The sequence below is a fragment of the Mesorhizobium sp. ZC-5 genome, from assembly GCF_025753855.1.
Taxonomy (GTDB): Bacteria; Pseudomonadota; Alphaproteobacteria; order Rhizobiales; family Rhizobiaceae; genus Neomesorhizobium.
Genome location: NZ_JAOWPT010000010.1, coordinates 114,996 through 221,871 on the forward strand (window position 1 = coordinate 114,996; position 106,876 = coordinate 221,871).

Sequence of the window (106,876 nt, forward strand, 5' to 3'; positions counted from 1 at the left end):
GAACCGGTGCGCAGGCTTTTCTCGACATCGTCCATCGGCGCCCAGACGCCGCTGTCCCAAACGATCATCGGGCCGCCGCCATACTCGCCTTCCGGGATGACACCTTCGAAATCGATGTATTCTAGCGGATGATCCTCGGTCTCGACCGCCAGCCGCTTGTCGGCGGGATTGAGTGAGGGACCTCGCGGCACCGCCCAGCTTTTCAGCACGTCGCCGACCTGTAGTCTCAGATCGTAATGGTCGGCGGTTGCGTGATGTTTGTGCACGACGAAGCGGTTGCCTATTCCGGCGGATTCTCCGCCAGCCGGTTCGCGCGTCTTGGTGAAGTCGCGTTTCTCACGATAGGCGCGGAGTTTTGAGGTTGGAGGCATAGGTTGCGGTGAACCGTTCAGGTCATGAGTTGCAAAAGCTGTGGCCTTGAGATCATCACCGCATCGCTATCGGTATAGGCCTGAAAATTGCTCGCGCAGCAAGTACGGCCTGTGGATGTTCGCCGAAGCGCTTTGCAAATTCTCTCGGATGTGATTTATGTCTCCCCACGACAGGGGTGCTCCGTATTGCCGGGGCTGAGATGCGGTCGACATGATCGCGGACCCTAAAGCTGATCTGGATAATACCAGCGGAGCGAGGCGAGCGATGTTTTCCGGCGCACAGATTTCCCTTTATCCCATGACCGACGATTTCGTCGGCGTCATCCTAGGGTCGCTCGGCGCGCTCGACCCTTATCGGGACCGGTTGCGGATCGAAACCGACGACATATCGACGCTGGTGATCGGCGTTCCGGAAGTACTTTTTCCGGCGATGCGCGATCTTTTCGTCGCGGCTGCCGGCAGCGGCAAACATTGCGTGCTGTCGGCTGCGATTTCACGGGGCTGCCCTGGTGAGCCGGACGATCCGATCTGCCACACGCCGCAGCTTGCAGGCCCGCTGGCACCACTGGAGGAGCGAAAGGCCCAAGCCCTGCTTGCGGTGGAGAACACCCCGCCAACCGGCCCGATCGTGGCCGCACAGTTCTCGCTCTACACCATGGGCATCGACCAGCACATGGACGAGATCTATGGCTGCATCGATTTCCTGAAGAACTCCGGCGTCTTCGAGAAATCGAAGAATTTCTGCACAAAACTTCGCGGCGATGCCGGAGCGATCTTCGCCACGCTCCACGAAGCATTTGTCCGGTTTGGCCCGCCCAACGGGCATGTGACCATCGACCTGACCGTCTCAGCGAATAGCCCGACCACCCTCTAGGCGTCCGGCCCTTTCGCATTTTCAGGTTGTCACCATGTCCTTCTCCAACCCGCCTGCCCGGCGGATCATAAGCACCGTCGGCCACATCCTTCCAGCCCTGTGTTCGGTTGGTCTGCTGATCCTTGTGTGGGAGCTCTACGCCAGGTTCTCGGGCATATCCCCGACCACGCTCCCCTCACCATCGCGTGTTCTTGCGCAAGCCGTCGTGCACCGCCATGCGCTCTGGGACAACACCGTGCCGACGGTCCGCGCCACAGTGCTCGGCTTTTCCTGCTCGCTCGCAGCAGCCTTCATCTTCTCGGTGCTGATCGACTTTTTCCGGCGGTTGCGGCGCGCGCTTTTTCCTATCTTCATCATCAGCCAGACGCTACCTCTCGTGGCCATTGCACCGCTGGTCGTCCTCTGGTTCGGCTTCGGGCTGACACCGAAAATCCTGCTGGTCGCGCTGGTCACCTTTTTCCCGATGCTGGTGGCACTCGCCCAGGGTTATGAGGCAACCGAGGAGGAAATCGAACTGCTTCTGGCGTCCATGGGCGCCCCGCGTTGGAAACGGTTCCTGCTCGCCCGGTTTCCTGCCGCACTGCCCCATTTCTTCGCAGGCCTGAGGATATCGATCACCTATGCCGTGGTTGGTGCGATCTTTGCGGAGTATGCCGGAGCGGCTCAAGGCCTTGGCATCTATATCCTCAACGCGAAGAATAATTTCCGCCCCGACCTGGTGCTAGCGGCTGTCCTGGTCAGTGCGCTGCTGACCCTCACCCTGTTCGGCGCTTCCGTTCTTGTCCAGTACGCAGCCATGCCATGGACACGGCGCGGCAGGTATACTCTCCGATGACCGCGCCGATACTGGAAATGCGCGGGATCGCGCATCGTTTTGGCGGTCTCGATGTGCTCGCCGACATTTCCCTCAATATCGCGGCAGGAGAATTCGTTTCGATCCTTGGCCCCTCTGGCGCCGGAAAGTCGACGATCCTGAGGATTTTGACAGGCGGACAACGGCCCGATCGCGGCGAGATCCTTTTCGAAGGGACAACACTGGAAGCGTCGAGGCAGCCATTTGCCTTCATGCCGCAACGCGACGCTCTGATGCCCTGGCGCCGCGTCCTCGACAACACCACGCTCGGGCTCGAAGTGCAGGGTGTGAAACGTGCCGAGGCACGGCGGCGCGTACAGCCGCTTTTTGCGGAATTCGGGCTCGAGGGTTTTGAAACGCACTACCCATCCGAACTTTCGGGCGGCATGCGCCAACGCACCGCCCTGCTGCGAACCGTGGTGCAGCAGCGCCCGATGATGCTTCTGGACGAACCCTTCGGCGCGCTGGACGCCCTGACCCGCTTCGGCATGCAGCGATGGCTGGAAGCCATGTGGACCCACCATAGCTGGACCGCCATCCTCGTCACCCACGATGTCCGCGAGGCCGTCGCCCTTTCTGACCGCATCTATGTCCTGTCTCCGCGTCCAGCGCGGATCGTCCACGAGATCGAAATCGACCTGCCCCGACCACGGACGGTGGCCGGGCCGCACCAGCCGCAGATGACGGCGATCGAAAACACGATCCTCGAACTGCTGCTTCACCCGAAGGAGGAATAGACCATGAAACCGATTGTTCTGACCCGCCGCTCGACCCTCGCCCTTGCTCTCGCGTCGCTGGTGTTGCCTGCGCATCTCCGTGCCCAGGAACTCCGGAAGGTGACTGTGGCGCTCGACTGGACTCCCAACACCAATCACATCGGCCTGTTCGTCGCCCGCGACAAAGGCTTCTATCGCGAGGCGGGCCTCGATGTTGAGATCCTCCCCTATTCCGATACGTCGTCCGGTACACTTGTCGCCAACCATGTCGCCAATTTCGGTATCCTCAGCGCAATCGGCTTCTTCAGCCAGCGCGCCGCAGGCGCCGATCTCGTCGCCACCTATGCTGTGGTTCAAACGGAAACTGGGCGCCTGGTCTTCAACGCGGATCGTGCCGAGATCAGGCGGCCGAAAGACCTGGACGGCCTCACCTATGGAGGCTTCGGCAGCGCCTGGGAGAACGCGCTGATCGGCTCGATCATCCGCCACGACGGCGGCGAGGGAAAATTCGAAACGGTGACGCTCGGCACCTCGGCCTATCAGGCGCTCGCAAACGGCGCGGTGGATTTTACCCTGGAGGTTTACACATGGGAAGGCGTGAAGGCCGAACTCGAGGGCGAGAAGCAACGCGCTTTCCGCTATGCCGACTACGGCGTCCCCGACGAGCACACGACATTGATCGGCTCGAGCAGCGCCTATCTGGACAAGAATCCTGACGATGCGCGCGCCTTCATGGTTGCGACCCGCCGCGGCTATGCATTCGCGGTCGATCATCCTGATGAAGCTACGGATCTGCTGATTGCTGCCAACAGCGCCGCGATGACCGACCGAGCTCTGATCCGCGCGTCGCTCGGAGCGCTGATCGAAGGGAACTATCTCAGGGATTCCCGCGGTGCGATCGGCACTATCGATCCCGCGAAGATCAAGGCCATGGGCAGCTATCTGGTTTCCAAGGGCATTCTCAAGGATTCCGACGGCACGGCGCTAACGGAGAACCCCGATTTCTCCACCTACTTCACGAATGGCTTCATGGACGGAGACTGACAACTCGTAAGGGCAGAAGGCGTATCTTGAAGTCAACGCCGTGATCGTCGATCCGGCTTGAGGGCGAGCGCGACGATCATCTCGACCAGGTGATTCTTGAGAGAGTTCTGGCCTTCCGCGCCGAACAGTTCGTTGCCGAAAATTCTGGAAAACGTCGCCCGATTGGAGACGTTGAAGAAACTCATCGCGCTTATGTGCCAATGGAGCTCGATGGGCGCGACGTCGTCCCGGAATATCCCCGCCTCGCGCCCACGGCGGCAGATCGCCTCCAACTTCTGGATAGCTCCCGCATTGAGCAGGCGGATCAGCTCCGATTGTTCCAGATAGACCCCCTGGTGGATGTTTTCGATCATCACGATCCGGATGAAATCCGGATGGCGGCTGTGATGGTCGAAAGTGAATTCGGCGAGCAGTTTCAATGCTTCGACCGGTGACAGGTGGTCGAGTTCGAGCTCTTGCTCTCCAGTGCGGACCTGGCGGTAGGCCTCTTCGAGAACACGGCCATACAGACCAACCTTGTCGCCGAAATAGTAGTAGATCATCCGCTTCGACGTATTCGTCTTGGCGGCAATCTCGTCCATGCGAGCGCCCGAAAGTCCGTTGGCTGCGAACTCGGTCATCGCGACGGCAAGAATGTTCTTCTGGACGCCCGCCGGGTTCTGCTTCCAGCCGCTGCGGCCATTGGCCGGCTTGTCGTCCATGATGCCTCCGCCTTTGCAGCAGACTTACAACGGGACAGCAGCTTAGCAAATTAACCGTTTCGTACAAAGTTGTTGACGAAATTAACCAGACGGTACAAAGTAAATGGTCGCCAGGAGGAGCTTGCAACGGCAAGCTGGCGTCCGGAGGTCCAATTGGTATTAACCGCCACCAGACAAGCGGTGGAAGTCTGGGAAACCTCTCCCGGCTCGCGGCGTGTGCTGGTGGGTCTGGTGGGTCGTGGCATCCAGCTGTCGCGCACGCCCGCGATGCATGAGGCCGAAGGCAGTGCCAACCGCCTCGCCTACATCTATCGTCTGCTCGACACTGATCGCATGGGCGACAGTGTGCCAAAGCTGGCCGACGTGCTCTCCTTCGCCGAACATTTCGGGTTCAACGGCCTCAACGTCACCTTCCCCTACAAGCAGGAGATAATCCCGCTCCTGAATGAACTATCCGGGGAGGCGGAAGCGCTCGGCTCTGTCAATACGGTGGTCCTGCGGGACGGACGGCGCATCGGCCACAACACCGACATGGTCGGCTTCAGGGAAAGCTTTCGAAGCGAAATGGCCGGCACGGTCCGCGACCGCGTGCTGCTGCTCGGCACCGGCGGAGCTGGCGCGGCGGTTGCCCACGCATTGCTCGACAGCGGCGTCGAACAGTTGCTGCTGCATGATGTCGAAGGTTCCAGGGCCGATGGGCTTGCAGCGCGGCTGGCTGCGCGTTTCGGCAAGGCGCGCATAGCCGGCGTGCCAGACCTTGCAGCCGCGACGGCGCAGGTCGACGGCATCGTCAACGCGACACCCGTGGGAATGGCCAAGTTGCCCGGCTCGCCAATCGATACAGCATTGCTGCGGCCGTCCTGCTGGGTAGCGGACATCGTTTATTTCCCGCTGGAAACCGAACTGCTCGCCCAGGCGCGAAGGCACGGCTGCCGGACCATGAGCGGCGAAGGCATGGCTGTCCATCAGGCGGCACTGGCTTTCGAACTCTTCACCGGCATCTCGCCTGACATAGGCCGGATGAAGACGACCTTTGGCGCATTCAAGGAAGAACCCGCAGGCCAGCGGCAAAACGTGCAATGAACTTGGAAAAATAATAGGGAGGAAGACATGACTTTCAAAGCAACCCGCAGACAGTTTCTCGTCGGGACCGGACTTGCAGCCACCGCGGCAGCGTTCCCGGCATTCGCCCAGGACAAACCCAAGCTGCGCTTCTCGGCCGTCTTTTCGGAGCAGGATATCCGCGCCGAGATGATGAAAATGTTCGCCGACGCCATCAAGGACGATTTCACCTTCGAGGGTTATTACGGCGGCAACCTGTTCAAGCAGGGCACCGAACTCGTCGCGCTGCAGCGCGGCAACCTCGAAATGGGTAACATAGCGCCGCAGGACATCTCCAAGCAGATTCCCGCGTGGTCGATCGTGACCGCCGGCTATCTCTTCCGCGACGCGGCGCATGTGAAAGCATTCTTCGCCAGCGAGGCAGGCGCCGAGTTGAAGAAGATGACCGAAGACCAGTTGGGCGTGAAAGTGCTCGGCCCGACTTATTTCGGGGTGCGCCAGGTTGGCCTGAAGGGCGACAAAGAGATCAAGACACCGGCCGACCTTGCCGGCGTGAAGTTGCGCATGCCTGGCGGCGATGCCTGGCAATTCCTCGGAACCGCGCTCGGCGCCAACCCGACGCCGATGGCCTATGCGGAAGTCTATACCGGCCTGCAGACCGGTGCCATCGACGGCCAGGACAATCCGCTGCCCAACGTCGAGAACATGAAGTTCTACGAAGTCATGAACCAGATCGTACTGACCTCGCATCTCGTCGGCTTCGATCTTCTCACCATCTCGAAGAAGGTCTGGGACGATATGGGAGCAGAGAAGCAGGCCAAGTTCCAGGCTGCGGCCGACGCGGCGATCGATTTCTCGACCGAGAAGCATCTCGCCCGCGAAAAGGAACTGCTGAACTCCTTCAAGTCGAAGGGGCTGAAGATCTACGAGCCGGACGTCGCGGCCTTCCGCAAGCATGTCCAGGAGCAATATCTCGCATCGGACCTGGCCAAGGACTGGCCGGCCGGCATGGTCGACAAGATCAACGCGCTTTGATCTGAAAAGACCGGGCGGTGCGGACCGCCCGGTCTTTTCAACCCTTCGGTGACGCCAAGGCCGGTCGTCCCGATTGGAAGGCCTTAGCCTTCGGATGGAGGAATGGTGGTGGACCCCAGACTGCGCGGCATCGGCCGCTGGCTCTATGCCCGGGCTGAGAACGTGCTGGCCGCGATGCTTGCCGTCATGTTCTTCGCCTTCCTGCTCCAGATATTCTTTCGCTACGTGATGAACTGGCCGACCGGCTGGACCAACGAGCTGAGCGCCATCCTCTGGATCTGGATCGTATTGTGGGGCGCCGCCTTCGTGACCACCGAACAGGAGGAGATGCGCTTCGATCTCATCTACGCTTCTGTAGGCCCGCGGATCCGTGGCGTCATGTTTCTCATTTTCGCCGTCTCGCTGATCGGCCTCTACGCCATCTCATTGCCGGCCGTGGTTGACTACGTGACCTTCATGAAAGTCGAGAAGAGCGCCTATCTGAAGATCCGGTTCGACTGGCTCTTTTCCATCTACATCGTCTTCGTGGTCGCCGTCATCGTGCGATACATATGGCTTTCCTGGCAGGTGCTGCGCGGCTCGGCGCCCGAAGAGTTTGACCCGACCAAAGCAGGATCGGGCGTATGAATTTCGCCAGCCCTTTTTCGATCTCGATCGTAGCCATTACGGCGCTGGCGTTGCTCGGCCTGCCGGTCGGCCATGCAATGATCGCCGGCTCGATCCTCTACCTGCTCCTGGCCGGGCTCGATATGGGAACGGTCGCCGAGCAGTTCCTCAACGGTATGTATTCCAACTACATCATCCTCGCCGTGCCGCTTTTCATCCTCGCGGCGGAACTGATGAACATCGGTTCGATGACGGAACGGCTGATGACTTTTTGCAACGCCATTGTCGGCCGGTTCAGGGGCGGGCTCGCCCAGGTCAACGTTCTTCAGTCAATCATCTTCGCCGGCATGAGCGGCTCGGCCATTGCCGACGCCGCCGGTTCCGGCAAGATCATGCAGAATATGATGACAGCCGACGGCAAGTATCCGGCGAGCTATGCGGCGGCGCTGACGGCGGCCACCGCTGTCATCGGGCCGATCATTCCTCCGTCGATCCCGATGATCATCTATGCACTCGTCTCGGACGCCTCGATCGGTTACCTCTTCCTCGGCGGCGTCATACCGGGCCTGCTGATGGCTGGATTCCAGATGATCCTGGTCGCGGTGCATGCGCGAACCAGGAATTTCCCCGTCGAGCCGCCGACGCCCCTGCGCGAGCTTCCAGGCATAACCTGGCGCGCGTTGCCTGCCCTGATGATGCCGGTCGTGCTCTTGGGCGGCATCTATTCGGGCGTCACAACGCCGACCGAAGCCGCCGCAGTGGCGGCCGCTTATGCGTTGTTCATTTCGGTCGTGCTCTATCGCAGCGTCAGCTTCGCCGACTTCTACAGGTCGATCCTCGCGAGCGCACGGACGACCGCCTCTATCGGCATGCTGATCGCCGGAGCGCTGGTGTTCAACTATGTCGTGACGGTCGAGAACATTCCGCATTCCCTCAGCGTGCTGCTGACAAGCTGGGAGCTTTCCCCGACCGGTTTCCTGGTTCTCGTCAACGTCATCCTGCTCCTGCTCGGCTGCGTGCTGGAGGGGACGACGATCATCCTCGTCATCCTGCCGGTGTTTATCCCTACCGCTAACGCGCTCGGGATCGACCTCGTGCATTTCGGCGTGATGTGCGTCGTCAACATCATGCTGGGATTGGTCACGCCGCCCTACGGCCTGCTGCTCTTCATCATGACCCGCATCGCCAACGTGCCGCTGTGGGACATCGTGCGCGACGTGCTGCCATTCCTCTACACGATGATCCTGTCGCTCATCGTCATCACCTTCTTCCCCGACACCGTGCTGTGGCTGCCCCGCTTGTTCGGCTATCAGGGCTGATCAGGAGAATTCCGATGAAACCGCTTTTCATCATCAACGGTCCAAACCTGAACAGGCTGGGCAAGCGGGAGCCCGAAATCTACGGCACGACGACGCTGGCTGAGATCGAAACGATGTGCCGGGAGGCCGCTGGAAAGCGGCCAATCCGTTTTCACCAGTCCAACGCCGAGCACCAGATCGTCGACTGGATCCACGAAGCGATCGACGAAGGTGCAGGCATCCTGATCAATCCCGCCGGCCTGAGCTTCCGGTCGATCCCCGTCCTCGACGCGCTAAAGATGTTTCCGGGGCCGATCATCGAGTTCCACATTTCCAACATCCATCGGCGCGAGGAAATCTATCATCGTTCGCTCGTCTCGACCGTCGCGACGGCCGTGCTGGCGGGTCTTGGCCCGCGAGGCTATGCACACGCCGTGCGTGCGCTGTGCGAGATGACTGACGAGGCTGATCGGCGGTGAAAACCTCGATCGCCACCGTCTCGATCAGCGGCGATCTACGCGAGAAGCTTGGCGCAATAGCGGCTGCCGGCTTCGACGGGGTGGAAATCTTCGAGAACGACTTTCTCGCCTTCGATGGTACGCCGGCAGAGGTCGGCCGCATGGTGCGCGACCATGGTCTCGAGATAACGCTGTTCCAACCATTCCGTGATTTCGAAGGGCTACCTGAACCGCAGAGGTCGCGCGCCTTCGAACGTGCCGAGCGCAAGTTTGATGTGATGCAGGAGCTCGGCACCGATCTCATGCTGATCTGCTCCAACGTCTCGCCCTTGGCTTTGGGCGGCATTGATCGCGCCGCCGCCGATCTCCGCCAACTCGGCGAAAATGCTGGCCGGCGCGGTATCCGTGTCGGCTACGAGGCCCTCGCCTGGGGCCGCCATGTGAGCGACCATCGGGATGCCTGGGAGGTCGTTCGCCGCGCCGACCATCCCAACATCGGTCTGATATTGGATTCCTTCCATACGCTGGCACGCGGGATCGACGTCGAGACGATCCGCACGATACCGGGCGACCGCATCTTCATCGTACAGCTCGCCGACGCCCCCCGTATTGACATGGACCTGCTCTACTTGAGCCGACATTTCCGCAACATGCCCGGTGAGGGCGATCTGCCGATCACCGACTTCATGCGGGCGGTGGCCGCGACTGGCTATGATGGACCGCTGTCGCTCGAAATATTCAACGACCAGTTCCGTGGCGGGTCCCCAAGATCCATCGCCGTCGATGGCCGGCGATCGCTGGTCAACCTGATGGATCAGGTGCGTCGCGCCGAACCCGCTCTGGCGATCGAAGTCGCCGAAATGCCGGACCGTAGCGCAGTGTCGGGCGTCGAGTTCGTCGAATTCGCTGCGAACGAACATGAAGCCCAGGAACTGGCAACCCTTCTCTCGGCAATGGGATTTTCGCTTGCCGCGCGCCACAAGCACCGTGACGTGACCGTCTGGCGGCAAGGTACCCATCGCGGCATCAACATTGTCATCAACACCGGACATGACGGATTCGCCCATTCGTCCTACGTGGTGCACGGGACCAATGCCTACGCTCTGGGGCTCAAGGTCGTCGATGCAGCCGAAACGGTCGCGCGGGCGCGGGCGCTGGGAGCCGAAACCTTTGCCGAGCCACGCGGATCGGGTGAACTCGTCATTCCAGCCATCCGCGGGGTTGGCGGCGGAGTGATCTATTTCATCGACGATGCACTCGCGACAGTGTGGGACGTCGAGTTCGATCCGGCGACACCAGCCGGCCTGAGCGATGCGGGCCTGAGCGTGATCGACCATATCGCGCAGACGATGAATTACGAAGAGATGCTGACCTGGCTTCTCTTCTACACCTCCATCTTCAAGACGCGGAAATCGCGGATGTTCGACGTCGTCGACCCGGAAGGACTGGTCCGTAGCCAGGTCGTGGAAGGGGAACATGGTGGCCTGAGGATCACGCTCAACGGCGCCGAAAGCCGCAAGACGCTGGCCGGACATTTCATCGCCGAAAGCTTCGGTTCCAGCATTCAGCATATCGCCTTCGCCTGCGCCGATATCTTCGCCACCGCGGCTAAACTCAAACATCTTGGCTTCCAGGCGCTGGAGATCTCGCCGAACTACTATGACGATGTCGAGGCGCGTCTCGGCCTCGATCCGCAGCTGACGGACCGGTTGCGCGCCGAAAGCATTCTTTACGACCGCGACGAGGCCGGCGAGTATTTCCAGCTCTACAGTCAAACCTACGGCGAGGGTTTCTTCTTCGAGATCGTCGAACGCCGCAACGGCTACAAGGGTTATGGCGCCGCCAACGCAGCGTTCCGCATCGCTGCCCAGAGGCGGTCGATCAGGCCAAAGGGCATGCCTCGATCATGAAATGATCGGCTGCGTAAAAGGCGGCAACGGGACGGCCATTGCGCAAAACATGACCGGTGGCGTGCCTTCCATAGTCCTATCAACGTGAAGCCGACCACTCGCAGGCCGTGTACGCCGAGTAGGACTTGCCATCCAGTTCAATGCCAGAGCCAACATTTGGCAAAAGACTAGTCCGAATGAATTCGTATGGAAGATTCTAAAATAAAATGCTGTATTCAGGTGGTTGCTCATCTCTTGAGGGCTAGAGATCATGTCCGAGGCCATGCATCCGATGGCGTCTCACCATTTGCCTGGATTTATCACGCCTCCGGGAGAGACCGATGTCCTGTTCGCGGTGGCCATCATCTTTTTCCTCATATTGGCCATTGCGGTCGGAAGCTTGTATTTCCGGCTCCATTCGCTGCCTGAACGTATTGCGCATGACGCCAGCCATATACAATTCCAACTGGTCGCGGTTCTTTCGCTTATCGCGCTCGTTACCCACAACAACGTGTTCTGGATTGCAGCGCTGCTGCTCGCGCTGGTCCCGATTCCCGACTTCTGGACGCCTTTAGCCAACATGGCCGAATCCCTGGCGGTTTTGGCCGGCCGCAGATTGCGAACAGTCTCTCCGGATGTGCCCGAGGAGGCGATAGAACCCACGAACGACGCTGCACCGCCGGCCGACACGGCCGCGCGTCAATCGCCGCCAGTGGAAGCCCCAGTAGACGCCCCACCACAGGCCAGCACCGATTCATCCCCGACAATGTCGCGCGATATTGAAAGGCGTGAGCCATGATCGAGGTGCTGCTGTGCTCGGTTGTCACCATTCTTCCTGATTTCCTCTTTCGACGCTTTGTGCAAGGAAAACAGATCGGACGAGAGATCACACTGTATTCAGTCTGGTTTGAACTCCGCTATGGAATAACGACATGCCTTCTACTTACCATAGCGCTTTTGACACTTATCCTTTATTTTCACCCATCTACGAAAAGTGCGATATCATTTTACCGAACGGTCCCTATCCTTCCTGAAGGGTCTGGAAGGGTCGAGGACATCTATGTCGGCTTCAGGGACAAGGTAAAAGCCGGTCAGCGCCTGTTCAAGCTCGACAGTTCGGAGCAGGAAGCTGCTCTGGAGACCGCCAGACTGCGCGTGTCGGAAATAAGTGCCTTGCTGGAAGCTGCAAAAACCGATCTGGCAGCCGCCGACGCGCGCATCCAGGAGGCACAAAGCGCGTACCAGCAAGCGGTGGACGAACTTGACACGAAAATCGAACTCCAGAGACGGAATGCCAGCGTGGTTGCCGTGCGGGACATCGAGAAGCTGCAGAATATTGTCGAGGGGCGCAGAGCCGCGGTGTCTGCCGTTCTGGCGAGCAAGCAGTCGGTCGAGGCCCAGATTTCGTCCGTGCTGCCCGCTCAACAGGCAACAGCCGAAGCCACATTGGCCGAGGCTCAGGTCGAGTTGGACAAAACTGTTGTCTACGCCGGAGTCGACGGAACACTCGAGCAGTTTACCCTGCGCAAGGGCGACATCGTCAACCCGTTCATGCGCCCCGCTGGCGTCCTGATTCCCGTGGAAGCTGGCCGGCAGGCAGTAGTGGCTGGCTTCGGCCAGATCGAAGCACAAGTGATAAAGGTTGGCATGACCGCCGAAGCCAGCTGCATTTCAAAACCCATGACCATCATACCGATGGTGGTAACGCAAGTGCAGGAGCTTATCGCGGCCGGTCAGGTCCGGGGATCAGATCAGCTGATCGATCCACAGCAAGTGACAACGCCCGGTACGATCACCGTATTTCTGGAGCCGCTTTTCAAAGGTGGTATCGACGGTGTGCCGCCGGGCAGCAGTTGTATCGTCAACGCCTACACCAACAATCACGACCTCCTTGCCGACGAAGGATTGAGCACCTCGAAATGGGTGTTTCTTCACGTCATAGATACGGTCGGAGTGGTGCACGCGCTGATATTGAGAATCCAAGCCTTGCTTTTCCCGGTACAGACGCTGGTTCTCTCCGGTCATTGATGCGTTAGGACCTGGATTACAGCTGGGATGGTTGCGGCTAGTCCGGTTGCTGGAAAAGCCGCTTCACTTCGCGAAACTCGAACCGCCATCCGTCAGGGGTCCGCACGTAGCGGTCATGCCATTCGCCCATGCTGAAGGCGCCGCCGAGAGGAAGCGGAAATTTCGGATCGGGGACACCGGCATCGTGCCGGAACACGATGTAGTATGAGACCGCCGATGCGTGGTTCTCGTCCTGGACGTCAACGACCGTGTTGGCAGTGAAATGGCGGCTGATCGCCGTCGCCGGGCGCGATGACGACGACAGCATCTGCTGGTGCCCGGTGTAGGGCTTGCCGCCACGGATCCAGGTGCCGTCCGGAACGAAAAGACCTACCGCTTCCGCAACCTGTCCGCGGTCGGACAAATGGGCATGCCGGTAGAGCAGGTTCCTGCAGTCATGTTCGATCTGTCTGCGCAGATTCTCGTCCATTAGGTCCTCGCTAGGTTGGATTGCGACGCAGTTGGAATGGTACCTTCCGCCCCGTCTGCATGACGAGTTGCCTAAGCCGCCCCACTCCCGGCAAGCGGCCAACCGTGACCGCCGCTTGCCGGGAGGTTTATGGCTCCGGCTACTGAACGGTGAAAACACCGCGATCAACGAGATCCTTCAGCACGGTGGTTTCCCGCTGGATCAGCGCCTCGGCTTCCTCAGGCGTGCTGGTCTTGACCATGTTGCCGAACTTGATGAACTTATCCTTGATATCGGCCCGGTTGAGATATGCCACGACCGCTTCGTTGAGCTTCTTGACGAGTTCGGGTGGAAAGTCCTGCGGCGCGGACAGCATGTACCAGCCGCTCGAGATCGCATTCGGATAGCCGGCCTCGATCACGGTCGGTGTATCCGGAAGTTCCGGCACGCGCGTGTCTCCCATCACCACCAGCGGCTTGATGCTGCCATCCTGAATGCCGGCCTGGAAGCCGCTCGCGCCAATTCCCGTCGAAATGTCGATGGTGCCCGCCATCAGGTCGGCGATGCGCTCGCCAACACCGTCATAGGGGATGGGCGTCAGTTTCGTGCCGGTAGCTTCCTGCAGGATCACCGTGGACAGGTGCGAGAGGCCGCCGAGACCGGAGACGCCCGCGTTGACTTCTCCAGGGTGCGCTTTCGCGTAATCGACCAGTTCCTGCAAGGTGTTCGCCGGAAACTTGCCACTTGCGGTCAGCAAGTATGGAGCATCGGCGATCTGGGTGATGGAGACGAGGTCGCCGTCGGGATCGTAGGGCAGCTTCTGGCCGAACTTCACGTTGACCAGCGGAGCCGGCGACGTGATCAGCAGTGTATACCCATCGGGTTCGGCCTGGGCGACGATGTTGGCGCCGATGGTCCCATTTGCGCCGGGCCGAAAGTCGACCACGACCGGTTGTCCGAAGGCTTCCTGGATACCTTCCGCCACTGTGCGCGCGACAGGATCGGCGCCACCACCCGCCGCAAAGGGAACGACGACCGTGATTGCCCGCTCCGGCCACTCCTGCGCCTGTGCTCCGAAACTCGCCAGTGCACCAATGGCGACCGTCGCCATCGCGGCAAATGTATTTGCCAATTGCTTCTTCATTTCATTCCTCCCGGTTTATTATCAGTTCCAAATGGTGTGGCTGGCGATGCGGCGGCGGGCCGCGATCCTCACGATTCCGTTTCCACCGCCGGCATCTTCGGCGCCGCGCGCGACGACCTGAAATAGGCGGCAAAGGCCCAGATCAGCACCGCCAGCGACAGTGCCAGCGTGGTCGCGCTGATCGGCCGTTCAAGGAACAGCCAGAAGTCGCCGCGCGACAGAAGCAGGGCGCGGCGCAGATGCTCCTCCATCATCGGCCCGAGAATGAAGCCGAGGATGAGCGGCGCCGCGGAGAGGCCGAGAATGCGCATGAAATAGCCTATCGCGGCAAAGACGAGCACCTGGACGACGTCGAAGCTGCTGTTTTCCACGAAGAAGGCGCCGGTGCACACGAAGACCAGAATCACCGGATAGAGATAGTGGTAGGGGATGCTGAGCACCTTCACCCACATTCCGATCAAAGGGATGTTGAGGATGACGAGGATGACGTTCCCGATCCAGAAGCTCATCACCAGCCCCCAGAACAGGTCAGGGTGGTCGACCACGAGTTTCGGCCCCGGCGTAACGCCGTGGATGATGAGCACGCCAAGCACGATGGCCATGGTCGCGCTGCCCGGGATGCCAAGCGTCATGGTCGGTATGAAGGCAGTCTGGTCGGCGGCGTTATTGGCCGCCTCCGGGGCGATGATGCCCTCGATCGCCCCCTTGCCGAAGCGACTTGGGTCGCGGGCCACCTTCTTCTCCAGGGCATACGCCATGAACGAGGAGACGAGTGCGCCGGCGCCGGGCAGCGCTCCGAAAAACGAGCCGATGGCAGTTCCCCGCAGCATCGGCGCCCAGGAGCGGCTCATGTCGTCGCGTGTCGGAACCATCGAGCGATAGCTGATGCTCCTGGTGACAAAGCTCTCCTTCTTCACGTCGCGAATGGTGGCGATCACCTCGGGCACGCCGAACAGGCCCATGACGATCGACGCCAGGCTGATACCGTCGTAGAGCGGCAGATAGTCGAACGTGAAGCGTCCGACACCGCTGTTCACGTCGATTCCGACAAGACCGAGCACGATGCCCAGGATCACCATCGCAATGCCCTTGGCCGGAGCGCCGGAGGCCATTGTCGACGCCGCGATAAGTCCCAGCAGCATCAGCGAGAAATATTCCCATGGCCCGAAGCGCAGGGCGTTCTGGGCGATCGTCGGCGAAAACAGCATCATCAGCAGGATGCCGACGCTGGCGCCGACGAAGGACGCGACCGTCGTCATGAAAAGAGCGACGCCCGCCCGACCCTGCCGGGCCATCGGGTAACCGTCGAGGCAGGTTACGGCACTCGAGGCCTGACCCGGCACGTTCAGCAGGATCGATGCGGTCGAGCCGCCATAAGCCGTGCCGTAGTAGATGCCGGCCAGCATGATGAGGGCCGACGTCGGCTCGAGATGGAACGTGAACGGGAACAGCAGCGAGATCGCCACCAGCACGCCGATGCCAGGCAGCGCCCCGACCAACTGGCCGAGCAGAACGCCGAGGAAACAGTAGAACAGATTGGCCGGCGTCAGGATCGCGCCAAGTCCGATCGCGATGTGGTCGGCAAGGTCGTAAAAAATGCTCACAGCGGCCATCTGAAGGCTTGGAAGGGGACGCCCAGAAGCTTCTGGAACAGCAGCACCGTCGTCAGCGCCATGATGGCCACAAGGATCAGCGCGCCTTTCACGCTCACCTCGTCGTCGGCCAACACAGCCCCGACCGTAAGGGCGGTAACCGCAGGCACGACGCCAAACGGCTCAAGCAGAATGGTGAAAGCCCCAATGGACAGAAGCACGATGACAAGTTGTCGAAGCGCGATTTCCGGCATCTCCCCCGAGCGGAACCAGGCGGGGATGCCGATGACACATCCAAGAACGCCGAGGATACCGCCAAGTACGGCCGGAAACATCCCCGGCCCCATCCGGGTGATCGAGCCGATCGGATAGGTGAAGAGGGAATAGATGGTGATCGCGCAACCGAGCACCAGCAAAGCTGCGCCGGACATCACGTCACGGTAATCTCGCGACTGCATTCCCCTCCCCTTAGTAACCTGCCACCGCATGGCGGCGGCTTTTCCTCACCGGCTGGTCCAACGGCACCCGCATGTCTGCACGTCCGTTACGCGGTCGTCCCTACCGCCTCGGGAACAGCGAAGCACCGACCCCGGATGGTCCTGGCGGAACACGGGTGACAACCCGGCATCGCCGCATGGACTGTTGGAACCCAGGTGAGATCGCTACACAATTCCTTCGAAATTCGATCATCAAGCCATGGCATCGGTGATCAACTTGAGTATAACATTATTTCTTATGGGATGTATGTCAAGCGTGTGCTAGGCATCATCGGAATGCAGTGTGGCAGCGGCAGCGTGCCGGGAGGAGACATGCCCTATCTCAAGGAACCGGAGCCGCTGCGCCGGAAGAGCGAGGTGGTGGTGCCTGGCATCCGGCGCATCGTCGCCAACAATCCGAGCGTGATGACCTACCATGGCACGAACACCTATCTGATCGACGACGAGCAAGGGACGACGGTGCTTGACCCGGGACCGCTCGACGAAGCGCACCTCCACGATGTCCTCGAAGCCGTCTCGGGCCGCGTCACGCGAATCCTGCTTACCCACACGCATTCTGACCATGTTGGCAACGCCGCCGCCCTCAGGCAGGCGACGGGTGCGCCGATATACTCGCACGTCATCAGTGCTGAACCGCATCGGCCGGACGTGCCGCTTTCGGCCGGTGACACCGTTGCCGGGATGACGGTGGTACACACTCCAGGCCACGCTGCCGATCATGTCTGCTTTGCTCGCGGCGATGGACTGCTCTTCAGCGGCGACCACGTGATGGGCTGGAGCAGTACCGTGGTCGGGCCACCGCACGGCAACATGAAGGACTACCTGGAAAGCCTGCGCGCCCTTCGCCAGCGTTCGGATCGCCTTTATCTGCCCGGTCATGGACCTGCCCTGCCCGATCCGCACCCCTACATCGACGATTTGCTACGGCACAGGATCGACCGTGAAACCGAGATCGTGGCCACCTTGCGCAAACGGCCGATGAGCCCGACGGACGTCGCCCGGCACCTCTATGCAAAGCTCGACCCGACGCTCAGTCGCGCCGCGGAGAGAAATGTTCTCTCCCACCTGGACAAATTGGCGGCGGAGGGCCGCGTCGAACAAATCGGCGAACTTTGGCGAAGCGTCGAAGACGAGTGGGAAAGCGGGTCAAGTATGGAGCGGCGCGGATTTTGATGGCAATGGGCGGGCAATAGTGGGGCAGATCGTTCCAACATTGATGTCGCTGCTGATTGGTGCGTGCGGTGGCGCGATCTTTGCGTTCCTGCATGCGCCACTGCCTTGGACCTTGGGTTCCATCACGGCGTCGGCACTTGCGGCGATCCTGTCGAACCGCTGGCCGATGCCGGCTGTCATGCGCATGGTAGCGCGGCCTGTCGTCGGCGTGCTCGCCGGGTCCGCTTTCACACCGGAAGTCTTCGGCGCAATCGGGGGTTGGTGGAAGGCCCTGATCGTCCTGGCAATCTATTCGCTGATCACCAGCGTCGCTGGATACTTCATCTTCCGACGCTACGTGCGGCTTGATCCGGTGACCAGCTATTTTGCCGCTACGCCAGGCGGTCTGGGCGAGTTCACGCTGCTCGGTGGATCGCTCGGCGGGCGTATGCCAACGATCGTTCTGATCCATGCGACCCGCATCGTGACAATCATCTTCTCCATCCCGATCATTCTGCAGATCATGCTTGGCATGCAGCCAGGTGGATTCTTGCCGCCCAGCAGCAGTCATTCGCATGAGTTGCTTGACTGGCTGCTGCTTATCGGGGCCGGACTGGTCGGCCTGCTGTTCGGCCGCTTCAAGTGGTTTCCCGGTGGCCCGATGATTGCGGCGATGTATTGCAGCGCGGTCATCCACGCGCTGGGTCTGACTGATGCTTCGCCGCCTGGCGTCATCGTCGCCTTCGTGCAGGTCCTTATCGGTTGCGTCGCGGGAGCCCGTTTCGCCGGCATCACCTGGCAGGAAGCCCGGCAGAATGCAGCCTGGGCAATGGCGTGGTCGCTCGTCTTGCTCGCATCGGCGTTTGCCCTGGCTGCCGCGACGGCGAACATGCTGGATGTGCCCTTTGAGAGCCTGCTGCTTGCCATCGCACCGGGCGGGGGTAACGAGATGATCATCGTAGCGTACGCGCTGCAAGGCGACGTCGCCTTCGTCGCGTTCTGCCAGGTGGCGCGCGTCTTCCTCGTGCTTTCACTGGCACCTGTTTTCTTCAAATATGTCGAGCGGCGCACCGCGCGCAAAATGCAGGGCAAGGAGCCATGACGGAACCGAAGATACTGGACGGTGTGGTGGTCACCGAAATCGGCTCCCGGACGGGAGCCTCACTCTGTGGCTCGCTGCTTGCCCAACTCGGGGCAACCGTCATCTTCGTCGAATTGCCCAACGCGGATAGCGGATCTGGAAAGGCCCGCCACCGGTCTCAACTTGCGGCTGGCAAGCTAAGCCTCCTGCTGCGCGACGACGCGCATGACCGCCGCCTGCTCGAAGCCGCGCTTCTGCGTAGCGACATCGTCCTCACGTCGAGTGATGCGGATCCATCGCCGCTGCATGTCGAGCCGCCCAGTGCTCCCGGCAACGTCGTCTGTGATCTCACCGCCTTCGGCGCTTCCGGTCCGATGAGCGGCCAGCCCTTCAGCGAATTGCAGATCCAGGCCCTGTCCGGCATCATGGACACTACAGGCTTCCCCGACGGTCCGCCTATCCCCAACGCGGTACCGATCGCCGATGTCCTCGCAGGCACCTATTGCACGACCGCTGTGCTGGCGGCCCATCGCGTCCGGCGGCTGCAGGGTGTCGGCCAGGCGATCGACATGGCCCTGTTCGACTGCGCGTTTTCCGCGCTCGGGTCATTTCTCTCCAGCGTGCTCACCACAGAAGAAGGCACGAAGTCGCGACTGGGCAACAGGCATCCGACCGTCGCGCCGTGGAACCTTTATCGATCGAGCGATGGCTGGGTACTCATCTGCGCAGGCAATTTGGGACAGTGGGAGCGCCTGTGTGCCCTGATGGGCCGACCCGACCTGTCAGCGACATTCATCAGCCAGGCGCAGCGTATCGAGCACATCGTTGAGATCGACCAACTGATCGAGGCGTGGACACAGAGGCAAACAACCGCCGAAAGCGTGCGCCTGCTGATCGATGCGACGGTCGCGTGCGGGCCTATAGCGCCAATCGAGACCTTTCCCCGCGAGGAGAACCTCGATTACCGGCGGATGGTCCACGAGATAGAAGACACGGATTCGAGCAGGAAAGTGTTTGTTCCGGGCTCTCCCTTGCGCATGAACGTGTCGAATGGCGTTGCGCCGACCCGCATCCCGAAGCCGGATGAGGATCGGGACCGGATCGAACACCTCTTTTCCGTGCGTTCATCCTTGCCGTCTGTGCCCTGGTCGTCGAAACCAAGGCGCCCACTCGAAGGCGTCCGCATCATCGAGATCGGGCAGTATACCACGGCGCCGCTTTGCGCTCGCCAGTTAGCTCACCTGGGAGCAGAAGTGATCAAGGTCGAGCAACCCGGCGGCGATGAATCGCGTACCTGGGTGCCCCACCTCAACGGGCGCTCCGTGTCGTTCCGGCTGAATAATGCCGACAAGCGTAGCCTGGTGCTGGACCTTCGCAGTCCGTTCGGGATATCGGCGCTGCGCAAGCTGCTCGGGACCGCCGACATCCTTGTCGAGAACCTGAAACCCGGAACCCTGCGGAAATTCGGGCTGTCGCCCGAAGCGATCCTCGAGCTCAACCCGCGCCTCGTCTATTGTTCGATCACCGGTTTCGGCGCCGACTCGCTCTATGCGCGGCGGCCAGCCTTCGACATGGTGATCCAGGCCATGTCGGGCTTCATGTCCGCCGTCAGCGCCGGACCCGTGCCGCTGAAATCCGGCATTTCCACAGCCGACACGATGGGTGCCGAGATGGCGATGACAGCCGTTCTGGGCGCCCTGGAATTTCGCGATCGTACCGGTATGGGGCAATATATCGATCTTTCGATGCAAGACATCTGTGCCTGGCTGACCCAAACGGCGTGGAATGGCGCGGGGGCCGTACAACCTCCATCTGCATTGATTGCCTGCACCGACGGCTATGTGCTGCTGTCACCAGGCGAGACTGCGGGACAGACAGTTCCCCGACAAACCATCGACCCCCAATTGGCCGACGAAATGAACGTGCTGTCGCGCACCGAGGCTACTTCGCGCCTGGCTGCACTTGGCATGGACGCCGTCCCTGTCCTGAGCGTACGCGAATCGTCTCTGCTGCCCCAGACGAAACACCGCCGGCTCTGGTTTACGATGGCTGAAGCAGGCGTCGAGTGGCCTCTCCTTTCAAGTCCAATACGGCTGACAGGCACACCACCGAGGATCTCCCATCTTGCGCCGGCCGTGGACGCCGACGGAGACAGCATCCTGCGCGAGCTCGATCTCGCGCGTCCGAGCGAACGCGACCCGGGCCCGGCCAAAGGCTTGGTGGTTTGAGCGGGCGATGCAGCTTCGTATCAGCCAAGAGACTTCATCGAAGCTCCTATAACTGAGACTCGTACCGCTTTCCGTGTTTCACGTAGTGAAACGGTACCGGTGCTTCGGGATCGAGTTCCGGGTCATCGGCAAGGCGCCTCTCCAGATCGTCCAGGATGCGGCGCGTGATCGCCGGCAAGGGGCTGGCGCGCGCCTCGTCGAAGGTCAGCCAGGCCGGGGAAATCAGTTCGTCCTCCGCCACGGTCACCTCGGCGGCGACCGCATCGGCAAACACCGCAAAGAAGCGCGCATCGTATCTCCGAATGCGGCCGGGCGGCGTGATCGCGCGGGCGACAAGCCGCAGCCGCGAGAGGCTGGGCAGAACACCCATCTTCAGAAAGGCGGCCCAGTTCTCAGGGACTCGACGCCCGGACGGCGCTATTCCCTTTTCGCCGATGACGATGCCAACCTCTTCGAACGTCTCGCGAATCGCGGCCAGCGCAATCGAACGTATCGATCCGCGCGCACCGCCGACGCGCAATTTTGCCGCAACAGCCGGATGGAGTTCGTCGATCGCCGGCGCCAGGCGATCTGAAATGTCCACCCGGCCACCCGGAAATACGACCTTGTCCGGATGAAACACGTGGCGCGGTGAACGCCGCCCCATCAGCAACCGGACTCCATCGGGATCACCACGCAACACGATCAGCGTTGCCGCGTCCTTTGGCCGAAGGCTTCTTCGTCCCTTGCCGGCAACCGGTTCTTCCACCGGAGCCGATGTAGCCGGACCGGATTCTGGCGATAAAAGCTCCATCTTCTATTGCAGCACCAGCTTGCGGGCTACGGCGATAGACGGCGCCACGAGCGCCAATGCCGTCGCGGTAACTCCGAGACGGCAGATCAAATGCATCACCTTCATTGCAATTCCGCGCTTATTCATTTTCACATTCATTATAATGTCCTATAGAACTCGATGGGCGTAAAGCCCGACATTTCGGAATGATGCTGAAAAATCAGAATGGAACTCGAACTTTGTTCGCGGCTCCGGCTAAGGGGGAACAAGAGAGGCCATGAGGACAGCGGATGGAGGCCCGAGCGGTGCGTTCGCCGAAGTGCCGGGCGCGCGCCTCTGGTTTGTCGACACGCGAAACGGGGACATTCCTGTTGTCTTGCTGCATGCCAACACCGGAACCAGCGCAAGCTGGCATCACCAGATCGCGGCGTTTGCCGAGGCCGGCTATCGCGTCATCGCCTTCGACCGGCGGGGCTGGGGCAGAAGCGTCGCTGTGCCCGCCAGTGGCCCTCAACCGGGGACCATCGCGACGGATCTGGATGCACTGGCTGATCATCTCGACCTTCCGTCGTTCCATCTGGTGGCGGTCGCCGGCGGCACGTTCGCTGCTCTCGACTATGCCGCGTGGCGACCTGGGCGCGTCCGCAGCCTCGTCGCCGCGGTCAGCATGGGAGCCGTGCAGGAACCGGAAATTCAGGACTTCGTTTCCAGAATCGAGATCCCGACATTGCGCGCGCAATCGGCCTTGTACCGTGAGGTCGGCCCCTCGTTTCGCGGCGCCGATCCGGAAGGAACACAGCGCTGGGTGGAAGTATATGAATCCGCAAAGCAGCCGGATGCAACCATCCAGCCGATGCGAACGCCTAACACTTTCGCCAAGCTGGCGACCATTTCGGCACCGACATTGGTGCTTGCCGGCGGCGCCGACCTTATCGCGCCACCTGCCCTGATGCGGCTATGGTCGGCTCACATACCCGGACACGAATGGGCCATCGTGCCTGAAGCTGGACACTCCATAGCGCAGGAAACCCCGGCACAATTCAACGAGATCGTACTCGCCTTCCTCAATAAGCACACGGCCAAGAACGGCGGTTAAGGCCTTCCGAAAGCCAAGCAATTGCGCGTTCTACGATGGTAATAACAACATAATAGGAGATTTCACGTGAAGTGGTCGAGACGGATCGGCGACGCACTGGTTACCAATATAGTGGAGAGCACCGGCCCAACCCACGACCCCGCGGTTCTTTTCAAGGGGATGATGGACGTTGATGAAATGGCGGCCGCGTTAAGCCGGCACGCGAGTTGGCTGGCGCCGCATCACTATATTCCCTCCGTGAACCGGATCGTCGTCACGTTTCAGCTTTGGGTACTGCAGATCGGCGGCAACGTTGTGATCATCGACACTGCGGTCGGCAACAGCAAGGAACGTCCCAATCCGCGCATGCACATGCTGAACTCGCTCGTCATGACATGGCTTGAGGCGATCGGCGCCGGACCCGAGCAGGTCACCCATGTCGTCAACACGCATCTGCATACGGATCATGTCGGCTGGAACACACGCATCATCGATGGTCTCAACGTGCCGACCTTCCCGAACGCGCGCTATCTTATGCCGCGAGCCGACTTCGACCATTTCAAAGGACGCCTCGACGCCGGCGATCGCCAACCGAGCGTCGTGTCGCTGATCGACAGCGTCCTGCCTGTCGTCGATGCCGGGCTCGTCGAATTCATCGATAAACCCTTCGAGTTGATTCCTGGGTTGTCGGTCGAGATGTCGCCTGGCCATACGCCGGGGATGATCAACCTCTATCTAACATCGAAGGGGGATCGCGGCGTCTTCTGCGCAGACAATTTCCACACGCCCCTGCAGATCGCGGTCCCGGAACTGAATTCAGTCAACGACATCCTTGGCGATCAGGCACGTGTCTCGCGCCGGGCTTTCCTCGAGCGGGTCGCCGACAGCGATATGTTGATAATGCCGATGCATTTTGGCGCACCGCATTGCGGATACATCCGGCGTGGCGGTCCCGATGGCACCTTCTTCTTTCAACCGGAAAGGTCGCTTCAAAGCGCCTGAACGGCTGCCTCTGCCCTATTGCTTCATGTGCCCAATTTCGGATCCGGAGGCGCTTCGAACATCAGGTTGTCGTGCCCAGGGCGCAGATCGACGGTGAAGCGATAGCGGTCCGGGTGATAGCTAGAGATGGTGAAGCGCACCGGCTTGTCGTCGCTGCTGAGGAAAACCCGCGACGCGTACATAATCGGTCGCCCGGCATCGATGCCGAGATGTTTGGCGACAAGAGCACTCGCCTTGGTGGCGGCGAGTTCCTGCTCGGCGCGCGCCACCCGCGGGCCAAGCCGCGCACCCTCCGTACGTGTCCCGGGCACCGCGCCATTTTCGGTGAGCGTCTCGGGCGTGTAGTGGTCCGTCAGCGTGAACGGCTCGCCATTGCGATTCGATGTCGTGCGCCGATGCCGGACTGGAACGCCGGGCTCGATGTGGAGGGCGGCAGCCACGTCCGGTCGCGCCGGCTCGACTTTGTTCACGAACTCGGTTGTGTCGAACGGCGATGCCTCGTCGAAGAAGCCGCTCAGTCGGAACACCCGCCGGTCGGAGACACGGCGTGTGACGATGGTGCCGACGCCGCGCTTGCGCGTGACGACGAAACTCGCCGCGAGATCCGCGACCGCGCGGCGCACGGTGATCCGGCTCACGTCATATTCGCGGCAAAGCGCCTCTTCGGTAGGAAGCAGATCGCCCGGCTTGAACTCGTTTCCGTATATCCGCTCCAGAAGATCCCGCCGTACCTGCTCGTAAAGGCTGGCAGACGTATCCCGCACGCGGATGTTATCTGTCTCCATGAATCATTCCATCTTCACTGCGAGTGCGTTTGGCACAAGGCTGATCGTTATAGACCCTTTTAACCGCAATACGTGGCTGTGGACTACTCTCAAAATGGTATATCCTGATCGCCTGATCATAGCGGTTTACCCGCCTTTCCGCGCTTCTGCTAGACCCGCTGCACTGCGGCCAATCCCTCCATGGCAAGCCCGTAGCCGAGCAGATCGTGCATCCGACGCTTCAGGTCCTGCGTGAGCATCACGCGTGTATAGCGCCTCAGCAAGGGCGGCCGCTGCTGCAACTGCCTGGCCAGCGCCCAGGCGCGAGGCAGCAGTTGATCGCTAGGCAGCACCTCGCTGACAAGGCCAAGTTCAAGAGCCTGCTGCGCATCGAGCACTTGCCCGGTAAGCAGAAAGTATCGTCCTCGATTGGGTCCCAGCAAGAGCGGAAAGACGACGTGGACGCCGTCGCCCGGCACCAGGCCGCCGTTGAAATGCGCCGAATCCTGGATCGTCGCGGTCTCTGAGGCCAGCACGATGTCGCACAGCAGCGGAATCTCCGGATGACGGACCGCCGGTCCGTTGATCGCGGCTATCATCGGCACCTCGATGTTCAGCAAGTTCATCAGGAGGTGCTTGCCCTCCCAATACCAGAGTTTGTCCCACTCCTCCGCCGTCACCGGCTTGCGCGGGTTATGGTGGCCGCCTGCCCCGCTTGGCAGTACCGCCGGTCCGGCATATTCGTCTCCCGTTCCAGTCAGGATGATGATCTCGTTCTCCCGATCCCGACCGACGTCGAGAAATGCGCGCTCGAGATCCTCGTGCGCACCCTTTCCCCAGCGAAGCGAATCGCCCGCGGTATGGAACGTTATTTCGAGAATGCCGTCCTCGCGCCGCATCCGGACGCGTTCGTAACGCTTTGAGTAGTCGGCAAAATCAGTCATCGAACAGCCCTCCCAATGATAGTCACCCGTGCTCAGGCGGCCGGCGTCAGACCCAGTTCGTCCAGGATCGCTGCACGGTCGTTGTTCATCGGCAAAGCCAGGTGCGTAACCTGAGGCGGCGTTACAGTCAGTCGGAGCGGACTGCCAAGCATCGGGCATTCAACGCCCCCCTCCTCCATCGTGAACCACAGTTTCCGCTCGATCGTGTGCGGCATCATCGCCGCTTCGCGCACGGTCCGGACAGGGACGGCCCGAAGTCCCGCCTCTGTCAGCACAGCCGCCAGGCTCTCGCGGTTCATTTGGATCGCCTCTTGCAAGGATGATACGCGGCGCCGCGCTTCCTGCAGCGCCTCCGCGCCAGCCTCTACCAGCACGTATCCGTCTGATGCCTTGACGACCGTCGGCTCGATGCGACCTTCCAGCGCCCCATTCCAGGTCGTCTGCGTCAACCATGCCGAGATATCCTGCATGGACAGGTCAATGAACTGGCCCTCGCCTGTCCGATCGGCATGATCGAGCGCTGCCAGGATCGCTGCCATTGCGAACACGGCTCCCATCAGATCGGCTGTCGATATTCCCGACTTCAACGGAAAACCGTCCGCGCTGAGAACCGTCATGAACCCAGCCATGGCGGTAATCACCATGTCGAAGGCCGGCCGCTTCGAATACAACGAATCGATGCCGAAACCGCTGATCGGACAATAGATCAAGCGCGGATTGATCGCCTTCAGCGCGGCCGGAGTGAATCCGAACTTTGCCAATGTCCCCGGCTTGAGATTCTCGACCAGCACATCGGCGGTCGCAAGCAGTCGCTTCAGCGCCTCCACATCGAATTCATTGGCCAAGTCGATCGCCATCGTTCGCTTGTCCGCGTTTGTCATGCGGAAGGACACGCTGGCGTCGGCACGCGACTCAACCGCGCTCGGCTGCTCCACCTTGATGACCTCGGCGCCGAGATGGGCGAGTTCGCGGGAGCACATCGGAGCTGTCGTGTACTGCCCGAACTCGATGATCCGCACACCTTCCAGCGGTCGCACATTTGAAGGAGGAGGTACCACTGCAGGCGCTGCGGTAAGGTCTGCCGCAATTCGTGCGACTTCCGCCCTGTCGCCGTCGATGGCAGGAATGCGCGTCAGGTTCGAACCCGGCGTTGCACTCATGTGCAGAGGGGACGCCGGCACGAACAGGTCGCGGCCGGAAACCGGATCGGTCGCCTGCCGGATCGTCCTGCGAAAATCGAGATTGGCTTCACGTGGATAATTGTCCACCGGCACGATTGGCCCGCTGACGACGCCCACCGCCAGCAGTTTTTCCACACACTCGGCGGTGCTGAACTGCTCCGTCCAGCTTTCGATCGCGGGATCGATCTCGGGTGTGCCGGCGACACGAGATTTCTGCGTCGGGAACTTCGGCGCGATGTCGGGACGGCCTATCAATTGGCAAAGTCGCTCGAACATGGCGAACGTATTGCCGGCGCAGATCAGTACGAATCCGTCCCTGGAACGGTAGAGATTCCAGGGCCTCACTGTCGGGTGACGGTTGCCGAGGCGCGAGTTGTCGGCATTGTCGCTGGTCAGCACTGTCGTGAGAAAAGAGCGGAGTGCTGCGAACGCACCATCGAACAGTGCCATGTCGATCAGTTGGCCGAAGCCGCGCTGGCGCCTGACCCGATGCGCGGCGAGAACCGCGCTGACGGCGTAGGTACCGGCGATCACGTCGACGATGGGAACGCGAATCGGCACCGGCGGCCCGTCGGGAAAGCCCGTTGTATCCATGATCCCCGAAATGGCTTGCACTTCGACTTCGCTGAGAGCCCGACCGGCCAGTGGCCCGTTCCGGCCGAAAGCCGTGATATCGCAAACCACATTGCCGGGTGATCCGGCATCGGCAAGCTTCAGCCAGTCGGGGTCGAGATCGCTGGAGGTGAGGACGATATCGCTGCAAGCCAGGAGTTTTGCGAGCACTGCTCGATCCTCCTCGCTCCTTGGATCGGGTTGAAAACTCAGCTTTCCAGCGGAGTATTGCGCCCGATATACAGCTTTCGCCGATTTGTCCCGGCTCTCGATCGTGATGACCGTTGCGCCCATCTGGGCGAGCAGCGAACCGCACACGGCAACAGCGCCACGTCCTCCGGCCTCGACGACGATGACATTCCGCAGCGCCTTCGCTGTTCCCATTCGATCCTCCACAGGGCAGGCCGTCTTCCGCTCTTGACGGTGCTTATCACTAATCATAATGTTATACCTATCTGCTGCCAAGTGACATTGCCGTTGGAATAGCGACATCGTCGCGGCCGGCGAAATCGAACGAGCAACGAGAGCTGCAAGCGCCGATCGTTCCGCGACGGTCTGCGCATTGTGCTGACTGCTGCTGACCCTGGGGGAAAACGACATGGATTTCAAACTGACCAGCGAGCAACGGATGCTCCAGGAGTCGGTCAGGGCGATGGTCGATCGCGACATCGTTCCCATTCTGAAGAGAAATGATCCGTTCAAGCCACTGCCGAAGGAAGAGCGTCGAGCCATCGTCAAGGTCGGCGCCGCTCAGGGGCTCACCTCGTGCCGCATTCCGGAGAAGTATGGCGGCGGCGGCATGTCTGCTTTCGACTACGGCCTGATCCGTGAAATGATGCCCGCGGCAGTCAGCTTCGGCATGGGCGGGCAGGAAGGGCCAGCCCTTCGCATCTGCATGGGCGGCAACGAAGAACAGATCGAGCGCTTTGTGCCTGCTCTGATCGCCGGCGACATACTGGGCGCGTCGGGCACGACGGAACCAGGCTCGGGATCGGATGCTCGCGGCGCCAAGACCCGGGCAGTACAGGACGGCGACGATTGGCTCATTACCGGCCACAAGATGTGGGTCAGCGGCGCATATAATTGCGACATCATGCTGACGGCAGCGTCCATCGGCAAGAACGAGAAGGGGCACAACCGCCTGCTCTGGTTTGTCGTCGACCAGCGCGAATCGCCATTCTTCACCTCCAAGACCCAGACACTGGGCCTCAAGCAGGGCGCGCTCGGCGAGGCTATTTTCGACAACTGCCGCGTTTCCTCGCGCAACGTGATCGGAGCCGAGGGTACCGCGTCGCGGGTGTTGCAGAACACCTGGATGCTGCAGCGCCCGGCGCTTGGCCTGACAGCCGTCGGGATGGCGCAGCGCGCACTCGACGCTGCGACGAAATACGCCGGCGAGCGGGAAATGTTCGGTCGCAAGATCGGCACCTTCCAACTCGTGCAGGAACTTTTGGCCGACTCCGCAGCTGCCGTCGTGACCAGCCGCCTCCTCTGCTACAAGGCCATGCAGGCGATCGACAATGACGAGCCCGACAAGGTCCATCTTTCAGCCATGGCGAAGCGCTACGCAATTGCAGCCTGCACCAGGGCTGTGTCCTTGTGCATGGAGGTCCACGGTGCGATGGGTATCAGCGTCGAGCTCGGGCTGGAGGAGCTCTATCGCGATATTCGCATGCTTCCCATTCCGGATGGTACAAACCAGATCATGACACTGATCGAAGGCCGCGAGATCACCGGGATATCGGCGATCCGCTGACGGCGGCCAGGGGTCTTCGTTTTAAGGATCGACCGCATGGCATACGAGACAATACTGACTGCCAAGCATGGCGCGACGCATGTCGTCACGTTCAACCGGCCGCATCAAAGGAACGCCGTCAACCACCAGATGATGCGCGAAGTGACGGCCGCGCTCCTTGAGGCGGAAGCCGATGCCGACAGCCGCTGCGTGATCATCACGGGCGGGTCGGAATTCTTCTCGGCAGGCCGGGACCTGAAGGAGTCCTCCCGCAGTTCGCCGGACGAACGGGAAGAGGCCAAGGTGGCGCTGCGGCGCATGACGGACACTATCGAGAACCTGAAAAGACCGGTCGTGGCGGCGATCGAGGGACATTGCCTAACCGGCGGCCTGGAGCTTGCCCTCACCTGCGATCTCAGGGTCGCAGGTGAAGGGGCGACCTTCGGGATCACCAGCGCACGGCTGGGAACGATCCCGGGTTTTGGCGGCACCCAGCGTCTGCCCCGCATCATCGGCATGGCCCGTGCGTTGGAGATGCTTTTCTCCGCAGAGCCCGTCGATGTCGAAGAAGCCTGTCGTATCGGGCTGATCAACCGGAAAGCGGATAAAGGCCGGGCGCTCGCCGAGGCATTGCGCATGGTTGAGGTTTATGCCGATAGAGCCCCGCTCAGCCTCGCCACACTCAAGCAGGTCGTCCGCCAGGGCATGGATTTGCAGTTCACCGCGTCACTCGACCTCGAACAGAAGCTTGGCGCCACCCTGACCGGTACCGCCGATAGGGCGGAAGGAATGGCCGCGTTTCTCGAGAAGCGCAAACCGCGATTTCAGGGGCGGTAACCGCCGATCACCGGGCGACATTTCCAGCCTTCTAATGTGCCACGAAAGGCAGATCGAGATTGACACTTGCCCAGTGGATGATATGAATAATGTTATATCAAAGTCCCGCTAAGGAAGCGGTGCCTGGAGGAGGCAAAAGCAGCTGTGAGTGAGCAAGGTAGTGTCCTTGAGGATCGATGGAAGCCAGTGTTCAGGCATTCGGCCGGACGCCTTGGTAGCTACTACCTCACCGCGATCCGGACGCAGAAGCGTCTGTGCGGCTGGCAGACTGTTTCGCCATCGCGGCTGAGCGTTCCGCCCAGGGATTTCGGCACCAAGGGAGAATGGACCGATATCGGACCAGGGGCCGAACTGCTTTCCTTTGCGCCCTCCGAATGGGTGGCGGATTCCGGCGAAGCCGTGCTTCGGGATTTCGTACTCGGCCGCGTGCTGGTCGATGGAGCCGAGGTTCCCCTCTTCGTCCTCGTCAAGTTGAATGGCGCCGACGGAAAGCGTGGACTTCGCCTGTCCGTGCGATTTGCCAAAGGGCATACCGGAACGGGCGTGGATTTCTGGTTCGAGCCCGTCAGCGCTTCGGCATCCGAAGGTGCCCAATCATGAGACCCGGCGCCGTGATAGCCGGATGCGGCTGGAAGCTCGGACGGCCCTTCCCCGACCGTCTCGACGTCGTTATCAGACAGGCGGTTCTGGCTGCCCTCGCGGAGAGCGGCCTTTCCATCGATGACATCGATTCCTTCGTCACGGTGGCCGGCGACACGCTGGACGGCATATCTGTCCCCGGGCGCGCCGAGGTGGCGGGCAATTATGGCCGGCGATACCTGAATGTGCCGTCGAGCGCCGGGCACGGACTGGGCGCGGCTGTAACGCAGATCGAGGCGGGAGAGGCAAAAAACCTCATCCTGGTCGGCTGGGGGGCGGCAACCAAATATGGCGCATTCGATCCGAGGCGCAATCAGGCCGACCCATTCTATGCCCGCCCGATCGGCGCATCGCCACGCGTCGTCGCCGCCCTGCAAGCAAACGAGATTCTCGATATGCCCGGCATGGAAAAATCCGCGCTGCAGTCCTATGCGGACGCGATGGCCCAGCGCGCCTGGGACGGCACGGTCGCTCCTGAGGCGGGTGCTGCTCCAGCCTGGGTCAGAACGGGTTTCTGCGATGGTGCGGTGGCTATCGTGCTGCGCCGCGCAAGCGATGGGAAGCCCGGTGTGGCGGTCAGCGACTTTGCAAGCATATCCCGAGCCTACTCGCCGGAAGACGACCGGCTCGACACGGCGGAATGGGTCAAGGAAGCACTGTCCGCAATGTCCGGGCGGGGCTACACCGATGGGACAGAATTTACCGTGATCGAAGCAGCCGCGCCGACGCCGATCGCCGAGGCGCGTGCCCTGTCGGCGCTGGGCTTTGCTTCAGACACCGACCAAGGCAAATTCAACCCATCGGGCGGTGGCGCCACGGCGCATTTTGGCCAGGCGACGGCGCTTCGCCAGATCGCCGAGACGAGCCGCAGGCTGGCCGCCGGATCGAAGAGTTCGTCACGGCGTCCCTCAAAGGGGTTGGTTCTGGATCTCACTGGTCCCGCCGGTCAGCATACCACCGCCATCATGTTACAAGCGGAGACGGTGCAATGACCGGTATCCCTGGTCGCCCGCTCGCCCATGTTCTCGGCACGGCTCAAGTGCCGATGCGTACGCGATTGCCCGACTACACCTATGCCGATCTGCTTGGCCGCGTCGCCTACAAGGCGATCGCCGACGCCGAAGTAGAAGCCCGCGACGTCGATGGGCTGATTCTGGCAATGTCGCCGACCACACCGCTCGGGCTCGACGAACCACAATATTGGGGTATTGCCGGTCTGCCGGGCGCCCACCGCTTTCTCGGCCGCGTCCATATTCTCGCCGCATCAAGCCTGGCGGCTTTTCGGCTTGCCTGCAGTTATGTCGCCTCCGGCCGCAAGAAGCGGGTGCTGGTTGTCGCTGCGGACCTTGCCGACGAGGTGCCCAGCCTGACCGGCGCGCTCGGGCAATTGCATGACCCGTTCACTGACAAGCAGGTCGTCCGCAACGCGATCGTGTCGGCGGCCACCCAGATGGCGGTGTACATGGCAAGGCACAAGCTCAGCGAAAGGATCATGGCCGAAGTCGTGGTCAAGAACCGCGGCAACGGCGTACTCAACGAATATGCGCAGCTTCGCCAGGCCATCACGCTCGACGACGTGCTCAACTCGCCGGTTATGACCTGGCCGATGAAGCGCCTGGACAGTTCACCACGCTCCAGTGGAGCCGCAGCGATTCTCGTCGGCGACGAGCCCGTCCAGCCGTCTCGCACCGCCGTCACTGCCACGGGGTTCGGCTCCTACGCCGGCGGCCGCTTCGTCGGTTCGCGCATGGTGCCTGAGGACAGCGCCTATTTCGATGGATCTGACCTGGCTGAGGCCGCCAACCGCGCCTATGCCACCGCAGGCATCAGCGATCCCGCCGAACAAATCGGTCTGGCCGAGGTTTACGCCTCGTTCGGCATCCTTGAGCTTTTGAGCATCGAGGCACTGCGCCTCAATAATGGCGGCAATGCCGCCGAGTTGATCCGCGACGGCCGATTCCATCGCAACTCGGCCCTGCCCGTGAACCCGTCCGGCGGCGCCACCTGCGGCAGCCCGATCAGCTCCACCGGGCTGATCCGCGTCATCGAGGCCGTCACCCAACTGCGCGGCGAAGCCGGCGATCGCCAGATCGACGTGAAGACGCCCCGCGCCGCCGTTTCGGCGATTGCCGGTGCGTTCCAAACCCACGAAGTGGGAATACTCGAAGCATGAGCGAGACAGCTTCAGCCGCACGCGCGAAGGATGCGCCGATCCGCGAGAAACGGCCCGACCCGGAAGGCATCGTCTTCGTCGACGCCGCCTGGGACGTGCCGCAGCATTATCGGCCCGATCCGATGATCGAGCGCATGTTCGGGGCGTTCAAGGAAAAGCGCATGCTGGGCGCCCGCGTGGCCGGTGGCGAGCGTGTGATCTTTCCGCCGCAGAGCTATTGCGAGGTGACGTATCGCGAGACCGACGAGCTTGTCGACGTCGGTCCCGGCGGCACCATCCGTACGTTCACTATTTCAAACACGAAGTGGAGCGGGCCGCCACCGCCCTACATTATCGTCTTCGTGCAGCTCGACGGTGCCAGCACCGCGACGGGTGGATACCTGCGCAATTTCGGCACCGATCCGGCCGGCAGTCTCGCCTTGATCGGCGCCCGCTGCCGTGTGGTTTTCAAGGACCAGCCGGTCGGCGAGTGGTCGGACATCTGGTTCGAATTGGAGGAATGACGGCCCCATGACCATAAACGAGACTTCCCTGACGCCCCGCGCCCTCGAAGGTGTGCGCGTCATCGACATGGCCGACACCAGCGCGGTCTACGCGACCAAGATCCTTTGCGACCTCGGCGCCGACGTGATCCGGATCGAGCGGCCGCAAGGCGATCCGATGCGCAGTGTGCAGCCTATCGATGAAGAGACCGGGATCAGTGCGTTCCACGCCTACATGAACACCAACAAGCGTTCGGTGACGATCGACCTCGACACCAGCGATGGCGCCGACCGCTTCAGGAAGCTGGTTGCCTCGGCCGATGTCGTGGTCGAGAGCGAGGTGCCGGGGCGCCTCGCTGCGCTCGGACTTGCCTATGAAGACTTCGCGGAGCGCCAGCCCGGTCTGGTTTGGGCTTCGATCACCCCCTTCGGTTCTACCGGACCACGCAGGGAATGGCTGGCCGACGATTTGATCAGCCAGGCCATGGGCGGTTTCATGACGCTGAGCGGTTTGCCGGAACGGGAACCGCTCAAGCTGTTCGGCGAACAATCCTGCTTCATCGCCGGTCTGCATGCTGCCTCCGGCATCCTGATCGCGCTGTGGCATTCGCTTGGCAACGGCGAAGGCCAGCATGTCGATGTTTCGGTTCACGAGGCGATCGCCCACACGCTCGAGAGCGCCATCCAGGTCTATACCACCGAGGGTCGGGTCCGCGGGCGTCTGCCGCGCAGTGACGAAGCCGGCATCGGCATGTTCCCGGCGACGGACGGCGAGATCTTCGTCTATGCCAACATGAACATGATCACCCGCAGCTGGTTCAATTTAGTCAAGGCACTGAAGCGGGCCGGCATACCAGGCGCCGACGATCTTGACGATCCCAAGTGGCAGGATCCGACCTTCCGCCGGACCCCCGAGGCCCGCGAGGCCGCCACGCGCATCATCGGCGCACTCACCAAAGACAAGAGCAAATACCAGAATTACAACGAGCTGCAGGGCGCCAATATTCTTTCCGCGCCGATGAGCCAGATCGGCGATCTGTTCAACAACCCGCAGCTGAAGTTCCTAAACTGGTTCGTCGATCAGCCGATCGGCGAGAAACAGGCGACGTGGCCCGGGCCGGCCTTCCGACTGTCCGAGACGCCGCGACGCCAGCCTGGACCTGTCAGGGCCGCAGGCGCCGACAACGAAGCCGTATTCGCGGAACTTGGCTAGGCCCGGTCGGTACTAAACAGACATTTGAGCGAGGCAGAGCGATGAACGTCCAGACGAGAATTCCCGCCCAGGCCAACGACCGTGCTCGACTCCCCTTGAGCGGCATTCGCGTGCTCGATTTCACCATCGGCGGTGCTGGGCCTTTCGCTACGAAGGCCATGGCCGACTATGGCGCCGAGGTGATCAAAATCGAGACCCGGACACACCCGGACTTTCCGCGCACCATGGGTCCCTATGCCGGGGGCATCAAGGATCCCGATCGCAGCGCTTATTTCACCAACCGCAATTCCAGCAAGCTCAGCCTGACGGTGAACCTCAAGAAGCCCGAGGCAGTCGCCGTCATCAAGAAGCTCGCACCGAGCTGCGACATCGTCATGAACAATTTCCGGGCCGGCGTTCTCGATCGCCTGGGCGTCGGTTACGATGCCCTGAGCCAGCTCAGACCGGATCTCATTTATGTGGGCATGCCGCTGCAAGGCGCCGGCGGGCCGCAAGGCACCTACAGTGGTGTAGGCCACACGCTCAACGTCCTTTCCGGCATCTACGGCGTGACGGGATATGACGACGACATGCTGGTCGGCCCTGGCACCAACTACCCCGATCACTCCGTCAATCCCGGCCACGCTCTCGTGGCGGTCATGGGCGCATTGATCTATCGCCGGCGCACCGGCAAGGGCCAGTACATCGAGGTGGCGCAGCTGGAATCTACCATGAACCTGGTTGGTCCCAATGTCGTCGGCTACAGCCTGACCGGCAAGAACCCGAAACCCCTCGGCAACGAAAGCTACGAGTTCTTTCCCTACGGGCTGTTTTCCTGCGCCGACGACGTGTGGCTGGCAATCTCCGTTCGCCGGGATGACCAGTGGCAGGCGCTTTGCCGTGTCGCCGGGTCGGAGCCCTTCTGCGGTGATGCGGCGTTTGCCACCAATGCCGGGCGCATGGCCGGCAAGGCGAAACTGAAGCCGATGATGGTCGCCTGGACGAAGAAGCACGACGCCTTCGAACTGATGAAACAGTTGCAGGAGAGCGGCGTGCCCGCCGGCGTGGTGCAGAACGCCCGTGATCTCGTCGAACGGGACGAGCAGATCGCGGCGCGCGGAAACTTCGTCACCGTCGACCATCCGGTGATGGGGCCGGTTGTGTACAACGGCTCGCCGAGCAAGCTTTCCAAGACGCCAGGCCGCATTGCTTGTGCCCCGCTTCTCGGCGAGCACACGGACTACATCCTGAAGGACATGCTCGGCATGGCCGACGACGAAATCGCCAAGCTGCATGAAGTCGGAGCGTTGGAGTAGCGCCAGCGCCTGACATACCCGGTGGAGCGGATGGAGGAGGCAACGTGAACGCACCGCAGACCAAGATCGAGGCAACGTCCGACCGGTCGCTGGACAACATTTCAGCCGTGGTCGGCATCGGCCACAGCGATTGGCGCGCCGACTACGCGGCCGTGCGCGGCGGCGGCAAGCCGACCGATTCCTACGGCTACGGCGCAGTCTCCCTCAAGCGTGCCCTGGCCGACGCCGGCATCGACAAGTCGGAGATCGATGGCCTGATCGTCGGTTCGCCGACTTCCTACGAACGCGCCAGCGAGCTTTATGGGCTGGCGCCGCGCTGGGGCATGCAGGCCGACTCGAGCCAGGCCATTGTCGCGGCGATGATGGCCGTGAAATCCGGCCTTTGCGAGGTTGTGGCCCTGGTCTACGGCAACGATCAGCAGTCGGCCAAGGTACAGTATGGTGGGCCGCAGGCGATGGGTGGTGGTTCCAACCTTTCCTACGTCTATCACGCGCCCTTCGGGCTCACGTCTCAGGGTGCGCTTTACGCGCTCATGCAGCGGCGACACATGGAACTGACAGGGGCAACCGAGAGCGATCTCGGCCAGGTCTCTGTCGGCCAGCGCGCCTGGGCTTCGCACAATCCGGCGGCGATCATGAAGGACCGGCCGCTCAGCCTCGAAAGCTACCTGTCGTCACGCTACATCGCCGAACCGCTTCACCTGTCGGACTATTGCCTGATCAACGACGGTGGCGTTGCGCTGATCATCATGGAGAAGTCGCGCGCCAAGCGGCAGGGCCGCAAGCCGGTCACGATCAAGACCGCGGCGCGCTACGACCTGCACGGCGGCTCGACGACGTTGCGACCGAGACTCATGGATTTCTACCACACCGGCCACACGGTGGTTTCACAACAGATCTACAACGCCGTCGGCCTCGGTCCGAAGGACATGGACGCGCTGCTCGTCTACGATAGCTTCAGTTGCCATATTCCGTTCGCGCTGGAAGGTTTTGGCTTCTGCGGCATCGGTGAAAGCGGCGCTTTCATGCGCGAGACCGGTATCGGTCCCGGCGGCAAGCTACCGATCAACACGCATGGCGGGCACCTATCCGAAAGCTACATGCAGGGCTGGGCGCACCAGATCGAAGCAGTCCGGCAGCTCCGCGGTGAGGCCGGACTGAACGTCCCGGATTGCCGCAACATCCAGTATATCTCCGATGTCGTCGGCAGGGTGTACTCGATCATCTATGGAGTGGAATGATGCTCGGACCGCGCCTTTATTCGCCATTCGACGAGACGATGTGGAAAAGCATCGCCGAGGGCGGGATGCGCATCCAGCGCTGCGACGAGTGCAGCACCTACCGCTACCCGCCCGGCGCATGTTGTCCCAACTGCCTATCGATCGATTTCGGCTGGGAACCGATATCCGGCAACGCCAAGGTTCTCTCGTGGATCACATACCACAAGCAGTATCTACCGGCCTATCCCGCGCCGACAACGATCGTGGCGGCCATGCTCGACGAGGGTGAGATATTGATCACCAATATCGACGCCTCCGAGACCGACAAGCTCTCGGTCGACTGTGCGGTACGGGTGGTCTACGGCGATCATCCCGATGGCTACAAGATCCCGCGATTCACCCTCGCGACCCAGACATCCTGAAGAGAGCACGAGGACGACTTTGACCACGTTGCGCCATTACCCAGAGCCGATCGCCGTCTTGGGCGAGGCGCCGGTCTGGGATCCGGAGGTGGGCCGGATCTGGTGGGTGGACTGCGACCAGAAAAAGCTATTCCGCCGCGATCCAGCGTCGGGAGCCGATACAGATACGATCGCGCTGCCGCATTACCCAGGATCCTATGCCTTTCGCAGGAATGGCGGGCTGATCATGGCGTATCGCAACGGGCTTACCCTGCTGGATCCGGAAACGCTCGAGGATCAGCCGTTCGAGGCGACAGGCGCCGACTTCTCGCAGGAACGCTTCAACGACGGCGCCTGCGACAGGGCGGGCCGTTTCTGGGTCGGTACGATGGATCGTAAACGGACCGGCCGCAATGGCAACCTGTTTCGGGTAGACCCGGATCTGACAGTCACCCGCATGGTCGGTGACCTGGTCGTGTCGAACGGCATCTCGTTCAGCCCCGACGACCGCACCATGTATCACCACGATTCTCGATCCGGGCTGGTCTTCGCCTATGACTTCGACATCGACAGGGGCGAGATCAGGAATCAGCGTGTATTCGTTGATTTTGCCGGGCGGCCAGGTCGCCCTGACGGCTGTACGACCGATGCCGAGGGAAACCTGTGGATCGCCGAGATCGGCGCCGGGCGCGTCGTCCAGTTCGATCCTCGGGGCCGCCAGATTCGCGTAATCGAGATGCCGGTGACGCGTCCGTCCAGCGTGATGTTCGGCGGCGAAGACATGTCGACGCTGTTCATCACCACGATGCGTGACGGCCTGCCGCCCGAGGAGGCGGAACGACAGCCGCTGGCCGGATGTCTTTTCCACGTCAAGGTAGATATCCCAGGCCTGCCGGAGCCGCGGTTCGCCGGCTAATGAGAATCGCTTGGCGTCTGTCAAGCGTCGAGCCCAACGTGCGGAGGAATTGATGGCGGATCGGATCGGCTTTATCGGGTTGGGCCGCATGGGCAAGCCGATGGCGACACGCATTCACGAGGCAGGGTTCGCTTTGACGGTGTTCGATGTCGTCGGCGAGACGATGGATACGTTTCGCCAGCGTGGTGTCAAAACCGCTTCGTCACCGCGAGAGGTCGCCGACAATGCCGAGATCGTCTTCGCCTGCATTCCGTCGCCGGAGGCCAGCCTTGCTGTCGCATTTGGCGAAGACGGCATCGCCAGGGGCAGCGCCATCGAGGTCTATCTCGAATGCTCAACCATCGGCCCCGATTACATGGCCAAGATCGCCGACGGGCTTTCGAAGACCCGCATCAGCTTTCTCGACGCGCCGATCAGTGGCGGCATCCCGGGCGCCGAGCAGGGCACACTGTCCGTCGTCACGGCCGGCGACGCGGCTGCCCTCGAGCGAGCACGGCCGGCGATGTCGGCATACGCCCGACACATCTTTCATGTCGCCGACAAGCCAGGTCCGGCGCAGATCGCCAAGCTGATCAACAACATGCTCTCGACGACCGGTACCATTGCTGCTTTTGAAGGCATGGTGTTCGGCGCCAAGGCCGGACTCGACGTCGAGGCCTTGCTCGAGTTCATCAACGTCAGCACGGGGCGCAACGTCGCGACGATGCAGAAGATCCCTGCCAACATCCTGACCCGAAAATTCGGCGGCAAGATCGATACCGGCGTCAAGGATCTCGGGCTGTTCGTGCAGCAAGCGGAAAAGTTCGGCATCAAGCCTTACATCGCGCCGCGTGTGCAGGAAGTTTTCCGCGACGCGATAGCCGGTGGCTACGACAAGGAAACGATGCGTATCATCGAGTTCCTGGAAAGCCGCGCCGGCGAAGGCGTTGTCGTCAAGGGCAAGTCAAAGGCATAGAACAGTGCCCGTGGAACGCGGTGCGTCACCGGGCAGGCATGGGAGGATCGACCGTCGTGAGTGACATATCGAAGACACAGCAGGCAGACCTTCTTCAGGACCGCATCGCCGCCTTTGCATCGGAACTCGCCTTCGACGGCCTCGGTGCGGAGGATGTCGAGGCGGCGAAGGCGCGCATCATCGATACCTTCGCCGCCACATATGTGGGCTTCTTTTCAGAGACCGCACGCACCGCCCGTGCCTATGCCGCATCATTCCGTTCCTCGGATGGTTCGACGATTATCGGCACAAGGGAAAGGACGAGTCCCGAATGGGCGGCGTTCGTCAACTCGGCGACCTCTCGCGAGGCGGAATGGAACGACGTCTACATGTCGCGCGGTGCCGGCGGAGCACATCCGAGCGACGTCATCTTGCCGATCCTGGCGGTCGCGGAACATGTCGGGGCAAGCGGTCGTGAGTTCCTGACGGCTATCGTTGTGGCCTACGAGATTTATCTCGGTATCTCGGACGTGGTTCAGATCACCGGGTTCGACCAGACCGGACTGGCCGGATTGAGCGTTGCTGCCGGTGCCAGCCGGATTCTCGGCCTGACACCGCAGCAACTCAAGCATGCGATATCGATCTGCACCGTCGCCAACAACCCGCTCAACCAGACCCGCCGCAACCAGTTGTCGATGTGGAAAGCAGCGGCGGCGGGCCAAGGTGGCAAGGCCGGTGTTTCGGCCGCCTTCATGGCGCGGGCAGGCATCGAAGGCCCGCATCTCCCTTTCGAGGGGACGGCGGGCTGGAATCAGCATGTCGCGCGCAACACATACTCGGTCGACGGTCTCGATCCGAAATCGGGCGTCTACCGCATCCGGGATTCCCTGATCAAGCCGCGAGCCTCCTGTGCCGTCACCATCTCCTCGATCTTCGCGGCCGAGGATGCAGCACGCAAGGTGCGGGCACCTGAGGTCGAACGTGTGGTCGTCGAGACCTACGCCTACGCCAAGAACGGCGTCGGAACGGGCGAGCAGCGCTGGAATCCAACTAGCCGCGAGACCGCCGATCACAGCATTCCCTATGTCGTGGCCGCCGCGCTGTCGGACGGCTCAGTCGGGCCGCGCCAGTTCAAGGACGACCGCCTGTGGGACCCTGATCTGCGCGCCTTGATCCAGAAGGTCGAGGTTTTGGCTAACGACGAGTTCACGGAAGCCTACGACCGCTATCCCCGCCAGCATTACACACGGGTGACGGTGTACACCAAGGCGGGTGAAGTCGTCGTCGGCGAGGCGGGTGGCCCCGACAGGGAAGACATGGGCCGGGCTAAGTCGGTCGCCGAGATGGATGCGAAGTTCACGGCGCTGGCGGAAGAATACATCGGGTCACGTCGTGCCCGAGAAGCGCTCGACCGCATGTGGCGTCTCACCGATATCGCGGATGTCAACGAAATACCGCCGCTGTTCACGATCTGACGCCCCGAACAGCGCCTCTGTCGGGGGCTCAACCCTGCTTCATGAAGCTTCAAGCAACCGGATAGGTGCGCCATCCAAAAAAGCGAGCACGTTCTCGACGGACTCGCCATAGAAAGTGCTAAAGTTTTCGCGCACGCAGAATCCTATATGCGGCAGCAGCAGCATATTCTTTGCACTGCGTAGCGGATGGTCGGAAGGTACGGGTTCGACATCATAGACATCGATCGCCGCGACGATCTTGCCCGCATCGGCGAATTCGATCAGCGCCGCTTCGTCCACCAGCGGACCGCGCGACGTGTTGATCAGGATCGCGCCTTGCTTCATCAGTTCGAGATCGCGTCGACCAATGATACCCCGCGTGGCGGGCGCCAGCACCATGTGAATGCTGATCACGTCCGAGCGCACGAGCAGGTCGTCTTTCGCGGCGAATGTCACACCGGCCGCGTTTGCTCGCTCTTCGGTTAGATTCGGGCTCCACGCCAGCACGTTCATGCCAAGCGCCTTGCAGTATTTCGCCATGGCCGTGCCGAGCCGCCCAAGGCCAATCAGGCCGACCGTCTTGTTGCGCACGACGAAGCCCAGCGGCACGCCGCCCTGGAACTTGCCGGCATGCATATTCATATCTCCAACGGGCACATGGCGTGCCGCCGCCAGCATCATGCCGAGCGCCAGTTCCGCCGCCGCGGTATCGGCGCCGTCGCCGAAACCCGTCTTGGTAGCCGCTATACCGCGCTCCTTCAAAGCGTGAAGGTCAACCGACATGTTGCGCGGACCGGTAATGCTCAGGAGGCGGAGTTTGGGAAGCCGGCCGATCAGGCTGGCGGGAAACGGGGTTCGCTCGCGCATCGTCATGACTATGTCGAAATCGGCCAACGCCTTCGCAGCCGCATCCTCGGTCGCAAAAGCCTGATCGAAGAAAGTGATCTCCGCGCGTGCTTTAAGCGGTGCCCAATCCGCGCTTTCCCGCGCCGCGCCCTGCCAATCGTCGATTACCGCAATCTTGGTCATCTTCCGCCTCTTCTGCTCGACTTTTCGCTAGACCCATTTGGCATAACTTTTATATCATTTGAAGGAGGATTTGGCCGGTGCAGCAAATTGACCGATCAATAGACTGCACCACCTCCACGCAAGCTACCTACAGGGGGTCTTGAGTGTCCCGGGCTAAGGACAGTTCAACCAGACGCATCATACTGGTCCATGCATATCGGCATTCGCTTCCGCCGATAGAAAAGGCTTTCCGCGATCTATGGCCGGAGGCCGAAGCGCTCAACCTGGTCGACGAGTCCCTCTATGCCGACGTCACACCCGACGGCGTCGTCGACGCCACTGTGCCGTCACGCATGCGCGCGCTCTTCGCCCATTGTCTGGCTTCGGGTGCGCACGCGATCGTCTTTACAGGCTCCACTTTCGGACCGGTAGTAGAGGAGGCTCGACTTGGCCTTCCGATCCCCATATTCAAGTCCGATGAAGCGATGGCGGAAGAAGTCGTCGCGCGAGGCGGCAAGGTGCTCCTGGTCTGCACGGCGCGCCGCGCAGCCCCGGTCATCGCGGCAAACATCGAGGCTGCCGCGAGGCGGGCCGATGCTACCATCGAACTGGAAACGCTCGTTGTCGACGCCGCAAAGGAAGCCATCAGCAAGGGCGACATCGCGCGGCATGATCAGCTGATCGCCGACGCCATCGCCGGTCGCACCGACGTGAGAAGCATCGTGCTCGGACAACTCTCGATGTCGAATGTTCCTGCGCTGGTTCCCGCACAGATCGCCGAAAATATCGTGTCGGGCGCGGAGGCTTCCGTCCGCGCACTGCGCTCACTGCTGAGCTGATTCCGTTTGCCATGCTTGCGAACCGCCGAGCGAGCCTATGCCGCGGCGGTGGGCCGACTGTCAGTCGGCCCCACATCCCTTCGAATGAGGTCCGAAGCCTTCTCCCCGATCATCGTTGTCGGCGCGTTGATGTTGCCCGTTGTCACTATGGGCATTATCGAAGCGTCCGCGACCCGCAGGCCGTCGATGCCATGGACCCGCAGGCTCGGATCGACAACAGCCATGGGATCCTTGCCCATCCTGCAAGTGCCGGCAGGATGATAGGCCGTGTGGCCTGTCGCACGGATATAGATTTCGATCTCTTCGTCCGACTGAACGGCTTCACCAGGGAAGACTTCATCGTAGACGTAAGGCGACAGAGCGGGCGCGGAGAAGATGCGCCGGCCGAGACGGAGTCCTGCCTTCAGCGTCTCCATGTCCTCCTGTGCCGTCAGGTAGCCAGGATTTATGGACGGATGTTCGGAAATGTCGGAAGTCCGCGCACGCAACCGTCCGCGGCTCTTCGGCTTTGCCGCGCTCACCGAAAAGCGGATGCCTTTTACGGCTTCGATCCCGATCAGTTCCTTCTTCGATGCACTGCTGCGGGGAAATATCCCGGGCATAAAAAGGAACTGCAGGTCCGGATTTGCGATGTCTGGGCGGCTCCTGGCAAATATGGTCACCGTCGTTGAGCCGAAGGTGAATGGGCCAGACGCAAAGAGAGCCCACTGAACAGCCGACGGGGCGAGCCGCCAGCTGCCGACAAAATCATTCAGCGTCAGGATGTTCCGGGTCTTCTGGGCCACAGTGCAAGCATAGTGATCATTCAGGTTCTCGCCCACGCCAGGAAGGTCATGCACGACATCGACACCGATCGACTTCAGGTGCTCTGCCGCGCCGATGCCCGACACTTGCAGCAGATGCGGAGACCCGATTGATCCCGCCGAGACAATTACTTCGCGGCGGGCGTGAACGGTCTTTTCCGCGCCGTTCTGGCGATAGACCACACCGACGCAGCGGCGTCCTTCGAAAAGGAGGCGCAGCGCCAGCGCCCCGGTTTCCACCTTGAGGTTGGGACGCGCGGTGACCGGCGCGAGGAATGCGCGCGCGCTGGATGCCCGAAAGCGCCCATTGCGCGCCATCTGGGAATAGCCGACACCCTCCCCGGTTGCGGCATTGAGGTCGGAGAACAGCTTGAAGCCGGTCTGCTGGGCGGCTTCCGCGAGCCGGTGCGTCACCGGCAGGATGGTCTTATAGGATGCCACCCTGAGCGGGCCCATGCGTCCTCTGAACTCGTCAGACCCGCCGTCGAAGCGCTCCATTGACTTGAAGTACGGCAGCACGTCCCTGAACGACCATCCGTCGGCACCGGAGGCCGCCCAGTCGTCGAAGTCGGAAGGCAGTCCGCGTACGAAGTTCATGCCGTTGATCGAACTGCTGCCGCCAAGCACCTTGCCGCGTGTCCACTGGAACGAGCGGCCGGCCGTTTCCTCGTGCTTGTCGGTCACGAACCGCCAGTCGAAGACATTGTGGCCACGGAGCTTCAGCGCCGCTGCGGGAACGCGCAGCTTATAGTCATTGTCAGACCCACCGGCCTCCAGGATCACGACCCGCTCGGCGCCCTGCGACAAACGGTTGGCGATGACGCAACCAGCAGATCCGGCGCCTACGATCACGTAATCCGCTTCAGCTTCCATCAATGTCCCCTGAAGGTTGATCTCATCCAGACCCATAGGCGGGCCGCAATCGACATCGGGTCTCGAGGCAATGAAACTATATTTGTTATGCCATTATAGTCAACATGCGGCTGAACGCTCCTCGTCAACGTCACGAGTCCTGACCAGCATGGGTGGCGTGACTATGGGACCTTCGGTGCTTCTCGGTTCGTGGCTCTTGGCGTAGCGTCCAATCCAACCCCGATCAAATGACCGAATAGCGCATGGATCTTCTCGATGTCCTCGACCGGCAGCGGAGGCTTCATGATGGAGGCAACATTGCTGTGAACGTGTCGAGGATTTCCCGTCCCGAACACAACCACGTTCATGCCGGCCTGATGGCGCGCGAATCGGTAAGCGGCGGCGGCGACGGTCTCGGCGCCTCTGTCGTGGACCAGGAAGTCGAGTGGATTCTCCTTGCCATCGAGCTCCGCCGGCAATTGCCCCACCGCACAAAGCTCGCTCACCTTTGCGCGCAGCGCCTCACCGCGCGCAAAGATGTTGCGTACCGCATACATTCCCACGGCGCCCGTCTGCTCGGCTTGAAGTCGGGGGAGCAGTTCGTGGCAAGCGTTCTGATGCATCATGTGGAACGCCAGCAGCATCACCTCGAATTCGGCATGCGCAGTCGCGCGAAGCAGCAGACGATGATGAATGTCATCGCCTGACTCGGTAAGCCCAATGTGTTGGATCTTGCCGTTCTCCCTGGCGCGCAGCAGGACGGGAAGCACCACCTCAATCAGATGATCGAAACTCTCCGGCCGAGGGGCATGCGGCTGGTAGACATCGATGTAGTCCGTCTTCAGCCGCCTCAAGGAGGCATCGATGTTCTGCGCGATCTGGTCGGCGGAATAAAGTTCGTCTCGTCGGTGCACGCGCCCCTTGGTGGCTATGACCAGCGTGCCACGATCGCGGCCGCTTATGCCCAGGCCGACGGCTCCCTCGGTTTCATACGCCTCGGCGGTGTCGATGTAGTTGACGCCGAGATCGAGCGCGGTGCGAACGATATCGGCGGCCTCGGCTTCCGTCTTGCCATGTGACAGGCCGAGGCGGCTGAAGCCGCCGCAACCAAGCCCCGCGACACTCACTTTGAGGCCCGTCCGTCCTAGGGTCGTGTAGTCCATTCGGTCCGTTTCCATCGCTTCCCCGAAATCAGTATAGCATATTGTTATAATGAGCTAGACAGCATGACCAGTGCTGTAGCATGGTGAACTCCACGGAGGATCCCACCACGCATCGACCGATGCGGAGGAAAGAGGTTCGTTGAACGAGCATTTCCGAGGCTGAACGGCTGGTAAGGAAGAGAATTCGTAGGGAGGACCAAATGACTGGACTGAAATCCGCACTCTCCACTCTGAGCCATTTTGCGGTATCCTGTCGGAGATTTCCCACCGGACGTCTCCGCGCCGCTTTGCTGGCGCCTGTTCTTGGTGTTGCCATCGTGATGGCGCTGCCGACGCTGGCCGGTGCTCAGGATTACCCGACCGGGCCAATCAAGATGACTGTCGGCTACGGAGCAGGCGCGACGACCGATTTGCTGGCGCGCATCGTGGCCTCCGACATGTCGAAAATACTCGGCCAACCGATCCCCGTGGAGAACAAGCCGGGCGCGAATTCGGCGATCGCCGGGCGGCTGATCGCCCAGGCTGACGCCGATGGCTACAACCTGCTGTTCGGCGCGTCGGCGATGGTGTCCAACATCTACGGCATGTTGGATCCAGGTTACAAGATGTCGGACTTCGAGGTGGTGGGGGGCCATACCTTCTCTCCCTTCGTCCTCGTTATCAATTCTGCCTCCTCTGGCGCCAAGACCCTTGCCGACCTGATCGCATACGGCAAGGCAAATCCCGGCAAGCTGACATATGCATCGCTCGGCCCATCGAGCCCGGCGAATCTCGCATCCCAACGTCTTCAGGCACTCACGGGTATCGGATGGAGCGAGGTCCCATTCAAGGGCAGCGCCGATGCTGTCACGGCTCTGACGGCAGGCACTATCGACGCCTATTTCTCTGCACCTGCGTCGGTCACTTCTGTTACGGAGCGCCCTGACCTCCATATCGTTGCGACGAGCGGCAAGCAGCGTGTCAGCAGCTTTCCCGAGGTGCCTACCTTCGTGGAACTGGGCTACGAAATCACGGATGATTTCTCGTACGGCGTCCTGGTCCGCACCGGCACACCGGAGCCCATTCTGCAGAAGCTGAGGGACGCATTCGCTGAAGCAAAGCGGTCTCCGGAGGCGCGCAGCAAGATCGAAAGCGCGGGGCTTCAGGTCTATGAAGGAACCCCCGAGCAATATGCCGCCGAGCTTGGACAGCAAGGTGTGGTCTTCGAAGCCGACTTCAAGAAGCTTGGCATCGAACCGCAATAACAATCGGCGCCGGCCGGTGCCGCAACGGACAATTTCTTCGACAACAGCAGGTAAGACAAAATGCGTGGATTGAGCTTTGGCGGCAGCAGCACGATCGAGTTTCTCGATGTTCCAGATCCGACCCCCGGCGAGGGCGAGGTGGTTCTCGAGATGAAGGCCTCTGGAATGTGCGGCAGCGACCTCAAGATGTACAAGGCGCCGCGCGGCAGCTTGACGATTGCTCGCGTGGTAATGACCAAGCCGGTTATCGCAGGTCATGAGCCCTGCGGCGTGGTCGCGGCTATCGGGCCGGGCGTCTCGCCTCGACAGGCACGGATCGGCGACCGCGTGATGGTTCATCACTACGCCGGCTGCACCGTCTGCGATCATTGCCGCTCCGGCTGGGAACAAATGTGCGATCAAGAGAATCCGGTGGTCTACGGGATTGGCGCCGATGGCGGCCACGCGCCCTACATGAAGGTGCCGGCCCGCACGCTTGTGCCGTTACCGGACGAACTCAGCTTCGAAGCCGGCGCAGCCATTTCCTGCGGCACCGGAACAGCCTTCCAAGGGCTGAAACGCGCCAGTCTCACCGGCGACGACACCATCGCCATCTTCGGACAGGGTCCTGTCGGACTGGCTGGCACCCAGCTCGCTGCGGCCATGGGTGCCCGCGTGATAGCCCTCGATATCACCAAGGAACGACTGGACAGGGCTAAGGAACTCGGCGCGCATCACGTCGTGAACCCAAAGGACGAAGATCCCGTTGCTGCAATCAAAGAACTCACCAGGGGCAAAGGTGTGCGCGTTGCGATGGAAGCGTCAGCTTCTCCTGATGCGCGGGCGGCTGCACTGGCCTCGCTCGCGCCGTGGGGTACGCTTCTGTTCATCGCCGGCGGTACAGCATTCAGTTGCGACAACGTGAGCACCATCACGCAAAGGCAGCTGACCTTCATCGGTTCGTGGACCTTCTCCAAGGTCGGTCAGGCCAGCTTTGCACGCTATGTCGCCGACCGTGGTATCCCAGTCGACGCCGTCTTTACCGATCGCTGGCGCCTCGAGCAGGGCGACGAGGCTTACAAGAAGTTCGCATTGCAAAGCGGCGGCAAGGGCGTGTTCTTGATGTAAGTCCGCAGGAGCATCGGCGTGCGAGTTCTTGCCTCAGGCCTCAAATTTCCCGAAGGTCCTGTTGCGCTGTCCGACGGCAGCCTGATCCTCGTCGAGATACACGCCGGCACCGTAACCCGTGTCGCCCCAGACGGTGCCGTCACCTCTATGGCCCGTCTTGGCGGTGGCCCGAATGGCGCCGCTTTCGGCCCCGACGGCGCTCTCTATGTCTGCAATCATGGCGGTTATCTGTGGACCGAAGGCCCGCGCGATGCCTCACCCGCTCGCCCTGTCACCTACACCGGCGGCCGTATCGAGCGCATCGACATTGAGACGGGCGAAATGACATTGCTCTATGTCGGATGCGGTGGGCGGCAACTCAGCGCGCCCAACGATCTGGTATTCGACCGGCACGGTGGCTTCTACTTCACCGATCTCGGCAAATCGACGCCGGACCATATCGTGCACGGCGCCGTCTATTATGCGCTGCCGGACGGCTCGAGCATCCGCGAAGTGGCATTCCCGATGCAGCGACCGAACGGTATAGGCCTGTCACCCGACGAAGCGACGCTCTATGTCGCGGAGATGCCGACCGCGCGGCTGTGGTCTTTTTCGATCGAGGAGCCTGGTGTGCTGAGGCGCGACGATTCTCATGCAGCCCCTCATGGCGGCCGCTTCCTCGGCGGGTTGGGTGGGCTGCAGAAATTCGACAGCCTGGCGTTAGAAGCCAGCGGGAATATCTGCGTGGCAACGCTCGCGAGCGGCGCCATAACCGTCGTCAGCCCCTCTGGCGAAGTCGTCAGGCAGGTAGAGACCGGCGACGCGATGACCACCAACATCTGTTTCGGTGGTGCCGGCATGCGTACCGCCTATATCACGCTCGCCGGTCGTGGCGAACTGGTCGAGATGGACTGGCCGAGCCCCGGACTCAGGCCGAACTTTTCTCGGTAGCCAAGCCGCCCTGATAACCAAGGCGCACGACGCGATTGTTAATTGACCTCTTAATATGTCATGACATTATAGTATAATAAGAAAAACAACGGGAGGACGTAATGGTACTGCGAGCGCTTGCATCGTTTACTCTTCTTGTAGCCCTGCTGGCCATGCAAGGCGCGGCCGTGGCACAAGAATGGCCCGACCGTCCGGTCACGGTCATCGTGCCGGTCAACGCCGGCGGTGGCGCGGACCCGCTGGCCCGTGTGATCTTCGACGGGTTAAGCAAGAAGTTCGGCCAGAATTTCGTACTCGATTTCCGCCCCGGCGCGTCGATGATGCTCGGTGGCAACGTTGTCGCAAAAGCCGATCCCGACGGCTACACCATCATGTTCTCCGCCAAAACCGCGATCGTTAACGCGTCGCTGAACGCGAACGTCCCTTATGACCCGGTCAAGGACCTGGTGCCGGTGGTGCGCACAGCGGGAGCGCCTAACTTCGTCACCGCCAACGCCGCTGTGCCCTATAATAACTTCGACGAGTTCATCGCCTACGCGGTGGCAAATCCGGGCAAGGTAAACGGTGCCGTCTCAGGCCTCGGCGGTGGTGCCCACGCGGCTTTGGCCGTAATCCAGTCCAAGACCGGTATCCAGGTCAATCTCGTTCCCTATGCCGGTTCCGGTGGAATCCTGCCCGACCTGATGGGCGGCGCCGTCGACATTACCTTCGGGTTCTCGACAGCCTACGCGTCAGGCGTCGAGGCCGGCAAACTCAAATACCTGGCGGTGATGGCACCCGAACGTCTCCCGCTGATGCCGGATATCCCGTCGACCGACGAGAGCAGCCACAAGGGCCTCTACAGCGACAGTTGGTACCTGATCTCGGTACCGAAGGAGACGCCGCGCGCGATCCTCGAAAAACTGAACGCGGCAGTGATTGAGGTGATGAAGACGCCCGAAGCCGAAAAGAAGATCAACGATCTCGGTTTGATCGTAATCGGTGACACACCGGAGCAAGCCGCCAAAATCATCTCGGAGGAAATTGTCGAGATGAAAGGCTGGGTCGATGCGGGGCACTTCCAGGTGAACTGAACGCCATCCAGCAAATGCGAAACAGAGCGGGCATCAGGATGCGCGCGCTTGCAAAGCCTGTCGAGATCGACGGGACCACACTTAGTTAGCCAGAGGAAATACGACCATGGATCACGAACAGAAGCTTGCGCTGGGCAAACAGATCAGAACCGAGGTTCTCGGCCAGGCTTATGTCAGCCAGCCAGGCCCGGCCCCTTCGAACTTCAAGAAGGCGTTCCAGGAATTCACCGTCGAGCATTGCTGGGGGAATGTCTGGGTCCGCCCTGGACTGGAGCGCAAGACGCGGAGCATGCTCAACCTAGCGATGCTGGCCGCGATGGCGCGATGGCATGAATTCGAGATCCATGTCCGCGGTGCCCTGAACAATGGCGTGACGGAAGACGAAATCATCGAGGTGGTGTTGCAGGCCGGCGTCTACGCCGGCGTTCCGATCGCGTCGGAAGGAATGAAGGTCGCCGAACGCGCCGCCACCGCATGGCGTGAAGAAGCAAAGTAAAAACGCGACCAGTCAGCCGATCGCATAAAGAAAAGGCGCCGCATGCAAAATTGCGGCGCCTTTTGTGCTCACCAGTTCGTCCCTGGACCTGCAAGCGAGGACCGGCACCGCCGGTCCTCGCTTGCCCTTGGGAGGGAGCCTATTCAAGCTTGAAGACGCCGGCGTCGACCAGTTTCTTCATGTTCTCGACATCGGCCTTGATGAGGTTGGCTGCGTCTTCGGGAGACCCGATCGTCACCGTATAGCCGAGTTCGTTGATCTTCTTGGCGATCTCGGGCTTGGCCACGCTCACCCGCAGTTCGGCGTTCATCTTGTCGATGATTTCGCGCGGCGTGCCCTTCGGCGCGAGCGCCATGAACCAATTGCCGCGATAGACGCCCTTGTACGAACTTTCGTCGGTAGCCGGTACATCGGGCATCAGCGGATCCCGCTTGTCCGACATTGCGGCGATGTATTTCAGCTTGCCGCCATTGACGCCCGGCATGAAACCCGCCGCGAAGCCGAAGCCGATATCGACGACGCCGCTCATCAGGTCCGCCTGCTGCGCGCCGGAACCCGTGTAAGGAACGACGTTGAACTCAACGCCTGTCATGTATTGGACAGTGGTGACGGCGAGGTGGCTGTTGCCGCCAACGCCGGAAAATGCGGCGTTGACCTTACCGGGGTTTGCCTTCGCGTAGTCGATCAATTCCTGGAACGTGCTGAAAGGCGTGTTGACATTCGCCGTCAGGAAGGTTGGCGAGTCTGTGACCTGCGCAACCGCAACGATGTCGGTCTTCGGATCATACGCCACGTTGGGCATGAAATTGGCGTTCACTGCCGGCGCACCGGACGTGAAAAGCATAGTGTAGCCGTCCGGGTCCGATTTCGCGGCGGTGTTCGCTCCAATGGTGCCCGCGGCTCCAGGCCGGAAATCGAGGACGAAAGGCTGTCCCAGCCGCTTGCTCATGTCGTCAAAGATGAGCCGAGCGAGCGGGTCGGTACCGCCGCCTGCGGCCCACGGAACGATCACGATGACGGATCGGCTTGGCCAATCCGTTTGAGCATTCGCCGCATTTGTGGTGATGCCGGCCAGAAGGCCTAGGCCGATTAAGGTCGCTTTGAAAAGGCTGCTTCGTAGTTTCAATTTATCCTCCCACTTCAGACTTTTTATCAGGTGACGATTGCAAGCCTTGTCTTCCCACGTCAGTCAACGTGCGGATGCGGAGCGCGGCGAGAATATTCGCCGACGCTGACCCAAGAATGGCGCATTTGCAGGGGCATGCAGTTGCCAAATGTGTGGAAGGCAATCGTCAAAGATTATAATGTCATTTCTTTCTATGACATGTCAATGTCGCCCTTCGAGACACAGAACCAGAAAGGATGAGGAATGGCGGAGTTGCGGTTTGGCCGGTCGTTGACGCGACGCGAGGATGAACGTCTCATGCGCGGACAAGGCACTTATACGGCAGACGTGACCCTTCCAGGAATGTTGCACCTTGCGATGGTGCGATGCCCGCATCCATGCGCCCGGATCGTCGGCATCGAGGCCGAAGAAGCTCTTGCATTACCAGGAGTGATCGCGGTCCTCACTGGAGCGGATGCTGCGGCTGATGGCTTCGAAAGCGTTCTTTTCGCGGTGACGGTCAAGAGGAGCGACGACCGGGATGCCGCCAGAACCCCACGGCCGTTTCTGGTTTCCGATAGGGTTCGTTTCATCGGCGAGCCGGTTGCGCTGGTTATCGCCGAAACCGCCGAGATCGCGCGCGACGCCTCCGAACACGTGGCGGTCGAGTACGAACAACGCGACTCGGTGGCAACGGTGGCGGACGCGATCGACCCGTCCGCCACCGCCGTATGGGATGACGCGCCGGACAACGTCGCCTTCCACTGGACGCACGGCGACGTTGCGGGCGTCGACGCGGCTCTGGCGCGCGCTCATCATGTCACCAAGCTGGAAACACATGTGTCGCGCGTGGCGGCAATGCCGCTGGAGCCTCGCGCGGCAATCGGCATGGTCGACGAAGACGGTGTTCATACGCTCTACATGAGCCACCAGAGCCCCTATGCAATGCGAGGGCCGCTAGCCAAATCGCTCAATATCGAACCGGCCAAGATGCGGATCATCGTCAAGGATGTCGGTGGTTCGTTCGGAATGAAGTCGGGCTTCCTGCGCGACGAAGCCCTGACCCTCTGGGCGGCCAGGCGAACAGGAAGGCCTGTCCGCTGGGTGTCGGACCGGAGCGAGGCCTTCCTCTCCGACGAACATGGCCGGGACGTTCTGATCAAGGCCACCTTGGGACTCGACGAACGGGGCAACTTCACCGCTCTCAAAGTCGGCTACCGAATTAATATCGGCGCCTACCTGTCCGGTCGTTCCACCTCACATTTGCTAAACATAGGCGGGATCGCGGGGGTTTACAGAACGCCGCTCATCGCCGCCGATGCTTACGGCATTTTGACCAACACCCAGCCGACGGCGCCATACCGCGGCGCCGGTCGGCCGGACGCAACCTACGCGATCGAGCGTGTAATTGACGTCGCCGCGGCTGAACTGGGGATCGACCCGTTCGAACTTCGCCGCCGCAACCTGATCCCGATGGACGCCATGCCGTTCCAAACCGGTTTTCTCTACAAATATGATTGCGGCGACTTCGCCCAGAACATGGACAGGGCGGCGGAAATCGTGGACTATGAGGGCTTTGCGGCGCGGCGTGAGGAATCCAAGCGCCGAGGCCTTTTGCGAGGTATCGGCATTTCGAACCCTATCGAGGTCGCAGCGGGTCCCTTCCGGGCCATTAGCACAGATTACGGGCGCGTCGAGGCGGAAACGGATGGCACGGTAACAATATATTCCGGGACGATGTCGACCGGTCAAGGCACCGAGACGACGTTCACGAGCATCGTTTCACAGTTGCTTGAAATTCCGGTCGAGAACATTCGCTACCGCCAGGGTGATACGAATGCGCTCCATAACGGCAAGGGTAATGGCGGATCGGCCGCTCTGACCATCGGCGGTTCGGTGATGACGCTGTGCGTCAAGCAGTTGATCGAACGCGGCAGCCAACTTACGGCCGACCATTTCGACGTGCCTGTCGAAGACATCGAGTTCTCCGCCGGGGTATTCAAACGGCTGCGTACCAACCAGTCGCTGTCACTGGCCGAGACGGCGCTACTGGCGGCGGAGAAAGATCAAGAAGAACGCACTCTGTTCGGGCAAAGCGCGTTTACACCTCCCAATCCGACCTACCCGAACGGCTGTCACGTCTGCGAAGTCGAGATTGACCCGGAGACGGGCCTGGTCGACGTGCTGAACTATGTCAGCGTCGAGGATGTTGGCCGCGTTCTCAACCCGCTCCTGGTCGAGGGGCAGATTCATGGCGGCGTCGCGCAAGGCATCGGCCAGGCGATAAAGGAGCATATCGTCCACGACGCGTCCGCACAGCTCGTGACCGGTTCGTTCATGGACTACGGAATGCCGCTGTCGACTGACATACCGCAGATCGTTTGCGCCAGCGTGGAAGTTCCGACCGCCATGAATCCTCTTGGCGTCAAGGGTGTCGGCGAGGCTGGGGCTGTCGGCGGCCTCGCCGCAACGATGAATGCAGTGTGCAATGCCCTTGCCCCGCTCGGTATTCGGCACCTTGATATGCCGGCGTCACCAGGCCGCGTTTGGGAAGCCATTCAAAACGCCAAGGGATAGCAACAAACTTGTCTGCGGCCATTACTTCGCGGCGTCCAATCCGGTCTGAGGATCAGACCGGATGTGCCGACGCCGCGAAACTTGGAACGGCTGCCGCAAAACCATCAAGCCAGTCCACCAGATCGGGATAGCCCACGCGCCAGTACCCGTCGAAGCGATAATCAAGGTAGGCGAGCGCGCAGGCGAGTGCGATATGGCCGACATGCGGCGTGCCTGACAGCATCTCCCTGTGGGACATGACGAACGCAAGCGATCGTGTAACCTTCTCGCGCTGATAGTCCATCCAGATCTGGCTGAGTGCCGATCCTTCATGATGTCGCCGTTCCGACATTTGCTGGACGCTTGCGTCCATCATCCCGTCGCCAACCGCCTGCAGCCGCAGCGCCTCAAAATGGTGCTCGCCTGTAGGAATGATTCTGCCCCCACCCGCTTGCGCGTCGAGCCATTCGAGGATGACCCGTGAATCGAACAGGGCCGATCCGTCCTCGAGCACGAGCGTCGGCAGTTTGCCCAGCGGATTGAGTTGCCGAACGGGGTCTGCCGGATCGCGTGGAACGCTGGTCACCATCCGAATACGATCGGAGAGGCCGCAAAGCCCAGCGCCAACCGTTATTTTCCGGCCGAAAGGCGAGGAGGTCGATGATCGAAGTATCCACATCGGATTTACATCCAAGCTGCTTCCGCGCTGCATACCAGACCCGGCTATCACTGCCGGTCTGATATAAGGGAGGATCACTCGTCCTCGACGAAGACTTCCTCGCGCTTTTTCTTGATGGCCGGCATCACGATGAGCCCGAGTACGACTACCGCCAGCAGCAGCAGAACGCCGCTGATCGGCCGTGTCACGAAGACACTTGGATCACCGTGCGACAGGATCATCGCGCGGCGCAATTGTTCCTCGAACATCGGGCCAAGGATGAAGCCGAGGAGGAGAGGTGCTGGCTCGCAGCCGAGCTTGATCAGCAGGTAGCCGAGAATGCCGAAGATCGAGATTGAATAGAGGTCCAGTGCGTTGCTGTTCACTGAATAGATGCCGATCGCCGAAAAGGTGATGATCGCCGGAAAGAGCATGTAGTACGGGATCCTGAGCAGCCGCACCCATAGGCCTACCAGCGGCAAGTTGAGCAGGACCAGCATGAGATTGCCGACCCACATCGACGTGATAAGCCCCCAGAAAAGTTCCGGCCGTTGGGTCGCCACGTTAGGCCCCGGGACGATCCCCTGCAGGATCATCGCGCCGACCATAAGCGCCATGACCGCGTTGGAAGGAATGCCCAACGACAGCATCGGAATGAACGACGTCTGGGCGCCAGCATTGTTGGCGGCTTCCGGCCCGGCAACGCCCTGGATGGCGCCTTTTCCGAACTTGTGCGGCGTCTTCGAGATTTTGCGTTCAATCGTGTAAGAGGCGAACGACGACAGTGTGGCTCCGCCGCCAGGCAGGATTCCGAGGAACGACCCGACAGCCGTGCCCCTCAGGACAGGCCCGACGGAGTCGCGAATATCCTGCCTGGAGGGCATCAGACTGGTGATTTTCTGGATCACCATCTCGCGCGTTCGTTCGTCCTCGAGGTTACGCAGAATCTCTGAGACACCGAACACGCCGACGGCGATGGAGACGAAATTCACCCCATCCGCCAGTTCGGGCAAGCCGAGTGTGAAGCGCATCGACCCCGTGTAGATGTCCGTGCCGATGCTGCCTAGCAACAGACCGACGCCCACCATCGCCAGGGCTTTGAGAATTGAGCCATGCGCCAGTGCGACCGACGAGATGAGACCCAGCACGATCAGAGAGAAATATTCCGCTGGCCCGAACTTTAGCGCCATCTCGGTCAGTGGCGGCGCGAACAGCGCGATGACGAACGTTGCCACCGTGCCGGCGAAGAACGAACCGAGCGCTGCGATCGCCAAGGCTGGCCCGCCACGACCTTGCCGAGCCATCTGGTATCCGTCTATCGCCGTGACCGCCGCAGCGGATTCGCCCGGCAGATTGATCAGGATAGCCGTCGTCGACCCGCCATATTGCGCGCCATAGTAGATGCCGGCAAGCATGATGAGCGCCGAATCCGGTGACAGCGAAAATGTGATCGGCAGCAGCATCGCGATGGTGGCACTGGGGCCAATGCCGGGCAGCACGCCGATGAACGTACCCAGCAGTGCGCCGATGAAGCAGTAGAAGATGTTGATGGGCTGAAGCGAAGTCTGCAGGCCAAGCAATAGATCCGAGAAAAGTTCCATGATGTGCCCTCTAGACGTGGAGCCAGGGTCCGAAAACCTGAATCGGCAGCCCCAGACCGTAGTGGAAGACGCCGAGGCAGAAGACGGTCAGTACGGCGGTGATGGCCAGGGCTTGAACGAACCCGACCTTGTAGCTGGCGAAGCACGTGATCATCGATGCCAGTGCAATTGTCGGACCGAGCCCCAGGCCGCGAATGCATATGCCGAAGACAATGGGAGCGAGGCTGATCAGAATTGCGCCACGCCACGGCACCGATCCGAAAGGCGTCGTCTCGTGACCGAAGCCGCTGATGATGATGAAAAGTCCGAGCACCACCACGAGAATCCCCGCGATGAATGGAAAATACCCCGGTCCCATGCGCGACGACGTTCCCATTGTCAGCGTGGTCCAAGCAATCACGCAAAAAGCCGTACCGATCGCGATAAAGATCAGGCCGGCAGCCACGTCCTTTCCATTCACCTGCATTCACTCAGCTCCAATTGATGGATGGGCTAGCAATCTCATTCAGCGACAAGCACGCGTATGGGTGAGTGCCGCAGGAAGGCGGCGATGTCCTCGACGGCGTCCTCGAAGAACACGCGATAGCCCTCCTCGGTAGCGTATCCGACGTGCGGGGTGAGCAACGTGTTGGGCGCCTTGACCAGTGGGTGAACATCGCTCAGCGGTTCGTCGTCGAAGACGTCGAGGGCAGCGCCTGCAATCACGCCCTTTTCGAGGGCGTCGACCAGTGCGTCCTGCTTGATAATCGGTCCACGCGACGTATTAACGATGATCGCACTCGGCTTCATGGAAGCCAGTTCTTTCTCGCCGATCAGTCCTCTCGTCGTCTCGCTCAGCACTATGTGGATGGTGACGATATCGGATTGGCCAAGCAGATCAGGAAGTGCAACCCGCCTCGCCCCCACGGCACGTGACCGTTCGTCGGTCAGGTTCGGGCTCCAGGCGATGATGTCCATGCCGAAGGCCTTGGCATAACCTGCCACCTCGGTTCCTTTCCTGCCCAAGCCGATGATGCCGATCGTCTTGCCCTTGAGACCGCGCCCGAGCGTCGTCTGCCAGCGACCCTCGCGGATTGCGCGGTCTTCGGTCGCGACCTGGCGCATGTGCGCCATGATCAGCGCCCAGGTGAGTTCCGACGTTGGATACCCCAGCCCCCCGGTCCCGCACACCACGATGCCCTGTGCCCGAGCGGCCTGCAGGTCGATCGCGCTGTTACGCGAGCCGGTCGTCACCAGCAACCGCAGGCTCGGAAGACGTTTCAGCAACGATGCCGGGAAAGGGGTCCGCTCGCGCATCGCAACGATGATGTCGAAATCGCCGAGCCGGGCGACGAGGCTGGTTTCATCGGCCAGATGATCGCTGAATGCGGCAACCTCGCAACCGGATAGCGAATTCCAGTCCGCCAACCTCCGCGCGACATTCTGATAGTCATCCAGAATGGCGACTCGGACCAATATCTGCCCTCCCCGGCAAGCCCCCCGACCGTATCGCCGGATGTTGATTTCTTCACACGCAGCATGCCCTAGAACCAGAGCCAGCCGATCGCTAAACATCAGGACATCACAGGCTGCATAAAAAAACAATACACTTTCTCCAGTTTTCGTCTACATAAAACCCCTTCCGTGGCTTTAATGCGAGCCATGATACCGCTCTATCTGCGGCCATTACTACAAGTTTCGACACGTTAATACGTGCACATTTCCGAGAATTGATCGAGTATACATATAAGGTATAATGAAGTAGACTTAAGTCTGTGAAAAACATGTGTGAAGTTTGATATTGTATACTTTCTGCTTATCTTCATAAAAATGGGAGTATCGATGCCATTCCTGATGCAAAGAAACGTTATTTGGCCTCTTGAATGGCCTCGTCGCATCTATGTTGGGGTCGATCCATTGAATGTATTCTGATGTATACGGCATGACGCTTGCTGGGAAAAAGCGGAGCGTGCTCTACGGGCGATGTTGGTCACACGGCTGACCGTCCATCGGCATGGCACCCGGTTGATGATGGAAGGGAAGTCGAATGCCTTGGATCGAAATCAACGATACGATCTTGCGCTACCGGAAAGACGGCACCGGCCGCCGCACCCTGCTGCTCGTGCATGAAATGGGAGGGACACTCGAGAGCTGGGATTTCCTTGTCGAGCATTTACAGGACGACTTCGCTGTCCTGCGGTTCGACATGCGCGGCTGCGGGCTTTCGGAATGGAAGCCGGGCGGCATTGCGATCGCCGATCTGAGCGGGGACATAGCGGCGCTCCTCGACGCACTGGCCATCGACATGCCATGTGCCGTCATCGGCTGCGCGGTTGGCGCGGCAGTGGCGATCCACTTCGCGGCACACCATGCGGACCGAACTGCCGCCCTTGTCGCCATGGCGCCATCAGTCGGCCTGCCGCCTGAACGCCGCGCCGGCGCGCACGCACGGGCGGCGCAACTGGAATCGGAGGGTTCGCGTCCCAGCGTCGACGAACAACTCGCAAAAACTTATCCGAACGTCCTGCGGCGCGACATTGAGCGGTTCGAAGAGATTCGCCGTCGCCGCCTCGCAGCCAATCCTTTCTCGTCCGCAGCATTGGGGCGAATGCTCGCCGAGCTCGACCTTACCGAAGAACTGGCGCGCATCGCATGTCCCACCCTTGTCCTTGCCGGTCGCCATGACGCGGTGCGTAACCCGGAAGGGGTTGCTGAAACAGCGCGTCTCATTCGCGGCGCCGAGATGAACGTGCTGGAGTCCGGGCATTTCATGCCGCTGCAGACCCCCGATCTGGTGGCAACGGCAATAGCTGATTTCCTTGCGGCGAACTGGCTTCCCGACGCAACGCAGGGTGTTGGTGCCTGAGGATTGGTTCCTTCAAGCCGTGATTGGCCGCAAACGGGACGTTTGCACCGTGATCATTGGTCTGGCTGCATTTTCGCTGCCTGACCAATGCAGCGAAACCGTTCAAAAATGTCCCCGCTGCGCTGCGAAAGCGGCGTTTGCGGACGCTATCCGGACAGAATGAAGTCGGCTGCCTTTTCCGCGATCATCAGGGTTGGCGAATTGGTATTGCCGGAGACGATCGAGGGCATGATAGAGGCGTCGGCGATCCGCAGCCGCGCTATTCCCCGCACATTGAGCCTTTCGTCGACGACCGAATCCGGGTCGGCACCCATACGGCAGGTTCCGACGGGATGGAATATGGTCGTTCCGATCTCGCCAGCAGCGCGCACGAGATCCTGCTCGGTCTGATAGTCCGGTCCAGGCTTGAATTCCTGTGGAGCATAGGGTGCCAGAGGGGCCTGACTGACGATACGACGGGTCAATCTTATTGAGTCGGTGGCGACGATCCGGTCAGTCTCGGACGCCAGATAGTTCGGCCTGATTGCCGGCTGTTTGCGGAAGTCGCTGGAAACCGCGTGAATCGAACCCCGGCTTTCCGGCCGCAAGTTACACACGCTGGCTGTAAAGGCAGGAAACGGGTGAACCGCATCGCCGAATTTTTCCAGGCTGAGCGGCTGCACATGGTATTGTAGATTCGGCGTCTCATAGGCCGCCGAGGAACGGGTGAAGAGGCCTAACTGGCTCGGCGCCATGGCCATAGGTCCCGACCGCTTCAGCAGATACTCAAGCCCGATCGCCATCTTGCCAGCCAAACGGCTGGCCTGCTCGTTGAGCGTGCGGATGCCCGACACCTTGTAGGCCAGTCTCAGTTGCAGATGATCCTGCAGGTTTTCACCCACCTGGTTCCGCTCGAGTACGACCGGGATGCCGGCCTTCTGCAGGATCGCGCCCGGGCCGATGCCGGAAAGCTCGAGAAGATGAGGGGAGCCGACAGCGCCAGCGGAAAGGACAACCTCGCGGCGCACCCGCACTGTTTGCTGCACCCCGTCTCTGGTGAATTCAACGCCACGCGCAATCCGATCCTCGATCAGTAGCCTGTGGACATGCGCGTTGGTTTCCACAATCAGATTGCTGCGCCCGGCCACAGGACGGAGGAAGGCCTTGGCGCCGTTGACCCGCACCCCGCCGCGCTGATTTACCTTGAAATAAGAGGACCCTTCGTTGTCACCGCGGTTGAAGTCTGCGGTGCGGGGAATACCGACGGCCTCGGCGGCGGCCTGAAATGCGTCGAGAATATCCCAATGTACGCGCATTTCCTCAACACGCCATTCGCCGCCGGCCCCGTGCATCTCATCGGTACCCGCGAAATAGTCCTCGGACTTGCGAAAGTAGGGGAGCACGTCGTCCCAGCCCCAGCCGACGCAACCCATCTGTCTCCAGAGGTCGTAGTCCCTTGCCTGGCCGCGCATGTATATCATGCCATTGATCGACGAGCAGCCGCCGAGCACCTTGCCGCGCGGATAGGCAAGCGAACGGCCATTCAGGCCGGCTTCCCTATCGGTGGTGAAGCACCAATCGGTGCGTGGATTGGAGATGCAGTAGAGGTAACCGACCGGAATCTGGATCCAGAGATAGTTGTCCCGCCCACCGGCTTCCAGTAGCAGAACCGTCACATTAGGATCACGGGAAAGCCTATTCGCCAGGGCGCAACCCGCCGTGCCGGCGCCGACAATGACATAATCCACCTCGGCGAGCATGTCAGTCCTTCGAACTGCCCGCCGGATGGAAAACCCGCGCGTAAATCTCTCCGACGATGCCGCGGCGGAAGACGAGAACACAGACCATGAAGATCAGTCCGGTGGCTATGGTGACCGGGAAATCGGAGGTGGCGAGCATGTTCTGCAGCGCGACGACGAGGCCGGCGCCGACGATCGGACCGACCATGGTGCCGATGCCGCCCAGAAGCGTCATCAGGATGACCTCCCCCGACATCTGCCAGGCGACGTCGGTAAGCGTCGCGAACTGAAAGACGATCGCCTTGACCGAACCGGCCAGCCCCGCCAGCGCCGCCGACATGACGAAGGCGGCGAGCTTGTAGTTGGCGACCGAGTAGCCGAGCGAGGTGGCGCGGTTCTCGTTCTCGCGGATTGAGCGCAGGATCATGCCGAACGGCGAGTTGACAATGCGCCAGATGGCGAAGACGCCAATGAGGAACACCGCCAGCACCACATAGTAGATGTTGAGTGGCACATGCAGGTCGATGAGGCCAAAGAGGAAGCCGCGCGGCACGCCCTGGATGCCGTCCTCGCCCTCGGTGAACTCGGCCTGGACGCAGAAGAAAAAGAACATCTGCGATAGCGCCAGCGTGATCATGGCGAAATAGATGCCCTGCCGGCGGATGGCGAAGAAGCCGATGACGAGGCCGAGCAGCGCAGCACCTGCGACGCCGAGCAGGATACCGGCCTCGGGCGGCCAGCCCCACACCTTGATCGAATGCGCGGTGAAGTAGGCGGCGCCGCCGAAGAAGGCGGCATGACCGAACGACAACAGGCCGGTGTAGCCGAGCAACAGATTGAAGGCGCAGGCGAAAAGCGCGAAGCACAGCATCTTCATCAGGAAGATCGGATAGACGAAGAAAGGCGCGGCGACGAGCGCCAGGATGCCCAGCGCCACCAGCATCCATTCGAGCCGACTGGAAGATTTGCCGCGCGCCTCACGAAGCGTCAGGTCGGTCATATCAGGCATCCTTCCCGAACAGGCCGGCGGGGCGGACAAGAAGCACGATGGCCATGATGACGAAGATGACGATGTTGGAAGCCTCCGGGTAGAACACCTTGGTAAGGCCCTCGGCGAGACCGAGCATATAGCCGGTGACGATGGCGCCGAGGATCGAGCCCATGCCGCCGACCACGACGACGGCGAAGACGACGATGATGAGATTCGACCCCATCAGCGGGCTGACCTGGTAGACCGGCGCGGCGAGGATGCCGGCCAGGCCGGCAAGTGCGGCGCCGAGGCCATAGGTAAGCGTCAGGAGCAGCGGGACGTTGACGCCGAAGGCCTGGACAAGGCTCGGATTCTCGGTCGCCGCGCGCAGATAGGAGCCGAACTTGGTCTTCTCGATCGCCAGCCAGACGCCGATGCAGATGACGAGGGAGGCGACAACGACCCAGCCGCGATAGATCGGCAGGAACATAAAGCCGAGATTCGTGCCACCAGCCAAGAGTGGCGGCACCGGGTAAGGATTGCCCGAGACGCCGAAATAGTAGCGGAAGACCCCCTCCAGGACCAAGGCGAGGCCGAAGGTGAACAAGAGCCCGTAGAGCGGATCAATGTCGTAGAGGCGCGACAGCGCCAGGCGCTCGATGATGATGCCGGTGACGCCGACGATGAGCGGCGCGAGGATCAGCGCCGGCCAGTAGCCGATGCCGAGATGGGCGAGCAGCAGATAGCCGGCGAAGGCCCCCAGCATGTATTGCGCGCCATGGGCGAAATTGATGACGCGCAGGAGGCCGAAGATGATGGCCAGCCCCAAGCTCAAAAGCGCGTAGAACGATCCGTTTATGAGGCCGACCAGCAACTGGCCGAGGAACGCCTGTATCGGGATGCCGAAGATCATTGTCATGTCGGATCATACACCCAAAACATCGTGCAGCAGCGTCATGCGCTCGTTGAGTTCGCCGACCGGGAATTCGGCCATGACCTTGCCGTGCTCCATCAGATAAAAACGGTCGGCGACGCGGCTGGCGAATCGGAAGTTCTGCTCGACCAGCAGGACCGTCATGCCGCGTTTCTTCAGCGCCGCCAGAAGTTCGCCGATGCGCTGCACGATGACCGGCGCCAGCCCCTCGGTGGGCTCGTCGAGCAGCAGAACCTTGACGCCGGTGCGCAGGATGCGGGCGATCGCCAGCATCTGCTGCTCACCGCCGGAGAGTTTCGTGCCAGGACTGTTGCGCCGCTCCTTCAGATTGGGAAAGAGGTCGAAGATCTCCTCGACGCTCATGCCGCCGGGGGCCACGACGGGCGGCAGGATGAGGTTCTCGTCGACGGTCAGCGTGGCGAAGATGCCGCGCTCCTCCGGCACGAAACCGATGCCGGCATGCGCGGTGCGATGCAGAGGCAGGCGCATCAGATCCTTGCCGTCGAAGTCGATCCTGCCGGTGCGCTTGCGGATGAGACCCATGATGGCGCGCAGGGTAGTGGTCTTGCCGACGCCGTTGCGGCCAAGCAGCGTCACTGTCTCGCTCGGAAAAACGTCGAGGTCGACGCCGTGCAGCGCGTGGCTCTCACCATACCAGGCGTTGAGGCCCCGGACCGAAAGAAGCGGGGCGGCGCTATTCATGTTCCGTCCCCATGTACGCGATCCTGACGCGCTCATCGCGGCTGACCGTGTCGTAGTCGCCAGCGGCAAGGATCTCGCCGCGCTGCATGACAGTGATCCAGTCGCAGAGGTCGGCGACCACGGTGAGATTATGCTCGACCATCAGCACCGCACGGTCCTTCGCGACCGTGCGGATGATCTCGGACACCGTACCGACATCCTCGTGGCCCATGCCGGCCATTGGCTCGTCGAGCAGCAGAACCTTCGGATCAAGTGCCAGTGTGGTGGCGATCTCGAGCACGCGCTTGCGCCCGTAGGAAAGGTCGCCGGCCAGCCGGTCGCGTGCATCGTCGAGACCGACCTGGTGCAGCAGTTCCTCGGCGCGGGGCGTCAAGGCGTCGAGGGAAGAGAGCGAGCGCCAGAACTGGACGGCAAGACCGCCCGGTCGTTGCAGCGCGACGCGGACATTGTCGAGAACGGTCAGATGCGGGAAGGTCGCCGAAATTTGGAACGATCGGACAAGCCCCATGCGCGCCACCTTGGCCGGCGGCAGGCGAGTGATGTCCTGGCCGAGCAGTTCGATCGTGCCTGCGGTCGGCGTCAGGAATTTGGTCAAAAGGTTGAAGACGGTGGTCTTGCCGGCGCCGTTCGGGCCTATCAGCGCGTGGATCTTGCCGTCATGCACGTCGAGGTCGACATTGTTGACCGCGACGAAACCCGCAAAATCACGACCGAGGCCACGGGCGGATAGAACCGCCCGCGCCTCTCCTTCACTGGCGACCGGCGCCGTTGCAGCGGCCGGCGATGCCGTCACTTGGCGACCAGCGGGCAGCCGCTTTCCGCTGGCTTGATGTAGGCTTCGTCGCCCGGAATAGTGGCCAGCACCTTGTAGTAGTCCCAGGGCTGGGTGCTTTCCGACGGCTTCTTCACCTCCATCAGGTACATGTCATAGATCATACGCCCGTTCGCCCCGACCTTGCCCCCGCGGGCGAACACGTCCTCGACCGGCATTTCGTGGAGGTTCTTGGCGACCGCTTCGGTCTCGTCGGTGCCAGCCTTGTCGATCGCCTTCAGATATTGCGTGACCGCCGAATAAGTGCCCGCCTGGATCATGTTGGGCATGCGGCCGGTGCGCTCCATGAACTTCTTCGCCCATTCGCGCGACTGGTCGTCACGGTCCCAGTAGAAGCCTTCGGTCAGCGTCAGGCCCTGCGCCGCCTCGAGGCCGAGGCCATGGACTTCGGCGAGCGTGAACAGCAGCGCCGCGAGGCGTTGGCCGCCGGCGACGAGGCCGAATTCGGCCGCCTGCTTGATCGAGTTGGCCGTGTCGAGGCCAGCATTGGCGAAGCCGACGACCTTGGCACCCGACGACTGCGCCTGCAGCAGGAAGGAGGAATAGTCCGTCGTGGCGAGCGGGTGTCGCACCGCGCCGACGACCGTGCCGCCCTGCGACTTCACGAAGTTTGACGTCTGCTCCTCCAGCGAATAGCCGAAGGCATAGTCGGCGGTCAGGAAGAACCAGCTGTCACCGCCCTGCTTGACCAGCGCACCGCCGGTGCCGACTGCCAGCGCATGGGTGTCATAGGCCCAATGGAAGCCGTAGGGCGAGCACGCCTTGCCGGTGAGATCGCTGGAGGCCGCACCGGTGACGATGTCGATTTTCTTCTTCTCGGCCGAGATGCCCTGCACGGCCAGCGCCACCGACGAAGTGGTCAATTCCATGATCGAATCGACCTGCTCGGTGTCGTACCACTGGCGGGCAATGTTGGAGGCGATATCCGGTTTGTTCTGGTGGTCGGCACTGATGACTTCAATCGGCGCGCCCTGCACTGTGCCGCCGAAATCCTCGACGGCCATCTTGGCCGCCTCGAAAGACCATTTGCCACCGAAATCGGCATAGACACCCGACTGATCGTTCAGGATGCCGATTTTGACCTTGCCGTCCGAAATCTCTGCGGCGTGAACGGGGATCGCGGTAGCGGCCAGACAGGCAGCAGATAAGAGGTACGATAGCCTCACTGGTAATTTCCTCCCTTGTCGGCAACCTGCCGGGCGAAATGTCGACGGCTGCCTGCGACGGCTCGAATAGCCGACTGAACCCGATTGCTTTCAGGTAGCGGCCGCTCCTCCGCGAAACGCTTCCATAGCGCATAGTGACACGGACGCGCCGCGCACAAATATGCACACCAATAGACCGTAACATTGACGCAGGATCGAGAGAACGGTTATTTTTGTACAAGTCGCGTACAAAAATGCACAGGATGATGCGCCGCTTTACCTGGGACGACCTCCAGTTCTTCCTCGCTGTAGCGCGCAACGGCCAGTTGTCTGCCGCGGCACGCCAGTTGCGCACCAATCACGCCACCGTCTCGCGTCGGATTGACCGGCTCGAGCAGGCCTTGGCGACGCGGCTGTTCGAGCGCAACCCGCGCGGCTATATGCTTACTGCGATTGGTGAGCGGCTTGTCGAATCGGCCGAATCGATCGAGCGGGAAGCCACCAACTTCCGCTCCGAAGCGTCGAGCGGTGCCTCTCAGGTGGCTGGTGTCGTGCGCCTTAGCACGCTTGAAGGATTTGGAAATTTCTTCCTGGCTGACCGGCTCCCACGCTTCGCGCGCTCGCACGCAAACCTGGCAATCGAACTCGTGACGATCCAGCAGATCGTGTCGCTCTCGAGGCGCGAAGCGGACATGTCAATCACGCTGACTTCGCCGCGAACAGATTTCTACCACTATGAGAAGATCACCACCTACCGGCTCTTCATCTATGGCTCTCGTGCCTATCTCGAAAGCCATCCGCCGATCGAAAGGCGCGAGGATCTGCTCGCGCATCGTCTTATCGGCTACATCGAGGATATGATCTTCACCCCGGGCCTGGACTATCATCGGGAGATTATGCCCGGCCTGCGCGCCTCATATCAGAGTTCGAGCATTCACGCACAGCTTCACGCGACATTGAGTGGTATCGGCCTGTGCGTACTGCCCAATTTCATCGCATCTCCCTATCCCGACCTGGTGCCGGTGATGGCGCGCGAGGTCTTTCTCGAGCGCGATTATTGGTGCGTATGCCACCAGGATCTGGCCACTGCCCCTCGTATCCAGGCGCTTACCGATTTCATCAAGATGGAAGCAAGAAGCGCCCAGAGCGAATTCCTGGGCGATTTGGTTCTGGATAGAGGTTGATGCGCATATCCGAGTTGCGCGGACAGGGTCATAATGACCCTACAGAGGCTCGCGGCGAGCCTCGCGCAACAGCAACAGAAGCGCAACCAGGATTAGCCCGCCGCCCAGCAATGTGCCGGAATCGATAGGCTCGGCAAACAACATCATGCCAAGCATCAGCGACAATGGCAGTCGCACGAAGTCGACAACAACCAGCGACGATGCGTCTGCCAGCCGCAGCGCCTTGGTGACGGAAAGCTGCGCCAGCAAGCCGCCAATGCCCTGCAAGGCCATAAGACCGAGAGCAGGCAAACTGGGCCACGACCAGAAGGGCAGGCAGAGGGCCAACGCCGTCGGAACGATGATCACCAGATTCAGCCACACGACCCGCTTGCCTTGGTCGCGGCTGGACGAAACCTTCAGCAGGAGCATCACCGCGGAGAGGGCAACCGCCGAAGCAAGAGCCAGCACGGCGCCGATGCCCAGTGCCATCGAAGTTGGCCGCACGACGACGACCACACCGAGAAAGCCCAGCACAAGACCGACCAGCCGGGCGATCTTCGCGGGCTCCCTGAGAAGCAGGATCGAGCCGAGCACCGTGAAGATGGGCGTGGTGAATGCGATGGCTGTCGCGGTGGCAAGCGGCAATTGCGCTACAGCGAAAAAGGCTGCCGCGAGAGCGAAGAGCTTCAGCCATGCGCGCGCAATATGGTAGCCCCACAGCCCATTTCCGCTGAGGCTCCATTCGCCACCACGCAAAATCAGCATCAAGGCAAGCATGCTGAAGAGATTGCGGAAGAAAACAATCTCGAACGGATGAACCTCACCGGCGATCAGCTTGACCACGACAGCGTCGAAGACAGCGGCGACCGAGGCAACCAGCATCAGCAAAGCGCCGGTCAACATCCGCCGCTGGCTGAAACCCATCGGCACTACAGCCAGTTCACATTGAGTGCGCTCGCCCGCTTGCTGAGTTCGGCGATCACGGCGTCGTCGACGACGACGCCGTCGGCCTCGGCTCGGCGGCGAAGGTTCGCCGCGCTGTCTCCCGGAACGCGCACGCCCTTCACACCCGGCGCGGGCGGATTGTCACGGCATAGTTCAGCCGTGTGCGTGGACTGGCGAATGAACTCCTCCGGGCCTGCGAATGCCGCGGGATCGATCACCTGGATGAAGACGGATAACGTCATGGGCGACTGCTTGTCGGCGCGGCCCACTCCCGACAGTCCCTGGCTCAGAATATCCACTCCAAGCGCCAGGCCAAATCCCTTGTAGCCCTTGTCTGAGCCGCCCAGCGGCATCAGCGTGCCGCCGCGCGAGACGACCTCCTGCGGATCGTCGGTTGGCTCGCCCTTCGCGGTCAGGCCCCACTTTTCCGGGTAGCGTTTGTTCGCATCGGCCAATTGGCGGGTCATCGTCGTCGTCGTAATCGACGCGCTTACGTCAATCACGATCGGATCCGTGGCTGTCGGAAACGCGATCGCCATCGGATTGGGCGTCAGGACCGGCGTCGTTCCGCCGAATGGCGCCATCCGCGCCGCCGACGCCGTCGAGCAACTTATCTGTGCGATCAAGTTTTTGTCCGTGATGCGTTTCATGTAGGCACCGAGCGCTCCGGTGTGGTGGCTGCGCCCGATCGCGACGGTCACGACGCCATGCATCTTGACCCGTTCGCATGCCAGATCGAGGGCTTCACGCACCAGCCATGGACCAGGCAGCTTGTTGCCGTCCCAAGTGATGCAAGCGCCCCTGTCGGCGACAACCTTCACGTTGCCGGCACCGAGCATCTCGCCTGATTTCAAGGCATCGATATAGCTGGCGGCCAGCCCGGTGCCATGGGTCGTATGCCCGATCTTGTCGGCCTCGATCAGCACTTCGGCGACGACGGAGGCTTTGTCGGCCTCCATTCCGGCGGCCGTAAAGAGATCGGCAAGCGACCGATACAGAGTGGTTTCAGGTATCCGGGCCAAGTTCAACTCCGATAGTCGTTTGCGTGAAACTGGCTTCTGATGGGTCTGCTGATCCGTCGGAAGCCAGGCGGAAGGCGGCGAGGTCAGCCCACAATCGAGTCCTTGCAGGACCAACACGGCTGTGTGCTGGTCCCCCCGGTTCATCTGCGCGTGCCTCTTCAAAGATGCGCATCGGCGCGATCAGGCGGCTTGCGCCACTGCCGGTCCGCCGCCCTAACCCGCCGCTGTGTAGGCTGTTTTGACGATGGTGAAGAATTCGGCGGCATATTTGCCCTGCTCGCGTGAGCCGTAGCTCGATCCCTTGCGGCCGCCGAACGGCACGTGAAAGTCGACGCCGGCGGTCGGCACATTGACCATGACCATGCCGGCTTCCGCATTACGCTTGAAATGCGTTGCATATTTCAGTGAGGTGGTAACGATGCCGGCCGAAAGGCCGAATTCGGTATCGTTGGCGGTCGCCAGAGCCTCTTCGTAGTCTTTCACCCGAATGATGGATGCGACGGGCCCGAAGATTTCCTCCCGGCTGATGCGCATATCGTTGGTTGCCTCGGTGAAAAGCGTTGGCTGCAGGTAGAAACCTTCCGTATCCCGCTTCAGCAGTTCACCACCGGCCACCAGTCTGGCGCCTTCCTTTTTGCCGATTTCGATATAATCGGTGTCCTGTTTCAGCTGGCTTGCATTCACGACGGGCCCGATCTCGGTATCCTTGGCGAGCGCATCACCGACCCGGAGCTTTTGCGTCCGCTCCGCCAGGGCGGCCACAAATCTGTCGTGGATTGCCTCAGTGACGATCACGCGCGAGGAGGCAGTGCAGCGCTGGCCGGTCGAGAAGAATGCCGACTGTGCGACGGTCTCCACCGCAATGCCCAGATCCGCGTCATCCAGCACGACGGTGGGGTTCTTGCCACCCATCTCCAGTTGGAACTTGCGCCCGACTTCGACAGAGGCAAGCGCAACCTGCTTTCCCGTGCCGACCGAGCCGGTGAAGGTGATAGCATTGATGTCCTTGCTGTCGAGCATCTGTTGCCCGACGACAGATCCGCGGCCCATGACCAGATTGAGGACGCCCTTGGGCAGGCCGGCCCGCTGCAGGATGTCAACGACCGCCCAGGTGCAGCCAGGCACCAAGTCCGCCGGCTTGATGACGACGGTATTGCCGTAGGCCAGCGCCGGAGCGATCTTCCAACTCGGTATGGCGATCGGAAAATTCCATGGCGTGATGATGCCGACAACGCCAACCGGTTCACGGGTGATCTCGACGCCGACGCCTGGCCGCGTGCTCGGCAGTACCTCGCCCGCCAGCCGCAACACTTCGCCGGCGAAGAAATCGAAAATCTGCGCGGCGCGCGTCACCTCGCCGATTCCCTCAGCGAGTGTCTTGCCCTCTTCCCGGCTCAGCAATTCGCCAAGTTCCGTCTTGCGCTCGAGGATTTCGTCCGCCGTTTTGCGCAGGATGGCGTGGCGCTCGAGTATGCCGCTGCGCGACCAGGCCGGAAAGGCAGCCTTTGCTGCGGCAATGGCTTGTCTCGTTTCGTCGGCGGTGGCGCGAGCGTAGATGCCCACGACCTCCGCGGTATTCGACGGATTTATGTTTTCGGCCCCATCACTGCCGATCCATTCACCGCCGACAAAATTCTGGTGAAGTTTTGCTGATGTCTGAGCGACCACTATCGCCTCCTTCTATGTTCTAATATATTAGTTTTTCTAGCACGGCCTGGTGGCCGGAACAGGGAGCAATATGCTGACACGAGAAAATCTCAAGGTGGACCGCCTCGACAGGAGGCAGCCCGTCGTCGGCCAGATCGTCAGCTTGCTGCGCGCCGACATCATCTCGCTGCACCTCGAACCCGGCACCGCGCTTTCGCGCGCGGCGCTCGCCGAACGCTTCGGCGTCAGCCAGACCCCGATCCGCGAAGCCTTGCTGCAGCTCGAGCAACAAGGACTGATCGACGTGTATCCGCAGTCCGGAACTTTGGTGTCGCTCATCGACGTCGAACAGGCTCACCGATCGCAGTTCCTGCGCATCGCGCTCGAATGCGAAGTCGCCCATACGCTGGCGTCCAACCCGTCCCGTTATGATCTCCGGCCGGCAGAGGAGACCATCGAAGAAATGCGTGCCAACTGGCTCCACACCAATGACGCCCGAGCAATCCGCCCGTCTGACCAGCAGTTCCATGCCTTGCTGTTCGAGGCCGTCGGCCAGGGCGAACTCTGGGACATCGTCCAAGCCCGCAGCGGCAATGTCGATCGCATGCGCTCGATCAACATCTATCCGGGCAAGGCTGAACGCGTCATCGCCGAACATACGGCCTGGATCGCCGCAGTCAGGGCCGGCGATCCGCAGCGTGCAAGAGAAACCGTCAGAACCCATCTCAGCGATACACTCCGCGCCGTTGACCAGATGAGGGCTGCATATCCGCACTATTTCCTCGCCTAGCCCTGCCGTTTTACGAGATCGGCAAGCATCGCTTCCTCATCGGGCTTCAGATCCATCAGGGGCGTGCGCACCTTGCCTGCCGCAAAACCGCGCAATCGGACACCGGCCTTGATCGCCGACACGGCATAACCCGGCACACGGTCGCGTATATCCATGAACGGATAGAAGAAATCCTTGAGCAGCCGTTCCATCGTTGCGCGATCGCCCTTGCGCATGGCGTTGAAAAACGCAAGGGCAAGATCGGGTACGAAATTGAACACGGCGGAGGAGTAGGTGGTGACACCCGCTGCGTTGTAGGCTTCCGCGAACAGTTCATGCGTCGGCATGCCTCCGACATAGGTCAGCCGGTCGCCGAGGGTAGAGACGATCCGGCGCACCGTGTTGATGTCGCCGGTGCCATCCTTGAAGCCGATGAGGTTCGGGCACTCGTCGGCAAGCTTGGCGAGCATGTCCGCGTCGAGCCGCGAATTGGCGCGGTTGTAGAAGATGACACCCATCTTGACCGACTGACATACCGCCTTGGCATGTGCATAAACACCGGCCATCGGCGCTTCGGTGAGGTAGTGCGGCAAAAGCAGCAATCCGTCGGCGCCGGCGGCCTCCGCTTCCTTCGCCAGATCGACCGCAATGGCGGTGCCATAGCCGCAGCCCGAGAGGATCGGCACGTCGCCCGACACGGCTTTCGCAGCTTTTACGGCGTCGACGACTTCCCGTGGCCGCAGCGAAAAGAGTTCACCGGTCCCGCCAGCGGCGAACAACCCCGCCGCCGGGTAGCTTGAAAGCCACTCGATATGCGCCTTGTAGGCCTTCGGGTCGAAACGGTCCTCGCTGTCGAACGACGTGACGGGAAAGGAGAGTAGGCCGGATCCGATCCGGGTCTTGAGTTCTTGTGGGGAAAGCATTTTCTCAGCGTCCGTTTCTTGCGCGCCAGGCGGTGAAATCCGTCAGGGTTTGCGGATTGGTTGCGGGATAGAGCCCAATGATCGTCTTGCCGGCGACAACCTGCTCGGTGACGAAGTCCTCGAAGGCCGTCATCTCCACAGCCTCATCGGCGATCTCGTCGGCAATGCCGGCGGGAACGACGATGACGGCCTCGTCGTCACCGACCATCACGTCGCCAGGCCAGACGGCCACATCGCCGCAGCCGATCGGGACGTTGTGGTCGAGTGCCTGGTGCAGCGTCAGGTTGGTCGGCGCCGCCGGCCGGTTATGGTAGGCAGGCATATCCAGCGCGGCGATCTCGGGGCTGTCGCGGAACCCGCCATCGGTTACAACGCCGGCCGCGCCGCGGACCATCAGACGGGTGATCAGGATGGAGCCGGCGGATGCGGCGCGCGGGTTCTTGCGGCTGTCGATCACTAGCACCGCGCCGGGCGGGCAGGCTTCGATCGCTGTACGCTGCGGGTGCTCGGGGTTCTTGAACACCTCGATGCCGTTCAAATCCTCGCGCGCCGGGATGTAGCGCAACGTGAAGGCCGGGCCCACCATGTTGCGGCCCTTCCTGCCGACAGGATGCACGTCCTGAATCGTCTGGTTTCGCAAGCCGCGCTTGAACAACGCGGTGGATAGCGTGGCCACGCTGACGCGCGACAATTTCTCCCGCGTTCGCGGATCGAGTTCCGTGGACATCATCTACTCCGATCAGAATATATCTGGTTCGCCGGCGGTCTTGCCGAAGGTGGGGGCGAGGTAGTCGAAATCGCAGCCTTTGTCGGCCTGGCTCACATGCTTGCCGAACATCCAGCCATAACCGCGCTCGAATTTGTCCGGTGGCCGGATCCAGGCGGCACGGCGGGCGGCGATCTCCTCTTCGCTTACCAGCATGTCGATGCGCCGTTCCGGCAGGTTGATCGACACCATGTCGCCAGTTTTAAGCAGCGCCAACGGTCCGCCGATATGCGATTCCGGCGAGACGTGCAGAACACAGGCGCCATAGCTGGTGCCGCTCATGCGGGCATCTGAAATACGCAACATGTCGCGGTGGCCCTGCTGCACCAGTTTCTTCGGCATCGGCAGCATGCCCCATTCCGGCATGCCCGGCCCGCCCAGCGGGCCGGCGTTGCGCAGCAACATCACATGGTCCGGTGTCACGTCGAGGTTCTCGTCGTCGATTGCTTTTTTCATTTCAGGGTAGCTGTCGAACACAAGCGCCGGGCCTGTGTGCACGTGAAAGCGCGGATCACATGCGGCAGGCTTTATCACGGCGCCGTCGGGAGCGAGATTGCCGCGCAGGACAGCCAACGAACCCTCGTGATAGACCGGATTGTCCAGCGTTCGGATGACGTCATCGTTGTAGACGGGCGCGCCTTCGATCGCCTCGCCAAGCGTGATACCGGCGACGGTCATCGCCGACAGGTCGAGTTTGTCGCCGAGCTGGCGCATCAGGCCCAGCAAACCGCCCGCGTAGAAGAAATCCTCCATGAGATAGTCCTTGCCCGATGGCCGGATGTTGGCGATCAGCGGCGTCGTGCGGCCCAGTGCGTCGAGGTCGTCCAGCGTGAAATCGACGCGCGCGCGCTGCGCCATGGCGAGCATATGCACGACCGCGTTAGTGGAGCAGCCAGTGGCCATCGCCACCGTACCGGCGTTGCGCACGCTCGCCGGCGTCACGATTTTCTCAGGCGTCAATTCTTCCCAGACCATATCGACGATGCGGCGGCCGCATTCTGCGGACATGCGGATGTGGTTGACATCCGGCGCCGGGATCGACGACGCGCCGGGAATGGTGAGCCCCATCGAATCGGCGATCGCCGTCATCGTTGACGCCGTGCCCATGGTCATGCAGTGGCCGTAAGAGCGGGCGATGCCGGTCTCAAGGCCGAGCCATTGCGCGTCGGTGATGTTTCCTGCGCGGCGTTCGTCCCAGTATTTCCAAGCGTCCGAACCGGACCCTAGCTGCTTGCCGGCATAGTTGCCACGCAGCATCGGACCAGCCGGTAAGTAGATCATCGGCAGTCCTGCGCTGAGTCCGCCCATGATCAATGCCGGCGTGGTCTTGTCGCAGCCGCCCATCAGCACGGCGCCGTCGATGGGATGCGAGCGAAGCTGCTCCTCGACCTCCATCGCAAGCAGGTTGCGGTAGAGCATGGTCGTCGGCTTCATGAAGCTTTCCGACAACGTCACCGCAGGCATCTCGACGGGGAAGCCTCCGGCCTGCAGAACGCCTCGCTTAACATCGTCGACCCGATGCTTGAAATGCGCGTGGCACGGATTGAGGTCCGACCAGGTGTTGACAATCGCGATGATCGGCTTGCCCGCCCAGTCGGCAGGGGCGTAACCCATCTGCATGATGCGGGAGCGATGGCCAAAGCTGCGCAGATCGTCAGGGCCGAACCAGCGGGCCGAGCGCAGATCTTCCGGCTTCTTGGTCCTGGGGAGAGTGGATGGCATGATGTACTCTTGAATGATTGAATCAGGACAGGGGTGTCAGCAGCGGCTTGCCGGCGAAATGCGCGGCCAGATTGTCGACGACGAGTTGCGACATCGCGGTGCGGGTCTCGATGCTGCCGCTTGAATGATGCGGGTAGAGAACGACGTTCGGCTGATTGGAGAGCGCCGGGCTGACGTGCGGTTCATTGGCATATACATCGAGTGCAGCACCACGGATCGTGCCTTCGCGCAGTGCCTTGATCAGTGCCGGCTCGTCGACCACCGAACCGCGCGACAGATTGACCAGCCAGCTTTTGGAGCCAAGCGCTTCCAGCTCCTTCGGGCCGATCAGGTTGCGCGTCGCCTCGCCCCCCGGACAGGTCAGCGCCAATACGTCCGATGCCTTGGCCAGTTCGTTCACCGTCTCGTGGAAATCATAGTCGACGGCCTGTCGGCTGCGTCCGGTATAGGCGATGCGCATCTTCAGTGCCTCGGCCCGGCGGGCCAATTCCTTGCCGATCCGGCCGAGTCCGACGATCCCCAGCGTCTTGCCTGTCAGCGTGCTGGTGAACCCCATCATGCCGTATTTCGCCCACTCGCCGGAGCGCACATATTCATGTCCCTTTGGCATCTGGCGTAGTGCCGAAATGATCAGGCCTATACCGAGGTCGGCAACGTCATCGTTCAGTACGTCGGGCGTATTGGTCACCGGTACGCCGCGCGCCTTGCAGGCGGCGACGTCGATTGTGTCGGTACCCACCCCGGACGAAGCGACGATCTCAAGTTTGGGAAGCTGTTCCAGGAGGGCCGCCGCAAACCCTTTGCCGCCGGTGGTGACAACACCGCGAACCTTGTCAGCCACTTGGCCAAGCAGCGCGGCTTTATCCTGCACCTGGTCGTAGCGATGCAGCGCGTAGGTTCGATCCAGTACCGCCATCTGTTCGGGTAGAATGTTCTGGACGACAAGGATATCGATCTTGCTCATTGTACACTCGGCTGGACAGTTGCTTGCGCGGCACGCCACGCATCCCGGGCGTCGGGATCCGGCTCCAGGCTCGCGGCAAGCAAGGCTTGGGTATAGGGGTGGGCGGGGCGCTCGAAAATCTGCTCGACGTCGCCGGACTCGACAATGATCCCATCCTTCATCACCACGACCCGGTCGGCAAAATCGCGCACGACCGGCAGGTCATGGGCAATGAAGATGTAGGCGACTCCAAGCCTGGTACGCAGGCTGTCGAGCAGCTTGATGACCTGTGCCTGCACCGAGACGTCGAGCGCCGAAACGGCTTCGTCGCAGATGATGATGCGCGGCTCGACCGCAAGCGCCCGGGCGATCGCGATGCGCTGGCGTTGCCCACCGGAGAATTGATGCGGGTAGCGGTCTGCGTGCTCCGGCTTCAGTCCGACAAGGTCAAGCAGTTCGAGGACCCGCTCGCGCCACCTATCCTTCGGCAGAATGTCGCGATGGATGCTCCAGGCCTCCGAAATGATCTTGTAAACCGGCATGCGCGGATTGAGCGATTGCGTCGGATCCTGAAAAATCATCTGGATATCGCGGCGCAGCTTGAAGACCTCTTTCTCGTTCATCGCGAGCAGGTCGCGGCCGTTGTAGATGACTTGGCCGTTGTCGGGATCGTCAAGGCGCAGGATGGCGCGCGCGGTGGTCGATTTGCCCGATCCAGATTCGCCGACGACTGCGACCGTCTCACCTGCCTTCAGGTCGAAGGAGACATCGCGCAGAACGTGGTATTCGCCGAAATGCTTGTTCAGCTTTTCGACCTTCAGGATCGGCGCTTCCTCGCCAATCTTTCCGGTGCGGATACCGCCCTGCCCAGGCACCGCGCCGATAAGCTTCTGCGTGTAGGGATGCTTCGGTGACTTGAAGACATCACGCGTCGTACCCGCCTCCACGACCTGGCCCGAGTTCATCACGATCACGCGATCTGCCATCTCGGCCACGACACCAAGGTCGTGCGTGATCATCAGCAGGCCCATGCCGGTCTCGTCGCGCAACTGCTGCAGGAGTTTCAGAATTTGAGCCTGTACTGTCACGTCGAGCGCCGAAGTCGGCTCGTCGGCGATCAGTACGTCGGGATCATAGCCCAGGGCCATTGCAATCATCAGGCGTTGCCGTTGGCCTCCGGAGAACTGGTGCGGATAGGCTTTTGCGCGCTTCTGCGGATTATTGATGCCGACCCGCTCCATCAGTTCGACCGCGCGGCGGTTGGCTTGGTCAGCCGGCATCCCGTGCACGCGCATCGCCTCGGCAATCTGCCAGCCAACCGGATAGACCGGATTGAGATGGGCCAGCGGGTCCTGGAAGATCATAGCGATCTTGCGTCCGTTGATCTCGCGCCGCTCGGCTTCGGACATGTTCAGCAAGTCGCGGCCGCGGTAGGTGATCGCGCCCGAAGTGATATGTCCCGGCGGGCAGTCGATCAGGTTCATCACCGCCGAGGCGGACACCGACTTGCCCGAGCCGCTTTCGCCCAGGATGGCCAGTGTTTCCCCCCGGTCGAGGTGGAAGCTGACATCGCGCACGGCCTTGACGCGCCGCCCGCCGGTGTCGAATTCGACCGAGAGATTGGAGACTTGCAGCACATGGTCAGACATTTGCCGTCTCCTTGCTGCCCTCAAGGCGCCAGCGCTGGGCAGGGTCGAGCACGGTTCTCAACCAATTGGACAGAAGGTTGAGCGACATTGTTGTGAGCACGATCATCAAGCCCGGCCAGAAGGACAGCCACCAGGCCTGGGCCATGTAAGGCCGCCCTTGCGCCACCATCAGGCCCCAGGTCACTTCCGGCGGCTGGATACCAATGCCGAGGAAGGACAGGGAGCTTTCCGCCAGCATGACGAAGGCGAAATCCAGTGTCGCGATCGTCAGCAGCGTCGGCAGCACCATTGGCAGGATATGCAGGAAGGTGATGCGCCAGGTTGATGCTCCCATCACCTTCGCTGCCTGCACGAACATCCGTTCGCGGATCTCGAGCACCTCGGCGCGCGTGGTGCGCAGATAGACCGGTATTCGCGTGATGGCGAGCACCAGCACCAGATTGCCGAGCGCCGGCTTCAGCATGTAGAGCACGATCACCGCGAGCAGCAGAGACGGGAAGCTCATGATCACGTCCGCCAGCCGCATGATCACGTCGGAGACGAGTTTGCGCGAGTAGCCGGCGATCAATCCGAGCGAGCCGCCGACGATTCCGGCGGCGAGCACGGCGAAGAACGCGATTGTCATGGTGTTCTGCGCGGCGACCAGGATGCGTGCCAGGATCGGCCGGCCGAGGCTGTCCGCACCCAGGATCATCAGCCAGCCATGTTCGAACTGGAACGGCGCCAGGTTGCGCCCGCGAAAATTCACCTTGCTCGACAGGTCGGCGAACAGCGACGGTCCAAATATCGCCATTGCCACGACAAACAGCAGGAATACCGCGGCGACCGTCGCATACTTGTCGGCCCACAGCAGGCGCAGCCAGCCAGGTGGGCTGTGCGTTTCGGCTAATGTCGGAGTTTGGGTGTCGGCCACGTTCTAGTACCGGATACGCGGATCGAGCAGCGCATAAGCGAGGTCGATGAGCAGGTTCATGATGAAGATGGCGAGTGAGGTGATCATGATGGCGGCCAGCACCACGGCAAAATCTCGCTGCAGAATGGAATCGATCATCAGCTTGCCGATGCCGGGAAAGCCGAACACCGATTCGACAACGACCGCGCCGTTCAGCAGGCCGGCGGCCTGGTCGCCGGCAACGGTGATCACTGGCAGCATGGCGTTGCGCAGCGCATGCACGAAGGTGATGGCGCGCTGGCGTACACCCTTGGCGCGCGCCGTCTTCACATAGGCCGACGACAGCGCAGTGATCATTGAGCCGCGCACCACTTGCAGGATCAGGCCGAAGGGACGAATGAACAGTACCGCCACCGGCAGGATCCAGTGCCAGGGCGTGCCGGTTCCAGAGGTCGGGACCCAGCCCAGTGCAACGGCGAATAAGAAGATCGCCATCAGGGCAACCCAGAAGTCGGGTGCGCTTGCAGCGGCGAGGGAAATCACCGAAGAGATGCGATCGAAGGATTTACCGACGTTCATGGCGGCCAGCGATCCCAGGACCACCGCACCGAGCAGAACCAGGGACATGGTGATCGCCGCAAGGCACAGCGTCCACGGGAATGCCTCCAGCACGACGTCGAATGCCGGGCGCTGGCGGCGCAGCGATTCCCCGAAGTCGAAGTGCAGCAGATTCCACACGAAATCGCCGAACTGCACGATCAACGGATCGTTCAACCCCCGCGCCTCCCGGAAGGCCTCGCGCACGCTGGCCGGCGCGTCGACCGGCAGGTAGAGCGCCGCTGGATCGCCCGTCAGGCGCGAGAGGAAAAAGACAAGCACCAGCAATCCGACCAGCGAAATGATGCTGTAGAGGCTGCGCTTGAGAACGAAGCTGCCCACAATAAGGCTCCAGGTTGGCATGTCCGGACGGGAACCGGTCCCGTCCGGACACGTGTGCTTTTATTGTGCCTTGAAGCGTATCTGCGAGAGTTGCAGTTCGCTGTTGGTCGCGATTGTCGGCTTGAAGTCGAGCCGGGGTCCGACGCGCGAGAAACCCACCATGTAGAAGAGCGGGATGTCGGCTATGTATTCGTCGTTGACATGGGCGAACAGTTTTTCCCACAGCGCCGTGCGTTCGTCGCCGCTGGCTGCGGTTGCTTCCGTGATCAGCTTGTCCGTCTCCGGATCCGACATCGCCGAATGCGCACCTTCGGTATGATGTTTGACGAAGGCGGTGAAAACAGGATCACCCTTGGCATTATCGTGCTGGCACTGCACCAGATTCGGCGTGCGCGGTTCGGGATAGGGCTTGACGAAATACCGGTTCCATTCGCCGACTTCGAACATCTGCAGCGTCGCGTTGAAGCCCGCTTCGAGCAGCATTGCCTGAATGCCTTCCATAACTTCCGTCGCATTCGGGTAGATGTTGATGCGCCCGACCATCTGAATTTCGGTTTCGACAGGCACGCCATCGGCTTTTGCTTCCGCAAGAAGCTTCTTTGCCCTTTCAAGGTCGTAGGGCCAGGGTTTCAAATCCTTGTTGAAACCGATGGTCGTCGGCGGCACCTGCTGGGTCGCCGGGACCACCCCGGGCGCAAAGACGGTACCAATCATCGCATTGCGGTCGATGGCGAGATTCAGTGCCTCGCGAACCCGCCTGTCGTTCATCGGCGGTAGTGTCGCGTCGATACGCAGCGTTGAGGTTTCCGAGTTGGGATAGCTCAGGTCCGTCTCCGGATTGGTTGCGTCCTGGACGGCGATGTTCGGTGCGATATCGGCTTCGCCGGCAAGCACCATGGCTGCGGCTACCGCCGCGTCGGTGCGGAACAAATATGTCGCCTTCTCGACGACGGGTTTCTCGCCCCAGTAATCGTCGTTGCGAACAAGGGTGGCACTCTGGCCGACATCCCATGCGGCAAACTTGTAAGGGCCGGTGCCGTTCGGCGTGGTGGTGAATTTGTCGACAGGGTCTTCGCTCGGCTGGATCGGCAGGATCGAGAGAAGCAGCGGCAGGATAGGCGATCCCGGGTTGCTGGTCACTTCGACGGTCGTGTCGTCGATCGCCTTGGTGGTGAACTCGGTCGCGCCGAAATATTTCGCGCCGACCTCGCAGCCCAGCGCCGCGGTCTTGTTCCGCTTCAAGGAGAATTCGATATCGGCAGGATCGAGTGTCGAGCTATCATGGAATTTGACACCGGGGCGCAGTTTGAAACGCCAGGTCGTATCGTTCACCTGTTCCCATTCGGTCGCAAGGCGCGGCAGCAGCTTGCTGGTGCCCGGATCGAACTCCGTAAGCGTCTCCGAGACGTTCTGCAGCACCACACGACCCACGTCGGAGCGGGCGGCCATGCACGGGTCGACCACTTCGAGAACCTCGGTGAGCACCACGGTAACGTTCTTGTCCTGGGCGAAAGCCGGGCTTGCCAGCATGGTCATCGACGCGAACGCCAACAGTGTTGCGGTCGTTAGTTTCATTCGCTGTTCCTCCCTTAATGCAGCCTCCCGCTGCATGCTTGAGCGCAACCTTCAGCCATCGGCGCGCTGTGATACAGTAATATATTACTATTTCACTTGCAAGTTTTTCCTTCTGGGTGGCTGTGGATCGCCGGCAGCCGCGACAAGTACCGAACCGGTCCGGCTGTTCCACGCAGCGTAAATCCCAGTCGAGCCCGCTATTGAATCGGAGTGTGCCTGTTATGGATCGAGGGTTCGGTCGGTCAGCCGCCGTCGCGCATGGATGATGTGCTGTTCCATCGCCGCCCTTGCCCACACTGCGTCTCGCATGCGGATCGCCTCCAGGATATCGGTATGTTCGGAGACCACCTTGCGCGCGCGATCGGTCGATCCCGAGCGGGTTATTGATAGGGATATCCCCATGAAGTCGCTAAGCGCGACGCCATTGCCCTCCAGAGCGCCACGAAAGAACTCGTTTCCAGTGGCATCGAGTATTGCGAGGTGGAAGGCGCGATCGCTTTCCGGATCGAAGGTCCCATGGCCGATCTGCTGCGCAAATCGTTCGTGTGCCCGCGCAATGTCGGACAAAGCCTTCTCGGTTCTCCGGGCAGCAGCCAGTGCCGCAGCCTCACCTTCGATTGACAGCCGCAATTCCTGGTAGCGAAGGAAGCGTGATACGTCGGTCAGGTTCGTGACATCGGTCAGATTGTCGGACGGGCGGCTCAAAACATAGGTGCCGCTGCCGCGCCGCGCTTCCACCAGACCGTCGGCGTTAAGCCGCGCCAGCGCCTGGCGTACCACCGGCCGTGACACACCGAAGCGTTCGCTGAGGTCGTTCTCCCCAGGCAGGCGGCTGCCCGGGGCAAACGCGCCGCTCAGTATCTCATCGAGTATTCGTCCGTAGACCTGGTCGGCGAAGCTTGACGGCCTTGTCTCGAAAACCATCGAAATCATCTCAACGTTTGCGCCTCGCCTATCTGCCACCACTGATATCGTCGTGCCAACCAGCCAACATCATCAATCCTAGCGATTGATCCGCAGCCTCTGCCGCCGTTCGAATCGGGTCTGAAAGTATGGCACCTCGCTCGCGGTACCGAGGGCGTAGGCGGTGCCGTTATCGGGACTGATTTCCCGCACATTGCGCCGGCTGGGATATTTGAGAATTTCCTCCACCACGATGTCGACGCCAAGCCCCGGAGCATCCGGCACCTTCATATGCCCGTCCACGACTTTTGGCGCGGGCGTGATGACCGTGTCGCGGCCCTCCCAATCGAATTCCAGACGCTCGAGCATCAGAGCGTTGGGGATAGTGGCCATCACATGCAGCGCGGCAAATTCCGCGATCGGGCCTAGCGATCCCGAATGAGGTGCCATGGTGATGTAGTGGCCTTCGGCTATCGCCGCCATCTTGCGCATCTGGGTGATGCCGCCGGCGCGGCCGGTGTCGGGTTGGATGACATCGACGAGACCACGCTCGATGTAGGGTTGGATACCCCAGATGGTGCTGACGCGCTCGCCTGCCGCAAGCGGAACGTTGACGGCGTCCCTGACGCGCGCCAGCGCATCGAGATCCTCTGGCGCCACGGGATCTTCGTAAAACAGGAGGTCCAGGCTCTCCAACTCCCGGCCGACGGCTATCGCGTCCTGTGTCGTCATCCAGGAGGGCCCGTGCGCGTCGACCATCAGATCGACTTTGGGGCCAATGTGATCGCGTATGGAGGCGACAAGATCCAGGTCGACCGTGCCGGTAAAACCGACCTTGATGCCAGTGTAGCCGAGCGCCAGCAGCCGGTCGGCCTTGCCGGCATCCTTAGCATGGCCGTAGACACGAATCCGGTCGCGGAACTTGCCGCCGAGCAGGTTCCAGACCGGCTGTCCAAGCGCCTTGCCCTTGATATCCCAAAGCGCCATCTCGATACCGGTCAACGCACCGCCGCCAACCGTTCCCAGCATGCCGTGCCCCATCATGGAAGCCAGCATCTTGTGCCAGAGACGGTCGATATGTGCCGGGTCTTCGCCGATGAGCATCGGCGCGAGATCCTTGATCGCCGTCTCGATGACGCGGGGCCACCCGGAACACTCGCCTACGCCATGGATGCCCTCATCTGTAAGTATGCGCACGAACAGCCAGTTGCGCGAGCCGCCAAAATTCCCTCCCTCATAATGTTTGGTTGACGCCTTGCTTTTGACCTCGCCCGGCCCGCCGACCTGCATCAGGTAGGTTTCGATGGCTGTGATCTTCATTTATGCGGCTCCGTCCATCGCTTGCGGCTCATCCTTCGCGCTTCCATATTGCTGGCTCGCTGCCAGAAGCAGCTTCGAATAGGGATGCTCAAGCGTGCCGGCTCGGAGCCTGTCCGCCTCGACCTCTTCGACGATCTGGCCAGCCTGCATCACGCCTACGCGGTCGCACATATGCGCGATCACAGCGAGATCATGGCTGACCAGCAGATAGGTCAGCCCCCGCTTCTCGCGCAATTCGTTGAGCAGGTTCAGGATTTCCGCCTGAACCGACACGTCGAGGGCCGACGTTGGCTCGTCGAGCAGCAGCACTTGTGGTTCAAGGATGAGGGCCCGCGCGATGGCGACCCGCTGCCGCTGGCCACCCGAGAGCTGATGCGGGAAACGATACCGCAGTTCGGGATTGAGTCCGACCGACGTCAGCGCCTCGAACACCGCTTCACGCGAGCGCGCCAAGCCCTGGTTGCGCAATGGCTCAAGCAACTGCGCGCCGATTGTCTTGCGCGGATGCAATGAGCCGTAAGGGTCCTGAAACACCATCTGCACCAAGCGGTAGAATTCCTTGGCGCGGACAGGGCTCAGAACCTTGCCACCGATCTCGATCTCGCCACGATAGTCCGGGTTGAGGCCGGAGATGGCGCGCAGCACCGTCGACTTGCCGCACCCGGATTCGCCGACGAGGCCGTAGCTGCCGCCGGTCTCGACCGAGAAGCTTATGCGTTTGACCACCGCTTGTCGCGGTGAGCCGAGGCGGACAACAAGATCGCGCAGGTCGATCATCAGATCTTTTCCGCCACGTTTGCCCAGGAAGGATCACGCTTTAGCGTCGGCAGGCGCGACACCTTGCGGTCGATCGACGGCAGAGATGCCAACAGCCCTCTCGTGTACGGGTGCTTGGCTTCTCCAAGTTGCGATGCGGCCACCGTTTCGACGATGCGCCCTGCATACATGATGACGACGCGGTCGCAGAAACGACGGACCAGATTGAGGTCGTGGCTGATCAGGATCAGGCCGAGATTGCGGCGCGTCACCAGTTCGTCAAGCAAGCTCAGCACTTCGAGGCGAACGGTCACGTCGAGCGCGGAGGTCGGCTCGTCGGCGATCATGACCTCGGGCTCGGCAATCAGCATCATCGCGATCATGACACGCTGGCCCATGCCGCCGGAGATTTCATGCGGATAGAGCCTGGCGACGCGTTCCGGGTCGCGAATCTTGACGGCGTTGAGCATTTCCAGAACCCGCGCCTTCGCCGCCGCCTTGCCCCCAGCGTTCGGATAATGCTGGAGGTAAGTTTCGGCGATCTGTTCGCCGACGCGCATGACGGGGTTGAGCGAATATTTCGGGTCCTGCAGAATAAGGCCGATGCGCCGACCGCGCACGTGCACCATGTCCCTGCTGCTGGCGGTCAGCAGATCGATCTCCTGAAAGCGCAGGCGGTCTGCGGTGACGCGAGCCGTCGGCGGCAGCAAGCGCATGATCGCGCGGCCCACTGTCGACTTGCCCGAGCCGGATTCGCCGACAATGCCGAGCTTTTCGCGGCCAAGTGTGAAGCTGACGCCGCGCACGGCTTTTATTTTACCGCCACCGAAGCCGACTTCGAGGTTGGTGGCCTCAATCAGGGGCGCGGTCATTCGGCACCTCGCGCATCGAGCACGTCGCGAAGGGCGTCGCCGAACAGGTTGAAGGCGAGGCTGACAAGGGCGATGGCAATACCGGGAGCGGCAATGACCCATGGACTTTCGATCATGAACTCACGGCCGCTGGACGCCATGGCGCCCCATTCAGGCGAAGGCGGAACGGCACCGAGGCCGAGGAAACCAAGACCGGCGGCGGTCAGGATGACACTCGCCATGTTGAGTGTGACCCGCACGATCACCGAAGGCACGCACATCGGCAGGATGTGCCGCGAGATGATGGACCAGGCCGAGGCACCTTGCAGCCGGATGGCGGCGATGAAGTCCGCCTTCCTGAGGCTGAGCGTCTCGGCACGCGCCAGACGCGCAATTGGCGGCCAGGCCGTCAGCGAAATGGCGATGATCGCATTGGTTATACCGGGGCCAAGCGCCGCGGCAAAGCCAAGCGCGAGCACCAGGCCCGGGAACGACAGGAAAACATCGGTGATGCGCATCAGAACTTCGTCCACCCACCCGCCAAAATAACCCGAGCAGGTGCCGATCAGCAGGCCGATGGGCGCCACGATCACCGCGACCAATATGATGATGTAGAGTGTGGTGCGCGCGCCATAGACGATGCGCGAATAGACGTCGCGGCCGAATTGGTCGGTCCCCAGCAGATGTTCCCAAGACGGCGGCGCAAGGCGGTTCGCCATGTTCTGCGCGATTGGGTCATAGCTGGTCAGCAGCGGTGCACAGATGGCGACCACGATCAGCAGCATGATGACGGCCAGTCCGACCAATCCAAGGGGATGTTCACAAAAACGCTGCCAGCTCTTGTAGAACTGTTGCACGCTGGCCTGCGTACGGCCTCGCGGGTTCGGTTGCAAAAGCCACCCGCGCACGCCGCCCTGTCTTTCCAGTGCCTGCTCGCTCATGACCTTACCGTGTCCGCGGATCGAGGATGCGATAGAGCGCATCCGACGCCAGGTTGATGATCAGAAAGACCACGCCGATCATGAGCACCGAGCCCATCACGACATTGATGTCGTTCATCTGAATGCCGCGTGTGAGATACTGGCCCAGCCCGGGCCACGCAAAGACGGTTTCGATGAGCACCGCCCCGTCGAGCAATCCGCCGAAAGTGAGCGCTATGATGGTAAGCAACTGCACGCGGATGTTCTTGAAGGCGTGACGCCAGATCACCTGTCTCGGCAACAGACCCTTGGCCTGCGCGGTGACGACATATTCCTGCGAGAGCTGTTCAAGCATGAAGCTGCGGGTCATGCGACTGATATAGGCGACTGAGTAGTAGCCCAGGATCGTCCCCGGCAGGACGATATGGTTGAGCGCATTCCAGAAAACGTCCCAGTTGCGGTCGAGCGCCGCGTCGAGCAGCAGGAAGCCGGTCACCGGCGTGACGAGGCCTTCGTAGAAGACATCGACACGGCCGGACGCGGCAAACCAGTCGAGCTTCGCGTAAAAGAACAGCAGCGCCATCAACGCCAGCCAGAAGCTCGGAATGGAGTGGCCGGCCAAGCCGATGAGGCGCGCAACGAGGTCGACCACGGTCCCACGCTTGACCGCCGCGACGATACCGAGCGGCACGCCGAGGCCGACGCCGACCAGCAGCGCCACCGCCGCAAGCTCCACCGTTGCCGGAAACACCATCAAAAGGTCCGTGACGACCTTTTGACCGGTGGTGGTCGAGACGCCGAGGTCGCCTTGCAGCACTTTGCCGACATAGGTCAGAAACTGTTCCCAGACGGGCCGGTCCAGGCCAAGTTCCAGGAACACCCGGTCGTAAACCTCCTTGCTGACCTCCGGCCCGGTGATGGCGATCACCGGGTCGTTGGGCAACAGGCGGCCCATTGCAAAAGTCAGAGCCAGCAGTCCAAGCAGGGTTGTCGCAATCGCGGCGACACGGCCGGTAAGCCGCCGCGCCAGTGCGGCGACGCGCGAGGGCTCCGGGTCGTCAAAGTCGTGATCGGCGGAGAGCATGGCCCCCCGCCCGTTCGTGCTGACGGTCATTTCTTCGTCACGTCGTGCCAGCGGGTCGACCAGGTGGTGTGCCCCGCGTAGCCCTGCACGTTCTTGCGCATCACATAGGGGTCGCTACGTTGAAAGAAGATCACCAGACCGGGGTCCATCTTGCTGTAGATGTCGTCCATCTGCTTGAAGAGATCGGCCCGCTTGCCGGCATCACTTTCGCGCATGGACTGATCCACGAGCTTGTTGAGGTCCTCGTTCTGTTGGCTGACGCGCCACAGATAGTAGCTGCCAAGCCGAGCCTCATCGCGATTGTCGGGATTGTAGGCGTATTGGGTTGCGACCGCGAAGGGATCGGGCAACCGAGCACCGGAATTGCCGACCAGCACCTCGAACTTGCGTTCGCGAAATGCCGGGGTGAATTCTCCAGGAACGAGGTTGAGCTCGATGCCGGCGGCACGAGCGCTCGCCTGCAGCGCTTCCGCGATCGGCAGTGTCGCATCGCTCGAGGGGTTGAGCGTCTTCTTCAAGCCGTCGGGATAACCCGCATCGGCCAGCAGCTTCTTTGCCATTTCCGGATCGTAGGTGTGGCGATTCAGTGGATCTGCCGGAGCGCCTATCATACCCTTCGGCACCATCGACTGCCACGGCGAGCCCAGATACTTCATGATGTTGTCCTGGATCGCCTTCCAATCAAAAGCATGCTGGAAGGCGCGGCGCACTTCCGGCTTCTGGAGATCGGGATCCTTCGTGTTGAGAGCGATGTAGTAGAAGCCGAGCCCCGGCACGCTGTCGATCGCCATATCCGGATTCTTGGACAATGCCTCAAGGTCGCCGCTGGACACATAGTGCCCAACGTCGACGTCTCCCTTCTCCATCTGCAGACGCAGATTGCCGGATTCGGGAATGTGCATGACGGCGACCCGCTGCATCGCTGGAGCACCACCCCAATAGTCCTTGCGGGCGTCAAACATCGCGATGTTGTTCGGGCGAAGCTGGCTCAGCACGAATGGCCCGCTGCCAGCGGTATTGGCGGCAAGCCAGCCGGATCCGAAATCGCCGTTCGCCTCGTGTTCGAGTGCCGTCTTCTTGTCGACGATGCCAACCGAGGAACCGGCCAGCGAGGCCAGCACCAGGTCGGTGTTCACCTCTATCGGGAGCTCGATGACCAGGGTATGCGCGTCCTGCGCACGAACCAGCTTGTCGACATTTTCCTCGGTGAAGCCCCACAGCGCCAGGTCGGTCGACCCCACCTGTCCCATCTTGATAATTCGCTGGATGGACCAGGCTGCGTCCTCGGCGGTCACCGGGTTGCCACTGGAGAAGGTCGCATCCTGTCGTAGCTTCATGGTGATCGTCTTCCCACCATCGGAGACAGACCACTCCGTTGCCAGCATCGGCTCGAGCTTGTCGATGCTTGCCGGCTTCGTCTGCACGAGATTGTCATAGGCATTGGAAATCAGCTCGGACACCGTCCGCGCATTGTTGGCCGCGGGATCCAGCGTGCGGATGCCGCCGATATTGGTACCGATAACCAACATGTTCGGCGGCGACTCGGCGAGCGCATCAACGCTTGCAAAAGCCGACACCGATGCAAGAAGCGCGGCAGCGATCATATGTCTGGTCATGCATCTTCTCCCGTTAGGCGGCGGCCCATCTGTGGACCGACACGATTGTTAAGCGCGTTTCAGGGGTAGCCGAGCGATCCGTCCGGCTTCAGTGGCAACGTCCGGTGCCAATGAACGTAGTGGTCTTTCTCGAGGTACTTCTCGTCGATCTCGACGCCCCATCCCGCACGATCCGGTCGCAGTTCCAGATAGCCGTCCTTGGGCAAATACGGATCCTTGACGTAAGGCGCCTCGGTCGGCAGGCGGTATTCGAGAATCTTGAAATTCGAGGTCGCTGCGGCGAAGTGCAGGTTCACGGCAGTAGCGAGCGGCCCCATCGGATTGTGAGGCGCGATGGGCACGAAATGCGCCTCGGCGATCGCAGCGATCTTCCTCATTTCGAGCAGGCCGCCGACCACGCAGATGTCCGGCTGCGCGATGTCGCAGCCGCGCACCTGGAACAGCTTGAGAAATTCATAGCGGCTGTAGAGGCTTTCGCCGGTGGCAAGCGGGCACCTGATCTTGGACCGGACTTCGCCCCAGGCCTCGAAGTTCTCCGGCCTGATCGGCTCCTCGAAGAACAGCGGATCGTAAGGCGCCAGCGCATCACCCAGTTGGATAGCCTGCCACGGCTCGAAGAGTTTGGCATGTGCGTCAAACGCGAACTCGAAATTCGCCGGAGCTATCTCGCGCAGGCGCCGGAAATAGTCGGCGCTGGTTCGTACCACCTCGCCCCAACGCTCGGCATGGAAGTCGACTCTGTAGGGGCTGAGCTTGAAGGCTGTAAGCCCGTACTTCTCGTTTTGGGCCTTGACCGTATCGATCGCTATCGCCGGATCCGGCGCAGTGTAAACGCCAAGATAGACACGCACGCGATTGCGCACTTCACCGCCCAGCAGCCGATAGACCGGAACATTGAGCGCCTTGGCCGAAATGTCCCATAAGCAATGGTCGATGGCCGAAAAGGCCGAAAGGTGCATCGCCCCGCCGGGGAACCGCGCCTGCTGCTGAAGCTTCAGCATGAGGTATTCGATGCGCCGGGGATCCTCACCCTTGATCTGCTCGAAGAAGTAATCGAGGATCGGCAGGAGCCCCCTGTCGGGCCCGTGATTGTAGCACTCCCCCCAGCCAGTGATTCCGGCATCCGTATCCATCGCGACGATGACGCGCGGACGGTTGCCGTCGCGCGCCATGAAGCCGCGCAAGCGAATGATTTTCATGCCAGACAGTCCTCCCAGGCAGCAATTCAAGGCTAGCTACGCATTCTCAAGTTGTCAATTATCTTTTCATCTTCTCTTGACTGATCCGGACGATGTTGTTCATATGATTGATATATGTGCCGCTAACGCGGCCCCAGCCTGCTGCGCGGCGAGTGGGCTGAGCATGTTCTTGATGATCGGTTTGAAGGAGGCACTGCATGAGCATCGAACGGGTTCGGGCATCGCTCGGAGGGATATCCGGCATTCATGTCACGCCTTATCAAGCGGATGGCTCTCTGAATGAGGCCTTGCTCGCAAAGCTGGTGCGGCGCCAAGCCGACGCGGGCATTCACAACATCGTCTCGGGTGGCAATACCGGCGAGTTCTTCAGCCTTGCCTTCGATGAGGTGGTTCGTCTGCACGCCGTCGCCTTCGCAGCCATGGAAGGGTCCAAGTCGGTGCGCACCGCGGCAGTGGGCCGGTCATTGCGCGAGGCTCTTGCCACGGCAAAACTGGCGATCAGTGCCGGCGCCGAGGCATTGATGTCCCATCATCCGCTTGATCCGTTTGCCGCGCCGCAGGCACAGGCAGACTATTTTATTGCCATCGCCGAGGAATCGGCTGTGCCGGTCGTCGCCTATCTGCGCTCCGACGCCATACCGGTTGGCGAGGTGGTGCGTATTGCCCGGCATCCCAACATTGCCGGGATCAAGTTCGCCACGCCCAATCTGATGCATCTGGCCGAGTGTATCAGGGCAACGACAGACTGTGCGGCGGTCTGGGTCTGCGGGCTGGCCGAAGGTTGGGCTCCGGCCTTCTATGCCGCCGGCGCAAAGGGCTTTACATCGGGCCTGGTCAACGTCGTTCCCGAGCGGTCGCTGGCCATATGGGCCGCGCTGGAAGCCGGTCGCTATCACGAGGCGCGAACGCTGATTGCGCTGGTTGCCCCGTTCGAGGCAATGCGCACGAAATTCAACAACGGTGCGAACGTAACAGTGGTCAAGGAGGCGATGGCGCTGAGCGGTTGGGATGTCGGTCCGGTTCGCCTACCGGGCCTGCCGAATCTTTCCGGCGGGGATCGCGAGGAGCTTGGGCGCATACTCGCAAGCATCGGCCACCCGATGGAAAACGTTCACGCCGCCGAATAGTCGCCGCTCAGCGGCCCGTATCATCCGATCGCACCTGCCCATGAAAATCACAGCACTCGAAACGGTCCAACTGCCACACCTCAACAACATTGTTTGGGTGCGCGTGCACACTGACGAAGGTGTCGTTGGGCTCGGCGAGACCTTCCGCGGCGCTCACGCCGTGGCCCGCTATATTCACACGGAAATCGCACCGCAGTTGATCGGTCGTGACCCTTTGGAAATCGATGCGATTTCCAAACTGTTGACGGAATCCTATGTCGGGTTCCGCTCGTCGGGCGTCGAAATGCGCGCGGCATCGGCCATCGATATCGCCCTGTGGGACATTTTGGGTAAGGTCGCCGGTCTGCCCGTGCATCAGTTGCTGGGCGGTCTGTCGCGGCCGAAAATCCGCACCTACAACACCTGCGCCGGCTACACCTACAACAAGCAGGGCGCTCGTCGGTACATTGGCGATCAGGACCAGGCGAAGGAAGGTCCTTACGAGGACCAGATCGCCTTCCACCGTGACGCCGGTGCCTTGGCGCAAAGCCTGTTGGAGGAAGGCATCTCGGCCATGAAGATCTGGCCCTTCGATCCCTTCGCGGTGGCCAGCGGCGGCAACTTCATCCACAAGGCCGACCTCGACAAGGCGTTGCGTCCATTCCGCCAGATACGCGACGCCGTCGGTGATCGCATGGAGGTGATGGTCGAACTCCATTCCATGTGGGACCTGCCTGCGGCACTGGCCATCGCACGCGGGCTGCAGGAGTTCAGACCGTTCTGGGCGGAAGATCCGATCAAGATGCAGGATACCGACGCGCTTATGGTCTACGCGCAGCGCTCCGGCCTGCCGGTCTGCGCCAGCGAGACCGTGGCCACCCGCGCGCAGTTTCTGGAAATCCTCCGCAAAGGCGCGGTCGACTACGTCATGCTCGATATTTCATGGTGCGGCGGCCTCAGCGAGGCAAAGAAAATCGCAACCATGGCGGAAGCGTTCCAGCGGCCGATCGCACCACACGATTGTACCGGCCCCGTCGTATTCGCGGCTTCGATCCATCTGTCGCTCAACGCACCCAACGCCGTCTTCCAGGAATCGGTCCGGGCCTATTACAGTTCGTGGTACCGCGACCTGGTAACCGTCATGCCACGCATCGAGAAAGGCCACATCTATCCGTTCGAGGGCGCAGGCCTGGGGCTTGAACTCACGCCCTATGTTCTCGATCATCCAGACGCTATCGTGGAGAGGACCACAGCCACCGATCTCTGAGAGCACGGCGACGGAGCTCTTAGGCGTGACAATTCCTCAAATCCGCGGCTTTGCTCAAGCGTTGCGGTGACAGGGCTAGTCTAGATTCGGGCGCCCTCCGCATGCGTGCTCGGCGCGCGGACATTGCGCACATAATCCGTCGGTTTATGCACGGCACCGCCGGTTGCATCAGCGCGCGGGGCCTGGTTCCGAGCCGGAACTGGCCCTGACAACCAGCTCCGGCTCGATCAGCGTGACACAGGGCGCGCCACAAGTTTCGGGCCGTTCGATGCGCTGCAAGATTCGATAGACACCGATCTTGCTGATCTCGTCAGCGGCATAGTTCACCGTCGTGAGCGGCAGCGCGCCATATTGTGATATCTCGGTGTTGTCGTAGCCGATGACGGCGAAGTCGCGCGGCACGGCGAGGCCATTCTCCCGGCACCAGTGCAGCGCGCCAACCGCCAGCGAGTCGGTCGAGGCAAACAGTGCGGTCGGTCGCGGCTCGCTGGCCATCACCCGCCGCATGGCGGCGAAACCGTGCACCGGCGCGTGACCTTCGGGTTCGAATACGATCAGCGCCTCGTCCGACAGTCCGGCTTCGCCGATCGCCTTCTGCGCGCCGTGCATCTTGTCGAAATTGCCGAGGCCACGTCCGCCATCGAGCATGGCGATGCGGCGATGTCCTTGCTGGCAAAGCAGGCGAAACGCCTTGTAGGCGCCGATGCGGTCGTCGATCGCCACCGTGTCGAGGCTGGAACCCGGCAGTTCGACCAGCAACAGCACCGGCGTTCCGGCGCGGTCGGCGGCCTCGATGTGACCGAATTCCCGGTGGTCGGCCGGATAGATCAACATGCCGTCGACCTGGTAGGACAGGAACAGCTCGATGGCGAGCCGCTCGTTCTCGACGCTCGAATCCGAGGCGGCGAACATCATGGCGTAGCCGGCGCGCGACAGTTCCCGCTCGATGGTTCGCGCCGCAAGCGTCAATGTCGGGTTCATGATGTCGGTGAGGACGAGACCGATGGTGCGGGTAGTGCTGTGCACCAGCGAGCGGGCGATGTGGTTCGGCGAGTAGTTGAGGCGTTCGGCCGCCTCCAGGATGCGCTCGCGCGTTTCCTTCGGCAATCGCGGGCTGCCGCGCAGCGCCAGCGAAACCGTGTTGGCCGAGAAGCCTGTGGCTTCGGCTATGTCCTTGAGGCGTGCGCGATATCCTGCCATTTCCCGTCATGTGTCCCGCCTGCCGGCTGCGGCAGCCGGACAGCAGAGCCGATATCAAGGCTTTGCCCGGTTTACCAGTCCGCCACCCGGTCGCGGCCGACGAACTGAGCGCTCTTGTCGGTGTATTCGAACAGCTCGATCCGCACATTGTTCGGGTCGCGGATCCACGCCTGGTAGGTGTCGTCGCAAGCGTATTTCTTCTTGGTCACCTCGACATCCTTCGACTTGATATGCTCGATGGCCGCGTCGATGTTTTCGACCTCCAGGCAGAAATGGGTGATCTGGTTGGTGTCGGCGTAGGAGGTACCGTCCTTCTGGAACACCTCGACATGGCTGCGGCCGCCGCAGTTGAGGTAGAAGCCGAAAATCTTCCCGTCGCGCAGGAAATTGAACTGGATGCTCAAGCCCAAAACATCTTCGTAGAATGTCCGGGTCTTTTCGAGGTCGTGCGCGAAGATGCACACATGCGCCACCTGTTTCACCTTGATCATGGTCTGTCCTGCCGTTTCTCTCGCAATTGAAGTTCCGTCGTCGCTCAGTAGATCGAGCGCACCTGCGCTCGCGCACCTGCCGCCAGGTTGCGCTCCGCTTCAAACTGAATGCATTGCGGCGCCATTTCCTGGATCTCGATGCGGTTGCCGTCGAGATCCTCGATCCACATGCCCCAGTTTCCGTCGACGCCGCGCACCGTCTTGCGCGGCCGGCTGAGCTTCACGCCAGCTTCGGCGAGCTTCTTCTCCGCCTCATCGGCATTGGCCACCGTCAGGCAGAGATGGTTCATGCCGGTTCGGCCCGGATCGGGCGACGCGGCGCCGTCGCCGCCCGGCAGCAGCTCCAGGTAGAGATGTTCGCTGATGCGATGGTAGACGATCCACGGCTCGCCCCTGGCATCGAGCAGTCGCAGCATCTCCGGAAAACCGATCCGCTCGTAGAAGCCGACCGAAGCCTCGAGGTCGTTGACCTTCAGGGCGATGTGTCCGAACCCTTCAAAAATTCCCATACCCTCTCCTCCTCCGGGATGCAGCCGTTCCCGTTCAAAAAATCAGTCCCAGTTCGGCCCCCATGACGGGTCGATATGGCGTTCGCCGCGATCGAGCCCCGCCAGTCCGTGCATGTCGGCTTCGTCCAGCACGATGCCGCCGGCGGCCATGTTGGCCTTCTGGCGTTCGGGGGTCGCCGACTTCGGGATGACGATCGATCCCCGCGCCAGCAGATAGGCCAGCGCGACCTGGCTTTCGCTGGAGCGGTGCTTGCGGGCTATCGCCGTGAGCACCGGATCGCCGTCCACCCGGCCGCCGGCAAGCGGCATGTAGGCCGTGGGCGGGATGCCCCTCTCCCGGCAATGCGCGTCGAGCGCCCGGTTCTGCAGAAACACGTGCTGCTCGAACTGGTTGGTCGCCAGCGCACCCTCGCCAATCTCGGCGATGGCCTCGTCGACATGGCGCCGAGTGAAGTTGGAAACCCCGATCAGGCGCGCCCTGCCGGTGTCACGCACCCGCGCCAATTCGCCGATATAGGCCCGGATCGGCGGTGTGTCGTGCGGTGCCGGCCAGTGGATCAGTGCAAGGTCGACATGGTCTAGACCTAGCGCCTTCAGGCTGTCGTCGATGCTCTCTGCCAGTCTGCCGAAATTGGCGGCGGTAACTTTGGTGGTGACGAAAAATTCGCCGCGATTCAACCCCGAGCACGCCACGGCCTTGCCGACATTTTCCTCTGTGCCGTAGGTCTGCGCGGTGTCGAGATGGCGGTAGCCCAGATCGATCGCCGAGCCGAGCGCCGCCAGGCCGTCCGCGCCGGTCAGGCCGAAGGTTCCCAGGCCGATCTTCGGTATCGCCTCCAAACGCCTCTCCCGTTGTGATCGGCCGGCGCAACGTTCCGCTTCGGTCGAAAGGCCATTGACGCTGCCTCGGACTTCCTCTTATATTAACGTTAATACAGGCGCAAGAGGTAGGGGCGCCATACGGCGACAGCGGTCGAGGAACCGCGGCGGCCGGGGAGGAAAAATGAGCGTTCGATGGAACTGGGTATCGCCCAGGATCGCGCTGATACCGGCGTTGGCGATTACCGCGATCGCTTTCTTCGGGGCAATCATCTGGACGGTCTGGATCTCGTTCACCCGCTCGCGCCGCTTTCCCGACTATGCCATCGACCTCGCCGACTGGACACGGCAGTACGAGCGGCTGTTCGGCGACAATGCCTGGCAGACCGCCTTGCAGAACGTGTTCGTGCTGGCGCTGGGCAGCGCGCTGGCCATCGTCTTCGGCTTCATTCTTGCCGCGATGATAGAGCGCGAAAAACGTGGCGAGGGCTTCTTCCGCACGCTGTTCCTGTATCCGCTGGCCGTTTCCTTCATCGTCACCGGCCTAGTCTGGCGCTGGATGTTCAACCCCGACCTCGGCGTGCAGAACTTTCTGCGCGGTCTCGGCTGGGAAGGCGCCAGCTTCAACTGGCTCGCCGACTCGCACACCGCGATGTACGGCATCATTCTCGCCTCCATATGGCACGGACTCGGCTTCTACATGGCGCTGATGCTGGCCGGTCTGAAATCCATCAACACCGAGATCTGGAGCGCGGCACGGCTCGATGGGGTCAGCTTCTGGCGGCTCTACATCGAGATCATCATCCCGATGCTTAAATTCACCTTCCTGACCTGCGCCATCCTCTTGTCGCTGGGCGTGGTGAAGACCTATGACATCGTTCTGGCGATGACCGGCGGCGGCCCGGGCACGTCGACGTGGACGCCGGCCTATTTCGTCGTCAACTCCTACGCGGCCCGAGGCAATATCGGCTTTGCCTCCTCGGCCGCGGTGATGATGCTGGTGATGACGGCGGTCCTATTCCTGCCGCTGGTTCTAGTTACCGCCTGGCAGGCGCGTCGCCGCGAGGCCATGGTGCAATGAGCGCGGTTGCGGCCAGCGCCGCCATCCCTGTCTCGCGGGCACGACGCCGCAAGCGGATACGCGGCTCCTCGATCGCGATCCTGGTATTCCTCACCATGTGCGCGGCCTTCGTGTCGCTGCCACTCTATGTGGTCATCGTCACCTCGTTCAAGACCATGGAGCAGATCGCGTTAGGCGAAGTCTTTGCCTTGCCGACCGAGTGGACGATCGAGCCTTGGCGAATGGCCTGGTCGGAGGTCTGCGCCGGCATGACCTGCGAGGGGGTGAGCCACGGCTTCTGGGTTTCGATGAAAATCCTGTTCCCGAGTCTCCTGCTGTCGATAGGCATCTCGGCGGTCACCGGCTACGCGCTGGCGCTGTGGAAGATCAGATGGGCAGGCACCTTCCTGTTCGTCCTGTTCCTCTGCGCCTTCGTTCCGTTTCAGATCATCATGATCCCGCTGGTGCTGCTGATCTCGTCGCTCGGCATCTTCGGCACGATCTGGGCGGTCGCCATCGTCCACTCCATCCTGGCGATGCCGCTGCTGACGCTGATCTTCCGCAATTTCTACAAGGACGTGCCGGAGGAGATCATCAACGCCGCGATCATGGATTGCGGCTCGTTCTGGCGCATCTTCTTCGAGATCATCCTGCCGATGTCGGCCAACATCATGATCGTCGTCCTCATCCTGATGATCACGACGGTGTGGAACGACTATCTGATCGGTCTGATCTTCGGCGGGGTCGGCACGCAGCCGATGACTGTAATCCTCGCCAACACGGTCATCACCTCGTTCGGCGTGGTCAAATACAATGTCGACATGGCGGCCGCACTACTTACCGCCATACCGCCGCTCATCGTCTACTTCGCTTTGGGCAAGTTCTTCGTGCAAGGCATCACCGCCGGTGCGATCAAGGGATAGGCCGTGCCGCACGTCGAGTTCCACAACATCGTCAAGCGCTTCGGCCGAGTGACCGTGCTGGAGGACCTCAACCTTCGGGTCGAGGACGGCGAATTCCTCGTGCTGCTTGGCCCTTCCGGATGCGGCAAGACCACACTGCTCAACATGCTGGCCGGGCTTCAGGAGGTCACCGAGGGTTCGATCGTCATCGGCGGCCGCGACGTCACCGATCTCGACCCGAAGGATCGCGGCCTGGCCATGGTCTTTCAATCCTACGCGCTCTATCCGACCAAGACCGTGCGCGGCAATCTGAAGTTCGGCCTGTCGGCCCAGAAACTCGACCGCTCTGAGATCGAGCGCCGGGTACAATGGGCGGCAAAGCTGCTGCAGATCGACCGACTGCTCGACCGCAAGCCAGCGCAATTATCTGGTGGTCAGCGCCAGCGCGTCGCCATCGGCCGGGCATTGGTCAAGAACGTCGACGTCTTCTTGTTCGACGAACCGCTCTCCAACCTGGACGCCAAGCTGCGCACCGAGATGCGCCTGGAGATCAAGCGGCTGCACCAGGAACTGGCCAAGACCATCGTCTTCGTCACCCACGATCAGGTTGAGGCGATGACCATGGCGACGCGGATCGCGGTGATGGACGCCGGCGTTATCCAGCAGATCGCCACGCCCGACGAGATCTATGAGCGTCCGGCCAACCTGTTCGTGGCCCGCTTCATCGGTTCACCGGCGATGAATACGCTGAAGACGACGGCGGTGCGCAAGAACGGCTGCATTGGCGCCGTCCATGCGCCGACGGGCGTGCACATGGACCTGTCCGCCTATCCTTTCTTGGCCCAGCCCAGGGATGGAGATCCGCTGGTCATCGGGCTGCGACCCGAGCATTTCACCATCGGCTGCGACGCGCGCGGTGATGTCGGGGCGCGGTTTTCGCTGCCCGTCCGCTACACCGAGAAGAACGGCAGCGATGTCACCGCCTTCGTCGATTCCGCCGACGGCGAATTGATCGCCGTGCGCTTCGATCACAAGCACCATCACGTTCCAAAAACCGGGGACGTCGTTGAAATCCACTTTCCGAAAGACCGCTTCGACGTCTTCGACGCGGTCTCCGAAAAACGCATCTAGGCCACAAGGCACGCTAGATAAGGGAGGAAATGGCGATGAATTCCAGGATCGGATGCATAAGTCTGGCGCTCGCGACGTGCGTTGCGTCAGGGATGGCGGCGCAGGCGGCGGACTTGACGATGTTCCATTCGTGGTCGAACGAAAGCGAGATATCGGCGCTCAACGTGTTCGTGAACGCGCTCAAGGCGAAGGGCCACACGATCAAGGAACTGGCAGTACCGCACGAGCAGTCCGGCGCCGGCGGCCCGATCGTCGCTCTGGTGGTGGCCGGCACGCCGCCGAACATCTTCCTCACCGGCAATATCGACGTCTATCGCGACATTCGCGATCGCGGCATGGGCCAGACGGTCGGCGAGCAGTTCGACAAGATCGGCGCCACCAACCATTTCCCGCTCGCCGTTCAGGAGGCGATCAAGATCGACGGCGAGGTACGCAAGATCCCGTCGGGCATCCATATCGACGGCATGCTCTACTACAACATGAAAGTGGCCAAGGCCGCCGGCGTCGACCCGACCGCATGGAAGAGCGTCGACGAGATGTTCGCCGACATGGAGAAGGTGAAGGCGGCCGGCTACAATTTCATGGCGATGGGGGGCAACACGTTCCAGGCCGGCTATCTGTTCCATGCGCTGATGGCGGGCGTCGCGGGGCCGGAGGTCTACAACAGATTCTACCGGGTCGATGCCGGCGGCAAGCCCGACGCCACGGTCTTCGAGGAGAAGGGTCTGCGCGACGCCATCGAGACGTTCCGCCGCATCACCGCGCAGGCCGACGAAGGCTGGGTCAACCGCCAGTGGAACGAGTCGACCAACACCGTCATCTCCGGCAAGACGCTGATGCATTTCCACGGCGATTGGATGAAGGGACAATGGAAGGCGAGTAAGAAGGTGCTCGGCGAGGATTTTGGCTGCCTCAACCTGCCCGGAACCAAGGCGCTGGCGGTGACCGTCGATTCGATGGGGGTTCTCGGCGGCGACACGGTTTCGCCGGAGCAACTGGCGGCCGAGATGGAAATGGCGTCGATCGCCGTCGATCCGGCCAATAATGCCGAGTTCGCGGCGCTGAAGGGCTCGACGCCGGTGCGCACCGACGCGCCGTCCGACAAGCTCGACGCCTGCAACAAGCTGGTGCTGGACTCCCTGGCCAAGGACGGGTTCTGGGTACTGAACCCGTTCTACATCAGTGATTCCGACTGGATCAATTCCGTCTGGAACACGATGTTCACCTTCCAGGGTGATGCCGCCATGACAACCGACGATGCTGTCGCCATGCTGAAGGAAGAGTACGAGTCGATCTTCAAGTAAGGCAAACGTCGCGTAGGCGGGCCGGATCCTTCTGCGAAGGCGCTATATTAGTCGGCCATGCGGGTGGTGTGCGCGATGCGCGATGTGATGTCGCCGAGGACGTGGACGCATACCTTGCGTCCACGTCGCCGATGGAACAAGCTTAGCGCTGGCTTTCGCTCGCCCGTCAGCTCTTTGCCAGTAGGCGTTCATTTCTTGCGTTGGGTTGCCGTGATGAGCAGATCGGGCGTCGGGCGCTTGGTGAGCCTTGCTGTTCCTGCAGCCAACGCGATCACTTGCAATGGTCGAACCTTGGATTATGCCACATCTTATCCCTTGGCGGCTGACTGCAGCGCCCGTTCCACCCCGCGCAGTTCGGCAAGCCCCTTGAGTCGGCCAACTGCGGGATAGCCTGGCTGCGCGCCACGCTTCAGATCGTCGAGAATGTCCTGCCCGTGATCGGGCCGCATCGGGATTTGCGCGTCGGCGCGGCCCTCCTCCTTGCGGCGTGCCTCCTCCTTCAGCAAGGCGGCCACCACCGCAACCATGTCAGTATCACCGGCCAGATGCTCGTCCTCGTAGAACGAACAGGGCCACCCTCCCATCTCCCGCCTGACGTTGCGTAGATGCGCGAAATGGATACGAGGACCGATCCGCCCCACCATGCCGGGCAGGTCGTTATCCGGCCTGGCGCCCAGCGAGCCTGTGCAGAACGTCGCGCCGCTCGCCGGGCTGTCGACCGTTTCGAGCAAGGCGCGGTAATCGGCCTCGGTCGACATCACACGCGGCAGGCCGAGCAGCGGAAAGGGCGGATCGTCAGGATGGCAGCAAAGCCTCAAGCCCAGCCGCTCCGCGCTGGGGACGACCTCCGCGAGAAAGTCCATCAGATTGGCGCGCAGGCGCGCCGCGTCGATCCTGGCATAGGTGGCGACCTGTGCTCGCAGCCCGTCGAGCGACCAGCTCTCGGTTGCGCCCGGCAGGCCGGCATTGATGTTGCGGGCGAGCCTTGTGCGCGCCGCGTCATCCATCGCCGCGAATCGGCGGGCCGCCGCTTCCGCGATCTCGGGCGCGAAGCTTTCGACCGCGCCCCTGCGGGCGAAGACATGGATGTCGAAAGCAGCGAAATCGATCAAGTCGAAGCGCATCGTCGTGCCCCCATGGCCGACCCGCCAAGCGAGATCCGTCCGGGTCCAGTCGAGCACCGGCATGAAGTTGTAACAGATTGTGGCGATGCCCGCCGCGGCGAGGTTTTCCAGCGAGGCACGGTAGGCAGCGAGATGCGCCTTCCAGTCGCCGGTCTGGGTCTTGACGGCCTCCGAGACGGGAAGGCTCTCCACTACCTCCCACTCGAGGCCGGAGGGCGATCCGTCAGGGAAACGGCGTACCGCATCCTGCCGCCTTGCGATCTCGGCCGGCGTCCAGACTGCGCCGTGGGGGACGTGATGCAGCGCGGTAACGATGCCTTGCGCGCCCGCCTGCCGCGCGTCGGCGGTCGTCACCTTGTCGACCGGACCGAACCAGCGCCAAGTGTGCCTCATGTTCCTGCTCCCGGGCGAAAGTATAACAGGACCGTCATCGTCACTTCATCCGAACGCGAGGTTGGGGAGCCACAGCACGACTTCCGGGAAAAAGACGAGGGCTGTGATCAGGGCGCAGATAGCGGCGATGAACGGGATCGACTCGATAGAATACTCTTCGATCGTGACATCCATCAGGGCGCAGACGGCGAACATGGCCGAACCGCTCGGCCACGTCATGCCGCCGAGCGTAACGATCGACATCATCAGGATGCCGAAATGGACCGGGTCCATCCCGACATTGACGACAATCGGCACGAAGATCGGGGTCAGCAGCAGGACCATCACAGTACTATCGAGCGCAAGCCCCGCGACGAGCAGGAACAGCAGGACGACGAGCACGATCATGTTGGGATCGGTGATGCCCGCCAGCATCCAGTTGGCCAGGTTCTGCGGCACCTGCAGGTAGATGGTGGCGAAGCCGACCATGCCGCTCATCAGGATGATCAGCATGATCAGTCCGACATCCGATGAGGCATGGGCGAAGGCGCGCCAAACTTTCTCGACCGTCAGTTCGCGATGGGCGAGGAAGCCGACCGCGAGCGCGTAGACCACCGCGAAGGAGCCGACTTCGGACGGCGTGAACACGCCGCCACGGATAGCGAGAACCAGTGCGACCGGGAACATGAGCGCCCATTTGGCCTCCCAGGTCGCTACCGCCAGCGCCTTGACGCTCGGCCTGGTGCTGTCGGCGACGACGTAACCGCGGCGCCTCGCGATCACGTAGGTGGTGATCATCAGCACAGCCATCATCAGGAAACCTGGAACGATGCCGGCGAGGAACAGCCGGCCGATCGAGACGTTGCCGATATAGCCGTAGAGGATGAGTCCGATCGAGGGAGGAATGGTCGCCGTGATCAGCGAACCGACGGCGATCGCGGCCGCGGAAAAGCCCTTGCCATAGCCCTTGGCGATCATGGCAGGCCCGAGGATGCGCGCCTCCATAGCTGCGTCGGCTACCGCCGACCCGGACACCCCGCCCATCAAGGTAGAGAGCACGATGGCGACTTGGGCGAGGCCGCCCGACATCCAGCCGACGGCGACCAGCGACACTTTGAGCAACCGGTCGGTGATGCCGCTCTCGTTCATCAGGTGCCCGGCGAGCACGAAAAACGGGACAGCGAGCAGCGGAAAGCTCTGGCTCATCGAGGCGATCTTCTGCACGCCGATAGAGAGCGGCATGCCCGAATCCATGACGAAGAAGACAAAACCGGCGATGCCCGTGGCGAATGCCACCGGCATGCCCAGCACCATAAGCAAAACGAAGACCACCGAGATCAGCAGCATGTCACAGCTCCAGCGGAGGCGGCGCGCCCCGGTCGGCCGCCGTGCGCGTATAGACCAGGAGGCCCTGCCCGCGTCGACGCCAGGCGTCGGCCATGTTCTGCATCAGCGCGACGCCAAGCAGGAAGCAGCCCACAGGCACGGCCGCGGTAACCCAGGCATAGGACAGCGTCGAGTCGCCGAAGGTGCGTTCACGGTTGAGCAGGGTGAGGTGGAAGCCCTCAACGGCGAGAACCGCGAGGAAAGCCAGCACGATCGCCGCGCAGACCATTTCCAGCCACAGGTGCGAGCGATGGCCGAGATACTTGACCATGACCTCCATGCCGAGATGCGATTTCTCGCGCATCGCCTTGTTGGCGCCCAGCATGCACAGCCAGATGAAGAGAAGCTGCGCCATGTCGACCGACCAGATCAGAGGATGGCCGTAGAAACGCATGATCGCCGCGATGAAGACGAGGCCGGTGATCGCGGCGAGCAGTGCGACGCAGATCGCAAGCTCGACTTGCGCGAGACGCTTGAGCATGGGGATTCCCCTGACGCTGCGGCGTGGGGCCTAGCACCCCACGCGATGCGGTTTCAGCCTACTTTGCGGCAATCGCCTGAAGTTCGTCGCGCAGCGCAGCGTAGCCGAGCTTCTCGTAGACGCCGGCCGTGGCTTCCTTGAACGGCGTGACGTCAATCTCGGTCACCGTCATGCCTGCTGCCTTCAGGTCGGCCTCGATCTTGGCCAGCATGTCGCGCGTGCCGTAGGAGGCGACGTCGCCCGCCTTCAGCGCTTCGTCGCGCAGAATGGTCTGCAGCTCCGCCGGCAAGCTGTCGAACCAGGGCGCGCTGGTCACCAGTCCGGTGATCAGGTTGATGTGGCCGGTCTTGGTCAGGTGCTTCGTGACCTCATACAGCTTTGATCCGTAGCCGGCCGGCAGCTGCGCCTCGACCGAATCGATCGCTTTCTGCTCGAGCGCGGAATACACCTCGGCATAGGGCATCGGCGTCGGCACTGCACCCATCGCGGTGATGGTCTCGACCCAGACGGGCGCTCCCGGCGTGCGCATGCGGTTGCCGGCAAGGTCGGCCGGCTTGCTTACCGGGCCGGCGGTCCACAGGTGCCGCTCCCCCTGCCACCAGTTGAACGACAGGACCTGGTGCCCCGACGCGTCATGTAACTTGTCCACCCAGGTCTCGAACATGTCTGATGTCACCACCTTACGGATCCCGTCATAGCCATTGGCCAGATAGGGCGCGCCGAGTACACCGAACTCCTTGACAAAATTGGCCAGGCGCCCGCCGTCGACGACTACCGCGACCGGCGCGCCGGCGCGGGCCTGCTCCAGCACGTCCTCGTCGGGTCCTAGCTGCGAATTAGGGAACAGCTTCACCTCAAGTGCGCCGTTCGAGCGCGCGGCGACGGCATCGCGAAAACTCTCCAGTCCCTTGTAAAGCGGATCGGTCGTGGTCAGTGCTGTGTTGATGCTGAGCGTGTGGTCGGCAGCGACGACTGGCCACGCCACCGCCACGAGGCCAACGGCCAGAAATGCCTTCAGCGAAGCGAATTTCATGATTTCCTCCCTTGGAAAAGCGATCTATCCAATCCTTAGCCGCTTCCGTAGACTAGAATGGTAGTATATGACTGTCAACATGATGGACGCTGAACTTGATTTCCTGCCCGACGAAGGCCGGCGCGCGCGCCAAGGAACCATGGGTACGCGCGTCTTCCAGGCGCTGCGGCAAGCCATCGTCCAGCTCCAACTCAGGCCGGGCAATCCGCTGTCCGAGGCCGATATCGGCCGCCAGCTTGGCGTTTCCCGCCAGCCGGTGCGCGAGGCCTTCATCAAGCTCGCGGAGGCGGGACTCGTAGAGATCAAGCCGCAGCGCGGCACATTCGTGCGGCTCATCTCGGCCCGCGAGGTGCGCAACGCCCGGTTCCTGCGCGAGGCGATCGAGGTTGCCGTGGTGCGCAAGGCGGCGGTCGAGGCGACGTCGGAACAGGTGCGCCGGCTGCGACGCATCATCGAGCAGCAGCGCGAAGTTGCCGAGCACGGGGACAATGTCGGCTTCCTTCGCCTCGACGAGGCCTTCCACCAGGCACTGGCGGCAAGCGCCGACTGCGAGGACGCTTGGTGGGTCTTGGAGGGGCTGAAGGCGCAGATGGATCGCGTGCGCTACCTGTCGCTGCCGGACGCGACGCCGCTGGAAACGATCATCGGCCAGCACGAGGCGATCGTCGACGCCGTCGAACACGCCTCACCGGAGGCGGCTGAGGCAGCGATGCGCCACCATCTGTCGGAGATCCTCATCTCGCTGCCGAAACTCTCGGTCCAGCGCTCCGAATTCTTCGCGGACTGAGCGCTTGGCGGTCGCTGGAATCACGGGGTGGGCGGTTTCGGCGGTTATTGTCGGCATTGCGGGACGAGTGCCACAGTTTGCGGAGTGGGAGCTACCGCTTCGCGTCAATTACCGACCTCACCAGCATCATGGGCAGCGTCGGCTCACCTGCCTACTTCGGCTTTGGCTGGGCAGATCAGTGGGGCCACCTCGTTTGCCGGATTGCGTCATCCGCACATTCCGCGCAGAACAAACTCATCTGGGATATTCGGATGACGACAAATATTGGACGGCCAACTTGATAAGTTCCGGAAGGTTGCGGGCGCCAAGTTTCGACTTGAGTTGCGCGCTGGTGTTCACGACGGTCTTGTAGCTGACGCCGAGATCACTGGCGATCTGCGCATAGGGCTTGCCCTCGGCAAGCAAGGCAAGCGTATGCAGTTCGCGGGACGTGGTCTCCGCCAGCGGATTGTGGTTTCCCGCGCTTCCCAACATGGCAACCTGCATCGCCATCTCGTGCCCAAGGTAGGGCTTGTTTCGACGAACGGCCTCGAATGCATCGAGAAAATCACGCGGACCGGAGTCCTTCAGTGCGTATCCGGTGGCGCCGGCCTTCAGCGCACGGCTGACGACAAGCGGGTCGCTATGCATGCTGAACGCCAGAATCGGCGTGCGCTTGTCGTGAAGACGCAAGCGTCGGATCAGCTCAAGGCCGCCGAGGCCACCGCTCTTCAATGACAGGTCAACGACGACGACATCGGGCTTTTTGCGCCTGAACAGCCGGTATCCGTCGGCAACACTGTCTGCCTCCAGCACATCCTGGACGCCGGCATCCTGCAGGACTCGCCGGCACCCCTGCAGGACGATGGGATGGTCATCGATAAGTAGAACTGTCGTCACCGCTGGGCAGCCTCCAATGTCCGCTTGCCGGGTCCTGCGTGGCTGCTGTTTTCGACTGGTATCTGGACCTTGAGCCGCGTTCCCCGGCCTCCCGGATTAGGGCCGAGCGAGATGGTGCCGCCAAGTGCGCGGACCCTCTCTTCCATGCTGGTCAAGCCGAGACCGCGCGTGTCGCCCAATGACGTGCCGGTGCCGTCGTCCGTAATCGACAGGTGAAGAACAGGACGAACATCGAGATCGCCCTTGGTTCGCGGCTCAACTGGACATTCTCTCAGGTCGACGTCGAGGCTAGTCGCCTGGGCGTGCCGCAATGCGTTGGTGATCCCTTCCTGGACGCAGCGATAGATGGTGATGTTGGTGGCATCATCATACCTCGCTGCCAGATTGTCGACGGAAAGTGTAATTTTCGGCACCGGGCCGTGCCGCTGGAACTCCGAGATCAGGCCGCCCAGCACTTCGGAGAGGGCAAGGTGGTCCAGCGCCATCGGACGCAGCCTGTCGAGAAGGCGGCGATTCATGAGCTGTATCTTGTCGGTAATCTCCTCGATCGTGGCGGCCCGCTCACGTATGGTCTGCCCGACCTCTGTTGGCAGACGGCGTGCCAGGATTTCCAGCGACGTAACGTCCGCCTTGATTCCAAAGAGACAGGGGCCAAGCTCGTCGTGGAGTTCGGATGCTATCCGACGACGCTCGTCATCCTGAACCGTCAACAGATGACGGCTTAGCTGCCGGTTTTCCGACCGTGCCAAGTCGAGCCGAAGGGCGAGGGCGTTGAAGCGATCCGTGATTTCCGCGAGTGCCTGGATGTTCGGGCGGGCAAGCCGATGGCGAAACTCCCCCTGCTCCAGTTCGCTAAGTCCGGCGGCGACGCCCTCCAATGGGTGCAACAGCCGGCCTAACGCGAAGTAAAGCAATACGAGCACGGCAAGGCCAAGCCCCAGCGCGACAACCAGGAGGTCCTTCGTTTCCCGCCATACCTCGGCGATCTCGTCGGCGGCATGGCCAACAATGACAATGGATCCGATATGGCGGCCTTCCGATACGATCTGCATCTCGCGCCGCACATCTTCGACATTCACCACGGACGCAAACCAGCGCGGCACGTCGTCTTGCTCATCGATTGACGGAAACGGCAAGAGTGCGGCGCGTCCGGCATCGGCTGCACTTATCGCAAGGACGCGGACGTGGCGCAGCTGGCCGATCCTGCTGGGAAGTTGCTCGATCTGCGGGGCACGCTGGAACTGTGGCTGCGTAACCAACTCGCGAACAAGCTGTTCCGCGGTCGTCATGGCGGCGGCAACCTCGACTTCGGAGGATTTCTTTGCGTTGTAGATTATCGTGACCGTAGCAGCAGCGCCTGCAAGGAGACCCACAAGAATGATCGTCGCCAGGATTTGTCCCCGCAGCGATATCGCGCGCCAGCGGGCAACAGCCCAGGAACGCCATCGTTCCTGAATCCTGGGTCGGGCAAATGGCCGGCCGGATATGCTGTCGAACATCGACTTGTCCTTGGCTAAGGTCGTTCGCCGGATTTGACCATTCCTCCGGTGATGCGGCACCGCCGTTCCTCGACTTTGTGACACGAGCACCTTGGCGCTGGCAATCTTTGCCCCATCGCCGCCGGGCCTATGTGGCAGAATGGACATCGAACACGGGAACTTTTGGCAACGAAGTGGAGGACAAGTGCCATAGGCGCGTCCGGCGAACCTCTATAACCTGACTTGACCTGGAAACAGGTACACGCGTCCACCCATCAGCGGTGTCCGGAGAGCGGTTCCCTAAACCGCAACGATCCGGACACCGCTGCAAGGGCGCGATCAAAGGGGCGGGCACCTCCTTGAACGCGTCGAGATGGCTACCTTGGTAGCCATTGCGGCGAAGGAGTGGTTCATGAGGCATCTGACAGCCATGGCCTTATCGGCCCTGCTGGCACTACTTCCGGCAAGCATGGCTTCCGCTCAGACTTCGAAGCCTGAGCCTATCGACATTCGTATCGGCTATCTTCGTGCTTATGCTCCAAGCTTGGCGTTGTCGGTGCTTGATGTTCCGCCGCGTGACGAGGGGGTTGCCGGTGGCACTGTGGCGATTGCCGACAACAACACGACCGGCAG

At 61.5% G+C, this 106,876-nt stretch carries 101 protein-coding genes, 1 pseudogene and 1 riboswitch (1 of these 103 running past the window's edge); of the genes and pseudogenes, 48 read left to right on the plus strand and 54 right to left on the minus strand.

Features of this window, described 5'->3' with window-relative positions; translation table 11 throughout:
- A protein-coding gene (gene ligD, locus OHD58_RS22470) for a DNA ligase D (RefSeq protein WP_263805741.1) crosses the window boundary here: on the minus strand, positions 1-371 show its 5' end (the start). Its footprint begins 2,098 nt before the window's first position; 371 of the gene's 2,469 nt are visible here — the first part of the coding sequence; the start codon lies at positions 369-371; its stop codon lies beyond the left edge, outside the window.
- A gap of 162 nt (positions 372-533) precedes the next feature.
- A riboswitch (TPP riboswitch) is annotated at positions 534-645 on the plus strand.
- On the opposite strand from ligD, the gene OHD58_RS22475 reads away from it, so the two are divergent.
- The 4 genes from OHD58_RS22475 to OHD58_RS22490 all read left to right on the plus strand — a co-directional run bounded on the left by OHD58_RS22475 (position 637) and on the right by OHD58_RS22490 (position 3,858).
- Entirely contained in the window at positions 637-1,245 is a 609-nt protein-coding gene (locus OHD58_RS22475) for a Ykof family thiamine-binding protein (RefSeq protein ID WP_263805742.1), read from the plus strand. Its footprint overlaps the riboswitch before it by 9 nt.
- Positions 1,246-1,279: 34 nt before the next feature.
- The gene (locus tag OHD58_RS22480) at positions 1,280-2,080 is read left to right on the plus strand and encodes an ABC transporter permease (protein ID WP_263805743.1); all 801 of its coding nucleotides are present in this window, start codon (positions 1,280-1,282) and stop codon (positions 2,078-2,080) included.
- A complete protein-coding gene (locus OHD58_RS22485) occupies positions 2,077-2,835 on the plus strand; it encodes an ABC transporter ATP-binding protein (protein WP_263805744.1) in 759 nt (252 codons plus the stop codon). The genes OHD58_RS22480 and OHD58_RS22485 overlap by 4 nt, the downstream gene beginning before the upstream one ends.
- Before the next feature lie 3 nt (positions 2,836-2,838).
- Positions 2,839-3,858, plus strand: coding sequence for an ABC transporter substrate-binding protein (locus tag OHD58_RS22490; RefSeq protein ID WP_263805745.1), 1,020 nt, complete (start codon positions 2,839-2,841; stop codon positions 3,856-3,858).
- A gap of 32 nt (positions 3,859-3,890) precedes the next feature.
- On the opposite strand, the gene OHD58_RS22495 is transcribed toward OHD58_RS22490, so the two are convergent.
- Complete coding sequence (locus OHD58_RS22495; RefSeq protein WP_263805746.1) at positions 3,891-4,559, minus strand: TetR/AcrR family transcriptional regulator; 669 nt, start codon at positions 4,557-4,559, stop codon at positions 3,891-3,893.
- Between the two features lie 153 nt (positions 4,560-4,712).
- Between OHD58_RS22495 and OHD58_RS22500 the strand changes: the two genes are divergently transcribed.
- The 8 genes from OHD58_RS22500 to OHD58_RS22535 all read left to right on the plus strand — a co-directional run bounded on the left by OHD58_RS22500 (position 4,713) and on the right by OHD58_RS22535 (position 12,935).
- Positions 4,713-5,642: a shikimate dehydrogenase gene (locus tag OHD58_RS22500; protein ID WP_263805748.1), complete on the plus strand. Its 930-nt coding sequence runs from the start codon at positions 4,713-4,715 to the stop codon at positions 5,640-5,642.
- Between the two features lie 27 nt (positions 5,643-5,669).
- The gene (dctP, locus tag OHD58_RS22505; protein WP_263805749.1) at positions 5,670-6,656 is read left to right on the plus strand and encodes a TRAP transporter substrate-binding protein DctP; all 987 of its coding nucleotides are present in this window, start codon (positions 5,670-5,672) and stop codon (positions 6,654-6,656) included.
- Between the two features lie 102 nt (positions 6,657-6,758).
- A complete protein-coding gene (locus OHD58_RS22510; RefSeq protein ID WP_318528283.1) occupies positions 6,759-7,283 on the plus strand; it encodes a TRAP transporter small permease in 525 nt (174 codons plus the stop codon).
- Positions 7,280-8,581, plus strand: a complete 1,302-nt coding sequence (locus tag OHD58_RS22515; protein ID WP_263805752.1) for a TRAP transporter large permease — start codon at positions 7,280-7,282, stop codon at positions 8,579-8,581. The genes OHD58_RS22510 and OHD58_RS22515 overlap by 4 nt, the downstream gene beginning before the upstream one ends.
- A 14-nt stretch (positions 8,582-8,595) precedes the next feature.
- A complete protein-coding gene (locus OHD58_RS22520) occupies positions 8,596-9,039 on the plus strand; it encodes a type II 3-dehydroquinate dehydratase (RefSeq protein ID WP_263805754.1) in 444 nt (147 codons plus the stop codon).
- The gene (locus tag OHD58_RS22525; RefSeq protein WP_263805755.1) at positions 9,036-10,928 is read left to right on the plus strand and encodes a bifunctional sugar phosphate isomerase/epimerase/4-hydroxyphenylpyruvate dioxygenase family protein; all 1,893 of its coding nucleotides are present in this window, start codon (positions 9,036-9,038) and stop codon (positions 10,926-10,928) included. Before OHD58_RS22520 ends, OHD58_RS22525 begins: the two co-directional genes overlap by 4 nt.
- 250 nt (positions 10,929-11,178) lie before the next feature.
- The gene (locus tag OHD58_RS22530) at positions 11,179-11,706 is read left to right on the plus strand and encodes a hypothetical protein (protein ID WP_263805757.1); all 528 of its coding nucleotides are present in this window, start codon (positions 11,179-11,181) and stop codon (positions 11,704-11,706) included.
- Positions 11,703-12,935: an HlyD family secretion protein gene (locus OHD58_RS22535; RefSeq protein WP_263805758.1), complete on the plus strand. Its 1,233-nt coding sequence runs from the start codon at positions 11,703-11,705 to the stop codon at positions 12,933-12,935. The genes OHD58_RS22530 and OHD58_RS22535 overlap by 4 nt, the downstream gene beginning before the upstream one ends.
- Before the next feature lie 37 nt (positions 12,936-12,972).
- Here OHD58_RS22535 and OHD58_RS22540 read toward each other — a convergent pair whose 3' ends face one another.
- From OHD58_RS22540 to OHD58_RS22555, 4 genes are all read right to left on the minus strand, one after another.
- Complete coding sequence (locus OHD58_RS22540) at positions 12,973-13,404, minus strand: nuclear transport factor 2 family protein (RefSeq protein ID WP_263805759.1); 432 nt, start codon at positions 13,402-13,404, stop codon at positions 12,973-12,975.
- A gap of 139 nt (positions 13,405-13,543) precedes the next feature.
- Positions 13,544-14,527 carry a Bug family tripartite tricarboxylate transporter substrate binding protein gene (locus OHD58_RS22545; protein WP_263805761.1) on the minus strand — a complete coding sequence of 328 codons (984 nt, stop codon included), beginning with the start codon at positions 14,525-14,527 and terminating at the stop codon, positions 13,544-13,546.
- A gap of 68 nt (positions 14,528-14,595) precedes the next feature.
- Positions 14,596-16,131 (minus strand): tripartite tricarboxylate transporter permease, encoded by a 1,536-nt coding sequence (locus OHD58_RS22550; protein ID WP_412177275.1) that lies wholly within the window; start codon positions 16,129-16,131, stop codon positions 14,596-14,598.
- Positions 16,128-16,577 carry a tripartite tricarboxylate transporter TctB family protein gene (locus OHD58_RS22555; protein WP_263805763.1) on the minus strand — a complete coding sequence of 150 codons (450 nt, stop codon included), beginning with the start codon at positions 16,575-16,577 and terminating at the stop codon, positions 16,128-16,130. Before OHD58_RS22555 ends, OHD58_RS22550 begins: the two co-directional genes overlap by 4 nt.
- A 351-nt stretch (positions 16,578-16,928) precedes the next feature.
- Here OHD58_RS22555 and OHD58_RS22560 point away from each other — a divergent pair, with 351 nt between their 5' ends.
- The 3 genes from OHD58_RS22560 to OHD58_RS22570 are packed head-to-tail and all read left to right on the plus strand — an operon-like array spanning position 16,929 to position 21,077.
- On the plus strand, positions 16,929-17,789 hold the full coding sequence (locus OHD58_RS22560; protein ID WP_263805764.1) for an MBL fold metallo-hydrolase: 861 nt from the start codon (positions 16,929-16,931) through the stop codon (positions 17,787-17,789).
- Between the two features lie 19 nt (positions 17,790-17,808).
- On the plus strand, positions 17,809-18,870 hold the full coding sequence (locus tag OHD58_RS22565) for an AbrB family transcriptional regulator (RefSeq protein ID WP_263805765.1): 1,062 nt from the start codon (positions 17,809-17,811) through the stop codon (positions 18,868-18,870).
- Positions 18,867-21,077, plus strand: a complete 2,211-nt coding sequence (locus OHD58_RS22570; protein ID WP_263805766.1) for a CaiB/BaiF CoA transferase family protein — start codon at positions 18,867-18,869, stop codon at positions 21,075-21,077. The genes OHD58_RS22565 and OHD58_RS22570 overlap by 4 nt, the downstream gene beginning before the upstream one ends.
- A 46-nt stretch (positions 21,078-21,123) precedes the next feature.
- On the opposite strand, the gene OHD58_RS22575 is transcribed toward OHD58_RS22570, so the two are convergent.
- On the minus strand, positions 21,124-21,723 hold the full coding sequence (locus OHD58_RS22575; RefSeq protein WP_412177276.1) for an NUDIX hydrolase: 600 nt from the start codon (positions 21,721-21,723) through the stop codon (positions 21,124-21,126).
- A 150-nt stretch (positions 21,724-21,873) separates the two neighbouring features.
- Entirely contained in the window at positions 21,874-22,008 is a 135-nt protein-coding gene (locus tag OHD58_RS22580; RefSeq protein ID WP_263805767.1) for a hypothetical protein, read from the minus strand.
- 118 nt (positions 22,009-22,126) lie between these two features.
- On the opposite strand from OHD58_RS22580, the gene OHD58_RS22585 reads away from it, so the two are divergent.
- Together OHD58_RS22585 and OHD58_RS22590 are read left to right on the plus strand one after the other, a co-directional pair.
- The gene (locus OHD58_RS22585; RefSeq protein WP_263805768.1) at positions 22,127-22,945 is read left to right on the plus strand and encodes an alpha/beta fold hydrolase; all 819 of its coding nucleotides are present in this window, start codon (positions 22,127-22,129) and stop codon (positions 22,943-22,945) included.
- A 66-nt stretch (positions 22,946-23,011) separates the two neighbouring features.
- Positions 23,012-23,926, plus strand: coding sequence for an MBL fold metallo-hydrolase (locus OHD58_RS22590; protein ID WP_263805769.1), 915 nt, complete (start codon positions 23,012-23,014; stop codon positions 23,924-23,926).
- Positions 23,927-23,949: 23 nt separating this feature from the next.
- Here the strand turns inward: OHD58_RS22590 and OHD58_RS22595 are convergent, their stop codons facing one another.
- From OHD58_RS22595 to OHD58_RS22605, 3 genes are all read right to left on the minus strand, one after another.
- Entirely contained in the window at positions 23,950-24,711 is a 762-nt protein-coding gene (locus OHD58_RS22595) for a GntR family transcriptional regulator (RefSeq protein WP_263805770.1), read from the minus strand.
- A gap of 149 nt (positions 24,712-24,860) precedes the next feature.
- The gene (locus OHD58_RS22600; protein ID WP_263805771.1) at positions 24,861-25,634 is read right to left on the minus strand and encodes an enoyl-CoA hydratase/isomerase family protein; all 774 of its coding nucleotides are present in this window, start codon (positions 25,632-25,634) and stop codon (positions 24,861-24,863) included.
- A 32-nt stretch (positions 25,635-25,666) separates the two neighbouring features.
- Positions 25,667-27,811 carry a CaiB/BaiF CoA transferase family protein gene (locus OHD58_RS22605; RefSeq protein WP_263805772.1) on the minus strand — a complete coding sequence of 715 codons (2,145 nt, stop codon included), beginning with the start codon at positions 27,809-27,811 and terminating at the stop codon, positions 25,667-25,669.
- 214 nt (positions 27,812-28,025) lie between these two features.
- On the opposite strand from OHD58_RS22605, the gene OHD58_RS22610 reads away from it, so the two are divergent.
- The 13 genes from OHD58_RS22610 to OHD58_RS22670 all read left to right on the plus strand — a co-directional run bounded on the left by OHD58_RS22610 (position 28,026) and on the right by OHD58_RS22670 (position 40,747).
- Entirely contained in the window at positions 28,026-29,183 is a 1,158-nt protein-coding gene (locus tag OHD58_RS22610; protein ID WP_263805773.1) for an acyl-CoA dehydrogenase family protein, read from the plus strand.
- A 36-nt stretch (positions 29,184-29,219) separates the two neighbouring features.
- Positions 29,220-29,999 carry an enoyl-CoA hydratase/isomerase family protein gene (locus OHD58_RS22615; protein ID WP_263805774.1) on the plus strand — a complete coding sequence of 260 codons (780 nt, stop codon included), beginning with the start codon at positions 29,220-29,222 and terminating at the stop codon, positions 29,997-29,999.
- A 186-nt stretch (positions 30,000-30,185) separates the two neighbouring features.
- Positions 30,186-30,599, plus strand: a complete 414-nt coding sequence (locus OHD58_RS22620; RefSeq protein WP_263805775.1) for a hypothetical protein — start codon at positions 30,186-30,188, stop codon at positions 30,597-30,599.
- Positions 30,596-31,630, plus strand: a complete 1,035-nt coding sequence (locus OHD58_RS22625) for a hypothetical protein (RefSeq protein ID WP_263805776.1) — start codon at positions 30,596-30,598, stop codon at positions 31,628-31,630. Before OHD58_RS22620 ends, OHD58_RS22625 begins: the two co-directional genes overlap by 4 nt.
- Positions 31,627-32,811, plus strand: a complete 1,185-nt coding sequence (locus OHD58_RS22630; protein WP_263805777.1) for a thiolase family protein — start codon at positions 31,627-31,629, stop codon at positions 32,809-32,811. Before OHD58_RS22625 ends, OHD58_RS22630 begins: the two co-directional genes overlap by 4 nt.
- Positions 32,808-33,314, plus strand: coding sequence for a Zn-ribbon domain-containing OB-fold protein (locus tag OHD58_RS22635; RefSeq protein ID WP_263805778.1), 507 nt, complete (start codon positions 32,808-32,810; stop codon positions 33,312-33,314). The genes OHD58_RS22630 and OHD58_RS22635 overlap by 4 nt, the downstream gene beginning before the upstream one ends.
- A gap of 7 nt (positions 33,315-33,321) precedes the next feature.
- Positions 33,322-34,506 carry a CaiB/BaiF CoA transferase family protein gene (locus OHD58_RS22640; protein ID WP_263805779.1) on the plus strand — a complete coding sequence of 395 codons (1,185 nt, stop codon included), beginning with the start codon at positions 33,322-33,324 and terminating at the stop codon, positions 34,504-34,506.
- A gap of 41 nt (positions 34,507-34,547) precedes the next feature.
- Positions 34,548-35,801 (plus strand): CaiB/BaiF CoA transferase family protein, encoded by a 1,254-nt coding sequence (locus tag OHD58_RS22645; RefSeq protein ID WP_263805780.1) that lies wholly within the window; start codon positions 34,548-34,550, stop codon positions 35,799-35,801.
- Positions 35,802-35,845: 44 nt separating this feature from the next.
- Positions 35,846-37,042 carry a thiolase family protein gene (locus OHD58_RS22650; RefSeq protein ID WP_263805781.1) on the plus strand — a complete coding sequence of 399 codons (1,197 nt, stop codon included), beginning with the start codon at positions 35,846-35,848 and terminating at the stop codon, positions 37,040-37,042.
- Positions 37,042-37,443 (plus strand): Zn-ribbon domain-containing OB-fold protein, encoded by a 402-nt coding sequence (locus OHD58_RS22655; protein WP_263805782.1) that lies wholly within the window; start codon positions 37,042-37,044, stop codon positions 37,441-37,443. Before OHD58_RS22650 ends, OHD58_RS22655 begins: the two co-directional genes overlap by 1 nt.
- A gap of 19 nt (positions 37,444-37,462) precedes the next feature.
- Entirely contained in the window at positions 37,463-38,338 is an 876-nt protein-coding gene (locus tag OHD58_RS22660; protein ID WP_263805783.1) for an SMP-30/gluconolactonase/LRE family protein, read from the plus strand.
- Between the two features lie 10 nt (positions 38,339-38,348).
- A complete protein-coding gene (locus OHD58_RS22665) occupies positions 38,349-39,293 on the plus strand; it encodes an NAD(P)-dependent oxidoreductase (protein ID WP_263805784.1) in 945 nt (314 codons plus the stop codon).
- A 56-nt stretch (positions 39,294-39,349) separates the two neighbouring features.
- A complete protein-coding gene (locus tag OHD58_RS22670; RefSeq protein ID WP_263805785.1) occupies positions 39,350-40,747 on the plus strand; it encodes an MmgE/PrpD family protein in 1,398 nt (465 codons plus the stop codon).
- Positions 40,748-40,786: 39 nt separating this feature from the next.
- On the opposite strand, the gene OHD58_RS22675 is transcribed toward OHD58_RS22670, so the two are convergent.
- Complete coding sequence (locus tag OHD58_RS22675) at positions 40,787-41,755, minus strand: D-2-hydroxyacid dehydrogenase family protein (protein WP_263805786.1); 969 nt, start codon at positions 41,753-41,755, stop codon at positions 40,787-40,789.
- 143 nt (positions 41,756-41,898) lie between these two features.
- Here OHD58_RS22675 and OHD58_RS22680 point away from each other — a divergent pair, with 143 nt between their 5' ends.
- Positions 41,899-42,573 (plus strand): aspartate/glutamate racemase family protein, encoded by a 675-nt coding sequence (locus OHD58_RS22680; RefSeq protein ID WP_263805787.1) that lies wholly within the window; start codon positions 41,899-41,901, stop codon positions 42,571-42,573.
- Positions 42,574-42,608: 35 nt separating this feature from the next.
- Here OHD58_RS22680 and OHD58_RS22685 read toward each other — a convergent pair whose 3' ends face one another.
- Together OHD58_RS22685 and OHD58_RS22690 are read right to left on the minus strand one after the other, a co-directional pair.
- Positions 42,609-44,249: a GMC family oxidoreductase gene (locus OHD58_RS22685; protein WP_263805788.1), complete on the minus strand. Its 1,641-nt coding sequence runs from the start codon at positions 44,247-44,249 to the stop codon at positions 42,609-42,611.
- 161 nt (positions 44,250-44,410) lie between these two features.
- Positions 44,411-45,391, minus strand: coding sequence for an aldo/keto reductase (locus tag OHD58_RS22690; RefSeq protein WP_263805789.1), 981 nt, complete (start codon positions 45,389-45,391; stop codon positions 44,411-44,413).
- A gap of 200 nt (positions 45,392-45,591) precedes the next feature.
- Between OHD58_RS22690 and OHD58_RS22695 the strand changes: the two genes are divergently transcribed.
- From OHD58_RS22695 to OHD58_RS22715, 5 genes are all read left to right on the plus strand, one after another.
- Positions 45,592-46,635 (plus strand): Bug family tripartite tricarboxylate transporter substrate binding protein, encoded by a 1,044-nt coding sequence (locus OHD58_RS22695; RefSeq protein WP_263805790.1) that lies wholly within the window; start codon positions 45,592-45,594, stop codon positions 46,633-46,635.
- 60 nt (positions 46,636-46,695) lie between these two features.
- Complete coding sequence (locus OHD58_RS22700; RefSeq protein ID WP_263805791.1) at positions 46,696-47,742, plus strand: zinc-dependent alcohol dehydrogenase family protein; 1,047 nt, start codon at positions 46,696-46,698, stop codon at positions 47,740-47,742.
- Positions 47,743-47,760: 18 nt separating this feature from the next.
- Positions 47,761-48,672: an SMP-30/gluconolactonase/LRE family protein gene (locus OHD58_RS22705; RefSeq protein ID WP_263805792.1), complete on the plus strand. Its 912-nt coding sequence runs from the start codon at positions 47,761-47,763 to the stop codon at positions 48,670-48,672.
- A gap of 101 nt (positions 48,673-48,773) precedes the next feature.
- On the plus strand, positions 48,774-49,745 hold the full coding sequence (locus tag OHD58_RS22710) for a Bug family tripartite tricarboxylate transporter substrate binding protein (RefSeq protein WP_263805793.1): 972 nt from the start codon (positions 48,774-48,776) through the stop codon (positions 49,743-49,745).
- Between the two features lie 106 nt (positions 49,746-49,851).
- Positions 49,852-50,241, plus strand: coding sequence for a carboxymuconolactone decarboxylase family protein (locus OHD58_RS22715; protein WP_263805794.1), 390 nt, complete (start codon positions 49,852-49,854; stop codon positions 50,239-50,241).
- A gap of 139 nt (positions 50,242-50,380) precedes the next feature.
- Here the strand turns inward: OHD58_RS22715 and OHD58_RS22720 are convergent, their stop codons facing one another.
- Positions 50,381-51,253, minus strand: a complete 873-nt coding sequence (locus OHD58_RS22720) for a tripartite tricarboxylate transporter substrate binding protein (protein ID WP_263805796.1) — start codon at positions 51,251-51,253, stop codon at positions 50,381-50,383.
- A gap of 411 nt (positions 51,254-51,664) precedes the next feature.
- On the opposite strand from OHD58_RS22720, the gene OHD58_RS22725 reads away from it, so the two are divergent.
- The gene (locus OHD58_RS22725; protein ID WP_263805797.1) at positions 51,665-53,923 is read left to right on the plus strand and encodes a xanthine dehydrogenase family protein molybdopterin-binding subunit; all 2,259 of its coding nucleotides are present in this window, start codon (positions 51,665-51,667) and stop codon (positions 53,921-53,923) included.
- A gap of 52 nt (positions 53,924-53,975) precedes the next feature.
- Here OHD58_RS22725 and OHD58_RS22730 read toward each other — a convergent pair whose 3' ends face one another.
- From OHD58_RS22730 to OHD58_RS22745, 4 genes are read right to left on the minus strand one after another with little or no spacing between them, the layout of a single operon-like run.
- Positions 53,976-54,614, minus strand: a complete 639-nt coding sequence (locus OHD58_RS22730; protein ID WP_318528284.1) for a glutathione S-transferase family protein — start codon at positions 54,612-54,614, stop codon at positions 53,976-53,978.
- A 41-nt stretch (positions 54,615-54,655) separates the two neighbouring features.
- Positions 54,656-56,161, minus strand: coding sequence for a tripartite tricarboxylate transporter permease (locus tag OHD58_RS22735; RefSeq protein WP_263805799.1), 1,506 nt, complete (start codon positions 56,159-56,161; stop codon positions 54,656-54,658).
- Between the two features lie 10 nt (positions 56,162-56,171).
- Complete coding sequence (locus OHD58_RS22740; protein WP_263805800.1) at positions 56,172-56,606, minus strand: tripartite tricarboxylate transporter TctB family protein; 435 nt, start codon at positions 56,604-56,606, stop codon at positions 56,172-56,174.
- 56 nt (positions 56,607-56,662) lie between these two features.
- Positions 56,663-57,616: a D-2-hydroxyacid dehydrogenase family protein gene (locus OHD58_RS22745; protein WP_263805802.1), complete on the minus strand. Its 954-nt coding sequence runs from the start codon at positions 57,614-57,616 to the stop codon at positions 56,663-56,665.
- 571 nt (positions 57,617-58,187) lie between these two features.
- On the opposite strand from OHD58_RS22745, the gene OHD58_RS22750 reads away from it, so the two are divergent.
- On the plus strand, positions 58,188-59,006 hold the full coding sequence (locus OHD58_RS22750; RefSeq protein ID WP_263805803.1) for an alpha/beta fold hydrolase: 819 nt from the start codon (positions 58,188-58,190) through the stop codon (positions 59,004-59,006).
- A gap of 146 nt (positions 59,007-59,152) precedes the next feature.
- Here the strand turns inward: OHD58_RS22750 and OHD58_RS22755 are convergent, their stop codons facing one another.
- The 6 genes from OHD58_RS22755 to OHD58_RS22780 are packed head-to-tail and all read right to left on the minus strand — an operon-like array spanning position 59,153 to position 65,328.
- On the minus strand, positions 59,153-60,745 hold the full coding sequence (locus OHD58_RS22755) for a GMC family oxidoreductase (protein ID WP_263805804.1): 1,593 nt from the start codon (positions 60,743-60,745) through the stop codon (positions 59,153-59,155).
- 1 nt (position 60,746) lies between these two features.
- Positions 60,747-61,733, minus strand: a complete 987-nt coding sequence (locus OHD58_RS22760) for a branched-chain amino acid ABC transporter permease (protein ID WP_263805805.1) — start codon at positions 61,731-61,733, stop codon at positions 60,747-60,749.
- A complete protein-coding gene (locus tag OHD58_RS22765) occupies positions 61,726-62,613 on the minus strand; it encodes a branched-chain amino acid ABC transporter permease (protein ID WP_263805806.1) in 888 nt (295 codons plus the stop codon). Before OHD58_RS22765 ends, OHD58_RS22760 begins: the two co-directional genes overlap by 8 nt.
- 6 nt (positions 62,614-62,619) lie before the next feature.
- Positions 62,620-63,330, minus strand: coding sequence for an ABC transporter ATP-binding protein (locus OHD58_RS22770; protein WP_263805808.1), 711 nt, complete (start codon positions 63,328-63,330; stop codon positions 62,620-62,622).
- Positions 63,323-64,123, minus strand: a complete 801-nt coding sequence (locus OHD58_RS22775) for an ABC transporter ATP-binding protein (protein WP_263805810.1) — start codon at positions 64,121-64,123, stop codon at positions 63,323-63,325. The genes OHD58_RS22770 and OHD58_RS22775 overlap by 8 nt, the downstream gene beginning before the upstream one ends.
- The gene (locus OHD58_RS22780; protein ID WP_263805811.1) at positions 64,120-65,328 is read right to left on the minus strand and encodes an ABC transporter substrate-binding protein; all 1,209 of its coding nucleotides are present in this window, start codon (positions 65,326-65,328) and stop codon (positions 64,120-64,122) included. The genes OHD58_RS22775 and OHD58_RS22780 overlap by 4 nt, the downstream gene beginning before the upstream one ends.
- Before the next feature lie 245 nt (positions 65,329-65,573).
- Here OHD58_RS22780 and OHD58_RS22785 point away from each other — a divergent pair, with 245 nt between their 5' ends.
- Positions 65,574-66,491: a LysR family transcriptional regulator gene (locus OHD58_RS22785; RefSeq protein WP_263805873.1), complete on the plus strand. Its 918-nt coding sequence runs from the start codon at positions 65,574-65,576 to the stop codon at positions 66,489-66,491.
- Positions 66,492-66,530: 39 nt separating this feature from the next.
- On the opposite strand, the gene OHD58_RS22790 is transcribed toward OHD58_RS22785, so the two are convergent.
- The 3 genes from OHD58_RS22790 to OHD58_RS22800 all read right to left on the minus strand — a co-directional run bounded on the left by OHD58_RS22790 (position 66,531) and on the right by OHD58_RS22800 (position 70,108).
- On the minus strand, positions 66,531-67,397 hold the full coding sequence (locus OHD58_RS22790) for an EamA family transporter (RefSeq protein ID WP_263805812.1): 867 nt from the start codon (positions 67,395-67,397) through the stop codon (positions 66,531-66,533).
- A gap of 5 nt (positions 67,398-67,402) precedes the next feature.
- Complete coding sequence (locus OHD58_RS22795) at positions 67,403-68,446, minus strand: Ldh family oxidoreductase (RefSeq protein ID WP_412177277.1); 1,044 nt, start codon at positions 68,444-68,446, stop codon at positions 67,403-67,405.
- 207 nt (positions 68,447-68,653) lie between these two features.
- On the minus strand, positions 68,654-70,108 hold the full coding sequence (locus OHD58_RS22800; protein ID WP_263805814.1) for an aldehyde dehydrogenase family protein: 1,455 nt from the start codon (positions 70,106-70,108) through the stop codon (positions 68,654-68,656).
- Between the two features lie 70 nt (positions 70,109-70,178).
- Here OHD58_RS22800 and OHD58_RS22805 point away from each other — a divergent pair, with 70 nt between their 5' ends.
- Positions 70,179-70,877 carry a GntR family transcriptional regulator gene (locus OHD58_RS22805; RefSeq protein WP_263805816.1) on the plus strand — a complete coding sequence of 233 codons (699 nt, stop codon included), beginning with the start codon at positions 70,179-70,181 and terminating at the stop codon, positions 70,875-70,877.
- Here OHD58_RS22805 and kdgD read toward each other — a convergent pair.
- The 16 genes from kdgD to OHD58_RS22885 form a co-directional block, all read right to left on the minus strand.
- The gene (gene kdgD / locus OHD58_RS22810) at positions 70,874-71,779 is read right to left on the minus strand and encodes a 5-dehydro-4-deoxyglucarate dehydratase (protein ID WP_263805817.1); all 906 of its coding nucleotides are present in this window, start codon (positions 71,777-71,779) and stop codon (positions 70,874-70,876) included. The two genes, OHD58_RS22805 and kdgD, sit on opposite strands and share 4 nt — an antisense overlap.
- A 4-nt stretch (positions 71,780-71,783) precedes the next feature.
- Positions 71,784-72,509: a ribonuclease activity regulator RraA gene (locus OHD58_RS22815; protein WP_412177278.1), complete on the minus strand. Its 726-nt coding sequence runs from the start codon at positions 72,507-72,509 to the stop codon at positions 71,784-71,786.
- Between the two features lie 9 nt (positions 72,510-72,518).
- Entirely contained in the window at positions 72,519-74,267 is a 1,749-nt protein-coding gene (araD, locus tag OHD58_RS22820; protein WP_263805819.1) for an L-arabinonate dehydratase, read from the minus strand.
- A 22-nt stretch (positions 74,268-74,289) separates the two neighbouring features.
- A complete protein-coding gene (locus tag OHD58_RS22825) occupies positions 74,290-75,231 on the minus strand; it encodes a 2-hydroxyacid dehydrogenase (RefSeq protein ID WP_263805821.1) in 942 nt (313 codons plus the stop codon).
- Positions 75,228-76,859, minus strand: coding sequence for an ABC transporter ATP-binding protein (locus OHD58_RS22830; protein WP_263805823.1), 1,632 nt, complete (start codon positions 76,857-76,859; stop codon positions 75,228-75,230). Before OHD58_RS22830 ends, OHD58_RS22825 begins: the two co-directional genes overlap by 4 nt.
- Positions 76,852-77,772, minus strand: coding sequence for an ABC transporter permease (locus OHD58_RS22835; RefSeq protein ID WP_263805824.1), 921 nt, complete (start codon positions 77,770-77,772; stop codon positions 76,852-76,854). Before OHD58_RS22835 ends, OHD58_RS22830 begins: the two co-directional genes overlap by 8 nt.
- Positions 77,773-77,775: 3 nt before the next feature.
- Positions 77,776-78,690 carry an ABC transporter permease gene (locus OHD58_RS22840; RefSeq protein WP_263805825.1) on the minus strand — a complete coding sequence of 305 codons (915 nt, stop codon included), beginning with the start codon at positions 78,688-78,690 and terminating at the stop codon, positions 77,776-77,778.
- Positions 78,691-78,750: 60 nt separating this feature from the next.
- Complete coding sequence (locus tag OHD58_RS22845; RefSeq protein WP_263805826.1) at positions 78,751-80,265, minus strand: ABC transporter substrate-binding protein; 1,515 nt, start codon at positions 80,263-80,265, stop codon at positions 78,751-78,753.
- A gap of 219 nt (positions 80,266-80,484) precedes the next feature.
- Positions 80,485-81,189: a FadR/GntR family transcriptional regulator gene (locus OHD58_RS22850; protein WP_263805828.1), complete on the minus strand. Its 705-nt coding sequence runs from the start codon at positions 81,187-81,189 to the stop codon at positions 80,485-80,487.
- Between the two features lie 78 nt (positions 81,190-81,267).
- Positions 81,268-82,488 (minus strand): mandelate racemase/muconate lactonizing enzyme family protein, encoded by a 1,221-nt coding sequence (locus OHD58_RS22855; protein ID WP_263805829.1) that lies wholly within the window; start codon positions 82,486-82,488, stop codon positions 81,268-81,270.
- On the minus strand, positions 82,489-83,265 hold the full coding sequence (locus tag OHD58_RS22860; RefSeq protein ID WP_263805831.1) for an ABC transporter ATP-binding protein: 777 nt from the start codon (positions 83,263-83,265) through the stop codon (positions 82,489-82,491).
- The gene (locus tag OHD58_RS22865; RefSeq protein ID WP_263805832.1) at positions 83,265-84,116 is read right to left on the minus strand and encodes an ABC transporter ATP-binding protein; all 852 of its coding nucleotides are present in this window, start codon (positions 84,114-84,116) and stop codon (positions 83,265-83,267) included. Before OHD58_RS22865 ends, OHD58_RS22860 begins: the two co-directional genes overlap by 1 nt.
- On the minus strand, positions 84,113-85,036 hold the full coding sequence (nikC, locus tag OHD58_RS22870) for a nickel transporter permease (RefSeq protein WP_263805833.1): 924 nt from the start codon (positions 85,034-85,036) through the stop codon (positions 84,113-84,115). Before nikC ends, OHD58_RS22865 begins: the two co-directional genes overlap by 4 nt.
- A gap of 4 nt (positions 85,037-85,040) precedes the next feature.
- A complete protein-coding gene (locus OHD58_RS22875) occupies positions 85,041-86,099 on the minus strand; it encodes an ABC transporter permease (protein ID WP_263805874.1) in 1,059 nt (352 codons plus the stop codon).
- A 26-nt stretch (positions 86,100-86,125) separates the two neighbouring features.
- On the minus strand, positions 86,126-87,703 hold the full coding sequence (locus tag OHD58_RS22880; protein WP_412177281.1) for an ABC transporter substrate-binding protein: 1,578 nt from the start codon (positions 87,701-87,703) through the stop codon (positions 86,126-86,128).
- Between the two features lie 71 nt (positions 87,704-87,774).
- Positions 87,775-88,914, minus strand: coding sequence for a mandelate racemase/muconate lactonizing enzyme family protein (locus tag OHD58_RS22885; protein ID WP_263805835.1), 1,140 nt, complete (start codon positions 88,912-88,914; stop codon positions 87,775-87,777).
- 197 nt (positions 88,915-89,111) lie between these two features.
- Between OHD58_RS22885 and OHD58_RS22890 the strand changes: the two genes are divergently transcribed.
- Positions 89,112-90,041, plus strand: a complete 930-nt coding sequence (locus OHD58_RS22890) for a dihydrodipicolinate synthase family protein (RefSeq protein ID WP_263805837.1) — start codon at positions 89,112-89,114, stop codon at positions 90,039-90,041.
- Positions 90,042-90,081: 40 nt separating this feature from the next.
- Positions 90,082-91,287, plus strand: a complete 1,206-nt coding sequence (locus tag OHD58_RS22895; RefSeq protein WP_263805838.1) for a mandelate racemase/muconate lactonizing enzyme family protein — start codon at positions 90,082-90,084, stop codon at positions 91,285-91,287.
- 168 nt (positions 91,288-91,455) lie between these two features.
- On the opposite strand, the gene OHD58_RS22900 is transcribed toward OHD58_RS22895, so the two are convergent.
- The 4 genes from OHD58_RS22900 to OHD58_RS22915 form a co-directional block, all read right to left on the minus strand.
- Positions 91,456-92,487: a LacI family DNA-binding transcriptional regulator gene (locus tag OHD58_RS22900; RefSeq protein WP_263805840.1), complete on the minus strand. Its 1,032-nt coding sequence runs from the start codon at positions 92,485-92,487 to the stop codon at positions 91,456-91,458.
- Between the two features lie 71 nt (positions 92,488-92,558).
- Complete coding sequence (locus tag OHD58_RS22905) at positions 92,559-92,978, minus strand: VOC family protein (protein ID WP_263805841.1); 420 nt, start codon at positions 92,976-92,978, stop codon at positions 92,559-92,561.
- A gap of 44 nt (positions 92,979-93,022) precedes the next feature.
- Positions 93,023-93,487 carry a VOC family protein gene (locus OHD58_RS22910; protein WP_263805843.1) on the minus strand — a complete coding sequence of 155 codons (465 nt, stop codon included), beginning with the start codon at positions 93,485-93,487 and terminating at the stop codon, positions 93,023-93,025.
- Positions 93,488-93,529: 42 nt separating this feature from the next.
- Positions 93,530-94,327, minus strand: coding sequence for an aldo/keto reductase (locus OHD58_RS22915; RefSeq protein WP_263805845.1), 798 nt, complete (start codon positions 94,325-94,327; stop codon positions 93,530-93,532).
- Positions 94,328-94,490: 163 nt separating this feature from the next.
- Between OHD58_RS22915 and OHD58_RS22920 the strand changes: the two genes are divergently transcribed.
- Genes OHD58_RS22920 through OHD58_RS22935 form a run of 4 tightly spaced genes read left to right on the plus strand, consistent with a single transcriptional unit; the run spans position 94,491 to position 98,703 of the window.
- Positions 94,491-95,387: a carbohydrate ABC transporter permease gene (locus tag OHD58_RS22920; protein WP_263805847.1), complete on the plus strand. Its 897-nt coding sequence runs from the start codon at positions 94,491-94,493 to the stop codon at positions 95,385-95,387.
- Positions 95,384-96,289, plus strand: coding sequence for a carbohydrate ABC transporter permease (locus tag OHD58_RS22925; RefSeq protein WP_263805849.1), 906 nt, complete (start codon positions 95,384-95,386; stop codon positions 96,287-96,289). The genes OHD58_RS22920 and OHD58_RS22925 overlap by 4 nt, the downstream gene beginning before the upstream one ends.
- A 3-nt stretch (positions 96,290-96,292) precedes the next feature.
- Positions 96,293-97,399: an ABC transporter ATP-binding protein gene (locus OHD58_RS22930; RefSeq protein WP_263805851.1), complete on the plus strand. Its 1,107-nt coding sequence runs from the start codon at positions 96,293-96,295 to the stop codon at positions 97,397-97,399.
- 35 nt (positions 97,400-97,434) lie between these two features.
- A complete protein-coding gene (locus OHD58_RS22935; RefSeq protein ID WP_263805853.1) occupies positions 97,435-98,703 on the plus strand; it encodes an ABC transporter substrate-binding protein in 1,269 nt (422 codons plus the stop codon).
- Between the two features lie 308 nt (positions 98,704-99,011).
- Here OHD58_RS22935 and uxuA read toward each other — a convergent pair whose 3' ends face one another.
- Genes uxuA through OHD58_RS22955 form a run of 4 tightly spaced genes read right to left on the minus strand, consistent with a single transcriptional unit; the run spans position 99,012 to position 103,099 of the window.
- Positions 99,012-100,220 carry a mannonate dehydratase gene (uxuA, locus tag OHD58_RS22940; RefSeq protein ID WP_263805854.1) on the minus strand — a complete coding sequence of 403 codons (1,209 nt, stop codon included), beginning with the start codon at positions 100,218-100,220 and terminating at the stop codon, positions 99,012-99,014.
- Between the two features lie 45 nt (positions 100,221-100,265).
- The gene (locus tag OHD58_RS22945) at positions 100,266-101,546 is read right to left on the minus strand and encodes a TRAP transporter large permease (RefSeq protein WP_263805855.1); all 1,281 of its coding nucleotides are present in this window, start codon (positions 101,544-101,546) and stop codon (positions 100,266-100,268) included.
- Between the two features lies 1 nt (position 101,547).
- On the minus strand, positions 101,548-102,066 hold the full coding sequence (locus OHD58_RS22950; protein ID WP_263805857.1) for a TRAP transporter small permease: 519 nt from the start codon (positions 102,064-102,066) through the stop codon (positions 101,548-101,550).
- Positions 102,067-102,124: 58 nt separating this feature from the next.
- Positions 102,125-103,099, minus strand: coding sequence for a C4-dicarboxylate TRAP transporter substrate-binding protein (locus OHD58_RS22955; protein ID WP_263805858.1), 975 nt, complete (start codon positions 103,097-103,099; stop codon positions 102,125-102,127).
- 67 nt (positions 103,100-103,166) lie between these two features.
- On the opposite strand from OHD58_RS22955, the gene OHD58_RS22960 reads away from it, so the two are divergent.
- Positions 103,167-103,886 (plus strand): GntR family transcriptional regulator, encoded by a 720-nt coding sequence (locus OHD58_RS22960; protein ID WP_263805860.1) that lies wholly within the window; start codon positions 103,167-103,169, stop codon positions 103,884-103,886.
- Positions 103,887-104,120: 234 nt separating this feature from the next.
- On the opposite strand, the gene OHD58_RS22965 is transcribed toward OHD58_RS22960, so the two are convergent.
- A complete protein-coding gene (locus OHD58_RS22965) occupies positions 104,121-104,765 on the minus strand; it encodes a response regulator transcription factor (protein WP_263805862.1) in 645 nt (214 codons plus the stop codon).
- Positions 104,762-106,264 carry a histidine kinase gene (locus tag OHD58_RS22970; protein ID WP_263805864.1) on the minus strand — a complete coding sequence of 501 codons (1,503 nt, stop codon included), beginning with the start codon at positions 106,262-106,264 and terminating at the stop codon, positions 104,762-104,764. Before OHD58_RS22970 ends, OHD58_RS22965 begins: the two co-directional genes overlap by 4 nt.
- A 391-nt stretch (positions 106,265-106,655) precedes the next feature.
- Here OHD58_RS22970 and OHD58_RS22975 point away from each other — a divergent pair.
- Positions 106,656-106,876 (plus strand): annotated as a pseudogene (locus OHD58_RS22975) (branched-chain amino acid ABC transporter substrate-binding protein); the annotation flags it as partial.

Excerpts from the sequence above, each read along its gene's own strand:
- OHD58_RS22475 (WP_263805742.1), top strand. The coding sequence starts at position 637 with ATGTTTTCCGGCGCACAGATTTCCCTTTATCCCATGACCGACGATTTC.
- OHD58_RS22480 (WP_263805743.1), top strand. The coding sequence starts at position 1,280 with ATGTCCTTCTCCAACCCGCCTGCCCGGCGGATCATAAGCACCGTCGGC.
- OHD58_RS22485 (WP_263805744.1), top strand. The coding sequence starts at position 2,077 with ATGACCGCGCCGATACTGGAAATGCGCGGGATCGCGCATCGTTTTGGC.
- OHD58_RS22490 (WP_263805745.1), top strand. The coding sequence starts at position 2,839 with ATGAAACCGATTGTTCTGACCCGCCGCTCGACCCTCGCCCTTGCTCTC.
- OHD58_RS22495 (WP_263805746.1), bottom strand. The coding sequence starts at position 4,559 with ATGGACGACAAGCCGGCCAATGGCCGCAGCGGCTGGAAGCAGAACCCG.
- dctP (WP_263805749.1), top strand. The coding sequence starts at position 5,670 with ATGACTTTCAAAGCAACCCGCAGACAGTTTCTCGTCGGGACCGGACTT.
- OHD58_RS22510 (WP_318528283.1), top strand. The coding sequence starts at position 6,759 with ATGGTGGTGGACCCCAGACTGCGCGGCATCGGCCGCTGGCTCTATGCC.
- OHD58_RS22515 (WP_263805752.1), top strand. The coding sequence starts at position 7,280 with ATGAATTTCGCCAGCCCTTTTTCGATCTCGATCGTAGCCATTACGGCG.
- OHD58_RS22520 (WP_263805754.1), top strand. The coding sequence starts at position 8,596 with ATGAAACCGCTTTTCATCATCAACGGTCCAAACCTGAACAGGCTGGGC.
- OHD58_RS22530 (WP_263805757.1), top strand. The coding sequence starts at position 11,179 with ATGTCCGAGGCCATGCATCCGATGGCGTCTCACCATTTGCCTGGATTT.
- OHD58_RS22535 (WP_263805758.1), top strand. The coding sequence starts at position 11,703 with ATGATCGAGGTGCTGCTGTGCTCGGTTGTCACCATTCTTCCTGATTTC.
- OHD58_RS22540 (WP_263805759.1), bottom strand. The coding sequence starts at position 13,404 with ATGGACGAGAATCTGCGCAGACAGATCGAACATGACTGCAGGAACCTG.
- OHD58_RS22545 (WP_263805761.1), bottom strand. The coding sequence starts at position 14,527 with ATGAAGAAGCAATTGGCAAATACATTTGCCGCGATGGCGACGGTCGCC.
- OHD58_RS22555 (WP_263805763.1), bottom strand. The coding sequence starts at position 16,577 with ATGCAGTCGCGAGATTACCGTGACGTGATGTCCGGCGCAGCTTTGCTG.
- OHD58_RS22560 (WP_263805764.1), top strand. The coding sequence starts at position 16,929 with ATGCCCTATCTCAAGGAACCGGAGCCGCTGCGCCGGAAGAGCGAGGTG.
- OHD58_RS22570 (WP_263805766.1), top strand. The coding sequence starts at position 18,867 with ATGACGGAACCGAAGATACTGGACGGTGTGGTGGTCACCGAAATCGGC.
- OHD58_RS22575 (WP_412177276.1), bottom strand. The coding sequence starts at position 21,723 with ATGGGGCGGCGTTCACCGCGCCACGTGTTTCATCCGGACAAGGTCGTA.
- OHD58_RS22580 (WP_263805767.1), bottom strand. The coding sequence starts at position 22,008 with ATGAATGTGAAAATGAATAAGCGCGGAATTGCAATGAAGGTGATGCAT.
- OHD58_RS22585 (WP_263805768.1), top strand. The coding sequence starts at position 22,127 with ATGAGGACAGCGGATGGAGGCCCGAGCGGTGCGTTCGCCGAAGTGCCG.
- OHD58_RS22595 (WP_263805770.1), bottom strand. The coding sequence starts at position 24,711 with ATGGAGACAGATAACATCCGCGTGCGGGATACGTCTGCCAGCCTTTAC.
- OHD58_RS22600 (WP_263805771.1), bottom strand. The coding sequence starts at position 25,634 with ATGACTGATTTTGCCGACTACTCAAAGCGTTACGAACGCGTCCGGATG.
- OHD58_RS22605 (WP_263805772.1), bottom strand. The coding sequence starts at position 27,811 with ATGGGAACAGCGAAGGCGCTGCGGAATGTCATCGTCGTCGAGGCCGGA.
- OHD58_RS22610 (WP_263805773.1), top strand. The coding sequence starts at position 28,026 with ATGGATTTCAAACTGACCAGCGAGCAACGGATGCTCCAGGAGTCGGTC.
- OHD58_RS22615 (WP_263805774.1), top strand. The coding sequence starts at position 29,220 with ATGGCATACGAGACAATACTGACTGCCAAGCATGGCGCGACGCATGTC.
- OHD58_RS22625 (WP_263805776.1), top strand. The coding sequence starts at position 30,596 with ATGAGACCCGGCGCCGTGATAGCCGGATGCGGCTGGAAGCTCGGACGG.
- OHD58_RS22630 (WP_263805777.1), top strand. The coding sequence starts at position 31,627 with ATGACCGGTATCCCTGGTCGCCCGCTCGCCCATGTTCTCGGCACGGCT.
- OHD58_RS22635 (WP_263805778.1), top strand. The coding sequence starts at position 32,808 with ATGAGCGAGACAGCTTCAGCCGCACGCGCGAAGGATGCGCCGATCCGC.
- OHD58_RS22640 (WP_263805779.1), top strand. The coding sequence starts at position 33,322 with ATGACCATAAACGAGACTTCCCTGACGCCCCGCGCCCTCGAAGGTGTG.
- OHD58_RS22645 (WP_263805780.1), top strand. The coding sequence starts at position 34,548 with ATGAACGTCCAGACGAGAATTCCCGCCCAGGCCAACGACCGTGCTCGA.
- OHD58_RS22655 (WP_263805782.1), top strand. The coding sequence starts at position 37,042 with ATGCTCGGACCGCGCCTTTATTCGCCATTCGACGAGACGATGTGGAAA.
- OHD58_RS22675 (WP_263805786.1), bottom strand. The coding sequence starts at position 41,755 with ATGACCAAGATTGCGGTAATCGACGATTGGCAGGGCGCGGCGCGGGAA.
- OHD58_RS22685 (WP_263805788.1), bottom strand. The coding sequence starts at position 44,249 with ATGGAAGCTGAAGCGGATTACGTGATCGTAGGCGCCGGATCTGCTGGT.
- OHD58_RS22690 (WP_263805789.1), bottom strand. The coding sequence starts at position 45,391 with ATGGACTACACGACCCTAGGACGGACGGGCCTCAAAGTGAGTGTCGCG.
- OHD58_RS22695 (WP_263805790.1), top strand. The coding sequence starts at position 45,592 with ATGACTGGACTGAAATCCGCACTCTCCACTCTGAGCCATTTTGCGGTA.
- OHD58_RS22700 (WP_263805791.1), top strand. The coding sequence starts at position 46,696 with ATGCGTGGATTGAGCTTTGGCGGCAGCAGCACGATCGAGTTTCTCGAT.
- OHD58_RS22710 (WP_263805793.1), top strand. The coding sequence starts at position 48,774 with ATGGTACTGCGAGCGCTTGCATCGTTTACTCTTCTTGTAGCCCTGCTG.
- OHD58_RS22715 (WP_263805794.1), top strand. The coding sequence starts at position 49,852 with ATGGATCACGAACAGAAGCTTGCGCTGGGCAAACAGATCAGAACCGAG.
- OHD58_RS22725 (WP_263805797.1), top strand. The coding sequence starts at position 51,665 with ATGCGCGGACAAGGCACTTATACGGCAGACGTGACCCTTCCAGGAATG.
- OHD58_RS22730 (WP_318528284.1), bottom strand. The coding sequence starts at position 54,614 with ATGCAGCGCGGAAGCAGCTTGGATGTAAATCCGATGTGGATACTTCGA.
- OHD58_RS22735 (WP_263805799.1), bottom strand. The coding sequence starts at position 56,161 with ATGGAACTTTTCTCGGATCTATTGCTTGGCCTGCAGACTTCGCTTCAG.
- OHD58_RS22750 (WP_263805803.1), top strand. The coding sequence starts at position 58,188 with ATGCCTTGGATCGAAATCAACGATACGATCTTGCGCTACCGGAAAGAC.
- OHD58_RS22755 (WP_263805804.1), bottom strand. The coding sequence starts at position 60,745 with ATGCTCGCCGAGGTGGATTATGTCATTGTCGGCGCCGGCACGGCGGGT.
- OHD58_RS22760 (WP_263805805.1), bottom strand. The coding sequence starts at position 61,733 with ATGCCTGATATGACCGACCTGACGCTTCGTGAGGCGCGCGGCAAATCT.
- OHD58_RS22765 (WP_263805806.1), bottom strand. The coding sequence starts at position 62,613 with ATGACAATGATCTTCGGCATCCCGATACAGGCGTTCCTCGGCCAGTTG.
- OHD58_RS22770 (WP_263805808.1), bottom strand. The coding sequence starts at position 63,330 with ATGAATAGCGCCGCCCCGCTTCTTTCGGTCCGGGGCCTCAACGCCTGG.
- OHD58_RS22785 (WP_263805873.1), top strand. The coding sequence starts at position 65,574 with ATGCGCCGCTTTACCTGGGACGACCTCCAGTTCTTCCTCGCTGTAGCG.
- OHD58_RS22790 (WP_263805812.1), bottom strand. The coding sequence starts at position 67,397 with ATGGGTTTCAGCCAGCGGCGGATGTTGACCGGCGCTTTGCTGATGCTG.
- OHD58_RS22805 (WP_263805816.1), top strand. The coding sequence starts at position 70,179 with ATGCTGACACGAGAAAATCTCAAGGTGGACCGCCTCGACAGGAGGCAG.
- kdgD (WP_263805817.1), bottom strand. The coding sequence starts at position 71,779 with ATGCTTTCCCCACAAGAACTCAAGACCCGGATCGGATCCGGCCTACTC.
- OHD58_RS22815 (WP_412177278.1), bottom strand. The coding sequence starts at position 72,509 with ATGATGTCCACGGAACTCGATCCGCGAACGCGGGAGAAATTGTCGCGC.
- araD (WP_263805819.1), bottom strand. The coding sequence starts at position 74,267 with ATGCCATCCACTCTCCCCAGGACCAAGAAGCCGGAAGATCTGCGCTCG.
- OHD58_RS22825 (WP_263805821.1), bottom strand. The coding sequence starts at position 75,231 with ATGAGCAAGATCGATATCCTTGTCGTCCAGAACATTCTACCCGAACAG.
- OHD58_RS22830 (WP_263805823.1), bottom strand. The coding sequence starts at position 76,859 with ATGTCTGACCATGTGCTGCAAGTCTCCAATCTCTCGGTCGAATTCGAC.
- OHD58_RS22845 (WP_263805826.1), bottom strand. The coding sequence starts at position 80,265 with ATGAAACTAACGACCGCAACACTGTTGGCGTTCGCGTCGATGACCATG.
- OHD58_RS22850 (WP_263805828.1), bottom strand. The coding sequence starts at position 81,189 with ATGGTTTTCGAGACAAGGCCGTCAAGCTTCGCCGACCAGGTCTACGGA.
- OHD58_RS22855 (WP_263805829.1), bottom strand. The coding sequence starts at position 82,488 with ATGAAGATCACAGCCATCGAAACCTACCTGATGCAGGTCGGCGGGCCG.
- OHD58_RS22860 (WP_263805831.1), bottom strand. The coding sequence starts at position 83,265 with ATGATCGACCTGCGCGATCTTGTTGTCCGCCTCGGCTCACCGCGACAA.
- OHD58_RS22865 (WP_263805832.1), bottom strand. The coding sequence starts at position 84,116 with ATGACCGCGCCCCTGATTGAGGCCACCAACCTCGAAGTCGGCTTCGGT.
- nikC (WP_263805833.1), bottom strand. The coding sequence starts at position 85,036 with ATGAGCGAGCAGGCACTGGAAAGACAGGGCGGCGTGCGCGGGTGGCTT.
- OHD58_RS22875 (WP_263805874.1), bottom strand. The coding sequence starts at position 86,099 with ATGCTCTCCGCCGATCACGACTTTGACGACCCGGAGCCCTCGCGCGTC.
- OHD58_RS22880 (WP_412177281.1), bottom strand. The coding sequence starts at position 87,703 with ATGATCGCTGCCGCGCTTCTTGCATCGGTGTCGGCTTTTGCAAGCGTT.
- OHD58_RS22885 (WP_263805835.1), bottom strand. The coding sequence starts at position 88,914 with ATGAAAATCATTCGCTTGCGCGGCTTCATGGCGCGCGACGGCAACCGT.
- OHD58_RS22890 (WP_263805837.1), top strand. The coding sequence starts at position 89,112 with ATGAGCATCGAACGGGTTCGGGCATCGCTCGGAGGGATATCCGGCATT.
- OHD58_RS22895 (WP_263805838.1), top strand. The coding sequence starts at position 90,082 with ATGAAAATCACAGCACTCGAAACGGTCCAACTGCCACACCTCAACAAC.
- OHD58_RS22900 (WP_263805840.1), bottom strand. The coding sequence starts at position 92,487 with ATGGCAGGATATCGCGCACGCCTCAAGGACATAGCCGAAGCCACAGGC.
- OHD58_RS22905 (WP_263805841.1), bottom strand. The coding sequence starts at position 92,978 with ATGATCAAGGTGAAACAGGTGGCGCATGTGTGCATCTTCGCGCACGAC.
- OHD58_RS22910 (WP_263805843.1), bottom strand. The coding sequence starts at position 93,487 with ATGGGAATTTTTGAAGGGTTCGGACACATCGCCCTGAAGGTCAACGAC.
- OHD58_RS22920 (WP_263805847.1), top strand. The coding sequence starts at position 94,491 with ATGAGCGTTCGATGGAACTGGGTATCGCCCAGGATCGCGCTGATACCG.
- OHD58_RS22925 (WP_263805849.1), top strand. The coding sequence starts at position 95,384 with ATGAGCGCGGTTGCGGCCAGCGCCGCCATCCCTGTCTCGCGGGCACGA.
- OHD58_RS22935 (WP_263805853.1), top strand. The coding sequence starts at position 97,435 with ATGAATTCCAGGATCGGATGCATAAGTCTGGCGCTCGCGACGTGCGTT.
- uxuA (WP_263805854.1), bottom strand. The coding sequence starts at position 100,220 with ATGAGGCACACTTGGCGCTGGTTCGGTCCGGTCGACAAGGTGACGACC.
- OHD58_RS22945 (WP_263805855.1), bottom strand. The coding sequence starts at position 101,546 with ATGCTGCTGATCTCGGTGGTCTTCGTTTTGCTTATGGTGCTGGGCATG.
- OHD58_RS22950 (WP_263805857.1), bottom strand. The coding sequence starts at position 102,066 with ATGCTCAAGCGTCTCGCGCAAGTCGAGCTTGCGATCTGCGTCGCACTG.
- OHD58_RS22955 (WP_263805858.1), bottom strand. The coding sequence starts at position 103,099 with ATGAAATTCGCTTCGCTGAAGGCATTTCTGGCCGTTGGCCTCGTGGCG.
- OHD58_RS22960 (WP_263805860.1), top strand. The coding sequence starts at position 103,167 with ATGACTGTCAACATGATGGACGCTGAACTTGATTTCCTGCCCGACGAA.
- OHD58_RS22970 (WP_263805864.1), bottom strand. The coding sequence starts at position 106,264 with ATGTTCGACAGCATATCCGGCCGGCCATTTGCCCGACCCAGGATTCAG.